The following is a 115,343-nucleotide window of genomic DNA, read 5'->3' on the forward strand; positions in this document are numbered from 1 at the left end:
AGGCATCCCGATAGATTTGGGATGCCTTTCTTTTTAAAAGATAAAAATAATATTATCTTTGCTTCCACTTTTAATCACACAGCAAAATGAAACAATTACTGCGAATATGCTTAACAGGTGCGTTCTTTCTTCTTTTCGAAGGACTCCTTTCCCCTATGTTGGCAGATAATGGGAGATCAGATAAAGAAATATTAGTTTTGAATTCTATCAACTTCAACCTTCCCTGGGCTAAAAACTTCTATTGGTATGTGCACGATGTTCTTCAGGAACAGGGAATAACCGCCAGAGCGGAATCATTGTCTGTTCCAGCCTTGCAGGATACGATGGAGGTAAATGCAGTCATCGAGCATCTGCGTCAGAAATATCCGCTTCCTCCTGCCGCTATTGTGATAATTGGTGATCCGGGCTGGATTGTCTGTCGTCCTTTATTTGATGACCTATGGAAAGATGTTCCAGTGATCATAACGAACTCCCGTGACCGCCTGCCTGCTACCTTGGATATTCTGCTCTCTCATGCCTCGTTGAATGAGACCAACAGCGTCCCCGCCCAAGAGTGGAGAAAAGGCTACAACCTGACTACCCTGAAACAGCATTACTATGTGAAGGAAACCGTTGAACTGATCTATAGCCTGATACCTGATATGGATCGCCTGGCATTTATCTCGGACGATCGCTACATCAGTGAAGAAACCCGCGGAGACGTGAAAGAAGCTGTTGAAAAGCATTTTCCAAACCTGCCTTTAGAATTGCTTTCTACCACTCACTTGTCAACAGAAATGCTTCTGGACACCTTGCGCAGCTATAAAGCAAACACCGGAATTATTTATTATTCCTGGTTTGAGTCGCATAATAAAGAAGATAATAATTATCTTTTTGATCATATTCAGGAGATTATCACCAATTTTACGTCCTCTCCCTTGTTCCTGCTTTCTTCCGAAGACCTGTCCAATAATACTTTTGCAGGAGGCTATTACGTTTCTGCAGAATCATTCGGCGATTCCTTACTTGAAATTATTGACCGTGTGTTGCATGGAGAACAGGCGGAGGACATTCCCGAAAGTATAGGAGGGAAGGCGAGTGCCTACCTCTGTTATCCGGTGCTGGAATCCTACAATATTCCCTATCACCTTTATCCTGAACGAGCTGTTTATGTCAACGAACCTAAAAGTATATTTCATCAATACTGTGTTGAAATCCTTTCCTGTTCCATTTTCCTTCTTATTTTGATAGCAGCGATCGCCTATTATATACGTATTCTTCGCAAGGCATACACTCGTCTGAGTGAGGCAATGGAAAAGGCGGAGCAGGCGAATCAGTTGAAATCCGCCTTTCTGGCTAATATGAGTCATGAAATCCGCACTCCGTTAAATGCGATTGTCGGCTTCTCGAATATGTTGCCGGATATAGAAGATCGTAAGGAGATGCGCGAATATGCAGACATCATCGAAACAAATACCGACTTGCTTCTTCAACTGATCAATGATATTCTGGACATGTCCAAAATCGAAGCCGGCACTTTTGACTTCTGCCCGTCATTGATAGATGTCAACCAGACGATGGAAGAAATCGAACAGAGCATGAGGCTTCGCTTGAAAAAAGAAACTGTTACTCTTACTTTTACCGAACGTCTGCCGGAATGTACCCTTTATACAGATAAGAATCGTTTGATACAACTGATTTCCAATTTTGTCATCAATGCTATTAAATTTACTCAGACAGGTTCTATCAGAATGGGATATCGTCTGAAGGATGCCGATACAATTTGCTTTTATGTCTCGGATACAGGCTGCGGCATGTCAGAAGAGCAATGCAAGCATGTATTCGAAAGGTTTGTGAAATACAATCCTTTTGTTCAAGGAACAGGTTTGGGACTTTCCATTTGTCAGATGATTATCGATCGCTTAGGAGGGACGATTGGAGTTGAATCAGAGGAAAACAAAGGTTCTACTTTCTGGTTTACGCTACCTTATCGGCAAGAATAGGATTGTATCTGTCTTCTTATCCTTTATGATTGTTTGTTTTATGTATTGCAGACTTCCAAGACTTTGGTCAGCTTATTACGATGAGACAATATTCTCACCACAATGAGAAAAAATTCTCAATGCAATGAGAAAAGATTCTCACTGTGATGAGAAAAAGTTCTCACTGTGGTGAGAAATAATTCTCATCATGATGAGAATGGTTGAGAATTTATGATCTGTATCAGCTTGTACTATAGATAAATACAGATTTACTATTTTCTGTTTTATAGCTTTAATTGATAGAGCAAAAAAGAACTTTACCTAAAAAGAAACCGTTTTTCTCTATTTAGTTGAAGGATGGTATAGGTTTAATAGGTACGAATCCAATTTATTGGAAGGAGTCACTTATATTAAGGAAACAGTAAAGGAAGCAGCAATGGCAGATAATCTTTTAAATCGATGCGTAATTGCTTGAGTGCTTGCTGAATACGATAATCTACAGTCTTTGGGGACACTTCCAATGTTTCTGCAATTTCTTTGTAGCTCATATCCCGGAAACGATGCATGACAAATGCTTGCCGGTAACTTTCCGGTAATGCGGCAACCGCCTCTTCAATACGTTTGGTTAGCTCTTTAATTTGATAGAAGTCCATATCCTGTATCATCTCTTGCATTTCTTCATAGAAACGCGTATCAGCACGTTTGATGGCATCAATGTGTGCAAGCTTATTTAAAGCCTTGTGATGTACCATTTTAAAGAGATAAGAACTTAATGATGATTCAATAATTAGGTTTTCCCGGTTTTCCCATATCCATAGAAGGGAGTCTTGCACAATTTCTTCTGCATCGTGAAAGTCAACATATTTATGACCATAGGCACATAGCACTGCATAGTATTGCCTGAATAGCGTTTCAAAGGCTTTTAGGCCTCCACGCTGTATTTCAGATAATTGAGGGTCATTCCTCTTTATGCGTAGTTCCTTCATTTATTAAATTCTAATTTGCTGCAAATATAGCTTTTTTATAATAAAATAAAGATTTTCTGAAAAAAATAAGGTTTTCGTTTAGGAATGTCGTGGTTTGGTCTTGTCATATAATAAAAGGTAGAATAAAGGATGAAAGAATTAGATAATAATAGAATAGAAGAATTGCTTCCTCGTTATTGTGAGGGGAGGTTGAGTGAGGGGGAACGTCTGGAAGTGGAAGCGTGGATGGACGAGTCGGAGGAGAATAAACGAGTTGCTACTCAGACTTTTGCTCTTTATTTGGCTGTGGACACGGTTCAGGTAATGAAGAAAGTTGATACGGAGAAAGCTTTACTGAAAGTAAAGGGAAAAATGTCGGACCGTAAAGTGAGAAGGACAGTGTGGTGGGAGTGGGCACAACGTGCTGCTGCAATTCTGTTTATTCCGCTTCTTACCTTATTAATATGGCAGAACTGGAAAGGGGATGCCGGAGAGGTAGCGGAGATGATGGAAGTTAAGACCAGTCCTGGAATGACAACTTCGTTGACATTACCCGATGGTACAATTGTTTATTTAAATTCGGAATCTTCTTTGTCTTATCCTTCTCGCTTTAATGGTGATTTCCGTAAAGTGAAGTTAAGTGGTGAGGCATACTTTGAAGTGGCCAAAGATCCGGAAAAGAAATTTATCCTTTCTACTACACATCAATCACAGATAGAAGTATTGGGTACATGTTTCAATGTAGAAGCATATGAACAGAATACAGAGGTTATTACAACTTTGATTGAAGGTAAAGTAGATTTTATGTTCGAGAAAGATGCTGTGATGAAACATATCATCTTATCTCCAAGAGAGAAGCTGGTGTATGATTCGGAGACTGATAAAGTCCACCTTTATAAAACTTCGGGAAAATCAGAATTGGCTTGGAAAGATGGAGAAGTTGTTCTTGATAATACACCTTTGGAAGAAGCATTATGGATGCTGGAAAAAAGATATAGCGTGAAATTCGTTATTAAGAACGAAAAACTGAAGAATAGCTCGTTCACGGGAACCTTTACAAATCAACGTTTGGAAAAGATCCTGGAATATTTTAAAGTATCTTCCAAAATACGCTGGAAACATATCAATGATGACAAGGATGGAAGTGACAGAAAAAAAGAGATAATAGAGATTTATTGATTAACCTTTAACAATTTAATAGTATGAAAGCAAAACCCACTTAGAAAAAAGTATGGGAAGATTTTGGCAGATCTTCCCATACTAAAATGAATCAATTGAAAATGCTTGTTGGCAGACAAGCATAGTTAACTCATTTTCAACTTAAATCAATACAAAATTATGCAAAACAATTTTAGCATCCAAGTTTTAAGGGTGGTAAAGTCTTTTTGGCTAACCTCGAAAAAAATCCCACGTACTATGAGACTGGTTATTTTATTCTTATTTTGTTTTGTCGGATTAACTAATGCGACAGATAGCTATGCCCAATCTGCAAAGGTTACGATGAATGTACGTAATCAGACAGTTGAGGATGTATTAAGAGCGATAGAGAAGCAAACAGAATTTAGTTTCTTCTACAACAATGCTCATATAAATTTGAAACGGTTGGTGACAATCTCCGCTAACCGTAATGATATCTTTAAAGTTCTTGACGAAGTATTTAAAAATACGAATGTAGAATATAAGGTAATAGATAAAAAGATCATTCTGTCTACGGAGTTGGCATCCGTCGGACAGGCGCATCAGGAAAAGGTAAAAGTGAGCGGACGAGTTGTGGATGCAGCAGGTGAACCGGTAATCGGTGCCAGTGTGATAGAAAAAGGCTCCGCCAATGGTACGATCACTGATATGGACGGTAATTTTATCCTGAATGTCGGTTCAAAAGAAGCCATTCTTGAAATCTCTTATATTGGTTATCAAGGACAGTCCCTGAAAGTAACTCCGGGAAAGACGCTGTCGGTAGTATTGAAAGAGGACACACAGAGTCTGGACGAAGTGGTAGTAGTTGGTTTTGGTGTACAGAAGAAAGCGAACCTGACCGGCGCGGTATCTCAGGTAAAGATGGATGATGTACTGGGGAGTCGTCCTGTTGTAAATGCCATGAGTGCTTTGCAGGGTACGATGCCGGGACTTCAGATTACTCCTAATAATGATGCTGCCGGTCCGGGACAGAGCAAATCATTCAATATTCGTGGTACGACTTCTATCAATGGCGGTGGTCCGTTGGTGTTGATAGATAATGTTCCGGGGGATATCGATATGTTGAATCCCGAAGATATCGAAAGTGTTTCTGTGTTGAAAGATGCCGCTTCGGCCGCTATCTATGGTGCGCGTGCCGCTTTCGGTGTAATACTTGTGACTACAAAGAAGGCGAAGAAAGGCGACGGGTTTCATGTCAATTATAATAATAATTTTGGTTTCCAGAGTTCTATCAATCGTCCGGAACAGGCTGACGGGCTGGAGTGGATGCAGGCTTACCTGGACGGCGAGTTCAATGCCGGTAAATACTACACCGGGCAAGATATCAAAACCTGGATGAACTACCTGACCGAATATCGTAAGAATCCGGGTAAATTCCAGACTACCGGAGACGGGGTATATGTAGACCCGGAAACAGGATTGAATTATTATCTGAATGAGAAAGACCTGTATGCCAATATGCTTGATGATTACGGTTTTCTGCAAGCGCATAATGTGTCATTGAGTGGTGGTACTGATAAGCTGGCTTATCGTCTCTCCCTTGGTTATAATAGCGAGCAAGGTATTTTGATCACCGATAAAGACCGCTACAAACGTTTGTCGGGTAGTGCCTATATTTCTGCTGAAATCACCTCGTGGCTGACTCAGTCTGTAGATATACGCTATGCTCAGAGTGACAAGAATATGCCCGTGACTTCGGATAAGACCGGATTGTATGATATGCGTTTGCCGGTTGTATATCCCGAAGGCTCCCTGACTTTGCCTGACGGCACCAGCCTGATGACGAATACGCCTTCTAATGTTTTGAGAATGGCAACGGATAACAATACAATCAGAGACAATGCCCGTATCCTGTCAAAAACGGTATTGAAACCATTGAAAGGACTTGAAGTGGCATTCGAATATACATTTGACAAGACATGGAGTAATCAGAATGTGAATAAGGCTTCCATTGATTATACAACGGTTGAGCTGGCAAAAATACAGACTGCCACTACTTCTTCTCTGGAGACGACTCACCAAAGTACTGATTATAATGCCATCAACCTGTATGCTAATTATAGATATTCATGGAATGACACGCATAACTTGTCATTAATGGGCGGCTTCAACCAGGAATCCAGTGACTGGAAGAAACTGTATACTTATTCTTATGATATGATTAACGAGAAGTATCCGTCACATAGTACGGCTACCGGTGAGAATAAGGTTATTACAGATGATCATCGCGTGTATACTGTGCGTGGCGCTTTCTATCGTGTTAATTATGATTATAAAGGCAAATATCTGTTTGAGACCAATGGTCGTTATGACGGCTCGTCTAAATTCCCGAAGAAAAATCGTTTCGGTTTCTTCCCTTCTGTATCTGTGGGTTGGAACATTGCCCGCGAGAACTTTATGAAACCGGTTGCAGGTGACTGGCTAAGCGATCTGAAACTTCGCGGAACCTGGGGACAAATAGGTAATCAGGGCATTGATCCTTATAAATTTGTTCCGACCATGTCGCAAGTGGAAAAGAAGGATGTGGCGTGGCTGGTGAATGGAGCGAAGCCGCTGACTTTGAATGCTCCGGGACTGGTCAGTGATAGTTTTACTTGGGAAACGGTAGAAACATTGGACTTTGGTTTTGATATTACTGCCTTGAACGGACGTCTGCAAAGTACTTTCGACTGGTATCGCCGTGATACGAAAGATATGCTTGCTCCGGGAGCTGAGTTGCCGTCAGTGGTAGGTGCTTCCGCACCTTTGCAGAATACCGCCGACTTGCGTACGAAAGGCTGGGAATTGTCATTGACGTGGAGAGATAGAATCGGTGCATGGGGCTATAATGTAGGCTTCAATCTTTATGACTCTAAAACAGTCGTTACCAAATACCATAATGAATCAAAGATTATCCTGAAAAGTGATGGCACGAATAATTATTATGAAGGATATGAAATCGGTTCTATCTGGGGGTATGTAACGGATGGTTACTATACAGCCGATGACTTTGAAGATACAAATACCTGGAAATTGAAAGAAGGAGTGGTCACAGTGGATGGAGTAAGTCCCCGTCCCGGTGACATCAAATACCAGAATTTGCGTGATGATGCATCGAGTACGAATCGCATTGATACGGGAGACGGAACCTTTGACAATCCGGGAGACCGCAAGATAATCGGTAATAACTCTTTGCGTTTGCAGTATGGTATAAATCTGGGAGTCAATTACAAAGGATTTGATCTGAGTGTTTTGCTGCAAGGAGTAGGTAAACGTGATGTATGGATCAGTGATGCACGCCGCTGGCCGTTTAATTCCGGACAGTTCGGTTCACTCTTTAAAGACCAGCTGGATTATTGGAAACCGGTAGATTCTGCCAATGGCGACTGGACGGCAGCCAATCCGAATGCGGAATACTTCCGTATTTACGGACAAGGAAACAATTCCGGTTATAATACACGTGCGCAAACGAAGTATCTGATGAATGGCTCTTATCTACGTGTCAAGAATGTGACTTTGAGTTATAATTTCCCGAAGAGCTGGTTGGCACCTATTACATTAACGAGTTTGAAAGCGTTCGTAAGTTGTGAGAACCTTCACACATTTACTAAGCTGATGAAGGGTTATGACCCGGAACGCCTGTCATGGGGATATCCTTTCTATCGTACGATTTCTTTTGGTTTTAATGTTACTCTTTAATTTTGAATTGGTTATGAAAAAAATAATATATACTATGCTTGCGGCAGCAGCTATCGGATTTACGTCATGCAACGATAGTTTTATGGAACGCTATCCGGATACTTCGTTGACGGAGCAGACAGTGTTCAGTAATTATAATACTTTCAAGACCTATGCCTGGGGATTGTACGGAGTATTTACAAATACTAATATCCTGCGTATTCCCGGTACAAACGGAGCCTATGCCAGTGCCACATCCTATACAAGCGATATTTATGCAGGTTATCTGATGCGTCGTCAGGGTGACGGTAATCCGTATGCTTTTCAGAATGTATCCAGTTCGTCATCAGGCAATGGATGGGCATTCAGTTTCGTCTATCGGGTCAATGTCATGTTGGCAAATATCGATCACTCAGGGATGACGGATGCGGACAAGGAACATTGGCGTTCGGTAGGATATTTCTTCCGTGCCTATTATTATTCGGAACTGATAGCTCGTTTTGGTGATGTGCCTTGGGTAGATCGTGTACTGGGTGATTCGGATAAGGAAATAGCATATGGTCCCCGTACACCTCGCAAAGAAGTTGCCGATCATGTATTGAACGATTTGATATACGCTGAAGAGCATATAAAAGAAGAAGGTGACGGTGAAAATACGATCAATGTGCACGTTGTCCGTGCTCTTCTTTCCCGTTTCTGCCTTTTTGAAGGTACATGGCGTAAATATCATGCTTTGGGGGACGAAGATAAGTACTTTGATGCCTGTATCACTTATTCCAAAAAGCTGATGGATTCTTATCCCGAACTGAACAGTGACTGGGGAGAGATGCTGACATCTGACCTGAAAGGAATGAAAGGCATCATTCTGTATAAGGAATATGTAGAAAAAGAATTGACTAATTATGTACTGACGCATGTTGAACGGACATCCACCCATAATGTGGAAATGCCGCAACACATCATCGACATGTATCTTTGTAAAGATGGTAAAACGATTCATAACAGCTCGGAATATGAATGGTCGCAGGATGGGGATAATAGTATGAATGCTACCTTCCGCAATCGTGACCTTCGTCTGCTGGAGACTGTAGCTCCCCCTTATAAGGTGATCCCAAGTGCCGATAATACCAGTTGGGAGTATACCTCCGATCCTAAAGACCGTGAGTTTATGGATATCATGGGCATTACCCGTTACACAGGTTTCGGGGGTGGAAATGGGGAAGCCGGTAAACATAAAGTGTTCCCATTGATGAACTGGTCTGCTGCTATATTGAAAGGGATGCCTCACTTCTTCACCAACAATGGCGGACAAGGTTTCCTCGTAGCCCGTAGCGGTAACTATGTGTATAGATACTATAATGTTTGGGATAATTCGAAAGAGAATGAAGGGACCTCGGATGTACCTTTGTTCAAGATTGATGAAGTGATGTTGAATTATGCCGAGGCTAAATTTGAAAAAGGTGGTACAGGTGCCGAAGGCTTCAATCAGACAGTTGCTGATCTTACTATCAATAAGTTACGCGATCGGGTGGGAGTTGCCCATATGAAAGTGGCCGAGATAAATGCCGGATTTGATCCGAAGCGCGACCAGACCGTAGACCCTGTATTGTGGGAGATTCGTCGCGAGCGCATAGTAGAATTGATGGGTGAAGGATTTGGATTCTACGATGTGCGCCGTTGGAAAAAGGCACCTTGGTTTATCAATAAGATACAGTATGGTCAATGGGCTACTAAAGAGCAGATTGGCGACTCCGGACAGTTTGTTGATCTTGAAAAAGGATACGCCGATACGACAGGAAAGAAAGAAGGTTTTATCTATATGTATAATGATCCTTTGGTAGCAGGTAAAGGTTGGTTAGATAAGTATTATCTGTATCAGGTGCCTACTAATGAAATCGCATTAAACCCAGAACTGGCCCCCAATAATCCGGGATGGGAGTAATAATTAACTGAAACACAAATTGAAAGAAGATGTGCAAATAACTGTTTGACACATCTTCTTTTTTTATTAGAGCCAATGCTATCCGTCGGAAACAGTCGGTGAGTCAACCGAATATTTCCGACTTTTCATATATTGGAGGTTATTTAATGTGTATCAGTATAAAAGAACTACATTTTATTTTCAGTAATCGGAAATTTGAAATATATTTAGAGGCTCAAACGCCCAAACACATTTGATGACCCTTAAAAAAATAATGACTATGAACATGCGTCTTCTATTACTTTTATTATTTGGTTCTGTTGTTATGTATACAAGTTGCCAATCTACGTCTGCTCCAATCGATTCATTGGCAGCACGTGTGACGGAGAATACGTCGAAAGATCAAATCCTTTTCCGGTTGGTTACTGATGAAGCCGATCCGGCAAAAGACTACTTTGAGATAGACTCCAAGGATGGCAAAGTACTGATAACCGGAAACTCCGATCTTTCACTGGCTACGGGCTTGAATTGGTACCTGAAATACGTGGCAGGTATTCATCTTTCGTGGAATAATCCCTCGCAGAAATTGCCGGAAGTACTGCCTCTGCCTCAAAAGAAAATCCGACAGGCGACGGCTATGAAGAATCGATATTACCTGAATTACTGTACCTATTCTTACTCCATGGCTTTCTGGGACTGGGAACGCTGGGAGAAAGAGATAGACTGGATGGCGATGCACGGCATCAATATGCCTTTGAGTATAACAGGGATGGAGGTTGTCTGGTATAATCTGCTGAAACGTATCGGATATACGACGGAGGAGATCAATGAGTTTATTTCCGGTCCTGCCTTTATGGCATGGTGGCAGATGAATAATCTGGAAGGATGGGGCGGACCGAATCCCGACAGTTGGTATCGGCATCAAGAAGCACTGCAAAAGAAGATCATTGCCCGAATGAGGGAGCTGGGCATTGAACCGGTATTCCCCGGATATGCAGGAATGGTTCCCCGTAATATCGGAGAGAAATTGGGGTATCAGATTGCCGATCCCGGTAAATGGTGTGGTTTCCCTCGTCCGGCCTTTCTTTCTACGGAAGATGAACATTTCGATTCATTTGCTGCCATGTATTATGAGGAGTTGGAGAAACTTTACGGAAAAGCCAAGTATTATAGTATGGACCCCTTTCATGAAGGAGGAAATACGGAAGGAGTAGACTTGGCAAAGGCGGGAACTTCTATTATGGGTGCTATGAAGAAAGCGAATCCGGAGGCTGTGTGGGTGATGCAGGCATGGCAGGCGAATCCGCGGGAAGCGATGGTCAGTACGCTCGATTCCGGTGATTTGCTGGTACTGGATTTGTATAGTGAAAAACTTCCGCAATGGGGTGATCCGGAGTCGATGTGGTATCGGGAGAAAGGTTTCGGCAAGCATGACTGGCTTTATTGTATGTTGCTTAACTTTGGCGGTAATGTCGGTCTGCACGGGCGGATGGAGCAACTGGTGAATGGATATTATAACGCCTGTGCACATGTCAACGGGAAAAACCTGCGGGGGGTAGGGGCTACTCCGGAAGGAATCGAGAATAATCCGGTGATGTTTGAATTGCTGTATGAACTTCCTTGGCGGGAAGAACGTTTTTCACCGGATGAATGGCTGCAAGCGTATCTGAAAGCGCGGTATGGAAATGATTTGTCACCGGAAGTAGCGGAAGCATGGCGTGCGCTGGAACATACAGTTTACAATGCTCCGAAGAATTATCAGGGGGAAGGGACAGTCGAATCCTTGTTGTGTGCCCGTCCGGGATTTCATCTGGACAGAACATCGACATGGGGATATGCCAAGTTATTCTATTCACCTGATTCAACGGCAAAGGCAGCCCGCTTGTTACTTTCTGTTGCAGATCAGTACAAGGGAAATAATAACTTTGAATATGATTTGGTGGACGTGGTGCGTCAGAGTCTGGCAGATAAGGGGAATGTGCTGCTTGAAGAAATTTCTCAGAGTTATGACCGGAAAGATAGGGATAGCTTCGGGAAGCAGACACAACAGTTTCTGGAGTTAATATTAGCTCAGGACAGTTTGCTATCCACCCGAAAGGAGTTCTCGGTGTCTTCATGGCTGAATGCCGCACGTTCTTTGGGAACCACGGAAGAAGAAAAGAAACTTTACGAATGGAATGCTTCTGCGCTGATCACGGTCTGGGGAGATAGTATAGCTGCCAATCAGGGAGGTCTGCATGATTATTCCCATCGGGAGTGGAGCGGGATTTTGAAAGACTTGTATTATCAACGTTGGAAAACCTTCTTTGAGCAGAAACAACGGGAGTTGGACGGCAAACTTGACCAATCAGCGGAAGAACCGATTAATTTCTATGGTATGGAGAAAGCATGGTCGGAGAAAAACAAAACAGCTGATTCATCGGATCATAAGTCACAAACTGTAATTGAAACGGCAAAATCTGTTTATCGGACAGCGATTGAAGCAAAGTAATTTATCTACCTACACTGCTTCGGCTTTCAGCTAGAGGGCTGACTAAAAAGTCGGTAGTGCCTTAAATGGGAGTGACTAAAAGTCGATAGTATTTTAATTCTCCTCCTTCGGGAAGGAGGAGTGGTCGAAGACCGAGGTGGTAGGATAAATAATGTTCATTCCTATTTGATTGAAAATGAAAGTTTTGTGTGTTCACCTACCACCTCCCCCTACGGGTACTCCTCCTTCCAGAAGGAGGAGAATTAAGGCACTATCGACTTTTAGTCACTCCTGATAGGGAAACTTGGGTTTGTACGAATCATATAAAACGAAAAAAGAATAATCGGAAGTAAACAGGGGAATACCTTTTACTTCCGATTATTCTTTTTATAAATGATAATTGCTTCGGCAAGGCCATGCCGTGCAATCGAACATAGTTATTTCTCCAACAAGTTTTTCAGAAACTCGTCCAGTTCTTTATCCAGTCCTTTCAGCAGTTCGTCATCCACGAGCAACGTATCATCGTCTATCAGCAACAGCTCTGCAACTGTTTCCTTATCTTCATCTACCAGTACGAATGAATAAGGCTTTAATATTGTTACTTTATCGAAGTCGCCTGCATCTTTCATTCTGCAAAGGATACTTTTCAGGTTGGGCTCTACATTTTCCATGAAATCATCTCCATCGTAAGTTGCCCACTCTTCAATCATTACATTAGCCAATTCCTCGTCATCGTCGTTATAAATAGTGAGTTGTCCCGATGTTTGGTCCGGTTGTAAATGAATATCGGTTACGGCTGTCTGGTCGCAGCCACATACATATTTGCCGGCTGCCTTTTGGATAGCCGATTCGATGGTAGACAGAGATTGTTGGCTCAGTTTCATAGGTTCTTCCTTTTTGTTACCTCAAAGGTATAAAAAAAATAATAATCAATGCATGATTTCCTTAAAAATCATCATTAAATCGCTCCATTTGCATTTTTAGCTTGGGCAATTGACTGTTACGTTCCTTTAATTCATTTGCATAAAGGGTTGTAAGATAGTAATTCGGTACATCGTCAATGGTGGCGTACGCCGCATTTTCGGGAATGTTTTTCTTATCTACTTTTTGGGCAAGTTGCTGTGCTTTGACTGCCCATTCTTCTGCTTTTGCCAAGCTGTCCTTCATCTCATAATAAACAGCGATATTGAGGGCAGCTTTCATCTTTTTCTTTTCCTTCTTGGTTCCGTTGTACACTTGTTCCCAAAGTTCGAAAGCTCTGTCCCATGAATTTTCACGGACAAAGATTGCCGCGTCACGCATCTGTACGGAGCCACCGGTGTACAAGTATCGTTTGCCTGTCTTCCAGAAAGGGAGTAGCTGTTTGACAGGGATAGTCCCTGCAAATTCAGAAGCTTCCCGTAGCATCTGTGCATCAGGTATCATGTGTGCAAATGTTTCTGTTACCGATCCTCCGTATTCTTCCCAAAAGATACTGTCGGTGGGGTGTAGCGTAGTCATCGGTTTGCTGCGCGAGGGCAGGTATACCTTCACCGTCGGATAGGCTTTTACATCAACCGTCCCCAGGTAACAATTGAAGTCACGGAGGTAACGAACCGTTTTGGTCGCTTTGAATTGCAGGTTTTCCATGGCGATGATACAGTCCACTCCCAAGTCTGATGTCAGCTGTTGGACTTCCTCCTGACTCAGTGTACTTTCACGAGGAAACTTGTCATTGGCCCGTAAAGCGGAATCACAGATCACCACTACATCGAAATAGTTCTGATGCGCGATTTCTTCCGCCAGCGATTCAGCCGCAATCTTAACGTTACCATTGGCATACGCTGTGGCGTGGCTTATTTCGGGTACGTTTTCTTTCGGCTTTTCGGTCTGTGTGATCAGCTTGTTATCCGGTTCGGTGCTGGTGTTATTCACGATAGCCACTTTACGGAGTTGAGAAGGGAAAGTCATATCTCCGGGCTGCATATAGTCAATAGAAATCTGCTCCAGGCTCTGACAGCTGCCGAGTGCCAACAGTAGCAGAGAAACAAATGCCAGTGAATAGAATTTTGCCATAGTCTTGATATCTTTAGTAGTTTAAGCAAAAGTACTATTTTGGATGAATAAAAGAAAGCCTCAAACAGTTTTTAACCGTTTGAGGCTTTCTTTTAGATTATAATCTTACATCGGACTGCTGTTAAGCATTCTGTCCGTGGCAGTTTTTATATTTCTTACCGCTTCCGCATGGGCAAGGATCATTACGCCCTACCGTCTTTTCCGCACGGATCGGTTCGCGTTTTTGTTGCTCGCGAGTATCCTGACTGGCAGCAGCCTGCTGGTTCGGATCACTGAGGTCTTGTTTCTGTTCGCGATACTTGCTCATATCCTGACGTTGCTCGGGAGCAGCCTGGCGTACTTCTACACGGCGTGGCTGTTGTTCGTCTGCCGGAGCTTCCTGTACAGGGATCTGTCCGCGCATCAGGATGGAGATAGTCTGGTTATTGATCTTGTTCACCATAGCGTCAAACAGTGTTACGGATTCCAGTTTGTAGATCAACAGCGGGTCTTTCTGTTCGTAACTTGCATTCTGTACAGAGTGTTTCAACTCATCCAGTTCACGCAGGTTTTCTTTCCATGCTTCGTCGATAACGTGCAGCAGGATAGACTTTTCGAATGCTTTTACCACCTCTTTTGATTCGGACTCGTAAGCGGCTTTCAGATTACAAGAGATATTGTACATTCGTTTTCCGTCCGTGATAGGAATCAGAATGTTTTCGTACATATGTCCCTGGTTTTCGTATACCTGTTTGATGACCGGATTAGCGATTTGTGCCAGGCGTTCCGTTTTGCGTTTGAAGTTTTCCATGGCAATGTTGAATGTCTTTTCTGCCAACGTATCCTTCTTCTCATTACGGAATTCTTCTTCGGTGAACGGAGTTTCCATAGCCAATGTCTGAAGCAGTTCCATCTGACAGCCTTCGTAGTCATTGTTCTCGATCGCATTCGCGCAACGGTCCCAGATCATATTAACGATATCCATACCGATACGTTCACCCATCAGGGCGTGGCGGCGTTTGGTATAAACAACGGTACGTTGCTTGTTCATCACGTCGTCATATTCCAACAGACGTTTACGGATACCGAAGTTGTTTTCTTCCACCTTCTTCTGTGCACGCTCGATAGAGTTGGAGATCATCTTGTGCTCGATCATTTCGCCTTCCTGGAAACCGAGTTTGTCCATTACACTGGCAATACGGTCGGAAGAGAACAGACGCATCAAGTCATCTTCCAGTGACACGAAGAATACAGAAGAACCCGGGTCACCCTGACGTCCTGCACGACCACGCAACTGGCGGTCTACACGACGGGATTCGTGACGTTCCGTACCGATGATGGCCAAACCGCCTGCGGCTTTTACTTCCGGGCTCAGCTTGATGTCGGTACCACGACCTGCCATGTTGGTAGCGATAGTCACTGCACAGCTGAAACCGGCTTTTGCTACAATCTCAGCTTCTTTCTGGTGTAACTTCGCATTCAGTACGCTGTGTTCGATCTTACGCATGGTAAGCATTTTGCTTAGCATTTCGGAGATTTCTACCGAAGTCGTACCTACCAGTACCGGACGTCCTGCCTGCACTAGTTTTTCGATTTCTTCGATAACGGCTTTATACTTTTCGCGTTTGGTTTTGTAAACGCGGTCGTTCATATCCTTCCTTGCGATCGGGCGGTTAGTCGGGATAACGACTACATCCAATTTGTAGATGTCCCAAAGTTCGCCTGCTTCCGTTTCGGCAGTACCGGTCATACCGGACAGCTTGTGATACATACGGAAGTAGTTCTGCAAAGTGATCGTTGCGAAGGTCTGTGTGGCAGCTTCTACTTTCACACGTTCTTTCGCTTCGATAGCCTGGTGCAATCCGTCAGAGTAGCGGCGACCTTCCATGATACGTCCGGTCTGCTCGTCTACAATCTTCACCTGTCCGTCGATCACAACATATTCGTCATCTTTCTCGAACATGGTGTAAGCCTTCAGCAACTGGTTGATGGTGTGTACGCGTTCCGATTTGATGGCGTAGTTAGTCAGCAGCTCATCTTTCTTTTCCAGCAGTTGTTCGTTGGTTAGGTTTTGATTTTCCAGTTCGGAAAGTTGTGCGGCGATATCCGGCAGCACGAACAATGTCGGGTCTTCGGAGTTACCGGTGATCAGGTCGATACCTTTATCTGTGAGGTCTACGCTGTTCAGTTTTTCTTCGATGACGAAGTACAACGGTTCGGTCACTTCGTGCATACGCTTGTTGTTCTGCTCCATGTAGATTTCTTCGGTCTTCAGCATGCCGGCTTTGATACCCTGTTCACTGAGGAACTTGATCAATGCCTTATTCTTTGGAAGACACTTGTGGCTACGATAAAGAGCAAGGAATCCTTCTTCCACTTCCTTCTTGTCGTTGGAGGCAATCAGTCGTTTGGCTTCGGAGAGGTATTTGGTTGCCAATGCTTTTTGAGCTTCTACCAGACGTTCTACCAGCGGACGGAGTTGTTCGAACAGTTGGTCGTCGCCTTTCGGCACCGGACCGGAAATAATCAGCGGAGTACGGGCGTCGTCAATCAATACCGAGTCAACCTCATCGACGATGGCGTAGTTGTGCTGGCGTTGAACAAGGTCTTTCGGGCTGATAGCCATGTTGTCACGCAGGTAGTCGAAACCGAATTCATTGTTGGTACCGAACGTGATGTCGGCAAGGTATGCCTGACGACGGGCGTCGGAGTTCGGCTGATGGCGGTCGATGCAATCTACGCTCAAACCGTGGAACATATAAAGCGGGCCCATCCATTCGGAGTCACGTTTGGCAAGGTAGTCGTTCACGGTTACTACATGCACACCGTTTCCGGTCAGCGCGTTCAGGAATACCGGAAGGGTAGCAACGAGAGTTTTACCTTCACCGGTTGCCATTTCCGCAATCTTACCTTTATGCAGAACGACACCACCGAACAACTGAACGTCGTAATGAATCATGTTCCATACCGTATCATTGCCACCGGCATTCCAGTGGTTCTGGTAGATGGCCTTGTCGCCTTCAATGCGTACAAAGTCTTTGGTAGCAGCCAGATGGCGGTCGAATTCAGTCGCGGTTACTACGATTTCTTCGTTTTCCGTAAATCGTTTGGCAGTTGCTTTGACGATAGAGAAAGCTACGGGCAATACATCTTCCAGTGCTTTCTCGTATTTTTCGAGAATTTCTTTTTCTATCTTATCTATTTGTGCAAAGACTTCTTCGCGGTCTTCCAGTTCGGTGCTTTCGATGCTCGCTTTGAGTTCTTCCACTTTAGCGCGTTCGTCAGTAGCCGATTCGCGGATGTATTTTTTGAGTTCTTCCGTTTTGGCACGGAGGGCGTCGTTGTCCAGTGCTTCAATCTCCGGGTAGGCAGCTTTGATCTTTTCTACCCAGGGTTTGATTTCTTTCATGTCTCGTGTGGATTTGTTTCCGAAAATCGAGCTTAAAAATTCATTAAATCCCATGTTGTATTATTTAGTTTATTATTATTTCTTGATTGTCTGCACGGCGTTTTTTCACTTTCGGAGAAAGGAAAGTAGCATAAACCTGCTACCAAGCTGTGCAGAGTGATTATAAATCCGCGCAAAGTTACATTAAAATGCTGATTTATTTATGTTTTGCGCATGGTTTTTGTGAGGAATCTTTTACCGAAGATCGGTAATAGGGGCCGAAGAAGAGGCATTGGGAGCCCGTATGCGCATGAAATGAGCCAGTGTAGGCGCAATATGGTCGATTGTTACAGGTGTCTGAATGATGGCCGGTTTCACGGAGTGACCCATGAAGATCAGCGGTGCGGGGATATAGGAATGACGTACCACCTTGTTCTCGTTGCCGTTTTCGCTGACGATAGTCCATCCCGGCAATACGTCGATCACGAGGTCGCCGGAACGCTTGCGGTGATAGCCGTTGCGTATTCTGTATATTTCCGGAGTCCATGAACCCAGGAGAAGCCGGTGGGCGGAATATGCCTCATTTACTCCGCTGAACTGCATCAGGAAGTCGGCAGACTTTTCCTGCACTTCTGTCAGGTTCAGTTGCTTTTGTTCCAGTAGCTTGTGGTTCAGATAGATTTGCTGGTCGTGATAGGCTTCTACATATTTTCCTTCGCCGTAAGTGGCCATCAGAAACATGTTCAGCAAGGCCGTGCAGCGGTTGAGGTGAAACTCTCCGGTCGGTATTTTGTACAGTCCCGAATCCGTCGATTCGCTGTCCGTATATCCGGTGGAAGTGACGAAGATAAGCACGTTCTGCAAGCCTACTTTCTTGTCGAGCAGGTCAAGCAGGTTGGCGATGCTGCGGTCGAGGCGTACATAAGTGTCCTGTATTTCCATGGCACACTCTTGCACGGACTTGTGCGCATAGTTGCCTGCATAATAAGTAAGTGCCAATAAGTCAGTAATGTCATCCATGCCGACCGAACCTTTGCCGATTGCTTCTTCTGCGAGGGCATTTACTTCATCGTTGACGAACGGGCTGGTGATGAAACGGCGGAACTTATTGTTGCGGTCGTCGTCAAATTTATATTTGAACACTACGTCCCGCCAATCTGGCAGGAAAGTGTACATACCACGTGGGAAAACCGGTTCCCATGTGACGCTGGAGATGCGGGAGTCGATGGCCTGACGGTCGTTATATTGGCTTGCCCACCAGGGGAATTCGCCATAATAAGTCGTTCCGCTCCATTTTCCGGTCGTGGGATTGATCCAGAACGCTCCGTTTCCTGCATGTCCGGCAGCGAAAATGGCTGCGTCGCAGAAAGGGGCGATGGCGTATACGATACCTTTGCCTTGTGTCGCTATTTTCAGTTCGTCGGCAATGGTAGAGGTTAATAATTTGGTAGGGGCACAGGTCTGGTCGGTGTAATAACCCATGAAGGCCGCATCGTCCGTACTGTTGACAGGGCGCAGGGTGGCTACATCCATCCATCGGTTGGAAATGATCCCGTTGACGGAAGGCGTCGATCCGCTGTAGATGGCTGCCATGGCAGAGGCACGGTCTACACCGCTGAATGTATATTCTGCATTATGGAATACTCTTCCCTCTTTCCAGAGGCGTTTGAAGCCTCTCTCACCGTAGAGCGACGAAAAAGCTTCCAGATAGTCCGTACGCAACTGGTCAATCGTGAGTCCTACCACAAGTTTAGGGGCAGTAGGCAACGACTGAGCTTGTAGCCCGGTGAAGGTCAGTACGGTAATCAGGGAAGTTAGTAGTCCTTTCATTATTTCTTTTTAGAGGTCAATATCAAATTGCTTGTTGAACGTATCAGCAAACAGAGTGCCAAAGGTACAACAGCTAAGTCAAATCTCTGCGGAATTAGCGGAAAAAGCACCATAAAAAGTGTTAAAACGACCAAATTCAGCGTCAAATACCAGCATTTCTTTCCTTTTCGGACACAATAAATGATGTATGGAAGGAGCAGAAGCTGTCCCGGATGGAATACCAGCAATAAGAAATTGGAACTGACAGCCGGATGTTCGGAGAATAGGGCGAGGAAGGCCAGCACACAGCCCACGATGCCTGCGGCACCGAATAAAATAAGGTCGACACCCCAGAGTCCTCTCCTTTTGCGGATGCTGTAGATAGTAGCAGCAGCGGTAAGTATAAAAAGCAGGAGGGAACATTGGAACGGGGTGGGCATCCAACCGCCTTTTTCTTCCTCGGGAAGGGCGTCTACGATCAGCTCCTTGCCGGATACGAGCGGACGCTGAACCGAATCATGGACGATTTGGGCGCCTGCGAAAGCATCCATCAGGTAAAAGGGGGCAAACATCATTTGGCGTTGCGTAATGGGACGGTCTGCTTCGCTGCCGATGCAGAGGTCGATGCCGAAGCGGGCCCACGGATGGCCTTTGCAGTATTGATGTACGATATCGCGGAAAGATAGCGAACCGTCTTGCGGCTCTGCGGGATATATTACCTTTCCGTCAATGCTTTCCTCTATTTTATCGCGCGGGCGTGTAGCGCAGTTGTCATAAAAGAAATTATACCGGTAAACTCTGTTTTCGGGAAGATAGTTTTCTTGCAGTAGTCGGATGAGTTCCGCTTTTTCTTCTTTGCTCAGGTTGAGTGTCTGTTGCCAGACGCTGCGCCCGTCGAAGGCATATTCCGCCGCGAAATGGGCGTAGTCGGTAGCTCCCAGCTGGTAGTCTGTCTCACCGAGTGAAAAACGGAGGATGAAGTTGGGAGTATTGAAGCTGAATAGTCCATAGTTGAATACGGCATCTATTCCGTTGGCCGGATCTTCGTAGCGGATGGCTGTATGTCCGAACAGGGAGTAGATTTCTTCACCGGGGGCGCAAGTCAGCAGGCTGAGGCGGATGGAGTCGTTGTCAGAAGCTATGGCTTGTCCGTTTGAAAAGATAAGCAGATAAAGAGTCAGTAATGGATATAGAATTGTCCGTTTCATCAGAAATGCCCGTTTATTATTTTGGTGGCGAATATACGAAGAATAGTTGGATTGTAGAAACAGAGGCTCCGTTTTATCAGAACAGAGGCTCTATTTCACCCAATCAGAGGCTTCGTTTCACCTAAACAGAGCCTCTGATTAGGGTAAATAGGGCCTCTAAAAGCGTTCTTTTTTCCTTATAAAATGTGGAACGCTGAGCGGAATACTTTAAGATTCTTGTAACTGATTGATACATAGAGAAATGTCGCGTAAGGAAAAATAACTATGAAACGCAAAGCGGTACCATAATAAGGGATAACTAATAAATTATATATTTAAAAATATATAGTTCGATTTTGGCGTTTGGGACGATATTTGAAATGAAAAAAGAAGATAATTCCTCCTGTATGCTTCAACTTTTCTTTTTTTACTTTACCTTTGCGCCGCTAAAGACGAAAAGTATTGAACTTAATTATCGACATAGGAAATACGACAGCAAAAGTTGCCCTCTTCAATGGAAGTGAGATGGTGGAGGTGTTGACCGAATCCAATCAATCATTGGATAGCTTGGAGGCTCTTTGCTCCAAATACCGGATTGAGCGGGGGATTGTAGCTACTGTCGTCGATTTGAACGAACGGATACTTGCCGAACTGGCTGCTTTGCCGTTCCCTCTGTTATGGCTCAACCATGAGACTCCGTTGCCGGTAGGTAATCTATACGAAACTCCCGAGACATTGGGATACGACCGGATAGCTGCCGTAGTGGGTGCCAACGAGCAGTTTCCTCATAATGACATCTTGGTCATTGATGCGGGCACTTGCATCACTTATGAGTTTATTGACTCGAAAGGACAATATCATGGCGGTAATATTTCTCCCGGCATGCAGATGCGCTATAAAGCGCTTCACCAGTTTACCGGACGCTTGCCGCTGATAGACTCCAACGGGCGCAAACTGCCGATGGGAAGGGATACGGAAACTGCCATCCGTGCAGGGGTGCTGAAAGGAATGGAATATGAAATTTCAGGTTATATTGAGGCTATGAAGCATAAATATCCTGAACTTTTGGTTTTTTTAACGGGCGGAGATGACTTTTCTTTTGATAGCAGCGTAAAAAGTGCCATCTTTGCAGATAGATTTTTAGTGTTGAAAGGATTAAATAGAATTTTAAACTATAATAATGGTAGGATTTAAACACACGATTTGGGCGCTTTTGCTCATGATGGTTACCGGAACGGCAATCGCTCAAAATAATACAAACTCTCCTTACACACGATATGGCTATGGCGACTTGTCCGATCAAAGTTTCGGAAATAGCAAGGCGATGGGTGGAATTGCTTTCGGACTCAGGGATGGAGCACAGATCAATCCAACGAATCCTGCTTCCTATACGGCCATTGATTCGTTGACGTTCCTGTTCGAAGGGGGTGTCAGTTTACAGAATATGAATATTAGTGGTGGTGGCCTGAAGTTGAATGCCAAAAACGCCAGTTTCGATTATCTCGCTATGCAGTTCCGGTTGGCTCCGTGGATGGCGATGAGTGTCGGATTGTTGCCATATTCTAATGTGGGGTATACGGTGTCTGATAGTCAGACGGGGAAAGATGGTTTGGTTACCAGCAGAAGTTTTACCGGAGACGGTGGCTTACATCAAATGTACGTAGGTGCTGGTGTAAAAGTGCTTAAAAATCTCTCTGTCGGTGTGAATGCTTCTTATTTTTGGGGAGACTTAACCCGTGGGAGGGCAGTGTACTATCCGGGAGAATCTTCATCTTATTCTTATCAACGGACAATGGTGGCTTCAATATCGGACTATAAGTTGGATTTTGGTGCACAGTATACACAGACTTTGAACAAAAAGAGTTCTTTGACGGTTGGTGCAGTATATTCTCCTAAACATAAGTTGAATAATGATTATTCATCAACTGTCATAATGGCTGCACAAACTAGCAATCAAGCTTCATATCAGGATAAATTGGACGCCACGTTAGAATTACCCAATACCTTTGGAGTCGGATTTACATATAACTATGACAAGCGTTTGACAGTTGGTGCAGATTATAGCTTACAGCAATGGTCAAAAACTAATTTTGGCGTAGTAACAAGTGACGAGAATGTACGTCAGGACTTTAATGAAACTTTCACCTATTGTGATCGAACAAAAATATCAGTAGGTGCGGAATACATTCCTAATTTGATAGGACGTTCCTATTTCGCCCACATAAAATACCGTTTAGGAGCTTATTATACGACACCGTATTATAAGATTGATGGGAAAAAGGCTTCACGTGAATATGGTGTAACTGCCGGTTTCGGTCTGCCTGTTCCCCGTTCGCGTTCCATACTTAGTATCAGTGGACAGTTTGTCCGCGTAAAAGGACTGGAGACGAACATGGTGAATGAAAATATCTTCCGCGTGAGTATCGGGCTTACGTTCAACGAACGTTGGTTCTTCAAGCGTAGGGTAGAGTAATAAAAGTGAGAGAGAGAGAATAGACGATATTATATAAACAACTAAAATTTAGATACAATGAAAATTAAAACGCTTGTGGCTATGTTGTTCCTTTCGGCTGGAGCAACCACTGTGGTGGCACAGGATGCGTCTAACTGTAACTCAAACAGTAGTATTTCGCATGAGGCTGTGCGTGCAGGAAATTTTAAAGATGCGTATACTCCCTGGAAAGCTGTGTTGGAAAATTGTCCCACACTCCGTTTTTACACTTTTACTGACGGATATAAAATCCTTAAAGGCTTGATGGCTCAGATTAAGGATAAGAATAATCCTGAATATCAGAAGTATTTTGATGAATTGATGAATACGCATGATTTGCGTATGAAATACACAGAAGAATTCCTTGCAAAAGGAACTAAAGTGTCTTCTGCTGACGAAGCGCTGGGTATCAAGGCTGTAGACTATATTGCTTTGGCTCCGAAAGTAGACGCTAACCAAGCCTATCAATGGCTGAGCCAGTCTGTAAATGCAGTGAAAGGCGAATCGGCAGCTGCTACGCTTTTTTATTTCCTTCAGATGTCATTGGATAAACTGAAAGCTGATCCTAATCATAAAGAACAATTTATTCAGGATTATCTGCTTGCTTCAGAATATGCTGACGCTGCTATTGCTGCAGAAACTAATGAAGCAAAAAAGAAAAACTTTATGGGTATCAAAGATAACCTCGTGGCTTTGTTCGTAAACAGTGGTACTGCTGATTGCGAATCTCTGCAAAGTATTTATGGCCCGAAAGTAGAAGCTAACCAGACAGACTTGGCTTATCTGAAAAAAGTAATCGATATCATGAAAATGATGAGATGTACAGAAAGCGAAGCTTATCTGCAAGCATCTTTCTACGCTTATAAGATAGAGCCAACAGCTGAAGCTGCTACAGGATGTGCTTATCAGGCATTCAAGAAAGGTGATATTGACGGTGCTGTGAAGTTCTTTGACGAAGCAATCCAACTGGAAACTGACAACGTGAAGAAAGCAGAAAAGGCATATGCTGCTGCAGCTGTATTGGCTTCTGCTAAGAAATTGTCTCAAGCCAGATCATACTGTCAGAAAGCAATTAGCTTCAACGAGAACTATGGTGCTCCTTATATCCTGATTGCTAACTTGTATGCAATGAGTCCTAACTGGAGTGACGAGTCTGCATTGAATAAGTGTACTTACTTCGCTGTAATTGATAAACTGCAACGTGCAAAAGCTGTTGACCCAAGTGTGGCTGAAGAAGCAAACAAGTTGATTGGTACATATTCCGGTCATACTCCACAGGCTAAAGACCTATTTATGTTAGGTTACAAACAAGGCGACCGTATCACTATCGGTGGCTGGATCGGAGAGACTACAACGATTAGATAAAATTTATGTTGCGAAAACGAAGTAACCGTTTGTTGCATAAAAGCATAAGCATAACAATTGCCTTCGGGGCAATTGTTATGCTTCTTTCATTTTCTTCCTGCGGCGGTAAGAAGAATACGCTGGGCGACGCCATCACAGAACGTGATTCATTACCGGTGATGAATACACTGGGAGTAACTACTCTTATATCCGACTCGGGAGTGACACGTTATCGGGTGAATACAGAAGAATGGACGGTGTACGACCGCAAGAAACCTTCCTATTGGGCATTTGAAAAGGGAGTTTATCTGGAACAATTTGATTCTATCTTTAATATTGAAGCTAGCATCAAGGCAGATACCGCTTATTATTATGATAAGCAGAAACTCTGGAAACTGATAGGGAATGTAGATATACAGAACCGGAAAGGGGAGCGTTTCAATACCGAGTTGCTTTATTGGAACGAAGCAACTCAAAAAGTCTATTCCGACAAGTTTATACGTATCCAGCAGCCGGATCGTGTAATTACCGGACATGGTTTTGACTCCAATCAGCAAATGACCGTTTATGTCATTCAGAATATTGAGGGCATTTTCTATGTTGACGAAAATGGGGGAACTGCTCAACCGGAAGTAAAAGCATTGCCGCCGGATTCGACGAAAAAAGATTCTGTGAAATAAACTATGAATATTTATATCTCTTTACTCATCACTATGGCTTTCTCCGCTTTCTTCTCAGGAATGGAGATCGCGTTTGTCTCAGTAGATAAGTTGCGCTTTGAAATGGAACGTAAGGGAGGAATCACATCCCGTATTCTTTCCATCTTTTTCAAGAACTCGAACGAATTTATCTCTACCATGCTGGTAGGAAACAATATAGCATTGGTTATCTATGGTATATTGATGGCACAGATCATCGGTGATAATCTGTTGGCTGGTTTTATTGATAACCACTTTCTGATGGTGTTGGCGCAGACCGTCATCTCTACTCTGATTATTTTGGTGACTGGAGAGTTTCTTCCTAAAACATTGTTTAAGATCAATCCCAATCTGGTCTTGAATGTTGCCGCTATTCCGCTTTTTATTTGTTATGTCATTTTATATCCTGTCTCGAAGTTATCTTCCGGTTTGTCTTGCCTTTTTCTTCGTATATTCGGTATGAAGGTAAATAAGGATGCTTCGGACAAGGCTTTCGGAAAAGTCGATCTGGACTACTTCGTGCAGAGTAGCATCGATAATGCTGCGAATGAAGAAGAATTGGATACGGAAGTGAAAATCTTTCAAAATGCACTTGATTTCTCAAACATAAAAATACGTGACTGTATCGTTCCGCGTACCGAAGTCGTTGCGGTTGACCTTACTACTTCGCTGGATGAACTCAAGAGTCGTTTTATAGAATCCGGGATCTCGAAGATCATCGTGTATGACGGAAATATCGATAATGTGGTCGGTTTTATCCATTCGTCGGAAATGTTTCGTGATCCGAAAGACTGGCGCGATAACGTGAAAGACGTGCCGATCGTACCCGAAACGATGTCTGCCCACAAACTGATGAAGCTGTTTATGTTGCAAAAGAGGACGATTGCCGTGGTAGTGGATGAGTTTGGAGGTACATCCGGCATTGTGTCGTTGGAAGATTTGGTAGAAGAAATATTTGGTGATATAGAAGATGAACATGACAATACTTCCTATATCTGCAAGAAGATTGACGAAGATGAATATGTTTTGTCGGCTCGTCTGGAGATAGAAAAAGTCAATGAAATGTTCGGACTTGATCTGCCCGAATCGGACGACTATCTGACAGTAGGCGGATTGATACTGAACCAATATCAGAGCTTCCCGAAACTGCACGAATTGGTACGTGTCGGCCGTTATCAGTTTAAAATAATCAAGGTGACAGCGACAAAAATAGAACTTGTACGCTTAAAAGTCATGGAATAATGGCGATAACCGTGAAATTTTTAGCTAATAAATAGAAGCATATTAGCATTTTTTGTATCTTCGTGCGCTAAAATGACAATAGAAAGAAATAATAATAAACATAAATCGTATTAATCAAAATGGCAACATTACAAAACATTAGGTCGAAAGGACCTCTATTGGTGATTGTTATCGGTTTGGCGCTGTTTGCTTTCATCGCGGGTGACGCGTGGAAGGTGATGCAACCGCACCAGGCACATGACGTAGGTGAGGTGAACGGAGATGCTCTTTCCGCTCAAGAGTATCAGAATCTGGTAGAAGAATATACCGAAGTGATAAAACTCTCCCGTGGAGTGACTGCACTGAACGACGAACAGACCAATCAGGTGCGCGACGAAGTATGGCGTTCCTACGTTAATAACAAACTGGTTGAGAAAGAAGCAAAAGCATTGGGACTGACAGTTTCTGCTGCTGAAATTCAGGATATCCTGAAAGCAGGCGTGCATCCGTTGTTGCAACAGACTCCTTTCCGCAACCCGCAGACCGGTGCTTTCGATAAGGATATGCTCAATAAGTTCCTGGTAGATTACGCTAAAATGAACGAATCTCAGATGCCGGCTCAGTATGCAGAACAGTACAACAACATGTACAAATACTGGTCATTCATCCAGAAGACATTGGTGCAGAGCCGCCTGGCAGAAAAATATCAGGCATTGGTAGCAAAAGCGCTTCTCTCTAACCCGGTAGAAGCACAGGACGCTTTCGACGCAAGAGTGAATCAATATGATTTGTTGATGGCTGCCGTTCCTTATTCTTCTATAGTAGATTCTACAATCGTTGTGAAAGAATCGGAACTGAAAGACCTTTATAACAAGAAAAAAGAACAGTTCAAGCAATATCAGGAAAGCCGTGATATCAAGTACATTGATGTTCAGGTGACTGCAAGTGCGGAAGACAGAGCTGCTATCCAGCAGGAAGTAGACGAAGCTACTGCACAGCTGGCTACTACAACAGATGACTATACTTCTTTTATCCGTTCTGTAGGCTCGGAAGCTCCTTATGTAGACTTGTTCTATAATAAAACAGCTTTCCCGTCAGATGTAGTTGCCCGTCTGGACTCTGCATCCGTTGGTTCTGTTTATGGTCCGTACTATAATGGTGCCGACAATACTATCAATTCATTCAAAGTGGTTGCAAAAACAGCTGCTGCCGACTCAATCGAGTTCCGTCAGATTCAGGTGTTTGCAGAAGACGCTTTGAAGACAAAAGCCTTGGCGGACAGTATCTATACTGCTATCAAAGGCGGTGCTAACTTCGCAGATCTGGCTAAGAAATACGGTCAGACGGGTGAGACTAACTGGATGAGCTCTGCACAGTATGAAGGCGCACAGATCGATGGTGACAACCTGAAGTTTATCTCTGCTATCAATAATACAGGCGTGAACGAAGTAGTAAACCTGCCGTTGGGACAAGCTAATGTAATCCTGCAAGTGACTAACAAGAAAGCTGTGAAGGATAAATATAAAGTAGCTGTTGTGAAACGTGAAGTTGAATTCAGCAAAGAAACTTATAACCGTGCTTACAATGATTTCAGCCAGTTCATCGCTGCCAATCCTACTGCTGAAAAGATGATCGCTAACGCTGAAGAAGCCGGATACAAACTGCTTGACAGAAGAGACTTGTATAGCTCAGAACATACTATCGGTGGTGTAAGAGGTACTAAAGAAGCATTGAGATGGGCATTTTCCGCTAAACCGGGTGATGTTTCCGGTTTGTATGAATGTGGCGAAAGCGACCATATGGTTGCAGTAGCTCTGGTTGGTGTTACTCCGGAAGGATATCGTCCGCTGAAAGCTGTACAGGATCAGTTGAGAGCTGAAATCGTTAAAGATAAGAAAGCCGAAAAGATCATGGCTGACATGAAGGCTGCCAATGCAACTTCTCTCGACCAGTACAAGGCTATGTCCGGCGCAGTCAGCGATTCTTTGAAGCTGGTTACATTTGCCGCTCCCGCTTATGTTTCTGCATTGCGCAGCAGCGAACCGTTGGTAGGTGCTTATGCTTCTGTGGCTGAAATGAATAAACTGAGCGCTCCGATCAAAGGTAATGCCGGTGTATTTGTGCTTCAGATGTATGGCAAAGACAAACTGAGCGATACTTTCAACGCTAAAGATGAAGAAGCTACATTGGCTAACATGCACGCACGCTTCGCAAGCCGTCTGATGAACGACCTGTATCTGAAAGGAAAAGTGAAGGATACACGTTACCTGTTCTTCTAAGATTAGTCGTAAAAACGATAACTGCAAAAGGTCGTTCCATGCTTTGGAACGACCTTTTTTGCTAACTTTTACATCCTTGCTATACGGAAATCGACTTTATTTCCTTACATTTGCAAATATAAACCATGAACAGAAAGAATGATGTCTAAATATCCCCTCTTAGGAATGACGCTTATAGAGCTGCAGTCACTGGTGAAACGTCTGGGAATGCCGGGCTTTGCAGCCAAACAGATTGCATCCTGGCTTTATGATAAGAAGGTGACTTCGATTGATGAAATGACTAACTTGTCGTTGAAATACCGGGAGTTACTGAAGCAGAACTATGAGGTAGGAGCTGAAGCTCCGGTGGAGGAAATGCGCTCTGTAGACGGTACGGTGAAATACCTGTACCTTGTGGGCGAGAATCATTTTGTGGAGTCGGTGTATATTCCGGATGATGAACGGGCGACTTTATGCATCTCTTCGCAGGTAGGCTGCAAAATGAACTGCAAGTTCTGTATGACCGGGAAACAAGGCTACTCTGCCAACCTGACCGCCCATCAGATTATCAATCAGATTCACTCCTTGCCGGAACGGGACAAACTGACGAATGTCGTTATGATGGGAATGGGCGAACCGCTCGATAATCTGGAAGAGGTGTTGAAGGCATTGGACATACTGACTGGGTCCTATGGTTATGCATGGAGTCCGAAGCGGATTACCGTTTCAACTGTCGGATTGCGGAAAGGATTGCGGCGCTTTATCGAAGAAAGCGACTGTCACCTTGCCATCAGCCTGCATTCTCCGGTGACCGCCCAGCGTGCGGAACTGATGCCGGCGGAGAAAGCCTTTTCTATCACGGAAATGGTGGAACTGTTAAAAAACTATGATTTTAGCAAACAGCGTCGACTTTCGTTTGAGTATATTGTTTTTAAGGGGCTTAATGATTCGCAAGTTTATGCCAAGGAGTTACTCAAACTGCTTCGCGGACTGGATTGCCGGATTAACCTGATCCGTTTCCATTCTATTCCGGGAGTAGCCCTTGAAGGAGCCGATATGGATACGATGACCCGTTTCCGTGACTATCTGACCACGCACGGGCTTTTCACTACCATTCGTGCTTCGCGGGGAGAGGATATTTTTGCGGCATGCGGTATGCTGTCGACTGCGAAACAGGAGGAAAATAATAAAAGTTAATATAAAAATCGAACATCATGAAAAAGTACTTTTTTTATTTAAGCATGGCTCTGGTAGCCTTCGTAGTTGCTTCTTGTGGATTAAAGGGGAATCATACCTCTAGTGGTCGTCCGTATGAACTGCTGGTTGTAGTAGATGCGGGAGTGTGGGACCGTGCCGCCGGAAGGGCCTTGCATGATGTGCTTGATTCTGACATGCCGGGACTGCCCCAGTCGGAACCTTCTTTCCGGATTATGTATACTTCACCGAAGGACTATGATTCTACGCTGAAGTTGATCCGTAATATTGTGATAGTAGATATAAAAGATATTTATACCAAAGGTACTTTCAAGTATGCGAAAGACGTTTATGCTTCTCCACAGATGATACTGACCATTCAGGCTCCGAACGAAGAAGTGTTTGAGAAGTTTGTGGAAGAAAACAAGCAGACGATTATCGACTTCTTCACTCGCGCTGAAATGAACCGTCAGATTACTTTGCTGGAGGAAAAGCACAACAACTTTATCTCAAATAAGGTAGATAGTCTGTTTGGCTGCGATATCTGGATACCTTCCGAACTGAATAACTCCAAGACAGGAGAGGACTTCTTCTGGGCATCTACCAATACAGGCAGCGCGGATCGCAATTTCGTGATGTATTCTTATCCTTATACTGACAAGGATACATTCACCAAAGAATACTTTGTTCATAAGCGCGATTCCGTGATGAAAGCCAATATCCCCGGATATAAAGAAGGCGTATATATGTCGACAGACTCGTTACTGACCGATGTTCGTCCGATTAACGTGCACAATGACTACACGATGGAAGCTCGTGGATTGTGGCGCATGAAGGGTGACTTCATGGGTGGTCCGTTCGTTTCCCATACTCGTCTGGATCAGAAGAACCAACGTATTATTACAGCAGAAATATTTGTATATTCACCCGATAAAATGAAACGCAATCTGGTTCGCCAGATGGAAGCATCTCTTTATACGCTGAAACTTCCGCAAGAAGGTCAGCAGAGCCAGATTCCACTGGGGGTAACCAAAGAAGCGGAACCAACTAATAAATAAAAACATGGAAGAAAACAAAATAAGAATCGGCATTACCCAAGGAGATATCAACGGGGTAGGTTATGAAGTGATCTTGAAGACATTCTCAGACCCTACCATGCTTGAGCTATGTACTCCGATTATCTACGGTTCACCTAAAGTAGCGGCTTACCATCGTAAAGCACTGGATGTACAGGCTAATTTCAGCATTGTCAACACAGCTTCCGAAGCCGGATACAACCGTCTGAGTGTAGTGAACTGTACGGATGACGAAGTGAAAGTGGAATTCTCCAAACCCGATCCCGAAGCAGGTAAGGCTGCATTGGGTGCTTTAGAACGTGCCATAGAAGAGTATCGTGAGGGGCTGATCGACGTCATTGTGACAGCTCCGATCAACAAACATACCATTCAGTCGGAAGAGTTCTCTTTCCCCGGTCATACGGAGTATATTGAAGAACGTCTGGGCGATGGAAACAAGTCACTGATGATCCTGATGAAAAACGATTTTCGTGTGGCTTTAGTAACGACGCATATTCCGGTAAGGGAGATTGCCACAACGATCACCAAGGAACTGATTCAGGAAAAGCTGATGATTTTCCATCGTTGTCTGAAACAGGATTTCGGTATCGGTGCGCCCCGTATTGCAGTGCTTTCACTGAATCCTCATGCAGGAGACGGCGGACTGCTGGGCATGGAAGAACAGGAAATTATTATCCCTGCCATGAAAGAAATGGAAGAGAAAGGGATCATCTGTTACGGTCCTTATGCTGCGGACGGTTTTATGGGTTCGGGCAATTATACTCACTTTGACGGAATCCTTGCTATGTATCATGATCAGGGACTGGCTCCGTTCAAAGCCCTGGCTATGGAAGACGGTGTGAACTATACCGCCGGACTGCCGGTTGTACGTACCTCTCCGGCCCATGGAACAGCTTATGACATCGCCGGTAAAGGACTGGCCAGCGAAGACTCTTTCCGCCAGGCTATTTATGTAGCGATTGATGTATTCCGCAACCGCCAGCGCGAGAAAGCGGCACGGATAAACCCGTTGCGGAAGCAGTATTACGAGAAACGGGACGATAGTGATAAACTAAAACTGGATACAGTAGACGAAGATTAAGTAATAGGTATTAAGTAATAAGTATTAAGTATTAGCCATGCGGATGGAAGCGAGATGATCATGATGGTAATACTTAATACTTATTACTTAATACTTATTACCTATTACTTAATATTAAGATAGATGACCAAAGCGGAGATACAACAAGTGAAACAGCGTTTCGGTATTATTGGCAATACCGAGGCTTTATCACGTGCCATAGATGTTGCCATTCAGGTAGCGCCTACCGATTTGTCTGTGCTGATTACCGGAGAAAGTGGTGTCGGAAAAGAAAGTTTTCCACAGATCATTCATCAATATAGCCGGAGAAAGCATGGGCAGTATATTGCTGTCAACTGTGGTGCCATACCGGAAGGTACGATCGATTCCGAACTGTTCGGACACGAGAAAGGAGCATTTACCGGTGCTATTGGTGAGCGGAAAGGATATTTTGGAGAAGCTGACGGTGGAACCATCTTCCTTGATGAAGTGGGAGAGTTGCCGTTGCCTACACAGGCGCGTCTGCTCCGTGTACTTGAAAGCGGTGAATTTATCAAGGTAGGTTCATCCAAAGTGCAAAAGACGGATGTACGTATTGTGGCAGCTACCAACGTGAACCTGACACAAGCCATTGCCGAAGGACGCTTCCGGGAAGATTTGTATTATCGGTTGAACACGGTGCCTATTCAGATACCACCTTTGCGTGAGCGCGGAGATGATGTGCTGTTGCTGTTCCGCAAGTTTGCCGCAGACTTTGCCGAAAAGTACCGGATGCCGGCTATCCAGCTGACGGAAGATGCCAAGAAGATATTGCTTGCTTATCCGTGGCCGGGAAACGTCCGGCAGTTGAAGAACATCACAGAGCAGATTTCGATTATAGAAACAAACCGTGAGATAACGGCTGCGATTCTGCAGACCTATCTTCCGGCACAGAATACCCAACGCCTTCCGGCACTGTTCGGCACACGCGAGAGCAAGAGCTTTGAGAGCGAACGCGAAATACTATATTCTGTCTTGTTCGATATGCGCCAGGAAGTGGCGGAACTGAAGAAGATGGTGCACAATATGATGGCCGAACGTGCGGGACAAGTCGGACAGATGGGGCAGGTAGTGGCTACTCCGGTAGTGACAACGACGCACCAACCTTCCGTGCCGGCCATTATCCATGCTGTGCAGCAACCGTCTGTTTGTCCCAAAGAAGACGATGACGATATTCAGGACACGGAAGAGTATGTGGAAGAAACCCTTTCGCTCGATGAAGTGGAAAAAGAAATGATACGTAAAGCGCTTGAGAGGCATCATGGTAAGCGGAAAAGTGCGGCGAAGGATCTGAATATCTCCGAGCGTACCCTTTACAGAAAAATAAAAGAATATGAATTGGATTAAGAAAATAGCACGACCGCTGATATTGGTTGTTTTACCGGCAGTCATCATCGCCTGTAGTGTGTCCTATAAGTTTAATGGCTCCTCTATCAATTACGATAAGGTGAAGACCATTTCGATTGCTGATTTCCCGATTAAGTCGGAGTATGTGTATGCTCCGCTGGCTACCAAGTTCAATGAAGACCTGAAAGATATCTTCATCAGACAGACCCGTCTGCAACTGCTGAAACCGAACCAGAATGCGGATCTGCAGATTGACGGTGAAATTACGGGCTACAACCAGTATAACCAGGCAGTGTCTGCCGATGGTTACTCTTCGGAAACGAAGCTGACCATCACGGTCAATGTACGCTTTGTCAACAACACAAATCACGCCGAAGACTTCGAACAACAATTCTCAGCTTTCCGTACCTATGATTCCAGCCAGCTGCTGACAGCCGTACAGGATGGATTAATAGCGGAAATGAGTAAAGAGATAACCGACCAAATATTTAATGCAACTGTAGCAAACTGGTAATTTAATGACTTCTGTTAACTTGCAACAATGGATTCAGCATCCCGAGACGCTGAATAGGGATACTTTGTACGAACTGCGCAACCAGCTCGCGAGGTATCCGTATTTTCAGTCGCTCCGGTTGTTGTATCTCAAGAACCTGTATATTCTCCACGACATTAATTTCGGTGCGGAACTGCGGAAAGCCGTTCTGTATATCGCCGACCGACGGAAACTGTTTCATCTGATCGAAGGCGAACGCTTCGCTGTCGAATCCCAGAAGAAAGGGCTGCCTCTCTCTGAAGTATTGAAAGATGAGCCTACCGTCGACCGGACACTGGCTCTGATCGATGCTTTCCTTTCGACGGCTCCCGAAGAAGTAACCAGTCAGACAAGCTTTGATTACTCTATGGACTATACGGCATACCTTCTCGAAGAGACACCTGTCGCCGACGAGCCGGCAGAGGCAATGCCCAAGTTGAAAGGACACGAGCTGATTGACAACTTTATTGAAAAAAGCGAGACTGATCCAGTCGTATACCTGAAACCTTTGAAGGAAGAAGAGAAAGCAAAGGCAGCTTCTTCCGCTGAAACAAACGAAACGGGCAGAACAGACGAAACAACTGAAACCAACACCGTAGAAGAGGAAGATGACAGCTGCTTCACAGAAACTTTGGCCAAAATCTACGTAAAACAGCAACGATATTCGAAAGCTCTTGAAATAATTAAAAAATTAAGCTTGAAATATCCAAAAAAAAATGCTTACTTTGCAGACCAAATCAGATTTTTGGAGAAATTGATTATTAACGCTAATTCAAAATAACTAAAAATGTACTTATTATTCATTATCTTAATGGTGATTGCAGCCTTGCTGATGTGCTTCATCGTGCTGATTCAGAATTCAAAAGGAGGCGGACTTGCTTCTGGTTTTTCTTCATCAAACGCTATCATGGGCGTGCGCAAGACTACAGATTTTCTGGAAAAAGCAACTTGGGGTCTGGCTATCTTCATGGTTGTGATGAGCGTTGCTACTGCTTACGTTGTTCCTTCTTCTTCTGCAGCTAAAGATGTATTGTTGGAACAAGCACAGAAAGAACAACAAACCAACCCGTATAATATGCCTACCGGTACTGCTGCTCCTCAGACAGATGCTACTGCTCCTGCAGAGTCTGCACCTGCAACAGAAGCTCCGGCTACTGAAACTCCTGCTCCTGCAGCAGAATAATTCAGTGACAGGATATTCGGTTTAAACTTATTGAGTGAACGGGCTTTTTGACCCGTTCTCTTCATTATAGGCGCGAATTACGCGAATTACAAGAGATTCTAATAGAATTGTGTAATACGTGTGGTTCGCGCCTATCTTTATTATTGGGTTCGGTCTGCTCTTCTTCATACAGGAATATCCGGTTAGATGTCCTTTTTCTTATAAAATGTTCTCCTTTTTTAGTAAAACAAATGATAATTAGTTAACTTTGTTGCCCGTTACGAGATTATTAACTCCTTTTAAATATTACAATGACAGAACAATTGAAACAAAAGCTGAATGACTCCGCAGTGCTGCGTTGGAGTGTTCTAGCATTAGTCGCTTTTACCATGTTGTGCGGCTACTTCCTCACAGACGTTATGTCTCCTCTGAAACCCATGCTTGAAAAAGAACTTCTCTGGGACAGTTTAGATTACGGTTTTTTCACCAGTGCTTATGGCTGGTTTAATGTATTCCTGCTGATGCTCATCTTTGGTGGTATCATTCTGGATAAGATGGGAGTACGCTTCACCGGAATGGGTGCCTGTTTATTGATGGTGTTTGGTTGTGGATTGAAATATTATGCTATTACTACTACTTTCCCGGAAGGTGCGATGCTTTTCGGATTCAAGATGCAAGTCACATTGGCTGCATTGGGTTATGCCATCTTTGGTGTAGGAGTCGAAATTGCGGGTATCACCGTTTCGAAGATTATCGTGAAGTGGTTTAAAGGCAAAGAGATGGCTCTCGCTATGGGACTGGAAATGGCGACCGCGCGTATTGGAACAACTTTGGCCATGGTGCTTACCGTTCCTTTGGCAGACTTCTTCGGGGCTACGGATGAGAGCGGCGTATTCCATACCAATATTCCCGCTCCGATTCTGTTCTGTCTCGTCATGCTGTGCGTAGGTACCATCGCATTTTTCATCTATACTTTCTATGATAAGAAACTGGATGCTTCACTGGATGCGGAAGGACTGGAACCGGAAGAACCTTTCCGCATGAAAGACATTGTCTATATCATTACCAACAAAGGATTCTGGCTGATCGCATTACTGTGCGTATTGTTCTATTCGGCTGTATTCCCCTTCATCAAGTATGCGGCCGATTTGATGGTACAGAAGTACAATGTTGATCCGAAACTTGCGGGAACGATTCCCGGATTGCTGCCGATTGGCGCGATCATCCTGACACCATTGTTCGGTTCATTGTATGACCGTATCGGTAAGGGAGCCACGCTGATGGTGATCGGGTCGGTGATGCTGATTTTTGTACACACGATGTTCGCTCTTCCTATTCTGAATATATGGTGGTTTGCAACGGTGATCATGATTATTCTGGGATTTGCTTTCTCATTGGTTCCTTCGGCAATGTGGCCTTCGGTTCCGAAGATTATTCCGGAGAAACAGTTGGGAACGGCTTATGCGTTGATCTTTTGGGTACAGAACTGGGGATTGATGGGCGTGCCTTTGCTGATCGGATGGGTGTTGAACTCTTATTGCAAAGGTCCGGTTGTGGATGGTGCACAGACTTATGATTATACCCTGCCGATGGCTATTTTTGCTATGTTCGGTGTACTTGCCCTGATTGTTGCCTTGATGCTGAAAGCAGAAAACAAGAAGAAAGGCTACGGACTGGAAGAGGCAAATATTCAGAAATAATCCAGTATATATTCTATCTGAAAAGATATAAAAGAGAAAAGATATGGCTACGAAAGAGAAAATAAACCTCCTGGAGGTGATCCCTTGTCGTAACGAACATATTAAAGCTGAACAGGAAGGGGAGACTATTGTGCTCTCCTTCCCTCGTTTTAAACGTTCGTGGATGAGTCGTTATTTATTGCCGAAAGGAATGTCCAAAGATATTCATGTGCGTCTGGAAGAACACGGTACGGCCGTATGGAACCTGATAGACGGCCAGCGGACGGTTCGTGAGATTATAGAAAAACTCGCAGACCACTTTCAGCATGAAGCAGGCTACGAGTCTCGTGTATCTACTTATCTTTCCCAATTACAGAAAGACGGATTTATTAAATGGATAATTATCCATTAAAAAAGATTGCCCACAGGAGGACAGCACATCCTATCAGTACGCCCATAATGATGAGCGTTCCCCATACGAAATAGCTGTTATCTTTTTCTTTTTTCTTTTCCGAATCCTTGATGATGCGTTCCATCTCTTCCGGAGTCGTATCCGGCAGAAGATAGGGGTCGTTGTTTCTTCTAAGTCGCCCTAACTTGTCATTTCTCCGTTCACGGCGTAAGCGGGAGGCTTCTTTGCCGTCTTTCAGCCGACGTATCATGTCGAGCATATGTCCTTCGCCACCCATCGTTTTGTTTTTTTAGAGGTTTTATTTGCTTTCTTCTCTATCTACTTTCAGTAGTCCACCGGTCACCGGATCAAAGTAAACTTTGATGGTCGAGTTCTTGTTGAATAATACTGGAGCAAGGTATTCTATGATACCGAACTGAGTAACAGGTATTTCTCCTTCATACAATTTCTTTTTGCCGTCCGTCAGCGTCACCATTGCCTGTCCCGGTACGTTATAAGCAATGCCTTCCATCTCTTTCTTCTTTTTCCCGTCCTCTTGCGGAATCTTCACCGTTTTCAGGTCTTTCAGACTGATGTAGAATGGAGTGCCTGCCAAATCGTTGTTGGCAACTATACCCAGCTTCTTTGAAAAGCGGAAAGCTACCTCATTGTCGAATTCCTTATCCGGAGTGAGGCGGACAGTAAATGTCTTTTCTTCTTTATTGCGGACTCCCGAAAACATCTCGGTCATGGCTTCTTCCTGAAGATTCAGGTTGTCGAGCATGATTTTGAGTTGTGCGCCGTCCGAAGGCATATTATCTGCTTGTCCGCGCAATAATGCGTTTTTACTTTCGCGGATATTATAGATTTCCTTTGCTACCAGTTCGGCCATCTTGGCGGTAGAACTTGCCATCAGAATTTCTTCTGTGAGGAAGTCGCGGGGATTGGCTTTTCGTTGGGGAGCAACGGCATTGTTTGCTGCATTCTTTGCATTGTTACTACTGTAGGGGACGTTGATTGATTTGATAAGACCCTCTTCAGTCAGTTCCATAAGAGGAGCTACGGTTTTGTCTTTCAGTTTGACGAAATAAGTAGCTTCGCTGTTTGGTATACCTACAGGTTTCACCTTGACGCTGTTCAATTCCCAGTATTCTTCGGGTTCGGCAGAGACGTTGGTCAGTCTCAGGTAGCGGTCGGCGTATTTGCTGAATTCACCCGGCTTATAGTTGACTTTGTTTGCTTTTATTTCTATTTCTATCTGGGTTTTGGGGAGGGCGTACACTACTCCGTAGTCTTTTCCTCGTGTCACTCCTGTCAGCACTTCGGTCTGCGCATAGGCGGAAGTTGCCATTAGTAGTCCTGTTGCTATGATTAACTTTTTCATATTCGGTTCTTTTTAGCTGATTTTGAAAAACAAAGTTAATGAAGTTATTGAATAAACCGTAAGTTCTTAACTTTTATTCGCTTACAAGTCGCCATGCCGTCGGCAGACAGGTCACGATATCACTTGCGATTAATCCGATCATGCCCTGTTTTTTCTGGGCGATGTCTCCGGCCAATCCGTGAATGTAAGTACCGATCTTTGCGGCATCCTCGGCAGGATAGCCTTGCGCAAGGAGTGCAAGGATTACTCCTGTCAGTACATCTCCGCTGCCTCCTGTTGCCATACCGGGATTACCGGTCTGGTTGAAGTAACATTTGCCTTCGGGGGTAATAATGGCGGAATAAGCTCCCTTCAGAATGATATGTACTTTGGCAGTGTGCGCCAGTTCGCAGGCTTTCATCAGTCGTTCGTATGAGTCCTGACATTTGCCGACCAGACGTTCCAGTTCTTTCGGGTGAGGGGTGAGGATGGAACCTTTCGGCAGATGGGTGAGCGTATGTCGGTGATTGGCCAGAATATTGAGCGCGTCGGCATCCACTACGGTCGGAGTCTGACAATGTTCCAGTTGTTCTATCAGGGCGGCTTCCGTTTCCTCGCTGCGACCGAGTCCCGGACCGATGCCGACAGCTTGATAATCATCCGTATCGGTAGGTACGGCAAAGCATGTTTCGCTGACATCTGTTTCTACTATGGCTTCGGGGGCAGACGTTTGCAGAATATCGTTGTTGCATAACGGCGCGTGTACGGTCAGCAGACCTACTCCCGAGCGCAGGCAGGCACGGGCGGCCAGTACCGATGCACCTGCCATTCCTTTTGAGCCGGCTATCAGCAAGGCATGTCCGAAGTTTCCTTTATGGGCGAATTGCTGGCGTGGTTTGATCAGCGAACGGATTTCTTCGATTTCCAGCATTTCGTAGTTTGTTTCAGTCTCTTCGATTCCTTCTTCGCTCAGCTGGATGTCCAATAATTCCCATTCGCCAACAAATTCTGTATTTTCGGCAAAGAGGAAGGCCAGTTTAGGAAGTTGCAGACTGAAAGTGACGTCCGCACGGATAATATTGCTTTTTACATTGAATGTATTTTCTTCTCCCATCAGTCCGGAAGGGATGTCGATGGAGACTACCATGGCGGGAGAGGCATTGATATATTTCACAACGGCAGCGAATCCTCCGCTCAATGGTTTGTTGAGTCCGGAACCGAATAATCCGTCGATCACGAGATGCTCCGATGTCAGTGTGGGAGGGACGAACTGGGTGCTGATTTCATGGAAAGTTACTTCTTCCATCATCTCTACCAGTTCTTTGTTGGTCTGGCAGTCGGGCGAAAGTTCGCCTTTCGTGTTGAAGAGATATACTTCGATCTTGTATCCTTTTTCCGCCATCATGCGGGCGACGGCGAGGGCGTCTCCGCCATTATTGCCCGGTCCGGCAAAGATGGTGACAGGTGTTTCCGGATTCCATCTGTTGGTGATGGCTTTAGTCAGCGCCTGTGCGGCACGCTCCATTAAATCTATGGATGCAATCGGTTCATGTTCAATGGTATAGGCATCTAACTTCTTAATGCTGCTGCTTGGAAATATTTTCATTGCGATATTCTTTTAGTTTTCGACGCACAAACTTACACAAAAACTCTGAATTAATCCTTTATTCCGGTTGGTTTTCGGCTTTAGATAAAGTGGCAAATTGAAAAATGCAGGGGAAATCAGAAGTTATCTTGGGGTGGCTTTGTCCTGTCTGTCTGTGATTCCTCAGTTGGGGGGCGGATATTTCTCTGCAAAGGTACGGGCATTCTTCAGATAAGATGCGGAGACTTTTCGGCTAAGATGCAGGCATTCTTCTCTTAAAGTGCCTTTTTCTTTAGTTGCTCACGGCCGTGACAAGACCTCGCCACGACCGTGAGCAATGCTAATCACGGTCGTGAACAATGCTTGTCACGGCCGTGGTCAGTTAATGATATCGGTGCTTTGATGTAACTATTCTACTGCTTTCTCCTTAATCTTCCGATACTTTGAGAGATAGTTACGCCTTCTCCGGCCTGCTATAGAACTGCTTCCTTTATGAGTGTCTTCGGCGTTTGGAATAAAGCTGTCAGTAGATATGGTACAATATAAACAGCTAATGCCTTGATTATTTGCTTTTTTCGAAAAAAATGATATCTTTGTAGTGCAGTAATGTGCTTTACGTTATTCTCCTGTGCTCACAATGTTTAGATTATAAATATAAATTGTTTAATCTTCTAAAGTTTGCATGATGGAAAAGAAAAGAATTGGCTCAAATGCCGGGAAAGTATGGCGCATCTTAAATGAAAAGGGCGAACAGTCTATGTTCACCTTGTGCCATGAGTTAGGTTTGACGTTCGAGGATGTAGCGATTGCTATCGGCTGGTTGGCAAGGGAAAACAAAATCCTGCTTAGAAAAAAAGAAGGAATGCTCTATGCCAGTATTGAGAATGTTGAATTTACTTTTGGATAAATGGCGACTGACCCACATTTAAGGGGAATATCCACTTGATTATTTACACTGTTGAAAACATAATAAGGTGGGTAACTGAGACTTCTTGCACGCCATCCTGTATTTTTCTATTCCATAAGAATCTTCTTTTTTGAGGCATTTAATCTACTTTTTAGTACCTTTGCACCCCATAAACTACTAAACACATAATTCATGAGTTCATTGAAAGGGCATCCGAAAGGCCTTTACCTAATTTTCGCAACGAGCACGGCAGAACGTTTCAGTTACTACGGTATGCGTGCCATCTTTATCCTCTTTCTGACGCAGGCATTGCTTTTTGATAAAGAAGCGGCAGCCTCTATCTACGGTAGCTATACCGGACTGGTCTATCTGACTCCGTTGATCGGCGGATACATTGCCGATAAATATTGGGGCATCCGTCGTTCGGTGTTTTGGGGAGCGGTGATGATGGCAGTCGGTCAGTTCCTGATGTTTATGAGTGCCTCTTCACTAAACAATACAAACCTTGCCCACTGGCTGATGTATGGCGGACTCGGATTTATGATTTTAGGTAACGGTTGCTTTAAGCCTACCGTTTCTTCGCTTGTCGGGCAATTATATGAACCGGGGGATAAACGGTTGGATGCTGCATACACCATTTTCTATATGGGTGTTAATGTCGGTTCTTTCGCTGCTCCTTTGATTTGCGGTTTCTTGGGAGACACAGGGAATCCGCAGGACTTTAAATGGGGATTCCTCGCATCTGGAATCATGACGCTGTTCACTGTTGTCCTCTTTGAAACTCAGAAGAATAAATACCTTTTCTCTCCTTCCGGTGAACCGATTGGTATCGTCCCCGACGCCAGACGTGAAAAAAAGGAAGATAAAGCCGAACATATTTCACATCCGAAGATGGACAAACGTACCAAAGTACGTAATATCATCATCATTACTGCCCTTACAGTTGCTTTAATAGCCTTTTTTAGTTATGCCTTTAGCGATGACTGGATTAGTGTGGGCATCTTTACGGCTTGTATTGTCTTTCCAGTGCTCATTCTGCTGGATGGTTCATTGACCAAAGTAGAACGCAGCCGTATTTTCGTAATCTATATCGTAGCTTTCTTCGTCATTTTCTTCTGGGCAGCTTACGAGCAGGCAGGAGCTTCTCTGACATTATTCGCTTCCGAACAGACTGACCGCAGCATTTTCGGTTGGGAGATGCCGGCTTCGTGGTTCCAGTCATTCAATCCGCTTTTCGTGGTGATCCTTGCCTATATTATGCCCGGTATATGGAGCTTTCTGAATAAGCGAAACATGGAACCGGCTTCCCCTACCAAGCAGGCAATCGGTCTGTTGTTGCTTTCTCTTGGTTATCTCTTCATCTGTTTTGGAGTGAAAGATGCTATTCCGGGAGTAAAGGTGAGCATGATCTGGCTGACAGGACTTTACTTTATTCATACAATGGGAGAAATCGCTCTGTCACCTATCGGGCTTTCTATGGTTAATAAGTTGAGTCCGTTACGTTTCGCCTCCTTGATGATGGGGATTTGGTATCTTTCTACTGCCACCGCAAATAAATTTGCAGGTATGCTGAGCGGTCTCTATCCCGAAGACGGAAAAGTGAAATCAATCCTTGGTTATCAGATTGCTACCATGTACGACTTCTTCATGCTGTTCGTCATTATGTCCGGTGTTGCCTCACTGATTCTGTTCCTTCTCTCGAAGAAATTACAGAAGATGATGCACGGGGTAGAATAAAAAATTGTATTTTTGCGACAACTTTTTTAAAATGACCGGTTATGGATACCATACAGATAAAAGACAAGCAATTTACTGTTTCCATTAAGGAACAGGATATTCAAAAAGAAGTGATTCGCGTAGCGAACGAAATCAATCGTGATTTGGCAGGTAAGAATCCGCTCTTCCTCAGTGTGTTGAACGGCTCGTTCATGTTTACCGCCGACTTGCTGAAGCATATCACGATTCCGTGCGAAATTTCATTTGTGAAGTTGGCATCTTATCAGGGGGTGACTTCCACCGGAGTAATTAAAGAAGTGATCGGGCTGAATGAAGACATTGCCGGACGTACGGTAGTGATCGTGGAAGATATTGTAGATACCGGACTGACGATGCAGCGTCTGCTGGATACACTGGGCACACGCAATCCCGAAGCGATTCATATCGCCTCTTTGCTGGTGAAACCGGAAAAGCTGAAGGTCAATCTGAACATAGAATACGTAGCGATGGAAATCCCGAATGATTTTATCGTTGGCTACGGATTGGATTATGATGGTTTCGGACGCAATTATCCCGATATTTATACTGTAGTAGATTAAATTCAAATACAAATTAATTTATAGGTTAAAAAGATGTTGAACATTGTAATTTTCGGTGCTCCGGGTTCAGGAAAAGGAACGCAGAGCGAACGTATTGTAGAAAAGTATGGAATCAACCACATCTCGACAGGAGATGTATTGCGTGCAGAAATCAAGAACGGCACGGAGCTGGGCAAAACTGCTAAAGGTTACATCGACCAGGGTCAGTTGATTCCGGATGAATTGATGATTGATATTCTGGCAAGCGTATTCGATAGCTTCAAAGATAGTAAAGGTGTAATTTTCGACGGTTTCCCAAGAACAATTGCACAGGCTGAAGCATTAAAGAAAATGTTGGCGGAAAGAGGACAGGATGTTTCTGTAATGTTGGATCTCGAAGTTCCGGAAGATGAACTGATGGTGCGTCTGATCAAACGTGGCAAAGACTCCGGTCGTGCTGATGACAACGAAGAAACAATCAAAAAACGTCTGCATGTATATCATTCACAGACATCTCCGCTGATCGACTGGTACAAGAACGAAAAGAAATACCAGCACATCAACGGTCTGGGTACTATGGATGGTATCTTCGCTGATATCTGCGAAGCGGTAGACAAATTATAATAAATAAAAATATGGCTGAATCGAATTTTGTTGATTACGTAAAGATATACTGTCGCTCAGGCAAGGGCGGAAGAGGCTCTACGCACATGAGGCGCGAGAAATATTGTCCTAACGGAGGTCCCGATGGGGGCGATGGTGGAAGAGGAGGCCATATTATCTTGCGCGGTAACCGTAATTACTGGACATTGCTTCACTTGAAGTATGACCGTCACGCGATGGCAGGTCATGGCGAATCGGGCAGCAAGAACCGTAGTTTCGGAAAAGACGGTGCGGATAAAGTGATCGAAGTACCCTGCGGAACGGTAGTGTATAACGCCGAAACCGGAGAATACCTTTGTGATGTGACGGACGACGGACAGGAAGTGATCTTGTTGAAAGGCGGTCGTGGCGGTCAGGGCAACAGTCATTTCAAGACGGCTACCCGTCAGGCTCCGCGCTTTGCGCAGCCGGGAGAACCGATGCAGGAGATGACGGTGATCATGGAGCTGAAACTGTTGGCAGATGTAGGACTGGTAGGTTTCCCGAATGCGGGAAAGTCTACGTTACTTTCTGCTATTTCGGCTGCGAAACCGAAGATTGCCGATTACCCGTTTACGACACTCGAACCGAATTTGGGAATTGTTTCCTATCGCGATGGAAAGTCATTCGTGATGGCGGACATACCGGGCATCATCGAGGGAGCCAGTCAGGGAAAAGGATTGGGACTGCGGTTTCTGCGTCATATCGAGCGTAACTCGTTGCTGTTGTTCATGGTTCCGGCGGATAGCGATGATATCCGCAAGGAGTATGAAGTATTGCTGAATGAGTTGCGTACGTTCAATCCCGAAATGCTGGACAAACAACGTGTGCTGGCTATCACGAAGAGCGATATGCTCGATCAGGAGCTGATGGACGAGATTGAACCGACATTGCCCGAGGGTGTTCCGCATATATTCATTTCTTCTGTTTCCGGTTTGGGAATCTCAGTGTTGAAAGATATTCTGTGGGAGGAACTGAACAAGGAAAGTAATAAGATAGAAGACATTGTTCACCGTCCGAAAGACGTGACCCGTTTGCAGCAGGAACTCAAGGACATGGGCGAGGATGAAGAACTCGACTATGAATATGAGGAAGATGCTGACGATGAAGACGATGATCTCGACTATGAATATGAAGAAGAGGATTGGGAGGAAAAATGATTTCAATCACAAGAGATAAAAGAATGTTGGGGTATGAGTCGTTAAGCTCATACTCCAACATTTCTCATTTTGTAACTACCCGGCAGGGAGGATGCAGCGAGGGAAATTATGCGTCATTCAACTGTACGCCTTACAGTGGCGACGAGGCGGAAAAGGTCCGGCGGAATCAAACGCTTCTGATGGAAGGAATGTCGCAGACACCCGAAGAACTGGTGATTCCTGTGCAGACTCATGAGACGAATTGCCTGCTGATCGGCGATGCTTATTTATCGGCTTCGTCTCAACAACGGCAGGAGATGTTACATGGAGTAGATGCATTGATTACCCGTGAGCCGGGATATTGTCTTTGTATTTCTACTGCGGATTGTGTACCCGTGTTGGTATATGATAAGAAACATGGTGCCATAGCTGCCATTCATGCCGGATGGAGAGGGACGGTAGCGTACATCGTGCGTGATACTTTGTTGAGGATGGAAAAGGAGTTTGGCACAAGTGGAGAAGATGTGGTGGCTTGTATCGGTCCGAGTATCTCATTGGCTTCTTTTGAAGTGGGTGAGGAAGTGTACGAAGCATTTCAGAAGAATGGTTTTGATATGTCTCGTATTTCTATCAGGAAAGAGGAAACCGGAAAACATCATATCGACTTGTGGGAAGCGAACCGGATGCAAATCCTTGCTTTCGGTGTGCCGTCGGGACAGGTGGAGCTTGCCCGGATATGTACGTATATTCATCACGACGAGTTTTTCTCGGCAAGACGTTTGGGCATTAAGTCCGGACGGATTCTGTCGGGGATCATGATTCATAAATAATAGCTTTGAACATAGATTGACATAAATAAGCGCATAGGTTGGAATAGACTTGAACGTAAGTTGATATAAACTTGAATAAAAGTATGTTTGAAATAAAAGTATCTCAGGAAATAAAGAATGCCTGTCCGGTTTTTGCCGGAGTAGCCGTATATGCAGCAGTGAAGAATACTGCTTACTGCGATGGACTTTGGAAAGAAATAAATACTTTCACAGAAGACTTGACTACTACCACCCAAATGGCAGACATTAAGTTGCAACCTGTGATTGCTGCTACCCGTGAGGCTTATAAGCGTTGTGGCAAAGATCCGGGGCGTTACCGTCCGTCGGCAGAAGCGCTGCGCCGTCGCCTGATGCGTGGCATCCCTTTGTATCAGATTGATACTTTGGTAGACCTTATCAATCTGGTTTCTCTCCGTACCGGACATTCTATCGGTGGCTTCGATGCGGATAAGATACAGGGTAACCATCTTGAACTTGGCATTGGCAAAGCGGAAGAACCTTTCGAAGGTATCGGCCGGGGCATTTTGAACATTGAAGGATTGCCAGTATACAGAGATTCTTTTGGAGGAATCGGAACACCGACAAGCGACCACGAACGTACGAAGATGGATATCGGGACTACTCATATTCTTGCGATAGTCAACGGGTATAACGGAAAAGAGGGATTAAAGGAAGCTGCTGAAATGATTCAATCCTTACTGAGGGATTATGCCGGATCGGATGGCGGTGAACTTATCTATTTTGAATAACAAAGAAAGAAATACATGAAGAACATACTTATTTTATTGACAGTCCTGCTTTTACCAACTCTTGCTTATGCGCAAAGTAAATCCTCTTTTTCTTCTATGGAGGTGAATCACGTACGGGTTGCTACTCCCGGACTTTTTGCGAAAAGCAATCATATATATCTGCATTTGGATTCTCTGCAAGAGCATGAATATGCTTTTCCCTTACCGGGAGCCAAAGTTATTTCCGCTTATGGCACTCGCGGAGGACATTCGGGAGCAGATATAAAGACGTGTGCCAAAGATACGATTCGTGCTGCTTTTGATGGAGTCGTGCGTATGTCGAAGCCGTATTATGCTTACGGAAATTTGGTTGTAGTCCGTCACGCGAATGGGCTGGAAACGATTTACAGTCATAACTTTAAGAATTTGGTACAGAGCGGAGATACGGTGAAAGCCGGACAACCTATTGGACTGACCGGACGTACTGGCCGTGCTACTACGGAGCACGTGCATTTTGAAACCCGCATTAACGGTCAGCATTTCAATCCGAATCTTATTTTCAATCTGAAGGAGGGTACATTACGAAAGGAATGTATTAAATGTACGAAGAATGGAAATGGGGTAGTGGTGAAGCCACAGGCGAATAATAATCGCGTGGCACAAAATAAAAAGTGAAAGAACTGAGATGGTCTGAAAAAGACGGAAGGGGGGGACTAAAAAGACAATAGTATCTCCCCTTCCCCTCCCTTCGGGAAGGAGGGGTGGCTGAAAGCCGGGGTGGTAGGTAAAATAGGGTTGTCTATAATTTGCAGTGAATAAGTGGACTGCGTATTCACCTACCACCTCCCCCTGCGGGTACTCCTCCTTCCCGAAGGAGGAGATTTAAGATACTACCGACTTTTTAGTCACTCCCCAGTTATCGGCAGTCAAATGAAAGTGTTTGCTTATTTCATGATATGTTTGCCATAATTCCATCCTTTGAGGTCGTATAGCTCTGCATCCTTACGAATCCTTTCTTTAAAGTCTTCATAATTCCTTTTTTCCTGTGGCGTCCATCCGGCTTCCGCAACGGCGGCAAGACGTGGTAACATCAGGTATTCGAGAACGGAAGGTTCGGTCACCCATTCGGTCCAGAAGTTGGCTTGTACACCTTTATAATAAGGTTGCAAGGCAGCATCCACGTCTTTAAGCGGCTGATAGTTATAAACGGCCTCCACTGTTTCTGTTCCATGCCCCTGCGACATCGGCTCTGTGGTGAGTTTCGACTGTTTTCTGTTGATGTAATAAGGTATTTGCGGGCTCAGTATGGTATTCATTCCTTGCTTGGCAGCCTGTTTTGCGGCGGCATTAGCTCCGATCCATGCCATAATGGTGATGTCATTGCCAAGCATACTGGTATTTCCGTGAAGCACTTCGTTCCAGAATATAAGTTGGCGTTGTTGATCGGCAGGTTTGGTGGCAATGTAATCTTTTAGTTGTTTGTAGAAATAAATCTGCAAGTCTCTGAAGTTGGAAGAACCTATTTCACTCAGCAGCTTCTTGCATTTCTCATTCTGTTGCCATTTCCTTGTGGGGCATTCGTCACCGCCCAAATGAATATAATTGAATGGGAACAATTCGGTGAGTTCATCGATTACATCTTTGGCAAACTGCATCGCTTTCGGGTTGGCTACGTTGATTACATCAGTAGAAATCCCTTGTCGCAGCCATACTTCATGTTTATTCTCTGGGTCGCACGCCAAGAACTCCGGATAAGCTGCAACGGCTGCCTGCGAATGTCCCGGAATGTCTATTTCGGGAATGATTTCTATAAATTTCTTCTTCGCATATGCTACGATTTCTTTGATATCTTTCTGAGTATAAAAGCCGCCATAATGCTCACCGTCAGGTTTTACGTCACCATAAGCAAGCACTTTGCTGTTTCTCCATGCACCTGTCTCCGTTAGTTTGGGGTATTTCTTTATCTCGATTCTCCAGCCTTGATCTTCTGTCAGATGCCAGTGGAAACGATTCATTTTGTAGGTGGCCATCATGTCGATCACTCGTTTTATTTCATCTTTACCGAAGAAATGTCTGCCTTCGTCCAGCATAAAACCTCTCCATTCGAAACGGGGAGCATCTTCAATCTCGACAGATGGGAGACTCCATTGTAAATGGTCGGACGTTGCTACACCTGCCATTACGTTGCGGGGCATCAGTTGCTTTAGCGTTTGTAGCGCATAATAGAAACCTGCGGGACGGGCGGCTTCAATCCGGACTTGTTCTTTCGAGATGTTCAGCTTATAAGCTTCGGCGGGGAGTTGTGGATTCAAATCTAAGATAATCTTTGCTTTAGCTTCTTTTTGAGTAGATGAGACCTTGATGCCGGTTGCTTCCTGAAATTCCTTTTTGAATGATTCAAAGACCATACGGATGCTGTCTCCCTGATAAGGAGCGACTTTGGTTTTCAGTTGACTGCCAAACTCAAGGTGTCCGTCTTTTACGGTAAGGTGAGCCGGTTGTGGGGTGAGAGCGATTTCTTGTGCTGTAAGCATCTCATTGCTACATACTAGCAATAGCAGGGGTAGAAAGTGTTTGATCTTCATGGTAATTGGGGGTATTTAAATAAAAAGTATAACAGCGGACGAAGATAGAAATAATAAATCAGAAAAGTATGTCTTTATGATTATTTTGTTTGCTCTTTTTGATTTGTTTGATCTAGGTTCCTCATAAATTTGCTTAATTTGATAAATTAGTGTTTCTTTGCACCATGATATAAGTCATGATAACTAACCCCCATTATTACAACTTATGAAAAACAACAAGATTTATCTGTTGGGAGCCTGCCTCCTGTGTGCTGTTACTACCTTTGCGCAGAATGTTAGTCTGCAACCCCCTCCTCAACAACTCATTGTTCAAAACAAGACCATCGATCTGCCTGCTGTCTATCAGCTGAATGGCGGGGAAGAAGCCAATCCGCATGCTGTAAAGGTACTGAAAGAACTGCTTTCCGGTAAACAAAGCAGCAAGAAAGGGATGCTTATTTCTATTGGTGAGAAAGGTGACAAGAGTGTGCGTAAATATAGCCGCCAGATTCCTGACCACAAAGAAGGCTATTACCTGTCTGTGAATGAGAAGGAAATCGTATTGGCCGGAAACGACGAACGAGGTACTTATTACGCTCTGCAAACTTTTGCGCAATTGCTGAAAGACGGAAAGCTGCCTGAAGTAGAAATCAAAGATTACCCTTCTGTACGGTATCGTGGAGTGGTAGAAGGATTTTACGGAACTCCCTGGAGCCATCAGGCACGCCTCAGCCAACTGAAGTTTTATGGTAAAAACAAGATGAACACTTATATATACGGTCCGAAAGATGATCCGTATCATAGTGCTCCCAACTGGCGTTTGCCTTATCCCGACAAAGAAGCTGCCCAATTGCAGGAATTGGTGGCGGTAGCCAACGAAAATGAAGTTGACTTTGTATGGGCGATCCATCCGGGACAGGATATCAAATGGAATCAGGAAGACCGTGATCTTCTGCTCGCTAAGTTTGAGAAGATGTATCAGCTCGGTGTCCGTTCGTTTGCCGTATTCTTTGATGATATCTCCGGTGAGGGCACTAATCCGCAGAAACAAGCGGAACTGCTGAACTACATTGATGAGAAATTCGTACAGGTAAAACCGGATATAAACCAACTGGTGATGTGTCCTACAGAATATAATAAAAGCTGGTCGAATCCTAATGGCAATTATCTGACTACGCTGGGCGATAAACTCAATCCTTCCATTCAGATCATGTGGACGGGAGACCGTGTCATTTCCGATATTACCCGTGACGGCATTTCGTGGATTAACGAACGAATCAAGCGTCCGGCTTATATCTGGTGGAACTTCCCGGTGTCCGATTATGTGCGCGATCATCTGCTTCTCGGTCCTGTGTATGGCAACGATACTACGATTGCCAAAGAGATGTCGGGCTTCGTAACCAATCCGATGGAACATGCCGAATCGTCAAAGATAGCGATCTATAGTGTGGCAAGTTATGCGTGGAATCCTGCCAAGTATGATACATGGCAGACGTGGAAGGATGCGATCCGTACCATTCTGCCAAGTGCAGCGGAAGAACTTGAATGCTTTGCAATGCACAATTCCGACTTGGGACCTAACGGACACGGATACCGTCGCGAAGAATCTATGGATATCCAACCGGCTGCCGAACGTTTCCTGAAAGCGTTCAAAGAAGGCAATAATTACGATAAGGCAGATTTCGAAACACTTCAATATACGTTCGAACGTATGAAAGAATCCGCCGATATCCTGTTGATGAATACGGAGAACAAACCGTTGATTGCGGAAATCACTCCTTGGGTGCATCAGTTTAAACTGACGGCTGAAATGGGAGAAGAAGTGCTGAAGATGGTAGAAGGCCGGAATGAATCTTATTTTCTGCGGAAATACAATCATGTGAAGGCTTTGCAGCAACAGATGTTCTATATCGATCAGACGAGTAATCAGAATCCTTATCAACCGGGAGTAAAGACAGCTACGCGAGTGATAAAACCATTAATTGACCAGACTTTTGCCACAGTTGTGAAATTCTTCAATCAAAAGTTTAATGCTCATCTGGATGCCACTACCGATTATATGCCGCATAAGATGATCAGTAATGTGGAGCAGATCAAGAACCTGCCGTTGCAGGTGAAAGCGAATCGTGTACTCATTTCTCCTGCCAATGAAGTCGTGAAATGGGCAGCCGGAAACAGTGTTGAAATAGAACTGGATGCTATCTATCCGGGAGAGAATATTCAGATAAATTTTGGTAAGGATGCTCCTTGCACATGGGGACGCCTTGAAATCTCTACGGACGGCAAGGAATGGAAAACGGTGGATCTGAAGCAGAAAGAAAGCAGATTGTCGGCCGGTTTGCAGAAAGCTCCTGTGAAGTTTGTCCGCTTCACGAATGTGAGTGATGAAGAACAGCAGGTTTATTTGCGCCAGTTTGTTCTGACTATAGAGAAGAAATAAGAATGATTATATAGGCTGACTAAAAAGTCTGAACTACCCACAATTCCCCTCCTTCCCGAAGGAGGAGAGTTGGAAGTTACCACCGACTTTTTAGTCAGCCTTTTTTTGATTTACGATATTCCCGCGGTGACATTCCCATGATCTTGCTGAACAGGCGGGAAAAATAATAAGTATCTTCAATGCCTATTTTATAGCATATCTGATTTATCTTCATATCGGTGGTGTCCAGCAACAGGCAGGCCTGCTGCATCTTTAGCAGATTAAAGTAAGTAAGCGGACTGTGTCCCGTTTGCTTTTTGAACAACATGGAGAAGTGCGACGGAGAATATCCGATTTGCGTCGATATCTCTTCCAGACTCAGATGTTTCTCCATGTTCTCTTTCATGTAGTGGATGGCAACGTTCACTATTCCCTCATCTTTTGCTTCATTGGTACCTGCATTACGATATTGCTGGACATAGCGTAATGTTCCCAGATAAAAGTGAAACATCGAAAACGCATAGCGCAGGTTCTCGTTGCTATAACCATTTTTGAGTGTATTGAATATCTCTTCAAACAGGTTGATCCGCGTACTGATGCGGGAGTGTTGTTCGGGCTGAATATCCATCGGACGGTTGGCGTCTTTGGCATAGAATGGAGCAAGAATACCTTTGAAGTGTATCCAGTAAATAGTCCATGGCGTCGATTTGTTGGAAGCGTATGAATGCGGGACTCCTGCCGGAAGAATAAAATACTGATTGGCGGAGACGGTATATTCCTGGTCTCCGATCCGGTAAGATCCGGCACCATCAATACAATAGATGAAGACATATTGATTGATGGGCTCTTTCCGTTCCCGAAAATGATGCTTGGCTTTGGGATAATATCCGATGTCAGTGATATGCAGCATGGAGGTCAGCGGGTCCTCTTCCATCTTATCAACGATGATGCGGGGCAATACTAAGGCTCTTTCCCCGGTAAATCCATCTTTTAGTTTTACCATAGTACATAATTGGTTATTCTGCGCAAATATATAATAATGTATGCGATCTGTCAAATAATACATTAAAAATAAGATTGTCCATCTTTATAAAATGAAATTCTATTTTTTGTGCTTTGGATACGCTCTATCTTTGCAACATCAATTAATCAATCTTCTAGTGGTATGAAAAGTTATAATAAAAAGTTTGTCTATTCCATTTGTTTGGTTTCTGCGATGGGCGGTCTGCTCTTTGGGTATGACTGGGTGGTAATCGGAGGAGCGAAACCTTTCTATGAACTCTATTTCGGTATTGCCGATTCGCCGATGATGCAGGGACTGGCTATGAGTGTAGCCCTGCTTGGCTGTCTGATCGGTGCTATGGTAGCCGGTATGATGGCTGACCGCTATGGCAGGAAACCTCTCTTGCTGATTTCCGCATTTATCTTTTTATCTTCCGCATACGCTACCGGTGCATTTTCCGTATTCAGCTGGTTTTTGGCAGCACGCTTTTTGGGAGGTATCGGCATCGGTATCGCTTCGGGGCTGTCTCCGATGTACATTGCCGAAGTAGCTCCGACTTCCATCCGGGGGAAACTGGTGTCCCTCAATCAACTGACTATTGTATTAGGAATCCTTGGTGCACAAATAGCCAACTGGCTGATAGCCGAGCCTATACCTGCCGACTTTACGCCTGCCGATATCTGTGCTTCATGGAACGGGCAGATGGGATGGCGCTGGATGTTTTGGGGAGCAGCATTTCCGGCAGCGGTATTCTTGCTGCTAGCCTGTTTTATTCCCGAAAGTCCCCGTTGGCTGGCAATGAAAGGCAAAAGAGAGAAAGCATGGAGTGTGCTCAGCCGGATAGGAGGAAACCGCTATGCGGAGCAGGAACTTCAGATGGTGGAACAAACCTCTGCTTCCAAGTCGGAAGGAGGATTGAAATTATTGTTCAGTCGCCCGTTCCGTAAGGTACTCGTACTGGGTGTTATTGTGGCTGTGTTCCAGCAATGGTGCGGTACGAATGTGATTTTCAATTATGCACAGGAAATATTCCAGTCAGCGGGTTATTCGCTGGGTGATGTACTTTTTAATATTGTGGTGACCGGTGTAGCGAATGTGATTTTTACGTTTGTGGCTATCTATACGGTCGAACGTTTGGGGCGCCGTGCTCTGATGCTTTTGGGGGCTGGAGGACTGGCAGGTATTTATCTGGTTCTCGGTACGTGTTACTTTTTTCAGGTCAGCGGTTTCTTTATGGTAGTGCTGGTAGTGTTGGCGATAGCTTGTTATGCCATGTCTCTGGGACCTATCACGTGGGTACTGCTTGCTGAGATATTCCCCAACCGCGTGCGTGGTGTCGCTATGGCAACTTGTACTTTCGCTTTGTGGGTCGGTAGTTTTACGCTTACCTACACATTCCCGTTGCTGAATACTGCATTGGGCAGTTACGGCACCTTCTGGATTTATTCGGCTATTTGCGTCTTAGGCTTCCTTTTCTTCCTGCGTGCATTGCCTGAGACAAAAGGGAAATCACTGGAGACATTGGAGAAAGATCTGATAAAATAAAAAGATATAATTAATAATATCATGGTAAAAGCATGGAAAGAAAAGGTTGTAATTCCTACTTATGAAGTAGGTAAACCGGAAAAGAATCCTATTTTCCTGGAGAAACGTGTCTACCAGGGCAGTAGTGGAGTGGTTTATCCTTATCCTGTCATCGAATCGATGTCCGATGAAAAAGTAGATAAGGAATACGAAGCTATCTTTATTGAAAACGAATACATCAAGGTGATGATTCTGCCCGAGTTAGGCGGTCGTGTACAAATGGCTTATGACAAGATCAGGGAACGTCATTTTATTTATTACAATCACGTGATTAAACCTGCATTAGTGGGGCTGGCAGGTCCGTGGATTTCGGGAGGTATTGAGTTTAACTGGCCTCAGCATCATCGTCCCAGTACTTATATGCCTGTAGATACGACGATTGAAGAAAATGCTGACGGCAGCGTCACTGTATGGGTGAACGAAATGGAACGGATGTTTCATCAGAAAGGGATGGCAGGCTTCACACTCCGTCCGGGACATGCTTTTCTTGAAATAAAAGGGGTGCTCTACAACCGTACCGAAGTGCCGCAAACCTTCCTGTGGTGGGCGAATCCTGCCGTAGCGGTGAACGACTACTATCAGAGCGTATTTCCGCCCGATATCAATGCGGTGTTCGATCATGGAAAGCGTGCCGTATCCAGCTTCCCTATAGCAACGGGTACTTATTATAAGATGGACTATTCTGCCGGAGTAGACATTTCGAACTATAAGAATATCAAAGTTCCTACTTCGTATATGGCTGTCAACTCCCGCTACAACTTTGAGGGTGGCTACGAAAACGACACTTGTGCAGGTATGCTTCATGTGGCAAATCATCATATTTCTCCGGGCAAAAAGCAATGGACATGGGGAAACGGTGATTTCGGCCGTGCATGGGACCGCAATCTGACTGATGAGGACGGACCTTACATCGAACTGATGGCAGGTGTCTATACCGAGAACCAGCCGGACTTTACATGGCTGCAACCTTACGAAGAAAAGAGCTTCGTACAGTACTTCCTGCCTTACCGTGAACTGGGAGTGGTGAAGAATGCAAGCAAAGATTTGTTGATGAACATAGAACCGGAAGGTGAAAAGGAGGTACGTTTCAAGATATTCGCAACGTCTAAGCAGGTGGTTAATGTAGTGCTGAAAGGTGACGATGGAAAAGTGTATTATAGCAAGCAAGTGACCATTACTCCGGAAGAACTATTGAATGAAACGGTAGACGTAGCAGGGGAGAAGTTGAACAAACTGAATCTTGAAATCACTGCAAACGGCAAGGAACTTCTTTATTGGCATGCCGAACCGGACGAAGTAAAACCGATTCCGGATGCCGCCGAAGCTGCTTTATTGCCGGAAGAAATAAAAACAACCGAGCAACTCTATCTGACAGGCTTACATCTGGAACAATACAGACACGCCACCTATAATCCGGTAGACTATTACGAAGAAGCCTTGCGCCGTGACCCGATCGATGTGCGTAGCAATAATGCACTCGGATTATGGTATATCCGTAAAGGCCGTTTCCGTAAAGCTGAACAATACTTGCTTACGGCAGTGAAGACCTTGCAGAAGCGCAACCCGAATCCGTATGATGGAGAGCCTATCTATAATCTCGGACTTGCCTTGAAATATCAGGGACGCTATAATGAGGCTTACGACCGTTTCTATAAATCATGCTGGAATGCAGCCTGGCAGGATGCCGGTTATTTTGCCTGTGCTCAGATTGCTACGATGCAAGGACGTCTGGAAGACGCTTTGGACGAAGTGGACCGTTCGCTTATCCGCAACTGGCATAATCATAAGGCACGTGCTCTGAAAACGACCATTCTCCGTCAGATGGGGAAAGCGGAAGAAGCCTTGCAAGTGATTGAAGATTCATTGGCTATTGATAAATTCAACTTCGGTTGCCGTTATGAGAAGTACCTGATAACCAATGCTGCCGAAGACCTGCTTACTTTAAAAGCGATGATGCGTGGCGAAGCTCACAACTATGATGAAATCGCACTCGATTATTGTGCTGCCGGTTGCTGGACAGAAGCCGCTTCTTTGTGGAATGTAGCTATCGCTGAAGGCAGTGTAACACCGATGACTTATTATTACTTGGGTTGGTGTCTTGTTCAAGGTAAGTTATCCGGTGCGGAACAGGCATTTGCCGATGCCGCCGCCGCTTGTCCGGACTATTGTTTTCCTAACCGCCTGGAAGCCATCCTTGCTTTGCAATGTGCTATGGAACAAAATCCGAATGATGCGAAAGCACCTTATTATCTGGGTAATTTGTACTACGATAAACGTCAGTACGATTTGGCACTCGAAGCATGGGAAACTTCCGCCGGACTGGACGACAAGTTCCCTACGATATGGCGTAATCTGGCTTTGGCTAACTTTAACAAAAAGGATGAAGAAGCAACGGCCATCGAATATATGGAACGTGCTTTCCAACTCGATACGACCGATGCACGTGTGTTGATGGAATTGGATCAGCTCTATAAACGTGTCCGTCGTCCGCATTCCGAACGTCTGGCGTTCTTGCAGCAATACCCCGAATTGATAGCGCAACGTGACGACCTCGTACTGGAAGAGATCACTTTGCTGAATCAGACAGGCGAGTATGAAAAGGCTAAAACGTTACTTGATGCGCATATCTTCCATCCGTGGGAAGGCGGCGAAGGAAAAGTACCGGGACAATATCAGTTTGCCCGTGTGGAACTGGCGAAGAAAGCACTTGAAGCCGGGAATTACAGTGAAGCTGTCTCGTTGCTGGAAGAGTGTCTTGAATATCCGCATCACTTGGGTGAAGGTAAGTTGCACGGTGCACAGGAAAATGATTTCTATTATTTCATGGGTTGCGCTTATGAAGGTCTGGGGCAGAATGACAAAGCGGTGGAATGCTGGGAACAAGCGATTGTCGGTCCTACCGAACCGGCTGCTGCCATGTACTACAATGATGCAAAACCAGATAAGATTTTCTATCAGGGACTGGCTTTGTTGAAACTGAACCGCATGGATGAGGCTAACGGACGCTTCCATAAACTGACAACTTACGGAGAGAAACATCTTTTTGACAAGGTTAAAATGGATTATTTTGCAGTGTCACTACCCGATTTGTTAATATGGGAAGATGACCTGACCATACGAAACGTCATTCACTGCAAATATATGATGGCATTGGGTTATTGGGGATTGAACGAAAAAGAGAAATCCGTTCGGTTGCTGAGTGAGGTAGAAAGATTGGATATCAATCATCAGGGTATTCAGGCTTTTCGTAGTCTGATTGGTTAGGAAGTATTGGTTCTTGGTTAGGACCGGCGTACTCTTGTTTCAGTCCGGTGCTAACCAAGTACTTCTTCCTGTTTACGGTACAAATTTGATGCAGACAGGCTTGTCCACCTTTATATCTTTACGTATATCCGTCAGTAATCCTGTATCCGTATCCCTTTCATAAACCTGTATCACATTACTATCCCGACAAGCCACCAGCAAATACTTGCCGTTAGGCGTGATAATGAAATTGCGCGGGTGAATGCCTGTCAGTTGATAACCGACTTTCGTCAGCATACCGTTTTCCGGATGGATACTGAAGATCGCCAGTCCGTCAGCCTTTAGCCGGTTACTTGCATACAGGAATTTGCCGTCCGGGCTGATATGAATATCACCACTTCCTTTGGCTCCCACAGTGTCGGCAGCAATAGTCTGAATTTCTTTTAACTCTCCATCGTTATATTCAAACGCAATGACTGTTCCCGATAGTTCATTGATGAGATACGCATAGCTTCCATTCGGTGCAAATGTCAGATGGCGGGGACCCGAACCGGCTTCTACTTTATAAGAGGCGGGACTTCCTTCTTTCAGAAAAACATCTTCATTGTCTGCCTTTGCATTCGGATTAACAATAAATTTGTGTATCTGGTCCGTGCCCAGATCGTCTGCAAATAAGTATTTGCCATCCGGCGTGATGCGGACACAATGCAGATGCGGTTTCTCCTGACGTTCCTTGTCGGCTCCCGAACCTTTGAACTTCACCACCTCAGAAGCGGGGAGAAGTGAACCGTCCTTATCGATCGGGAAGACAGAAATGCTTCCTCCACTGTAATTGGCAGTAACCACATTACTTCCGTTGGTAATGATGTAGCAAGGATCTTCGCCTCCGGTTTTCTGCGTATTCAGCAGTCGGAAAGTTCCTTCCTCCTTATTGAAAGCAAACGCGTTGGCAGCAGCTTGTTCGTTGCTGAATTCGCTGACTGCATAGATGAATTTGCCGTCGGCAGAAGGTACGAGATAAGATGGGTTTTCCACTTCCGCTTCACTGAGTGCGGTTGCGGTTCCGTTTTCTTCATTGAATCGGAAACTATAGAGACCTTTACTGTCTCCCGAAGTGTAAGTACCGACAATCATTGTCAGTTCCTGTTCTGCTTCATGGGAGCCTTCGGTCCGGGAAGCCTTTTTTGATATACAACTAGATGTGAACATACCGATAATACAGATGGTTGCAAAAGTTTTTAGCATATATAGGTTCTTTTTGTTAGATAGCAACTTCCTTAGTCTATACTAATGTCTTGTATAATAGATGATTGCAGTTTCCTTGTCGTTCCCTTACGAGGACACGATGGTTTCCCGGCGAGGAAACGGTCGTTTCTCTACGGGGATACTTGCGTTTCTCTACGAGGAAACTGTCGTTTCTTTACTTGAAACGGAAATCTCCCTTACCTGTCCCAGTTATACTCTACTATATAACTGTCGAAATACTCACTTTGAATGACTCCCAGTTCTTTGGCGGTGTTTATAACCCATTGCTGCTCGGCGGGAGTGAGCGCCAGTTTGCCACTGCGTTTCAAGTAGTAGTTTTTACGTCCCAGATATCCGATCATCCGGTAGCGGAACGTGTTTGCCACGCGCACTGTGAGTGCATTTATTGTGCACATGAATCCTTTGGCGTAGCGCACCTTTTCGTTCGAACAGAAATAGTCACATTTTTCTTTTATGCCCTTTATATGGTTTGGATTCATAATTGGCAGAAAAACTTTGTTTGCAGGGGCGTGTTTTAAAGCTATCTGTCGCAGGCAAGTCGAGGCTTGCGGGCAATTTTCGGCAGCGCACATTCCGAATGTGAAAGGTACTTGAGAATAATCAAATGGTTCTTCCATTGCTTTTTGGGGTTGATAGTATTTATTATATTCCACAAATGTACGGATAATGTTGGTAAGTTGGAAATAACCGGGCCTACAAATGTTGTATGTCTAGGAACCAAGTCTGCCTCCGCTCATGATATATCTCTGTATACCGGATAGCATATCATCGGCTAATATTTGCAAATATATGATGGTTAGTAACAAAAGAATATGTATCTTTGTGCCAAAGAAAACAGGATTATTGAAAGGATATGATGTATTATTTATCCCTTATTTGTTTCTCAAATATAAAATAACGATTGTTCTCTTTTGATTTTCAGACCGTTACAAAGTCATGGGGTTGACTGGATTTGACAGCGGGCAGAAATGGTAGGTAAGCATGCAGTGGGTCGGTAATTTCCACTTAAATCTCAGTTATCAAAACTTTATCTGGCGAAACTAATTACGCTCTTGCTGCTTAATCGAATCACAGTAGATTAGCTTAATCCAGGCACTAGGTGCCAGGACGAGACATCACTCGGAAGCTGTTGCTCCGAAGCATTCCGGTTCAGTGGTGCAGTAACATCGGGGATAGTCAGAAGCGGCCTCGCGTTTTTGATGAAACTTTAGAGGATAAGGCAGGAATTGATGGCTTTGGTTCTGCTCCTGCACGAAAATTTAGGCAAAGATAAGCATGTAGAAAGCTTATGATTTCCTCGTTTGGACGAGGGTTCGATTCCCTCCAGCTCCACTTTGAAGCAAATGAAAGCTCTGATTATCAGAGCTTTTTCTTTTTACTGGTTTTCTCTCTTATTCCCCTTTTATTGTTGATTCGTTATTTTTCCTCTTTTTAGATACAAAGTCAATTTCTTATACATACTTTTATTCTCTTCTCTTTTGGTATGACGATATCGCTATTTGGTATTGTCAATATTTATGTGTTTTTGTTTTATATACGGAATAATTATAAATATATGCAAACAAGTATTAATAATATATCTTTATTATGTTCTAATCTTTGAGAATGTCTACTTTTATACTTGTAATCGATAATAATCTTAGCGGATATGGAAAATAATGTTAACCAAATTGAGCTGAAGTTTCAGCGTTTTTTTATTTCTAATTTCCCGAAAGTAAAGAATTATGCCCAGCTGTTGCTTAAGTCGGAAGTTGATGCTGAAGATGTTGCTCAAGATATTTTCTGTAAGCTTTGGTTACAACCGGAAATATGGCTTGACAATGAAAATGAATTAGATAACTACCTCTTTATAATGACCAGAAACATTATTCTGAATATCTTCAAGCATCAGCAAATCGAACGGGAATATCAGGAAGGATACCTTGAGAAAACAGTGCTTCATGAATTGATAGAAGGGGAGGATGCCCTTAATAATATATATTATGAAGAAATGTTGCTGGTTGTTCGCCTGACTTTGGAAAAAATGCCTGAACGGCGAAGGTTAATATTCGAACTGAGTCGTTTTAAGGGATTAAGTTATAAAGAAATCGCAGAAAAGCTTAATGTTTCCATCCGTACGGTAGAGCATCAGGTGTATTTAGCACTGATAGAACTAAAAAAAGTGCTTCTATTTTTATTTTTTCTATTTTCCTTTAAGTAGTGTTTTTCTTTTAGTTGTATTTAGTGTATAAAGGAAGAAATTAATGATGAAAAACTATATTCAACAGATCATAGAGTTATTCGGGCATAATGAGTATTCATTGGCCACGCGTAGAAAAGTGCAGCGATGGTTGGCTGACGACAATCATGCGGAAGAAAAAAAAGAAGCACTTCACACGTTGTGGCAACAAGCGGGAGAACAGAAAGTACCTCGCGGAATGCAACAGTCCATATTACGGATGCAACAAAATCTGGGAATGCAGTCTGTCGGTTCCGGTAAAAAGTATCAGTTACTTATATGGAGAGCAGCAGCTATTTTCCTGTTGGCAGTATCATCTGTTTCTATCTATCTTATGTTGGAGAAAGACAAACCGCAAAAAGACTTGGTAGAATGTTTCATACCAACGGCGGAAATACGAGAACTTACATTGCCCGATGGTACCCGGGTGATGCTAAATTCGAGAAGCACCTTACTGTACCCGGAGCAGTTTGCCGGTAAGACCAGAAGCGTATATTTGATTGGCGAAGCAAATTTTCAGGTAAAGCCGGATGAAAAACATCCTTTTATAGTGAAAGCCAATGATTTTCAAATAACAGCTTTAGGTACAGAGTTTAACGTGAATGCCTATCCGGAGAACAATGAACTGATTGCAACTCTGCTGGAAGGTAGTGTGAAGGTAGAATTTAATAATCTGATATCTAATGTAATACTTAAACCCAATGAGCAGATAACGTATAATAAACAGACCCGGAAACGTAGCCTCCAATCGCCTCGGATAGAGGATGTGACTGCCTGGCAGCGTGGAGAACTGGTTTTCAGTGATATGCATCTCGATGAGATTTTCACGAGTCTCGAACGCAAATTTCCCTATACCTTTGTTTATAGCCTTCACAGCCTGAACAATAAATCGTATAGTTTCCGTTTCCAACAGCAAGCCACTTTGGAAGAGGTGATGAAGATAATAACGCAGGTAGCAGGGGATGTGAAATATATAATTAAGGGGAATAAATGCTATATAACTGATAAAATATAGAAAAAACGATTGTTGAACCTTTTTTAACTTAATGTACTATGCAAAAAAGTATCCGGAAGAAATGGCCGTTTCTCCCGGATGTGAAATCATTGTCCTTCTAATATTAGCGTATCTCGACGCTATTTCAATTGATCATAGAATAATAACCAATTAACTAATACTAAAAAGATGCTACAAATTTACGAAAAAAGAGCAGATAATGTTGTTCAAAAGCGAGTCTTTCTCATTTTTTTAGGTCTATTATTGATGCAGACCCTTGCTTTTGCTCAAAGTGATAGTAAAATTACTATCCAGCAGAAAGATATCACTGTAGTAGATGCATTGAAAACTGTGGAAAGACAGTCGAAGATGTCTATAAATTATAGTGATTCCGAATTGAAAGGAAAGAAAATAGCCGATCTTAACTTGGAAGACGTATCGGTGGCTACTGCACTCGACGCAATCTTGAAAGGAACAGGTTTCTCTTATCAGATTCAAGGTAATTATATTATAGTTACAGAGAAGAAACCGGCAGCTACGCAATCTGTCAAAGATATCAAAGGGAAAGTAACCGATGAGAATGGTGAACCCCTGATCGGAGTAAATATCTCTGTGGACGGCAGTTCTACAGGGACGATTACGGACTTTGATGGAAACTTTTCGATTAAAAGTCCCGGTAATGCCCGTTTGAAAATATCTTATATAGGATATGCAACTCAACTGATTGCTGTTTCCAATAAGGACTTTTACCCGATTACAATGAAACAAGATACGGAAGTGCTGGACGAAGTGGTCGTGACGGCATTGGGTATCAAGCGGGCAGAAAAGGCGCTGTCTTACAATGTGCAGCAGATAAAAAGCGAGGATATAACCGGCATTAAAGACGCCAACTTCATCAATTCACTGAATGGTAAGATAGCCGGTGTAAGTATCAACAAGAGTGGTAGTGGTGTCGGTGGTGCGACGCGTGTCGTTATGCGTGGCGCTAAATCTATCGAAGGCGACAACAATGCACTGTACGTAGTAGACGGTATCCCTTTGTTTAATACTAATATGGGAAACACAGATAGTGGTATCATGGGTGAAGGCAAAGCCGGAACGGAAGGTATTGCTGATTTCAATCCGGAAGATATCGAGAGCATCTCTATCCTGAGCGGACCCTCGGCGGCTGCTTTGTATGGTAGTAGTGCGGCAAATGGTGTCGTCCTGATTACTACGAAGAAAGGGCAGGAAGGTAAATTACAGATATCATTTTCTTCTTCATCCGAATTCAGCAAAGCGTATATGATGCCCGAATTCCAGAACACGTATGGAAATAAAGAAGGTATGTTCGAAAGCTGGGGTGACAAGCTGGCCCGTCCGAATTCGTATGATCCTAAGAGTGATTTCTTCAACACCGGAACCAACTTTATCAACTCGTTGACCTTGTCTACCGGTACAAAGCAGAATCAAACTTTTGCTTCGGTTTCATCCACCAATTCAAAAGGTATTGTTCCCAACAATTCTTATGACCGTCTGAACTTCACCATTCGCAATACAGCCACTTTTCTGGATGATAAATTGCAGTTGGATTTAGGCGCGTCCTATGTGAAACAGGAAGATAAAAACATGGTATCGCAGGGACAATACTGGAATCCGGTGATTTCTGCCTACCTTTTCCCCCGTGGAGAAGACTTCGAAGATATCAAGACTTTCGAGCGTTATGATCAGAGCCGCAATATTCCGATACAGTATTGGCCGATTGCCGATGCAACCTACGGTTCGCAGAATCCCTACTGGACTGCTTACCGCAACATCGCAACGAACGAGAAGAGCCGTTATATGTTTAATGTCGGTCTGAGCTATAAGATCACCGACTGGATGAATCTTGCCGGACGTTATCGTATGGACGATACTCATGTTCAGTTTGAACGTAAGGTTTATGCTACTTCCGATCAGAAATTTGCCGAAGGAAAGAAAGGTCTGTATGATTACAGCAATTACAAAGACCGTCAGGAGTATGCCGACTTTATGTTGAACATCAACAAGCAGTTCAACGATTTTAATATTTCTGCCAACTTGGGTTATAGCTACTCTAACTACTGGTCGCTGGCAAGAGGCTACAAAGGAACCTTGCTCGGAGTGACAAACCTGTTTGCCGCCAGCAACATCGACCCTTCCAACGGTCGTATCTCGGAAGACGGAGGTGACAGCCGCGTACGTAACCACGCTATCTTTGCCAACGTCGAACTGGGTTGGAGAAGTATGCTTTATCTTACGTTGACAGGTCGTAATGACTGGAACTCCCGGTTGGTAAACACCAGCGAAGAATCCTTCTTCTATCCCTCGGTAGGTTTGTCCGGCATTATCTCTGAAATGGTGAAACTGCCTGAGTTCATTTCCTATTTAAAGGTACGCGGATCATATACGGAAGTCGGTTCTCCGGTATCCCAGTCGGGACTTACTCCGGGAACTGTGACCACTCCGATTGTCGGTGGTGCACTGGCTCCCACAGGTATCTATCCTTTTACTGACTTCAAGGCAGAACGTACCCGTTCTTATGAATTGGGATTGAGTGTACGTTTATGGAATAAGCTGAGTGCCGAAGTTACTTACTATAAATCGAATACATACAATCAGACCTTTATTGGCGATTTGCCGGAATTTTCGGGTTACAAACAAATCTATTTGCAGGCTGGTAATGTACAAAATCACGGTTGGGAAGCATCGTTGGGATACAGAGACAGCTTCGGGGACTTTAGCTTCTCCTCCAATCTGACTTTCTCGCGCAATGTCAACGAAATCAAAGAAATGGTGGAAAACTATCGTACCGACATGAGTCCCGAGCCTATCAACGTGCCGGAAGTAAGGAAAGACAATGGACGCGTTATATTAAAAGTCGGTGGCAGCATCAACGATATATATGCCAATACTTTCCTGAAGAAAGACAGTCAGGGGTATGTTGAAATCAAGCAAGACGGTTCGTACGGACTCGAACAAGGTGAACCCGTTTTCTTGGGCAAGACGTCACCGGACTTTAACCTGGGATGGAGCAACTCGCTGTCATACAAAGGATTCGGACTCAGCTTCCTGATTAACGGACGTTTTGGTGGTGTGGTAACTTCCTCTACCCAAGCTATTCTCGATCGCTTCGGAGTATCCAAAGCATCTGCCGAAGCACGCGATGCAGGCGGTGTCTTACTGCCCGGACAAGGGAGAGTGGATGCACAGTCGTATTATCAGCTGATAGGTACGGGCGACTATACCACTTCCGGATATTATGTATATAGTGCAACCAATATCCGTCTGCAAGAACTGACTTTGAGTTACAGGTTCCCCGACCTTTGGTTTAAGAATGTACTGAAAGATGTTACTTTGTCATTCATTGCCAATAACCCCTGGATGCTCTATAGCAAAGCTCCGCACGATCCGGAACTGACTCCGTCCGTAGGAACTTACGGTCAAGGTAATGACTATTTTATGCAGCCGAGTGTGAGAAGTTTCGGTTTCGGTATTAAATTTAAATTATAACTGACCCATGAAAAAGATAAATCAATATAAACTATTAGCAGGAATTTGCGCTTTGTCGCTCTTTACTGCTTGTGACTTCGAAGAGTTAAACACCAATCCGTTCGAGATGACCGACGAAATGGGCATAAGAGATGGTGTTGCTGTCGGAGGTGCTGTAACAGCGATGCAAAGAGCTGTAGTCACCGTAGGAACTCAGGCTGACGATACGGATGCCATCAACCAGTATCAGGTTGCATATAATCTGTCAGCCGATTCGTGGAGCGGATTTTTCGGACAGAACAATAACTGGTATAGCGGCAGTAATAATACTACCTATTACTTGCAGGACAATTGGGTGGCGGCTACTTATACCAATTCATATACGACACTGCTGTCTTCCTGGAAAAAGATAAAACAAGAATCCGAAAAGACCGAAACACCGGAAATCTTTGCTTTAGCTCAGATTCTAAAGATATCTGCATGGCATAAAACGCTTGAGTCTTTCGGTCCCATTCCTTACACCCATGCAGGAGAACCTGCACTGGTGATACCTTTCGACAGCGAGCAAGTTGCATTCAATGCTATGTTTGCCGATCTGACGGCCGCTATCGACATTTTGACTGTGAGGGCGGAACAAGGGGCAACCATTGTTGCCGATTATGATGCCGTATATGCCGGTGATACGAGAAAATGGGTGAAATACGCCAATTCACTGATGTTGCGTCTGGCAATGCGTATCAGTTATGCGGACGAAACGACAGCACAGAAATATGCCCGCCAGGCTTTGAATCATACATTTGGAGTGATGACTTCGAAATCAGACGAAGCCCAGATGAGTACCGGAGCCGGAATGGTCTTTCGTAACAACATCGAGTGGCTGGCCAATCAGTATAATGAGTGTCGCATGGGCTCTTCCATGTTTTCTTATTTGTTGGGTTATCAGGACCCGCGTCTGAGTGCTTATTTTGAAGCTTCTCCCAGTGCGTATGCGGTAGCGGCTTTTGACGGGAAAAACTATCAGGCGGTGCCTCCCGGCAATGCCAATCAGCAAAATACGATTTATACCGATTTCTCCAAGCCCAATATTACCTCGAACACTCCGACTTACTGGATGCGTGCTTCCGAAGTTTATTTCCTGAGAGCTGAGGCTGCGTTGAGATGGGGAAGCGAATTTGGTGATGCGGAAGCACTGTACGAACAAGGAGTTGCCACGTCCTTTGATGAAAATGGTATCAGTTCGTCTGTAGACGACTATCTGGCTTCCGGATTGACTCCGATTGCCCATAATATGAGAGCCTCCTATTACAGTTACAATGCTGCGGCTCCTACTACTGCGACACCTGCCTTCAGCGGTGGAACGGAAGAGAAACTGGAGAAGATCATGATTCAGAAGTGGATTGCATTGTATCCGAACGGTCACGAAGCATGGACTGAGTGGAGAAGAACCGGTTATCCGAAACTGAATCAGGTGCAGACCAACCGCGGACAGGGCGTTACTCGTGAAGGTGGTATTCGTCGTATGGTGTATCCTGTAAGTTTCTATCAGTCGGCAGAGGATAGAGCTAATTATGAAGAAGCATTGAAGCTCTTGGGCGGTCTTGATAAAGACAAAGCAACTACTCAGTTGTGGTGGGATTGTAAAAATAAAATCTATTAAACTATGATTCATATGAAAATGTTAAGACGATTATTATATATACTTCCTGTTATAGGGATAATGATTGCGTCGTGTGTCGATATAGAGAGCAAGGACTTTGAACATATCGGCGGTTACAACACGATGGACAATGAAGAAAGTGCACAGTATTATGCCGATCTTCGTGCATGGAAGGCAACCAGTAAGGATTACGGACGTCCCATTTTCTTCGGATGGTTCAGCAACTGGTCTCCCGAGGGACCTATTCGTAAAGGATATCTGGCTTCTTTGCCAGACAGCATCGACATGGTATCGATGTGGAGTGGTCCATTCGGCTTGAATGAAGCGAAACTGGCTGATAAGGAGATTTTCCAAAAGAAGAAAGGCGGTAAGATCACGGTTTGTTACATTCTGCATAATATTGGAACTGGTATTACGCCTGCTTCCGTTTCAGAAAAAGTACAGGCGGAAAACCCGAATGCTTCCAGTGAGGAAATCACGGAACTGGTCAATAAGGCAACAGAAGCTTATTGGGGATTTACCAGTGGGGAGAAAGGTGCTGAAGACCATATCGCAGCCATTCAACGCTATGCCAAAGCATTGGTAGACACGATTGTTGCGACTGATTATGATGGTCTGGACATTGACTGGGAACCCGATAATGGTGGTGACGGCGGAAGATACGTAGGCAGTCTGAAAGACCGCAGGGGTGGTCCGCGTGGTGAGTTTCTGCATTATCTGGTAGAAGAGATAGGAAAATACTTTGGTCCGATGGCAACCGAGCGTCCGAATGGTAAGTATTACTATTTTATGATTGACGGTGAAATATGGAACTCTAACAAAGAATCTGCTCCTTATTTTGACTATTTCATCACTCAGGCGTATGGCGACTCCAATCTCGACCGAAGAGTGAGTACCTTGCAAAGCTGGTGTGGAGAGTATTATGACTATCGTAAGCACATCTTTACAGAGAACTTTGAGTCATCCTGGACTACCGGTGGTGTACTTTTGACTCAGGCTGCTTATAACCATGTCAATGGTCCGAAAGGTGGCGTCGGTGCTTTCCGACTTGATAATGACTATGATAATGCCCGTGATTACAATTTTGTGCGTCATGCTATACAGATCAATCTGCAGGCTTATCAGGAATATATGGACAATCAATCTAATGAAAATACAGAACAGCAATGAAACGTATCAAAATCTTATATGCAGGTGCACTAGTTGCATTGTCTTTCTCTAGTGTGGGTTGCAACGACAGCGAAAGCGATCTGTTGGAACCGAAACTTTACTTTGAAAGTAATGTGATAAGAGTGGAAGTTGAAGCGGATACCTACGAGTGCGAATTGGTGTCGCGATTGTCAACTATGGTAAAGAGTAATGTAAATGTGAACTATCAGGTAGGAGGGCAGGACCTTGTGGATGACTACAATCATAAACACGGGACGACCGGACAGCTTCTGGCGACTGATAACTATGAAATGACAGGAACTTCTTCGACCATTAAAGCAGGCGAACTGTATGCTGATCCCTGCGGATTGTCGGTAAAGAACATTACCAAGGGGGAAGACGGGGTAACGTATATTCTGCCCGTAATAGTGAACAGTACGGACATTGAAAAGATAAGCAGTTCGAGCGTTACTTATATTGTAGTAAGGAAACCAATTATTATTGATAAAGTATACCGTATTAATCCGGGCTGGCTTGATGTACGTCTGCCGACTGCTTATAAAACAATGGGTTCTGTCACCTACGAAGCATTGGTTTATGCCGAACGTTGGAAGAATCTGGGCACCATTATGGGCAATGAAGGTACTTTGATTATGCGTACCGGTGACTTGAATCATCCTGATAACGAGCTTCAAATGGCCGGAAGTGTTGCACTTCAGATGCCCGATGTATCCATATTCCTGTTGAATCAGTGGTATCATGTAGCGTTCACTTACGATGCTTCTGCGGGAATGGCTACTCTCTATCTCAATGGAGAGAAAATAGCAGAAAAGACGGTAGGCTCACTGACATTCGACTTGAACGAACGTTTCTGTATCGGTTATGCTTATGACTATGACAGATACCGTAAATGGAACGGATTTATGAGTGAAGTCCGTTTATGGTCGGTAGCCCGTACTGCGAATCAGATTCGTGAAAATATGATGTTTGTCGATTCTGGTTCAGATGGTCTGGTCGGTTACTGGAAGCTGAATGGAGAAGACATCGAACAACGGGACGGAGTGTGGTATGTACTCGATCAGTCGCCGAATCATAATGACGCAACTTCCAATAATGGTTTGCGTGGTGAAACCGGTGGTAGTCAGTCTTTTGTAGAGCCGACAGTAGTAGATATGAGGGTTCGGCTTGAATAAATATAGGTTTGTTTTCTAGGTAGATTAAATAGCGGGGGCTGAATTCTCAATGCAGAATTCAGCCCCTATTTTTTATTTATATGAAATCCTGATTATTTCTTTTATGTTTCTGTGAATTACTCGGTAATATTTTTGTTATATTCTACTTCCGTTTATCTTAATGTCGGTATTGGGAAATAAAGTTTTGATACGTTGCATCTCTTCTTTAGTAATTCTGCCGGATAACTTCAACCTTTCGATTTTTACTTTTGACAGTTCGTCCGGTATATCAATTTCATTAATAAAGGTAAGCTCCAACTGTTTTATTTCTTCAAGTTTCAGCAGGACGGAAGGGAACTCTTTCACTCTAAGGTTGATACCCCTGCCTTTGGCATCGGCTTTCAATCTGTTTATGAGTCCGGTGTTGTCTGTGTTTTTCTTTTTGACCATCCAGCCAATTTGTGGTCTCAGTGCAAAATTCTCATTGTTTTGTTTGAGTCCGATGAAACCGGACCACAACTCCAGTGGTGTTTCAATTACGGTGTCATTGTAAGCTTCAATATACTTTAAATCAACTTTTACTATTTCGCTCGGAAGCTTTTTACGACCCACAATCTGTTTTAGATTATTTCTTTTCCCCTCATTGTCGTAAGGAAAGAATTTAATGATCCATCCATCAAAAGTCTCGGGAGCTCCGCATGACTTTGGCGAATGACATTTAAACATATTGCGCCAAAACTCTTGGTTTATTGTTCCTTTTGATGCCTTCACAAACTCCTCCAAAAGAGGTTCAAGTTGTGAAATCCACCATTCGAGTTTATATTCTTTTAGTCCTCTGGCTTTATTTAAAACTTTTTCCCAGTCTTGTGGTGTCCCTTCAAGCGTGATTTCCGGAATACCGCAAACAATCATTATGGTGATAAACTCGAAGTATGATTTCACCGTTTCCATTATTGTTATTTCAGAAACAGTCTTTTCCAAAGAGGTCGTTGTAGAGAAATTACAAGTGAGTGTTTCAACCAAATTGCCTCCTACCTCTTTTCTTATCTGTTCCGTAAACTGCGGGAAAATTTCTTCCCATAAAAGACTCGGGTCTTTCAGTTTCTTATTGGATTGTACAATTAAAGATTCCTTTCCGGAGAAATTTACAAAATATTTTCTCAAAGACTCATGGTTGGCATTCACATGTTGGGCAAAACCTTGATTAATCAGTAGCCAAATCATATCCGGAGATAAAACGAACGGCCTATGATCTGCATAAGCCTGATACATACCGCAGAAAAAAGAATTATACCCAAAGTATAATAAACTGTCAGGAGATTCACTCTTGGCTATTACATTAAATGGAGGTTTCCAGATGTCTTTTTCTGTAATTCGAATGGTTGATTCATTGTCAGATAGCATCAGATATCTGTAGATTTCATCAGGGGAAGCCACGGGATATAATTTTTCGGGCTTGGAGAGTTGTTCAACTTCAAAAGTAATTCCATTTTGAGCAACTATGGAAGTGCTGCATAGAATGAATAAATAGAATAGTAGTTTTTTCATAATACTAAATTTACTTTATGGTTTGTATTTCAAATATTTTCCTGTTGATAGATTATAGATAACAATATACAAATATAGTATTATTAGAAATGGAATCGCTATGATATCGAATCTTTTTTATGTCCTGTGCTTCTAAAAAAATAGGCGCGTATTATTTTAGAGGCTGTTTATTCGGAAAATTATCGTAATTCTGGAAGTCTTTTATAACCTCTTTATTTATAAGAGGTTTAAGAGAAAGGTTAAAATAGAGGTAACGAATTGGCAACCGTATTTATTTCTGCGCTTTGCTGTGAGTTGCTGTCAATGTCACTCGTCTTGATGCAAAAGTAACAATAAAAATCGAAAACATATCAAAATGTCCCATGATTTTTTATCATAGGACGTTTCTTATCTTCGATGAATATATCCGGTTTAGTCGTTACCTATATTTCAGTTAATTCCGGCTATGATTGCCTGAATTTGTATTTCAACCCATACTCTTCCAACTTGCTGTACAGCGTTGTACGTCCTATCCCGAGCAGTTCGGCGGCAACCTTGCGGTTCCCGTTCGCCTGCTTCAACGCACGTAGGATACGCTCCTTGTCTTCCGCGTCGTTACGCAGGGCGAAGCTGACGGGTGAAGTCGGTTTCGTCACGGCAAGCTCCAGATGTTCTTTCGTGACAAGTCCGGTCTGCGCCTGTAACACCGCACCCATGATTTTCTGTCGAAGCTCACGGACATTGCCCGGCCAAACATGGGTCAGCAATGTTTTACGGGCTTCTCCGTTAAAACCGATAACATCGCATTCCAGTTCTTTGTTCGCTGCCTCACGGAAGAACTCAGCCAAAGGCATGATGTCCTCCTGACAGTCACGCAAAGGCGGAACTACTATCTCGAAATCGTGCAGCCTATACAGCAAGTCCTGCCGAAAACGTTTTTCAATGACCGCCTGTTCCAATTCCTCATTGGTGGCGGCGATGATGCGGACGTTGAAACTCCTATCCGTCTTATCACCTATCGGTCGGTATCTCCGTTCCTGTATGGCACGCAGCAGCATCTGTTGGGTTTCCAATGCGAGGTTTCCTACTTCGTCCAAGAACAGCGTGCCACCCTCTGCCTCATGGAAATATCCTTTCTTGGTGCTGTCCGCACCCGTAAACGCGCCTTTGACGTGTCCGAAGAATGCCGAGGGCGCAAGTTCTTTGGTGAGTGAACCGCAGTCCACAGCAACAAACGGTTTTCCTGCCCGTTTGCTCTTTTCGTGCAGGTGGTGGGCGATATGTTCCTTGCCCGTACCGTTCTCACCGAATATAAGAACACTCATATCGGTAGGAGCAACCAGCCTTATCCGTTTCATAATGTCTTGAAATGCCGAACCGTCACGGGAGAACACGGGCATACGGCTTCTCCCGGTGTTACGTTCTTTCAGGATGGTGCGGAGCAGCGGCACGAGTTTGTCCTCCACAAGCCGTTTGGGTATATAGTCCAGCGAGCCGAGTTTCATGCTTTCCACTGCCGTATGCACTTCAGCGTAATCGGTCATGATGATAAACGGCTGCATCATGCCTTCTTTGCGCATCCACCGCAAGAGGTCGATGCCGTCACCATCGGGCAGACGCAGGTCGGATACCACTATGTCCTCGTCCGTGGCTTGCTGCAACAGTTTCCTTGCCATTGAGAGGCGGTAGGCCTGCACGGTACGGAATCCTTCCCGTGCCAGCAGGTTGCAGACAAACTGGCAATAGACGATATTGTCCTCCACCACTGTGATTTTTGTCTTATCCATTGTATTTTCTCCTTTCCTCTTTTGCCAGCCGTATGATTTCCGAACCTTTATCCAATACGGCGGTCACGGCTTTGCCTATCGCTTTGTCATCTGGAGAGCCACTTCCATGAAGCAGGTTATAAAGCTCTTTTAATGGCTGGTCGGCTCTGAGTATCTGCCATGAACTTCGCAGGTGGTGTGACAAGGTGTCCAGTTCTTGCATGTCTTTTCGCTGTTCCGCGTTCCTGACAGCCTGCATTTCCTTTTCTGTTTCCGCTATCAGTTTTTCCAGCATGACGGATTCATTGCCGTAGGACAGCAAAGTGGAAAAGTCCGGTTTTTCATTTTGGTTGCCTTTTATGGCGCATTTGTCTGAAATCTCCATCAGTTCCGATATGGAAAACGGCTTGAACAGGCAACCGGCGAATCCACGTTCCATAAGCTCCTCCTTGTCGCAACTGCCCGAAGCGGTTGTTATTACTACCGGGATTGTCTTTGAGTTGCCCACGTTGGACGAGCGCAACAGTTCCAGCAACTCAAAGCCGTTTATATCCGGCATATTCAAATCCGTCAAAAGTAAACTATATTCCTTTTTCCGTATCAGTTCTATCAGCTCCGCCACATCAATGCAGGTATCACAATGTATTTCCTCGTGGGCATACATTTCTTTTAGCATAAGGAGCAATACCTCGTCATTGTCGATAGCGATAACATCATGGTATCTCTCATTGTTGCGGATATAATTCCTGACTGTCTGTTGTGGCTGTTGTTCTTGGGTAACCAGTGCAGGTATTTCCACCGTAAAACGGCTGCCTCTATCTTTCTCACTTTCCAATCTGATTGTTCCGCCGAGCATTGCCACGGTACGCTGCACGATGGACAAACCCAATCCGAAGCCGTCTTTCGCAGCGGCATTTGAAAGGCGTTCAAACGCATCAAACACCCGTCGTTGTTCCTCTTCGGTCATGCCTGTCCCTGTATCTTCGACAAATAATTTCAATATACCGTTATCATAATCCGTTGTCAGGGATACGCCACCGCTCTCGGTAAATTTGATGGCATTTGACAGAAGATTATTCCCGATTTGCAAAATGCGTTCCTTATCGGTCAGGACAACGGCATCCGTGCAGTCTGTAACGGTAAGGGACAATCCCTTGTTCATGGCAATAGGCACAAACTCTGTTTCAAGAATGTGCGTGATTGATGAAATCCTGCATGGGGAAAGGCTGGGCTGTTCCTTGCCGTTATCCAGACGGAAGAAATCCAGCAGCGTGTTGAGCATCCCACGCATACGGTCGGAGGATTGCCGGATATTGTCCACGTACAAGGTGGTTTTGTCCGCGCTGCAAGTTTTCTGCATCAGTGCCGCATAGCCCGTTATTGCTGTCAGCGGTGTGCGCAGTTCATGGGTAATGGTATGCACAGCTTTCTTGCGAGAGGCAATCAGTGTCTCGTTTTGCTCCACAGACTGTTTCAGTTGCCCGATTAGGTCTGTCGTTTCTTTTTTATACCGTTTGATACGGTTGGCATTACGATGTATGATAATATACGAAATAATCAGTAGCAAAAGAACGAACCCTGTCAAGCCCCCTATCTGTATAAAGGATTGCTCACGCATGGCGGTTATCTCGGCTTCCCGCATTTGCAAGTCGGCTTGTATTTTACTTTCTATTTGGCGAATTAAGCCTTGCAACTGCCGGTTAAGTTCTGCGTTCCGTGTTGCAAGGCTATCAGCGTATTCCAGCAAACGGCGGCTTTGCGATTGTTGTTCGGCAATCATGTTACGATTGAGCGAACGGAGCATCGTGGTAATCACGGAAGGTTTGGCTTTCTCTTTCTTCCCTAAAATGCCCAAGAGCCCTTTTCGCTTCGGTTTCTTGGGCTGTTCCTGTACGCTTTTCTGTACGATTACAGGTACTTGACGGGCTATCTTCTCATTGAGAGCTTGTTGCTCATCAAGTACCTGTACAATCAAGCGTATTTGCCGTTCCTTATCTTCAAGAAGATGGCGTACACTGTCAATGCGTTCTGTATGATAAATTCCTTTGAAGTGGCACAGCTTACCGTCCATTGCCATTCGTTGGTTATGGTAATGCTCCAGTTCTTCTTCATTCCACTCCAATATAGTTTCACCCAATAGAAAAAACTCTATCAGTAGTATATGGATGTCACTTATCTCCTTTCGTAATTCTTCATTTTTTCGACTATTAGACTCCCACGTTTTTATTTCTTGCCATTCTTTATACCAAGTATTGGCTATACCATATATAAACAATACTATCAGCAAATAACCAAAAGCAATAATATTATGTATAGATTTCACATCTTGAACTATAATAGCATTTTTATTGTGAGATCTGATAAATCATTTTATTTTTTTTTACTCAATTTATTACACGATAAATTTTGCTAACAATCACCCAGTTGTCAATACTTTTCACCAGTGTAAACATATCAATGTATTCCTGAGTGCCGAATTGGGATTGGATCTTAACTATTGCGACACTTTGATCTATATTGCAATCTAACAATCTATAGTTTGCTGTTGATGCACCGCTTTTATCTACTATGTCATATAAGACTTTGACCGGAACAGTTTTTATTTGCCCGTTTTCAGACCAAGACATCGTTGCTTTGTCTGTAAAAGCTTTTGCCGTGATTTTACTGTTACCTTTTCTTCCACCTTCAACATAATATTCAATGGCTTTAATTATTCCTGCCATTTCTGGATTTGACTGACAATTCGAAATACACTGTTTTTGTATTTTACAAGGCTCTTTCACATTTTGAGCTGACACTAAATTGGTCATAAATAGCATTGCTATACAACAAGTCATTAGCGATATTGAAAATGTCTTCATTGTTCTTTTTATTTTTAATCATGTATAAAATGAGTACGCAATCTTTCCTCATATACAGGTTTATCTATGCCATGTTGCTTTGCCGTTTCCATGCTTTTTAATAACCATGCCATATTCTCTCCGAGAGAGCGCATGGTCTGTAATCCCTCTTTATCCTTGCGGACATCTTCAGTAGTAAAACCGTGTACAGAGTTCCAGTATTGCGATGACACAACAGGCATATTAGATATGGTGAAATATTGGTTTAGTTGCTCAAATGTAGCTGAAGCTCCTCCACGACGACAAGAAACCACAGAAGCTCCGAGTTTTCCAGCCATATCTCCTTCTTTACAGAAGAACAGCCGCTGACAGAATGAGGTAATCTGTCCGGTAGGCTGGCTGTAATATACCGGAGAGCCAAGTATGATAGCGTCAAATTCGGCAAGTCTGTCTTGTATCTTCCTCACAGCATCGTCACGGAAGCAATGTCCTGTTTCAAAACATTTCATGCAAGCGATACATCCGGCAATCGGCTTGTTCCCAAGATACAACATTTCTGTTTCAATATTATATTTACGCAGAGTCTGTGCAACTTCATTCAATGCTGTAAATGTGCAGCCATCTTTATGAGGGCTGCCATTTATCAATAATACTTTCATAGCTTCAGATATTTTTGCCTAATGAATATGCTTTATCTAATGAAGGGTGTCCGGCAATATCACCAATCAGCATAACACCTCCGGCATATACTTCTCCCAAATTTTCCCAACCAAGATGATGAAGCAGTGCATGATAGTAATGCTCTACTGGTTCAAAGTTATCAGGAGTGTCGCCTTCTGCTGCCATAAGCAATACACAATGTCGTTTTGGGGTATGATAGTCAGGGTCTTTTTCAGTAACGGCAAACAAGCGGTCGATAGCGGCTTTAAGTTGTGCCGTAATGCTCCAATAATACATCGGTGAAGCCAACACCAATACATCCGCCGTTTCATAATACGGATATATCTTTGCCATATCATCCTTCTGCACGCAAGGACTTTTCGAATCGCCTCCCCCACCTAAACACCCTAGACAGGGATGAATGTCCATCCGCTGCAAATTAAAAACTTCCACTGTATGTCCGGCTTCTTCCGCACCTTGCTTGAAAGCTTCCACCAGTCCTGCCGTATTCCCTTTCATACGTGGACTTCCGTTTAATATGACAATTTTCTTGCTCATTGTTCCTATTTCTTTTGTATCGTATTTGAATTTTGATTATAAGCTTTGGCTACACACTTCCATTCACCACCGATTTTCAGCAGAAGCAGATAGTCTGTAAAATCAATACGATTTCCCCAACCCTCTTCAAGAACACGAACAACCGCCAGTGTTTCTTCCACTGCCACCACATCAATACGCGCCTTAAATGCTTCACCGCCACTGATAGTGTCTACATTATGGTAGAACTGTTCAATGGAACCATGTTCCAGCTCTCCATCAAGAAAACCGAATAGAACAGCGTCATCGGTAAATAACTCGCGTGCATACTTGCTATCGCCTTCTGCCACACTCTTTACAAACTTCATAGCAGCTTCTTGTACTGCCTCATATTCTTTAATAGAATCTCTCATAATGTTTTTATTGTTTTTATTAATCGTTTGCAAAGTTACGGTGTAACGCCTATATACACAAGTACCGAAAAATTATTCATATACCGAAAAATTATTCGGTATCCTCTAAATTAGATAATTATACTTACCTTTGCAAAGTATTAAAGGAATTACAATATGTACGAAAGAAAAATACCTGTTGATTTAAGTTGTCCGTTACGTCTTACAATGAGTTTGATTGATTCCAAATGGAAGTCTTGTATTTTGGACGAATTGCGCAATACACCCATGCGACCGAGTGAACTTCACAAAGCTTTGCCCGAAGCCACACCACGAGTTCTTGATATACAACTAAAAGAATTAGTTGATGATGGTTTGGTACTGAAAACCATTTACCCAGAGCTTCCACCCCGTTCAGAATACTCTATTACAGACTTAGGACGCTCGCTATTACCAATACTTGATGCCATGATTACGTGGGGAGAAATGAATCATGAAGTTTTTGAGAAAAAATATAATGCAAATTATTGATTTATAATTTCATACTTCTCTTTTGCTTATTTTTCTTCTTTCTACGAAGTATCTCTGCCAATTCCTGATTGGCTTCCGCATCAGCAGCGTTGTAAGATGAGCCACCGCCGTTCAGCAATCCCAACGAATCGTTGAACAACTCACTTTGTACTGTGCCGGGTGGTGTGCTTGGTGTAGCCGATTCATGTGCTTTGGTTGCCATTCTCATACGTTCCTCATGCCTGTTGCGCTGCAAAGCTGCGCCAATTTTGGAATAACTGAAACTCCTGTCCACTTTGGATCCGTTGAAATGATAGCCGTTCAGGGTGAATACAACGCCTTGTATCTCGTTTGTATGCCCTCTGTGACTGAAATATACATCCACGCCCTGCCGTTTCAGATTGGCAACAAGCACATTCCAGTTTCCACACCTGCCGACTTCTGCTTTGAGGATGTCGTAAAGTTCGTACTTTGTCTTGTCCGGCTCTTTCAGGCGGTTACGCTTGACATTGTCCTTTCCGTTTGCCATATACAAACCGTATTTCTGCGTAAGTTCCTTGCAGACACGGGTACTGCGCAAACGCTCGTGCCTGTCCGAAATTGTGTTGCCGTTGTTGTCTATGCGATTGAAAGCTATATGCACGTGCGGATGTTCTTTGTCGAAGTGCCGAGCGATGAAGAATTGGGTGTCACGGATGCCCATCCGCTCTATGTATTCAAGCGCAATGCTTGCCATTACGCGATTCGTCAAGCGTGGCTCATCCTCTTTTGAAAAACTCAATGCGATGTGTCCGACAGGCTTCGATACCTTGTTGTTCATTTGCGACTGTGTATTGAAACTCATGGCGATAGTATCTTTATTTTCCATGAACAAGCCTTCGAATGCAACAACTTTGGCATTCTTTTCTTTGTCAAGAATGTAATTCACAACACCTTTAAAGTCGCTGCCCTTTACAATTTTCGCCATCATATCTCTATCTTGGTCAAGAGTTCGTGAATCCTTGCCACTGCCACCTTGCAGTCCCACCTTTCATCATGAAAGCCTCCGGCGTTCGCCTTGTGCGCAAGCTGGTTGAGATTGTTCGCCATGCCGCAGAGTTGGCGGATGTATCCGGCGTGTTCCTCAGACAATCGTTCTTGCACATGACCGTTCCGGTAACATTCCCTCATGTACTCGCTCGGCGATACGCCCGCCTCATGCGCCCGTGTCAGCAAGCGGAAGTAGTCGGCTGCCACCATCTTCACGCTGATGCGATAGCTCAGCTTTTCAGTCGCCCCTTTCTTCGGGCGACCGCCCTTGTTACGTTCCTTGTGTTCCTTATTCTGTTCCATATTTCATTTATTCTATCACGTTACTGATTTTACTGTATAGACCAACGGGATGCCACCTCCTTCAACATGGATGGTGGGTAGCAAGCGGTTTCGGTACACCCGAAACACAAACTTGCTACCTCCCAATCCTTGAAGAATGAGTTTCGGGCAGCTCCCGTTTTTGCTGTTTGGAATGTCATAGTCCCAATCCTTTCTTCTTCTGTTTTACGATAGTTCTTGGTGGTGGACTAACGGCTAATTCCTGCCGTTTGCCGCACAGGTAATCGTTCAGGTCTTTATGTCCTTTGTAGTTGTCGGAGAAGTCGCGGATGCGTCCGGCAAACTCCCTCTCCAGTTCCCAATACGCCTTTCTTCCCGCCTCGTCATTATCAAGCAGGCAATGGATGCGCCCGTACCCGTGCAGCACATCTACGGCTTTGGAAACATTGGAGACGGAATTGAGGATGACATAATCCTGCCTGTCAAGGTTGGGCATGGCCGGACAGTTCTTCATCCGCAACGTGAGGAAGGAAAGATAGTCCGTCATGCCCTCGAACACGAGGCATTTCTCTCTCAGCTCTCCCTGTTGCCGGATATGGCTGATGTCCTTCGGTGCGATACAGCCTTTGAAGAAACGGTTACGAACCTCATATCCTCCAGCCACGTTCGGGAACCCGATGGCGAAATAGGGCTTGCCGTTATGGATGAAGTGCAGTTCCCTACATTCCGGTTTTGCCAAAGCTATGTTTATACCCCGTTCCTGTAAGTAGCGGAGCAGTGCCGGATGGGTGAGTTCTCCCACTTCCAGATGTTGGAAACTCGGCTCTGATGCCTGCTGGTGAAAAGAGAAAGACACGGGACGGATGTGTGGAGCCTGTTCCGCTATCCTGTTAAGCAGGTACGGTACATGGTCGGATGCGTATAGTTCCTGCGCCAGTGCAATGATGTTGCCGCCCCTACCCAGCCCGTAATCGAACCACAGGTTACGGTCGGTATTCACCTTGAACGAGGCTTCCGTTTCCTGCCGGAACGGGGATTTGTACCACAGGCTGTTTCCCTGTTGCTTTACGGGCGTGTAGCCCAGACTTTGCAGATAGTCTGCGATTCTGATTTGTTTCGCTTCTTGTGTAGTCATAATCTTACAATAGATTTAGTGATGAATGTAAAAACGATGATCTGATGAATCCGTACATCATTTTATAGAATGACAGCATAATACATATTCATCATCCTTTCATCAAAGTACTCGCCAAAAGAGAAATTCATCATTGATAGTGACGGGCATGGTGTGTCAGTCCCATTTCTCCTTTTCATCATCGGAATACTTTTGATGAATATCTGATGAGAATATAAACCTGTATGTTTCAGTATGGTTATATGCTTGTTCATCATTTCATCAAAATAATCAGAGAGTTGTCAGATATTCTTTTGTCACGGTATAGAATCTTCCGGTTTTCCGTATGGGCGAATAGTGACATTCACGGGTACAGTCCACTTGGTAGGTGGTGTAGGTAAGCGTATTGGATGCAGGAGTGAGTTTCCAACATTCCTGTATCACTTTCCGGACTTGGTGTTTTTCCACCTTTACCTGTGAGTGTACCAGTAAAAGAAGAACATCGTTATAGCAGAATGAGAACGTGTCCGTGCCTGTACCGTCCATGATGTCGAGTATAAGCTCGCACATCTCGATTTCCAGACGGTTGCGGTTGCTGCGGATAATCTTCCGCAAGGCTTCGGTATGCAGCAATGACGGAGCAAACCACATCCGGCTTTCTTTTTTCGTTGCCATCATCCTGTGCTGCAAATGATACAGGAAAGCCGGGATTTCCGCTTTCAGTTTTTGCAGGAAATTGGTATCGTCAGATTGCAGGTGGTTTATCTTTCGCACCCAATAACGTGTCTCGCCAGCGTCAATGATGACAGGCAGATACTCGTTGTTGGAACACAGCACGAACTTGGCGAAGAAGGCTATCTCGTCACGGTCTTTGCCCTTTGCTTCGACCTTGTAGGAGAGTGTGGTGCTGAGGTTCTTCAACCGTTCGCTGTCTTCCCTTCGGTTGAGCAGCACCTCGTCCACCACAATGAGCAGTTTGCCCGTCCAGTCGGAATTGAACTGGTTGCGGAAATCCTCGTTGGTGTTGAACGTGACATTGTTCTGAAACACGGCTTTCAGGAAGTTCAGAAACGTACTTTTACCTGTATTGCGCTCTTCCGACACCAACAACAGGATAGGCAGTTTCTGTACAGGTTGCAGGTAGAGCAGTTGCAGGTAATCCATGCCCAACTCGTATTGTTCACCGAAGATGTGGCGCACCAATGACTGGATACAGGGAAACCCGCCTTGTTGCGGGCGGTGCTCTATAGGCTCGTATAGGTTCAGGAACTTGTCCACCACGGGACGGTAGCCCACATGGTCGGGGACGGTGCAAAAGCCGTCATACTTTGGCACAGTGGCGAGATAGTCCTTGCCGTAGTCCTGCCGTAGCGTCTCGTTGTTCCACACGATGCGTTTCTTCACATAGCCTCCGTTCAAACGGGGCTGGTTCACTAACTTATAGAGGGTCGTACCCACACGGATAAACTCCTCCTTTTCTGTATTTTTCTTGTCCATAGGCACATATTGCTTTATGATTGTCGAATGTTTGTCTGGCGCAAAATTCGGCAATACAAACAAGACGGATTGACAACTCACACGTGACTCACGTAAGATTTTCTTGGATTTGGCTTAAAAGCATACGACAAAAGCCCGAAAAAGGTGCTTCTTCGGACTTTTGTTGGTAATACGTATTGCTGGTAAAACGGCAATACGTCTGTTCAACTGACCACAAATACGTTTTATCAGCAGTACGTTTTATTGATAATGCGTTTTATCGGCAATAGATTGACATATAACGATTTGTCGGTTTCACTATTTCATGTCGCCATATCATTGGGCTTTATGCTTGATAATTAGACATATTCATATTGTGAATACCCGGCGAAAAGAAGAACATTGTTTTCTCTTTTCGCAAGTACAGCCTTTCAAATATGGCATTGCGCACCTGCTCCGCACCGAAGCTGTTGATGCGGAAAGCAAGCGCGACTACCATCGGAAAACTGAACACATCGGCATAATACCCGTTCTCCAGCCGGACATATCTCTGTACTTCGTATTCTTTCAATACGCCACTTTTATACACGGCACAGATAGCTGCACGAAGTGTCGGGACAATTATCCCGAACAGTTCCACAAGTTCCGGTTCACTCATCCATATATCAGTGACATTTTCCGGCACAATGATGTTGCCGGATTCGTTCATGGTTATGATGTTTCTTTCCATACTCATGACATCGTTATCCCGTTAAACGTCTTGCTCAATTTATCACCGAACATCGTCAGGTCATTGTCGAGTTTCTGCGTGGTTATCTTTGCGTAGATTTGGGTTGTGACGATATTCGTATGTCCCAATACACGGCTTACGCTCTCGATGGGCATGCCCTTGCTCAAAGCTAATGTTGCGAAGCCATGACGACTGCAATGAAATGAAATTGACTTGGTTATACCACATTCCTTTATCATCCGTTTCAGAGGTTTACAGATAGACCAGTAGTTCAAGCCGGGGAATATGCGGTTGTCTTTCTGTATCGGTCGGTAGCGTTCGATTATCTGCAAGGGTATATCCAGCAGCTTCACTTGGAAGGGGACTTTGGTCTTGTGGCGTTTGGACAATATCCACTTCTCGCCGTTCACCTCCACGATGTTGTCATTCGTCAGTTCCTGAATGTCCACGAACGACAAGGCGGTGAAACTGGCAAAGACAAAGATGTCACGGATGTATGCGAGCTTGCTATCCTCGAACTCATGTGTCATGACCGCTTTCAGTTCATCTTCCGTCAGATATTCCCGCTCCTTCACATTGGGGCTGATGTGGAACTGTGCGAAAGGGTTGCGTGGTATCAGTCCGTTGAAGTGCGCACGCATCACCACGCCTTTCAGCCACATACATTTCTCCCATATCGTCCCGTTATGCAGTCCGGCTTCCGTTGAGAGGTATGCGGCGAACTCCTTGATGAAATCGGGAGTAAGTTCCGGCATAGCCATGTCCGTACGCTTGTAGAACGACTTGATGAACGCCGCAACGTAGTTTCTTGCCACCACACGGGAACGATAGGTCGCCATTGTACGGTCTTTTCCCACACGTTTCCTGAACACCTCGTTCTCACGGTCAAAAGCTTTGAGCAAGGTCTCGTACTCGCTGCCGATTCCCTGAAAGGCGTTGCGCACCATTTCAGCCGTGACGAATGCCTCACGGTCGGATATGCGCTGGTAATGCTTGATGATTTGCGCCTTGATGTTGTCAAGGGCAAGGTTGATGTCCCGCGCCTCGTGGCTCTTGCCTTTTGCCTTGTTCCCTTTCACGTCCCAAAGCGTTTTCGGAATGCTCTGCTTGCAACTGAACTGCGCCACAGTCCCGTTGATTGTAACCCGTCCCATGATGGGGACAATACCGTTTTTCTCCTTGCTGCCGTTCACGTAGAACAGCACCTTGAATGTGCTTCTTGCCATACTCGTTTTTTGTTTGCAAAGTTATTACTCAACGAGTTAGACCTTGATATGCCAACCTGTGCCACAAACTGCCAGATACAACACGGTATGTTAAAAATCACCATCCGGCGGGTAACGATTTGGAGACCGTTCTGCTTCATAAATCCGCTTTCCTTTGCGTTACCCCGATTTTTCGCTTGTCCTCATTTGGCTCCGCAAACGCCTTATTGACAGGCGTTACGAAGACATTTATCCCTTTTTATTCGTCTTTTCCAGAGATTTATAGTAAGTTTGCTATGGAATTTAAATCAAGTGTTTCAGCGTAAGATAATACATATCGATATGGACGCTTTCTACGCCTCTGTAGAACAGCGTGATCATCCGGAACTTCGTGGCAAACCCTTGGCGGTGGGACATGCCGAGGAGCGGGGAGTTGTGGCAGCAGCCAGTTATGAAGCCCGTCGTTACGGGGTCCGTTCCGCCATGTCTTCTCAGAAGGCGAAACGTTTATGTCCCCAGCTTATTTTTGTATCCGGAAGAATGGATGTTTATAAGTCCGTCTCCCGTCAGATACACGAAATCTTTCATGAGTATACCGATATAATCGAACCTCTGTCTTTGGATGAGGCCTTTTTGGATGTTACGGAGAATAAGAAAGGAATCTCTCTGGCAGTTGATATTGCAAAGGAGATAAAACTTCGTATCCGGGAACAGTTGAACCTGGTTGCATCTGCCGGAGTCTCCTATAATAAATTTCTTGCAAAGATTGCATCGGACTATCGGAAACCGGATGGACTGTGTACCATACATCCTGACCAGGCGCTGGACTTCATAGCCGGACTTCCGATCGAGTCTTTTTGGGGAGTAGGACCTGTGACAGCAAAGAAGATGCATTTGCTTGGTATTCACAATGGTCTTCAATTACGTAAATGCTCGCTCGAAATGCTGACGGCCCACTTTGGAAAGGTGGGGGCGCTCTATTATGAATGTTCGCGGGGGATTGACGAGCGTCCGGTTGAGGCAGTTCGTATTCGGAAGTCTATCGGTTGTGAACGAACGCTGGAAAGAGATATATCGGTTCATTCTTCCGTTATCATCGAATTGTATCATGTAGCGGTAGAATTAATAGAACGTCTTCAACGTAAAGAGTTTAAAGGAAATACATTAACTCTGAAGATTAAGTTTCATGATTTTAGTCAGATTACCCGAAGTATTACGCAGTCGCAGGAGTTGTACACATTAGACCGCATCCTTCCACTCGCTAAAGAGTTATTGAAAAGTGTGGAGTACGAACAGCATCCTATCCGCTTGATCGGGCTTTCTGTTTCCAATCCGAAAGAGGAGGCGGATGAACAACATGGAGTTTGGGAGCAGCTCAGTTTTGAGTTTAGCGATTGGGAATAAAGTTCAGGTTTTACCATCGGTGGAAATTTAATAGAAGCTCAAATGAAGTTTCTGTTTATAATCAACAGGATGTTTTTCAAACGGAGCGTCTGTTTACTCTGAATGAAGGCTCTGTTTGCCCTAAATAGAAGGTCTGTTTGCTTTGAACAGAGCGTCTGTTTCACGAGAGGGCTGAGAGCTTCTGGATGTACTTTTTTTGAAGTCTGTACTTTTTTGTCATGAGGTTCGTATGATTTGCTCACCTTACTTTTTGAGAGATGCGTTATCTTTGCCATACTTAAACGAACAAAATACCATGAATCGAATGAAGCATTTAATTTGTGTTTTTCTGTTAGCTACCTTTGGAAGTTTCTCTTTCAAAGCCAATGCCTATACAGAACGCGATATGCTGCAAAAAGCGGCAGATGAAACTACGTTGAAAAATGTGCTGGTAATGAAACAGGCATGGGTACCTTATCCGGCCTATACTGATCGTGCTGCTTGGGACTCATTGATGGGGCCCAACAAGCAGCGTCTTATCGCGGCAGGCGAGAAGCTCCTCGATTACAAATGGCAACTGATCCCTGCTACCGCCTATCTTGAATATGAGCGGACCGGTAATCGTAAAATCATGGAAGTTCCCTATGACGCCAATCGTCAGGCATTGAATACGCTGATGTTGGCAGAACTGGCGGAAGGCAAAGGACGCTTCATCGATCAGCTGCTCAACGGAGCTTATATGAGTTGCGAAATGAATTCATGGGTACTGTCTGCTCACCTGCCCCGGCAAAGCAGCAAACGTTCTCTTCCTGATTTCCGCGAACAGATCATTGATCTTGGTTCCGGCGGATATGGTGCATTGATGGCTTGGGTGCACTATTTCTTCCGTAAGCCTTTCGACAAAATCAATCCGGTGGTTTCTCTGCAAATGCGCAAAGCTATTAAGGAACGTATCCTTGACCCTTATATGAACGATGACGATATGTGGTGGATGGCGTTCAACTGGCAGCCGGGCGAGATTATCAATAACTGGAATCCTTGGTGCAACTCCAATACTTTGCAGTGTTTCCTTTTGATGGAGAACAATAAAGACCGTTTGGCAAAAGCTGTATACCGTTCGATGAAATCGGTAGATAAGTTTATCAACTTTGTGAAGTCTGACGGTGCTTGCGAAGAAGGAACTTCTTATTGGGGACACGCGGCAGGTAAGCTTTATGATTATTTGCAAATACTTTCCGATGGTACGGGTGGCAGAATATCCCTGTTGAATGAACCGATGATCCGGCGTATGGGAGAGTATATGTCCCGTTCTTATGTCGGTAATGGTTGGGTGGTGAACTTTGCCGATGCTTCCGCGCAAGGTGGTGGCGATCCTCTGCTGATCTATCGTTTTGGTAAAGCGGTAAACAGCAATGAAATGATGCATTTTGCCGCTTATCTGCTGAATGGTAGAAAACCGTATGCGACCATGGGAAACGATGCATTCCGCTCGCTCCAGTCTCTGCTTTGCTGCAATGATCTTGCCAAAGAGACTCCAAAGCATGATATGCCGGACGTGACTTGGTATCCCGAGACGGAGTTCTGTTACATGAAGAATAAGAATGGAATGTTCGTGGCTGCCAAAGGCGGATTCAACAACGAAAGTCATAATCATAATGATGTGGGAACGTTTTCCTTATATGTGAATACAATTCCCGTAATCCTTGATGCAGGAGTAGGTACATATACCAAGCAGACATTCGGTAAAGACCGTTACACCATCTGGACAATGCAGAGTAATTATCATAATCTGCCGATGATTAATGGTATACCGCAGAAATACGGACAGGAATACAAAGCGACAAATACCATTTGCAATGAAAAGAAACGCATGTTCTCTACTGATATTGCTGCCGCCTATCCGTCGGAAGCAAAAGTGAAAAGCTGGATTCGGTCGTATACACTGGATGACCGGAAACTGACGATTACCGACAGCTACACGCTGGATGAGGCCGTAGCTCCCAATCAGGTGAATTTCATGACTTGGGGCAATGTCACTTTCCCGTCCTTGGGCAAAATTCAGATTGAAGTAAAGGGGCAGAAAGTGGAACTGGACTATCCGACTCAGTTCAAAGCCGAACTGGAAACAATCCAATTGGACGATCCGCGCCTCTCTAATGTATGGGGTAAGGAGATTTATCGCATCACACTAAAAACAAACGAAAAGAAAGAAACTGGAAATTATAAGTTTGTTATTCAACAAATTAAATAGGATTCAGCAAGCAGAGTGAAAATAAGAAATAACGTATAAACAATAAAATCGCAGTAAGATGAAAAAAGTATTATTAGTTAGTCTTTTGGCTATCGCAGGAGTAAGCGTCAGTGCGCAGAATCTGATCAAAAATGAAAAGTTTGCTACGGAAGTAACGAACAAGGTAACCAATCCTAACAAGGCTACGGCCGGTGAGTGGTTCATTATGAATAATGAGGCGGACGGAGTGACAACAATCGCTTGGGAGCAGACCGGAGATGCCAAGTATCCGAACGCGATGAAAATAGATAATTCGGGTGCTGAGAAGAATACATCCTGGTATAAAGCGTTTCTTGGTCAACGTATTACAGATGGCTTGGAGAAAGGTATCTACGTGCTGACTTTCTATGCAAAAACAAAGGAGGCAGGAACTCCGGTCAGCGTATATATCAAGCAGACGAATGAAGAAAAAAATGATAACGGCAAGCTTAACACTACTTTCTTTATGCGCAGGGATTACGATGCTGACGCCCAGCCTAACGCTTCTGGTGCACAGTACAACTTCAAGATTAAAGATGCCGACAAATGGACGAAGGTCGTTGTTTACTATGATATGGGACAGGTAGTGAATGCTATCAGCAGTAAGAAGTCAAATCCTGATATGGAAGTGTCCGATACAGATGATGACGCTGCTATCCTGAAAGACTGTTACGTGGCTATCCTTGGACAGAATAAGGGTGGTGTAGTAGAAATCAGTGATGTGACTTTGAAGAAGAAATAAAAAGAAAGAGCGGAGAACCAGTGTGGTTGCTCCGCTCTTTTCATGATATATATTAGTGTGTTTAATTACATGGCTGGCTGCTTCGTCAGCAGTTTTTGAAGTTTACCATTCAAGGTTTGGCACATAGCACCGTTTCCCATTGCTTGATAACGTTTGATACGGTACTGTAACATCATGATTTTTTCATTTGCATTCTTTTTCATAATTTGTTTCCTCTTTTTTTGCCCTCCACGTTTTGAAGAGCGGTTTTACATCTTGTTTTCTTTATTAACACTGCAAAGATACAAAATGTTTTTGAATTATATGCTGTAAAACATAAAAATCTTCTTTTTCTTATGAAATTTCTTTTTATAAGAGGTTCGAACACGGAGATGTTACAAACCTGTTACAATTTTCCCGTCCTCTTTCTCCGATGACAATATTATTCTTATCTGTCACATTTTTATATACTTATCTAGGCATTCAGAAAATATTCTTGTATTTTTGTGAATCAGCAATCTTATTATCTAAAAATAAACCAAACACTTTTATGAAGACATTCATTCATCTTTTATCCGTTCTTATCCTGTCTGTTGTGCTATTTGCCTGCAACAACGCTCATTTTCTGAAAGAAGAGAATTATCGGAATCAAGTGACCGAAGACTTTGAACAGAAAAAACAAGCACTTCCTCATGGAGACCTGTTTACTGTTTTTTCGAATCCTGACTTGTCTGTATATGAGCAGGAAGCCCTGATGTTTCTCTATGCTTACATGCCGATAGGGGATGTGACGGATTATTCGGGAGATTATTATTTGGAGAATGTTCGCTTGTCCGGGCAGACGCGTATCGAGATGCCTTGGGGGGATCAGATTCCGGATGAATTGTTCCGGCATTTTGTGTTGCCTATCCGGGTGAATAATGAGAATCTGGATGACTCGCGTCGGGTGTTTTATGGAGAATTAAAGGATAGGGTGAAGCATCTGTCCATGAAAGATGCTATTCTGGAAGTAAATCATTGGTGTCATGAAAAGGTGGTCTATCGTCCGAGTGATGCACGTACCAGTTCGCCGTTGGCATCGGTGAAGACAGCCTATGGACGTTGCGGAGAAGAATCCACATTTACTGTGGCTGCGTTGCGTTCGGTGGGGATTCCGGCAAGGCAGGTATATACTCCCCGTTGGGCGCATACGGATGATAATCATGCCTGGGTAGAAGCGTGGGCGGATGGCCAGTGGTATTTCTTCGGAGCTTGCGAGCCGGAACCGGTTTTGAATCTCGGATGGTTTAATGCTCCTGCCAGTCGCGGGATGCTGATGCATACAAAGGTGTTCGGTCGCTATACCGGTCCGGAAGAGATTATGCTTGAAACGCCGAATTACACGGAGATCAATGTGATAGACAATTATGCGCCTACTGCCAAAGCTACAGTGACGGTGACGGATACGGAAGGACATCCGGTATCAGGTGCAAAAGTGGAATTTAAGATATACAATTATGCTGAGTTCTATACGGTAGCCACGAAATATACCGATGCCGAAGGTAAAGCCTTCCTCACTGCCGGCAAGGGAGATATGTTGGTATGGGCATCCAGGGATGGAAAATTTGGATATGCTAAACTGTCATTTGGAAAAGAAGATGCTTTGAAGTTATCTTTAGATAAGAAAGAAGGTGAAAGCTATACACTTCCGATGGATATTGTTCCTCCGGTAGAAGGGGCTAACCTTCCCGAAGTAACTCCTGAACAACGGGCGGAAAATGACCACCGGATGGCACAGGAAGATTCGATCCGCAATGCATATGTGGCAACGATGATGACAGATGAACAGGCAAAAGAATGGGTGAACGGACTGTACGGAAATATATTGCAACCTGAAACTATGAAAGATAAGTTGGCAGCTTTTCTGGTTGCTTCGCGCGGAAACCATCAGACATTGAAGGATTTTCTTTCAGCTATCAGAAAGGAGAAAAAACATATTTCATGGGAGGAAATGCGGGGTATGTGGTTATTAGAGAATATCTCGGCAAAAGATCTTCGTGACGTGACGCTCGATGTACTGAACGATCATCTGAAAAACACATCGGATGGAGAAAAAAAGGACGCTGATCTGGTGAAAAGGGCGTTGCTCAATCCTCGCATAGCGAATGAGATGTTGACTCCTTATAAAAAGGTACTTTATGATGCAATTTCTGAAGCAGTCTTGAAATCGGCACCTGTTGATGCTGCTCATGATGCCAAAGCATTAATAGAATGGTGCAGAAAAGAGATCAAGATCGATAACGAACTGAATTCTCAGCAGATTCCTGTTTCTCCGATGGGAGTATGGAAGTCGCGTGTAGCTGATGAGAAGTCCCGTGATATCTTCTTTGTAGCAGCTGCCCGGAGCATAGGGATACCAGCCTGGATTGATGAAGTGACCGGGAAGGTTCAGTATGCAAGTGATGGACTTTCTCCGCAGGATGTCAATTTTGAGACTTCGCAGTCCACGCAACCTCGTACCGGCATGTTGAAAGCCAGCTATACTCCGATACGTTCTTTATCCGATCCTAAATACTATTCTCATTTCACTATCTCCAAGTTTAAGAACGGCACGTTCCAACTGCTCAATTATGACGAAGGCGATGTAGATATGGGTGGTGGTGCTACGTGGTCGAATCTCCTGAAAAACGGAGTAAAGCTGGACGAAGGTTATTATATGATGGTGACCGGAACCCGCCTGGCTAGTGGTGCGGTACTTTCTAATACCACATTCTTCACTATCGAACCGGATAAGACGACTACTGTTGACCTTGTGATGCGTGAAAGTAAAGATCAGGTACAAGTGATCGGTAATTTCAATTCCGAAGCTACCTATCGTCCGGTAGGAGGTACTGACCTGCAAAGTATCCTGCAAACCTGCGGACGAGGCTATTTTGTGGTTGCTGTTCTCGGAGTGGGGCAGGAGCCTACCAATCATGCTTTAAGAGATATTGCGGCTTTGCGCAGCGAGTTTGAACAGTGGGGACGTAAAATGGTCTTTCTTTTCCCTTCGGAAGAGCAATATAAAAAGTTCAACACCCATGAATTTAAAGATCTTCCCTCTACCATTGTTTATGGCATTGATGTGGATAACAGCATTCAAAAACAGATTGTTGATGCGATGAAGTTGAATCAATCAACCCTGCCTGTCTTTATCATTGCCGATACCTTCAATCGTGTGGTCTTTGTTTCTCAAGGATATACGATCGGTCTGGGAGAGCAATTGATGAAAGTAGTACATGGATTATAAAGAGGAGCCAGAGTGCAATAATCGTTAATTCTTACCATTAATACATTGTTATTGGAAAAGAATGATTACGTTTGCAGCAAATTATGGCAAAGTACATTTTTTGCATATTAGCATGCGCATTTCTGGCTTTGGGATTTACTCATATTTCCAATAAAGAATTGCAGGGATTTCAGAAAGAAACTGAGGTCCCGGCAATTGATATGCAATACAATGCGGGAGCAAATTGCAGTGTCTCTTCTGCCGGTTTCGATAAATCATGTAAAGATACTCATTCATTGCTGACTGACGGAACTTACGGCAGTAAGGTCAGTGACTGCATTTTTGATAACCTCTCTTTTCCGAGAAGCATTGTTCCTTTCAAAAATCTGAGATTTAATACAAATACTGCAATAATACAGATATTGAGCTCACTGAATACGTTGCTTCCGGAGGAACGTCTGAGCCATACCTGCTTTGATGTCAATTACACTAAATATTCGTGTAAATACTACGTCTATACATTAGCCCATATTCTTATTTAGGCTGCATTATTTTCCATTGGCAGGGTGAGGTATGTCTTTTCTCTCTGCCCCTCCTTTTATTTATTGTTCCTATAAACGTGTGATATATTTCCCGGATACCCAATCAAGTATCGGGATCAGGATATTGTGTTTTCGTTGTGAAACGGGAGTTACGTCGTATAGAAGCAAAGATGTATACCGAAGTGATTCAGGCAAATAACATCTGCCGATTGTTTCTATATGGGTGATGAGGAGTGCCCAATGGGATTTAACTTTCATGTGTGTCTAAAATTTAATAATGATTTACCATTGGGCGCCTCTTCTTTTTTTTGAATATTATATTATAAAACCTATATTTTTTATTGCTATGATTGATTTATTAATATCTACTTTCGCTATGATGGGGCTCACCTTTCTCATCGGTTTTTTTGTTGCGGCAGTCATCAAACTGATTGCTTATGCGGCAGATTCTTTTGATTTTTATAGTTCTCACCGTCTGGAGCTGCTGCGGTTACATCGCTGGCGACAACACCGGCAGAAAGTAGAAAGGCTTGTCAGACAGATGCCTCTTCCGGACGAAGGAACTTTAGGAGATTATCGCGAAGATTTCAGCCGTGGAATCAACCGGAATGTTTCCGGCTATTCCGGTTATTATCATGGAGTAAGTCCGGGTGCGTCGGAAGAGAACCTGATGGATTATTATTATCCGCGGGATACACGTGAGTTCTTTCTCAAAGAAGAAGAACTGGCGCATGTCAACAAGAAAAATACAAAGAAATCTACTACCAACAAACAATAAAATGACGTTTATTTATGGAAAATATTGATTTTGCCACCCTCTTTCAGGGTATCGGCACAATGATGGAAAGCGGCTGGTTACTGGCTTCTGCCAGAGTCTTTCTGGTACTTCTCGGTTTGTTACTTATCTATCTGGGTTGGAAGGGAGTGCTCGAACCTATGGTTATGATTCCGATGGGACTGGGCATGGTAGCCATCAACTGCGGAACATTGATGATGCCGGACGGTACGTTGGGCAACCTCTTCCTCGATCCGATGCTTTCGGATACGGATGACCTGATGAATACGATGCAGATCGACTTTCTGCAACCTGTCTATACGCTGACTTTCAGTAACGGGCTTATAGCCTGCTTTGTCTTTATGGGCATCGGGACTTTGCTGGATGTGGGCTTTCTGCTCCAGAAACCGTTTGCGAGTATATTCCTTGCTTTATGTGCCGAACTCGGTACGTTCCTTACCGTGCCCATCGCTTCCGCACTCGGACTGACTTTAAAGGAAAGCGCATCTGTTGCTATGGTAGGTGGTGCGGACGGTCCGATGGTGCTCTTTACTTCACTGGCTTTGGCAAAACATTTGTTTGTTCCTATCACGGTAGTCGCTTACCTGTATTTGGGACTGACGTACGGAGGGTATCCATATCTGGTCAAGCTATTAGTGCCCAAACGTTTCCGTGCCATTAAGATGGTGACTAAGAAGGCGCCGAAGAATTACGATGCCAAAGTGAAACTGGCTTTCTCTGCTGTTCTCTGCGCAGTACTTTGTTTCTTGTTTCCGGTTGCCTCTCCATTGTTCTTCTCCCTGTTCCTGGGTGTTGCTGTTCGTGAATCCGGTATGAAGCATATTTATGATTTTGTCAGTGGTCCGTTGCTCTATGGCTCGACCTTTATGTTGGGAGTGTTGCTGGGCGTACTTTGCGATGCACATCTGTTGCTCGATCCGAAGATTCTGAAATTGCTGGTATTAGGTATCGTCGCACTTTTACTTTCCGGTATCGGAGGGATTATCGGAGGATACATCATGTACATTGTCAAACGGGGAAATTACAATCCGGTGATCGGTATCGCAGCCGTTAGTTGCGTACCTACCACCGCAAAGGTTGCCCAAAAGATAGTAAGCAAAGACAATCCCGATTCATTCGTATTGGGAGATGCCTTGGGAGCCAATATCTCAGGAGTAATCACCTCGGCTATTATTACCGGTATTTATATTACGATTATCCCTTATTTATAAACAGGTATGCTATTGCAGGACTATAAATCGCTGTTTATCGCAGTTTTCAGCTTTTTATAGCCTGAATGGTATTTATCACTCTTTGGGCGGTGGTTACATTTCGTTCGTATTCGTCGATATGTACAGTGCCGCCCATCGATACTGATTCATTTTTATACTTCATATCGCTCTTGATGCTTTCCCGTGCGGAGAAATGAAACTCCTGTATTCCGGTTTCCGAAGCAATGCGGGCGATATTCTTTTCGTTCACGCCACATCCGGCAAGCAGGATAATTCTTCCGGAAGCCTGTATCTGCAATGTTTTTAGCAGGGGGATTCCTAGTTCGGCGGTAGCTTGCTGACCGGAAGTAAGGATACGGTTACATCCTAATCCGATAATCTGCTCCAAAGCCTTTTCAGGATCATGGCATACATCAAAGGCACGGTGAAAAGTCACTGATAACCCTTGTGAGGCTTTCATTAACTCTTGCATTACAGGAAGGTCGATTTCCCCGTTTGCCGTCAGACAACCGAATACCACTCCGTCAGCTCCCAACTGCCGTGCCATTTCTATATCTTTCAGCATCGTTCTCACTTCGATGGGAGAATAAAGAAAATCCCCACCCCGCGGGCGGATAATGACATGCAGACGAGTCGTTGTCAGCATGTCGCGTGCTGTCGATATCTCTCCGTAAGAAGGAGTTGTCCCGCCTTCCGGAATACCTGCACATAACTCTACCCGGTCGGCTCCGCCTGCCTGTGCTGCCAGACAGCTTTCTACGGAATTGGCACAGACTTCAAACTGGTACTTTTTCATAAGCTGATGCTTTTAGACTGCATGCTGCTACGTAATGCTGCAAACATGAGAAGTGAATGATGATAAATTGAAAAAGGGCGAATTGCTTCGCCCTTGTATTGAATCTTCTTTTGAATATTTACTTATTTAGCGAAGCTAACCGCACGTGTTTCACGGATAACGGTAATCTTCACCTGTCCCGGATAAGTCATCTCGTCCTGAATCTTCTTGGCGATTTCACCGGACAAGCTTTCTGTCTGCTTGTCATCGATCTTATCCGCACCTACAATCACGCGGAGTTCGCGTCCTGCCTGAATAGCGTATGTCTTGGTCACACCCGGATAAGCCATAGCCAATTGTTCAAGATCGTTCAGACGTTTGATGTAAGCCTCTACGATTTCACGGCGTGCGCCCGGACGTGCACCGGAGATAGCATCACAAACCTGTACGATAGGAGCCAGCAGACTGGTCATTTCCGTTTCGTCGTGGTGAGCACCGATAGCGTTGCAGATATCCGGTTTTTCTTTGTATTTCTCGGCAAGTTTCATACCCAGCAATGCGTGCGGCAATTCCGGTTCTTCATCGGGCACTTTACCGATATCATGCAGCAAACCTGCACGTTTTGCCTTCTTAGGGTTTAAGCCCAGTTCCGATGCCATCACAGCACAGAGATTGGCTGTTTCGCGGGCGTGCTGCAACAAGTTCTGACCATAAGAAGAGCGATATTTCATCTTACCGATGATACGGATCAGTTCCGGATGCAGACCGTGGATACCAAGGTCGATTGTTGTCCGTTTACCGGTTTCGATAATTTCTTCCTCTACCTGTTTGCGTACTTTGGACACCACTTCCTCAATACGTGCCGGATGGATACGTCCGTCTGTTACCAGTTGGTGAAGAGCCAGACGGGCAATTTCACGGCGAACCGGGTCAAAAGCGGAAAGAACGATTGCTTCCGGAGTGTCGTCTACAACGATTTCAACGCCGGTAGCGGCTTCCAGTGCACGGATATTGCGTCCTTCACGTCCGATGATACGTCCTTTGATTTCATCCGATTCGATATGGAATACCGTTACGGAGTTTTCGATGGCAGTTTCGGTAGCTACCCGTTGGATAGACTGGATAACGATTCGTTTGGCTTCCTTGCTGGCAGTCAGTTTCGCATCATCCATGATGTCATTGATGAATGACTGTGCCTGCGTTTTAGCTTCTTCCTTCAGTGATTCGACCAGACGTTCTTTTGCTTCGTCGGCAGACAGACCGGAGATTGCTTCCAGTTTTTCTATTTCCTGATGTTGCAGTTTGTCCAGTTCTTCCTTCTTTTTGTCAACGATAACAAGTTGCGCCTCCAGGTTTTCCTTTACAGCTTCGGCTTCCAGTTTTTTGCGTTGGATTTCTTCCTGACGCTGGCTGAGCACCATTTCACGTTGTTTCAGTTTATTTTCCGCCTGCTGAATCTTTTGATTACGCAGTGCCACTTCCTTCTCCAAATCAGCTTTCTTGTTCAGGAATTTTTCCTTTACTTCCAGCAATTTGTTTTTCTTAATTACTTCAGCTTCTGTCTCCGCATCTTTCAGGACACTGTCGTACTTGGACTTCAATACGTACCGGAACAGTACGTATGAAAGGATCCCTCCTACGACGAAGCAAGCAATTGCTGTTGCTATTATTGCTATCATTCTTACATTAATTTAGTTATATAAATAAAAACGCACCGCCAAATATCAGAGCATACATTTGCTCGGATATTGTGCAGTGCGTGGTGTTTTCTTTATCAGTGAATGGCTCGGTGGCATTATTCTTTCTTAAAATAATCTTCCAGCAATTCCGTTAGTTCTTTTACCTTTTCCGTATACGGAGTGGTATCGTTACGTTGCATTAATTGCAGTTTCTCCAACGAGAACTGATAGGCTACCATGGCAATAATCTTTTCCGGTTCAAGGTTTTTATAGTATTCCCGGTACGCATTAAGCCTGATGTTTACCTGCTTGGCTGCTTCCCGTACCATTTCTTCTTCCTCTCGGTTAATGGTTAACGGGTAGTTTGAGTCTGCTATTTGCAGGTTTATCTTTATCTTATCGTTCATACATCTTTCTTCTTTACTCGTTCAATAAAGCGATGCATTTATCGACTTCACGCACTAATTTTGACAATCGCAGCTTCGTCTCTTTTACGTCGCTGCCGTTAAGGCTGATTGCCGTAGCTGTTTTTAGGTTTGTATAGTTGACTTCCAATTCATCATACTGAGCTTGCACCTTCTCGTTCTTCAACTTTTCGTTTTCAAGAAGTTTTCTCAACCCGGCATTTTCACGCTTTAATTCATCGTGCAAATACATTAAATGCCGTAGCTGCGTTTCAAAGGTACTCAATAACTTTTTTTCTTCTTCTGTCATCACTACACCAAAATTGTACACAAAAATACGATTAACTCTGATATTACAAAAACTTTTCGGGAGAAAATGTGCTTTTTAGCCTTAAAATAGCGGAATACGTGGGCAAAGGGGATGAATTATGGAAGAGTATGCGTATAAATCTTTTCTTTATGAACAGCTTGTCGGAGGTGAAAAATGCAAAAATGCAGAAAATGCACTCCACAATTTTTCCACACACAGGCGCGCGTATATAATATAGTTTACGCGTATTTAGTTATGTTCGTGTGTGTATGTGTATGCGCGTGCGCTCACGTGTGTGCGTGTGTTAGGGAGGCCCCCGAAAAAGTGCATTTTTGCATCGGTTAATAACATAGCGCTTTAGGGAGGCTAAAGCTTAGCTTTACGACTCCTAAAGCTAAGCTTTAGCTCACACAAAGCGCCGCTTTGTATTTTCAGCCGGATTGTTTCATTAATCGCATGACTTCATATTCTCTTTTTTTCGGCAGATTCTAGCCGGTAAATCTCTCCATCCGGGCCGGAGGTGCTTTCTAAATAAACTCTTCTTTTTAGTGGTTTTGATCATTTGATTCGTTCATAAAATAGTGTAATTTCTATTATTGTTGAGTTCCCTGTCGATGGATAATCGAGAGATGAAATGAATCATTCTGTTGAAGGATTATATCCTTTTTTAATGAAAAAAGGGGCATTTTTGCGTCATAATGAACAAATTTTGTCCTTTATTGATTTGTCGTTTTCCTTCTTTGCTGAGATTTTCCAGTAAGTTTGCGTACCGAACTAACGGACTCAAATTATAAACATAAACATTTGTATCAGCTAACCATGAAAAAGTATTATTTACTATCTCTGATTTCCGCTTCTTTGATTGGAGCAACTTGTATTCAATGTACTTCTCCCAAACAAAAGAGTGGAGAGAATACTCTTCCGCAAAAGAGTGAACTGTTTGTATCATTGCCGGACTATTGTCCGACACCGGATGGCATGGCCATTGCTCCCAATGGAGATTTGATTCTGGCATGTCCCAATTTTGCAGATATCACACAGCCTGCTTGCCTGATGCGTATTACTAAGGATGGAGCCGTTTCAAAATGGCTGGATGTGCCTGTATTGGAAGAAACCGGATGGGCTTCTCCGATGGGACTTGCCTTCAATGAAGAGGGCGACCTGTTCATTAGTGATAATCAGGGCTGGAGCGGTGCAGAGAAAGCAAAGAACAAAGGACGTGTACTTCGTCTGAAGTTTGAAAATGACCAGTTGAAGGAAACTATTACGGTAGCATCCGGCATGGAGCATCCCAATGGTATCCGTATCCGTAACGGAAAATTATATGTGACTCAAAGCTCTTTGTCACAGATCAAAGACCCTTCCGGTCTGCTTGTCAGCGGTGTATATTGCTTTGATATGAACGACCGTGACATCGCAGTAACCAATACTTCGGCAGATCAGAACCTGTTGACTACGGTAATCACCAAGAACCCCGAAGTGCAATACGGACTGGATGGAATCGTGTTTAACGAAGCGGGCGACCTTTTTGTAGGTAACTTCGGTGATGGCGCAATCCATCGTATCAAGATGGATGCGGAAGGAAAAGTTGTCAGCAACGATGTCTGGGCACAGGATACGACTCAGCTTCGTACCACAGACGGTATGTGCATCGATGATAAAGGCAATATCTGGGTAGCAGATTTCTCTGCAAATGCCGTTGCCCGTGTAGATAAGGACGGAAAGATTCAGCGTATCGCTCAAAGCCCCGATTGCGACGGAAGCGATGGCGGACTGGACCAACCGGGCGAACCTATCGTATGGAACGGTCAGGTGATTGTATCCTGTTTCGACCTGGTGACCGGACCGGACAAGGTAAATACCAAGCATGACAAGCCTTTCACACTGGCTAAACTATCATTGGAAGAGAAAAAATAGGATTTAGGCACGGATTACGCGGATGACACGGATTTAATAAAACTGTGTAATCTTTAACCGTGAAATCCGTGTAATCCGTGCCTAAAAAAATATTATTAACCCAAGAACACATTATCTATATCTATAATATGAAATACTATCTATCGACCTTTGCCGGCTCCGCCATCTGTGGTGGTTTCGCTTTCGGCATCTGGCCGGAACTCTGGAAGACTTACGGTCTGATGGGCGGCTGGCTGGCGGCAACGCTGATTATCGGCATCATGTGGTATATGAATCATTATAACGGAGCGATTTTGAATCCTCCGGGAAAAATATGGCTCGATCAGGGCTGGTGTATCGGTTCTGCCGGTATAGCCTGGGGAATCGTCCGCTTTCAGGGAGACATTACCAATTTCTTTTATGCAGTGCCTACACTGGTCTGTTGTCTGATAGGCGGTGCACTGGCGGGAATTGTAGTTTGGAAAATCCGTTCGTGCGACTGTGCCCGAAAGATAAAATAAGGAGGAGAACACAATGAGCGAATGGTTACAAACCTATAATGAGATGTTCGGTATGTATCATGCCGGAATCATTACCACTATTTTCGGAGCTTTTGCCGTGACATTTACCGTATTGATGAGCTGGCCCAAGCTGGTGAAGGACTTCGGTCCGATAGGCGGATTCATGGCAGCCGCCCTTATCATCGGAACGTTCTGGCTGGTCAATCATAAACTGCCCGGATTCGGCTTCTCTACCGGATTGCTGAACGATGCCGACGGCTTGCCGATGCAGTTCAGCCTGATCCATCAGGGGAATCGCGGCAGTGCCCCCTGGGTAGACATGGGATGGGCGATTGCGATGGGATTCATCTTTGCAGACGTGCTCTGCGCACCGAAAGGCACACGCGGCGGATTGCTGAAAGAAGCGTTTCCCCGTTGGGTAGTTATTATACTGGGCGGCATCGTCGGAGGAATCTTCGTCGGCCTTACCGGATACACGAATGCGGCACTCTAATTCAATTAACTGAAAAGGAAAATATAAAATGTATATATTAGCACATGACTTGGGTACCAGTGGGAACAAAGCCACTTTGTTCGATGAATCGGGGCTGTTGATAGCTTCGCGTACCGCTGCTTATCCTACCGACTATGCTTCCGGCAACCGGGCGGAACAGAATCCGCACCATTGGTGGAAAGCCATCGTTGACACAACACAGGCACTTCTCGAACTGGTATCACCCAATGATATTGCCGGAGTAGCTCTTAGCGGACAAATGATGGGATGTCTTTGCGTAGATAAAGACGGTAATCCGCTTCGTCCGCACATGCTCTATTGCGACCAGCGTTCGCAGGAAGAAGAAGCAAAGTTGACCGAAAAGATAGACCCGCTCCATTTCTATGAAATCACGGGACATCGGATCAGCGCCTCTTACTCTGTGGAGAAACTGATGTGGGTAAAGAAGCACGAACCGGAAATCTTTGCGCAGACTGCCAAAATGCTGAATGCGAAAGATTACATCAACTACCGTTTGTGCGGTACTATCGCCACAGACCCTTCGGATGCATCGGGAACCAATGCCTACGATTTGAACCGCTGGCAATGGAGTGAAGAGATCATAGAAGCTGCAGAGCTCGATCTTTCTTTATTCCCCGAAGTCCGTTCGTCGATTGACGTGATCGGAGAAATCACCAACGAAGCTGCCCGTGAGACAGGACTGCTTGCCGGAACACCCGTCATCTGTGGCGGCGGCGATGGTAGCTGTGCCGGAGTAGGTGTCGGCTGTGTGGCTCCGGGCACTGCGTACAATTATCTGGGCTCTTCTTCCTGGGTAGCACTGACGGTCGAAAAGCCGGTTGTAGACGAACAACGCCGTACCATGAACTGGGCGCATGTAGTGCCCGGTATGCTGCACCCGTCGGGAACGATGCAGGCGGCAGGATCATCCTACAACTGGATGATCAACCAACTTTGCCAGAATGAACAGGCACTGGCAGCTCAATCGGGACGCAGCGTGTTCGAACTGATCGACGAGCAGATCATTGCTTCTCCGATAGGTGCGAACAAACTCCTGTTCCTTCCCTATATGCTAGGTGAACGTACTCCCCGTTGGAACGTTGATGCCAAAGGGGCTTTCATCGGTCTGACGCTGGGACACAAGCATGGTGATATGTTGCGTGCCGTGATGGAAGGAATAACCTTGAATCTCGGATTTATCATCAATATATTCCGCAAGCATGTTCCTATCGACCGCATGACGGTGATCGGTGGCTGTGCCCAGAATCCTGTCTGGCGTCAGATGATGGCGGACATCTATCAGGCGGAGATCCGTGTGCCTAACTATCTCGAAGAGGCAACTTCGATGGGAGCGGCCATCCTTGCGGGTATCGGTGCGGGTGTTTTTCCTGATTTCTCTGTAATCGACCGTTTTGTCCGTATCGAGCAGACGGTGCAGCCTATTCCCGAAAATGTGAAGAAGTACGAAGCGTGGATGCCTGTTTTCGATCAGGCTTATCACGCCTTGTGTGAGATGTACACAGAGATAGCAAAAACTGAACTATAACCTATAAAAATGAATAAGAATACGATGAAATCTGTAATTGTGCCGGCTCCCGGCAAAATAGAAATACGAGAGGTCGAAACTCCTGTCATCAATGCTTATCAGGCGTTGGTGAAAACAGAAATGGTGGCACTGTGCAATGCGACCGACAGCAAGCTGATTGCGGGACATTTTCCCGGAGTAGATACTTATCCTCTGGCTCTGGGACACGAGAATGCAGGAATTGTAGTGGCTGTAGGCGAGAAGGTGCGCAACTTTAAAGTAGGCGACCGTGCTATCGGCGGTCTGATCTCCGACTTTGGCGCGCAGGGTATTAACAGCGGCTGGGGCGGTTTCAGCGAATATGTAGTGGTGAACGATTTCGAGGTACTGAAAGAAGAAGGACTGGCTACCCCCGAACAGGGATGCTGGGACAGCTTTGAAATTCAGAACTCGGTTCCTGCTCATGTGCAGCCGGAAGAAGCGGTGATCTCCTGCACTTGGCGTGAAGTGCTGGGCGCTTTCAAGGATTTCAACCTGACTCCGGGAAAGAAAGTGATAGTGGTAGGCTCCGGTCCTGTAGGACTGAGCTTCGTCAAGTTGGGCAAGCTGTTCGGCTTGGGTCAGATTGACATCGTCGATATGCTTCCCGCCAAACTGGAAGTAGCCCGCCGGATGGGAGCGGACAACGGATATACGCCTGCCGAAATCAGCACGCCGGAGTTTATAGCCTCCGCCAATCGTTCTTACGATGCCGTGATTGATGCCGTGGGACTCGATGTAGTAGTCAATTCCGTATTGCCGTTGGTAAAAATGGGCGGTGATGTCTGTGTATATGGTGTCATGACGAAGAATCCGACATTCGATTTGTCGAAGGCGCCTTACAACTTCGACCTGCATATGCACCAGTGGCCTACCCGTTCGGAAGAGAAAGCGGCTATGACCACGCTGGCGCAATGGATTGAAGAAGGCAGACTTTCCGCTTCCGACTTCATCACACACCGTTTCAAAATCGAAGAAATAGAAGAAGCCTTCGCTGCCGTGAAACGGGGTGAAGTCTTGAAATGTGTATTGACTTTTTAAGAACTAACAATAAACTAACATATTAAACGACTCAAAACAATGGAAAAGAAAAATATAAACGAAGTGATTGCGAATTTATCAGTAGAACAACTGGCAGGAATGATTGACCATACCTTTCTGAAACCTTTCGGAACAGCGGAGAATATCGAAAAACTCTGTGCGGAAGCCCGTCAGTATAAGTTTGCGATGGTAGCCATCAACCCTGCGGAAGTGGAAACCTGTGTCAAACTGTTGGAAGGTTCGGGTGTACGTGTAGGAGCGGCCATCGGTTTCCCTCTGGGACAGAATACCGTAGAGTGCAAGGCATTCGAAACCCGCGATGCCATTGCCAAGGGAGCTACCGAAATTGATACGGTCATCAATGTCCGTGCTTTGCAGAAGGGACAGACAGACATTGTAAAGAAAGAAATCGAAGATATGGTTTCTATCTGCAAACCTGCCGGCGTGATCTGTAAAGTGATTCTTGAAACCTGCTACCTGACTGACGAAGAGAAAGAAACCGTATGCCGCATTGCAAAGGAAGCGGGTGTGGACTTCGTAAAAACTTCTACCGGATTCGGTACGGCAGGCGCCAACGTGCATGATGTTGAATTGATGCGTCGTGTGGTAGGTCCGGTGATCGGCGTGAAAGCCGCAGGTGGTATCCGCGACCTCGATACGGCACTGGCATTGATTCAGGTGGGTGCTACCCGCATCGGTACTTCAAGCGGTATTCAGATTGTAGAAGCTTACAAAGAGTTGAAGAAAGGTCTGTAATATCCGGTTCGGAAAGGTAAATTTAAGGTAAACAGGAATTTGAAATGATAAGATCGAAATTAATAAAATGGTTGAAGTGGGGGCTGGCATGTTGCATGCTCGTCCCATTCCTCGCCTGGCAGGCGAAGGACACTTCTTTCCAGCCAACCGACACAAAAGGTTTTATCGCTGAAATGCAGAAGCAGTTTGCGGAGGTTCAGACGATAAAGAAGAAAGAGAATCACAGGGAAGAGCTGGAACGTAAAGTAAGAGATACACACCGGATGTTGATGCATGATTATCCGGTTTATTATGACTGGTGGCTACAGGATGGAAATGATGCGAAAGACATAAAGGACGGGAAAGATGTAAACTGGTTCAGAGGTTCTTTCAGCCAGCAGCTTTCCCTTCGTATGCAGAAACTGAATATTACTACTGCTGTCAATGATACTCCGGAAAGTATCGAAGCGGCTTTCCAGTCTTATCTGAAAGCGTGCGAGAGAAGACGTGCCGAACGTCTGGAAACTTTCACAGCCAATCAGCCGGAGATTGTTTTTACGAAGTTCAGAACGTTGCGTCCTTCTTTCTTTGCTTATACCGAAGGCGTTTCCGATGCCCGTGCCGAGTGCAACTACTTTGCAGGCGGTTCGCTGTCGAAGATTAAGATGAACGGTATCTGGGCGGAGGAAGAAACATTGCTGACGGACGAAGACGGTGTATATCGTGACCCTAATCTTCATTTTGACGGTCAGCACCTGCTCTTCTCCTGGAAGAAGTCTGCAAAAGACGATGACTTCCATTTGTATGAGATGGATTTAAAGACACGTGAAGTCAAGCAACGGACTTTCGGAAAAGGACACGCCGATATTGAAGGTATCTACCTGCCGGATGAGAATATACTTTTCAACTCTACCCGTAGCGGAAGTGCGGTGGATTGCTGGTTTACCGAAGTCAGCAATATGTACCTCTGCGACCGTGAAGGACGTTATATGCGTCAGGTAGGTTTCGACCAGGTGCATACTACTACGCCGACTTTGCTTGACGATGGTCGGGTAGTTTACACTCGTTGGGACTATAATGACCGTGGTCAAGTATGGGCGCAACCCCTGTTCCAGATGAATCCTGACGGAACGGGACAGGCCGAATATTACGGAATGAACAGCTGGTTCCCGACAACGGTAGCGCATACCCGTCAGATTCCCGGTACACGTAAAGTGATGACTGTCTTCATGGGACATCATAATCCCCAGCACGGTAAATTGGGTATTATTGATCCCGAAGCCGGAAGAGATGAGAATGAAGGTGTTATGTTTGTTGCTCCGGTGCGCAAGCCCGAGGCAGAGCGTATAGATAGCTACGGACAGTTTACCGACCAGTTCCAGCATCCTTTCCCGCTGAACGAGACGGAGTTTCTGATTTCCTATACTCCGCTGGGATACCACATCGGACATCCGATGGAGTTCGGCATTTACTGGATGAATGCAAACGGAGAACGCGAATTACTGGTTGCCGATTCGAAGATATCCTGCAATCAGCCCATCTTGCTTGCTCCCCGTAAACGTCCGTTCCATCGTTCGTCTTCTGTAGACTATACGAAGAATGAAGGAGTATATTATATGCAGAATATCTATGAAGGGAACGGCTTGAAAGGAGTAGCTCCCGGAACGATCAAACAGCTTCGTATCGTAGAAATTCAATTCCGTGCAGCCGGTGTAGGCGAAGTGAATGGTAATGATGAGGGAGGTGGCGCATTGGCAAGTTCTCCGGTAGGAGTCGGCAATGCCGCTTGGGACGTGAAGAGAGTGATCGGAGTGACGGATGTATATCCCGACGGTTCCGCTTTCTTTAAAGTACCTGCCCGCAGGCCGCTTTACTTCCAGGCATTGGACGATAAGGGAAGAGTAGTGCAGACGATGCGCAGTTGGTCTACTTTGCAGCCGAACGAAGTTCAGAGTTGTGTAGGATGCCATGAACATAAGAATACGGTTCCGGTGGCAGGTCATCGGGTATCTATGGCAATGGACAAAGGAATCAAGGCATTGGCTCCGGAAGATGAAATGGGAGAACGTAACTTCAGCTATCTGAAAGAGATTCAGCCTATCTGGGACCGAAATTGTATCTCTTGTCATGACGGAGTGAAACATCCGATGAGCCTGAAAGGAGAACTGAAGGTAGTGGACAAACAGAGTAAAAGAAAATATACGGACTCATATCTCAGTCTGACGCATGCCCGTCCGGATGGTCCCGACAGAGCATGGAGAGGCGATGCCCATCACCCGGAAGTAAACTGGATCAGCGCTTTGTCCCAACCTACTTTGTTGCCTCCTTATTTTGCTGGGTCCAACAAGAGTAATCTGATCAAGCGTCTGGAAGAGGGTCATGGAGGTACGAAGCTGACACCGCAGGAGATACGTAAAGTTTCTCTCTGGATCGACTTGCTTGTTCCTCAGATCGGTGACTACCGGGAAGCGAACAACTGGTCGGATCATGACCGGGAGTTTTACGACCGCTACGATAAGAAGCGGAAACAAGCCCGCATGGAGGAACAGGAGAATATTCGCCAGTACATTCAATCTCTTCAAACTAAACAACAGAAATAATGAAAAAGATATTGATACCTGTTAGTATCGTAGCTATACTTCTTTGCGCTAGTTGGAAAGAAGATGCAAAGACGGTTTCGCCGGATCGTTTGTTTCTGGCGGACAGTGGAAAGTCCTTGTTTGTAACGAACAGGGCAGGCAATGAATTAATCAAAATGTCGTCCGACGGACAGAAAGCGGAACAGAAAGTGACCCTTTCTTCGCCCGTCAACGCCATGACACAAGACCCGTCCGGCAACCTTTGGGTGGTATGCGACGGAAACACCGGCATGATGTACGAACTGGATGGAAAGAAACTTTCGGTGCAGTCAAAAACAAAGAGCGGTGCTACGCCTTCGGATATCTTGTACAGTCCGGTGTCCAAATCACTTTGGGTGACACAACGCTTCAACAACGAGTTGTGGGAAATTGATCCGGCAACCCGTAAGGTAAAGACAAAGATTGCGATCGGTCGTGAACCGGTGGCTATGGCTCCGTTTGCAGGAGACTCTTGCCTGCTGATAGCCAATAATCTGCCGGAAATGCCTTCTACGGCTTATCCTATTGCAGTACAGCTCGATATCGTAGATGTTCCTTCAAAGAAGGTGACAGGACGCATCATGTTGCCGAATGGCGCTACCGATGCGAAGTCTGTAGCGGTAGATAAAAATCAGACGTATGCGTATGTCACTCACTTGATTGCCCGTTATCAGTTGCCTACCAATCAGCTGGACCGTGGATGGATGGCTACGAACACGCTGTCCATCATCGACCTGAAGGCGAGGAAACTGCTGACTTCCGTATTGTTGGATACTCCTCAGAAGGGAGCCGCCAATCCGTGGTCGGTGATTGTCACTCCGGATGATAAACAGATTATCGTAGCTGCTGCCGGAAGTCAGGAGCTGGTTCGTATTGACCGCATTGCTTTGCACGAACGTCTGGCGAAGGCAAAGCAGGGAGAGATGGTGACGCCTTCCGTGAAGTCATGGAATAATATTCCGAATGATGCGGGATTCTTATATGGTATCCGCGACTTTATCCCGACACAGGGGAAAGGCCCCCGTTCGGTGGTTGCTACCGGAGATAAGATTTACACTGCCAACTATTATACTTCGGAATTGGTGTCTATGGATTTGAACGGCAAGAATCTGAAGAAGCAGGTTTTGGGTGCTCCGCTGGCTTTCACGAAAGTCGGAAAGGGTGATATGTATTTCCATGATGCAACAATTTGTTTCCAGAACTGGCAGAGCTGTGCTACCTGTCATCCGAATGACGCCCGCATGGACGGACTTAACTGGGATTTGCTGAATGACGGTATGGGAAATCCGAAGAATACCAAGACACTCTTGCTTTCGCATCAGACTCCGCCCTGTATGGCGACCGGTATCCGTAAGAATGCCGAAGTAGCGGTACGTTCGGGTGTGAAGTATATTCTGTTTATGGAAGGTGAAGACGAAATATACGAATCCATCGACGAATATCTGAAATCCCTGAAACCGTTGCCAAGCCCATACCTTGTGAACGGTAAACTTTCCGGTAAGGCAAAGAAGGGAAAGAAGATTTTTGAAGAAAACTGTGCGAGCTGCCATTCCGGAGAGTACTATACAGATCAGAAACAGTATAAGGTAGACTGGACAACGGGTCCGGACAAGGGACTGTCTATGGATGTTCCGGCACTGAATGAATGCTGGCGTACAGCTCCCTATCTTTATGACGGGCGCAGCTATTCAATGAAGGATATGCTGAAAGTTCACGGACCTCATAAGCCTGTCACTGAGAAGGAATTGGAAGAACTGGAAGAGTATGTGTTGTCTCTTTAGTGGGAAGTTTTAGGCACGGATTACACGGATTTCACGGATTTCACGGATGAAGAGCGTAGTTTATAATTAGGTTTAATAAATAAAAACCGTGTAATCCGTGTAATCCGTGCCTAAAGAAACCTATTTATCAAATTATTTTATAGTTATTGTTTATGATAAGAATATATATTATTGCGGTCTTGTCTCTTTTGTTTTCTGCCTCTTCTCTGTTTGCACAGACCAAGACGTTTGCCGGAGCCGATTATTCGCAGGGAATCGTATTTGTGATGGAAAACAACCAAATGGTGTGGAAGCACAAAGCGCCCGATTCTAATGATTTGTGGATATTGCCTAACGGCAATATCCTCTTCACCACCGGACACGGAGTGCTCGAAATGACCCGTCAGAACGATACCATTTTCCATTATGAATCAAAAAGTCCGGTCTTTGCCTGCCAACGTCTGAAGAATGGTAATACTTTCGTTGGCGAATGTGTTACCGGACGGATGCTGGAGATATCTCCCAAAGGGAAGATTGTGAAGGAAACCTGCATTCTGCCGAAAGGTGTGAAGGATGGCGGATTCGCATTCATGCGTAATGCACGGCGGCTGGATAACGGTCATTTCCTCGTAGCTCATTATGGAGACCAGTGTGTGAAGGAGTATGATGCAAACGGCAAGGTGGTGTGGAAGCTGGATGTTCCCGGCGGTCCTCATTCGCTGACTCGTCTGCCTAACGGACATACGCTGATAGCTGTTGCCGATAAAGATCAGAACCCCAGATTGATAGAAGTGACTCCGGAAGGAAAAACGATCTGGGAAATATCGAATGCGGATATTCCCGGAAAGCCTTTGAAGTTTCTCGGAGGTTTTCAGTACTTCTCCGACGGACGTTTCCTGATTACGAACTGGACGGGACACGTGAACCCGAAAGAGAAAGTACATCTGCTGTTGGTAGACCGCCAGAAGAATGTGCTCTACTCTCTGGAGAATACTCCGGAACTACAGACGATGTCTTCCGTATATAGTACAGACAAGCCGGCGGGAGTAGCTTCGTATCATTAATTGATGTCTGTGGCATAAAAAATCATTGAAGTTTGCAATATGAAATATTATCGGATAAAATGTGAAATCTATAAAGCGGAAGGAAAGAGCTGGGAACGAATGGCGGAAGAATTACTTCTGTCAGCCGTTCGCGGGGGAGGAAAGGAACATGGGGGAAAAGTGGTCCGTCTTGTATTCTTTACATTCTGTGAGGATAATCGGGAATATCAACTCCAACGGTCTTTTCTGGAACAATGGGTGGACGATCATTTCGTTTCTCCCCGTCCGGTCCTTTCGCTCGTAGCCCAAAAGCCTTTGGTGGGAGAACTGGTCATGGAAGTCCATTCGTTGCCGGCAACTGCCGGTGAGGAAGTGACGGTAGAAGAACAGATGACTTCTTCCGTCCGCTACCTTCGGGTTACCTCCGGTCATTATCGGGAAATAATAGCGGGAGGACTCTATGCCGACGATTTGACTCTTCCTGTCCGTGAACAGTCGGAGCAGGTGTTCGGGAAAGCGGAAGAAATTCTGAAAGCGGAGCAGATGAGCTTCGGTGATATTGTCCGCCAGTGGAATTATCTGGAACGTATCACGGATATTGTGCACGGCAATCAGTGTTATCAGGATTTTAATGATATACGTTCGCAGTTTTATGCTTCTTCGGAATGGGCTTCCGGATATCCGGCGGCCACAGGAATCGGGACACAACATGGTGGAATACTGGTAGATTTCAATGCCGTCAAAGGAGGAATAGAGATTATCCCGTTGGATAATGACTGGCAGAGAGCTGCCCATGTCTATTCGGATGAAGTCCTGATCAGCCACCGGACGGATGCGGAGAAGGGAACTCCCAAGTTTGAAAGGGGCAAATCGTTGTCCGATCATCAACGGGAGATGATTTATATATCCGGCACAGCCGCCATTCGTGGTGAAGAAAGTATAGTGACGGGCGACGTGCTTGTGCAGACGGAAATCACGCTGGAGAACATCCAGCATCTGATTGGTCTGGAAGAAGGGAGAGAGAAACTTCCGGAACATTCCGGCAAGCTGGAACTTCTCCGTGTGTATCTGAAGCATGAGGAGGATGCAAAGATTGTAAAAGAAGATATGGACAAACTTTGTCCCGACGTTCCTATTGTCTATCTTTATGCCGATGTATGTAGGGAAGAACTGCTTGTAGAAATAGAAGGTATTGCTTATTTGTAAAAACAGAAAACTGATGAAACTGATTCGATTGATCGCTTCTCCGATGTTGATGTACGTATTAGCGGGAGTTTATGCGCTGGTACTGGCAATCGCCACTTTTGTGGAAAATTCGTCCGGTCCGGCCCTTGCGCGCGAATACTTTTATTATGCTCCGTGGTTTATTTTGTTGCAACTCTTGCAGGCTGTCAATCTGTTGGCCATGTTTCTTCAGGGAGGTTATTTCAAAAGAATTAGTAAAGGAAGTCTGCTCTTTCATGGGGCTTTGGTTTTTATTTGGTTGGGGGCGGCTGTTACTCACTATGCAGGAGTAACAGGAATCATGCACATCCGTGAGGGGGAAACGGTGGACCGCATGATGCGCGATGAAGGGGCAGGGATGGGAAATGCCTCCCTGCCTTTTTCTATCACCCTCGACGATTTCCGGTTAAAGCGTTATCCGGGGTCGCACAGTCCGATGTCTTACGAAAGCGATCTGGTGATAAAGAAGGAGAATGAAGCTCCTTTGCAGGCTACGGTTCGGATGAATAAGGTGATTGAAGTGGATGGTTATCGTTTGTTTCAGTCTTCGTTCGATCCGGATGAGCAGGGAACGGTGTTGTCCGTAAGTTATGACCGTCCCGGTATGCAGATTACCTATATCGGCTATTTCCTGCTGTTTGCCGGCTTTGTGCTGACTCTGTTCAGTAAGAAGTCCCGTTTCGGGCGTTTGCGCAGGGAACTGGGGGAGATGAAAAAGAATGCTCCTTTCTGTCTGCTTCTCTTTTTAGGTTTATCCGGTGCGCTGGGCACACAGGCGTCATATGCACAGGAAGCGCTTTCTTCTTCGCAGCTACCTTGCATTCCTGCCCCGCATGCCCGGAAATTCGGCAGTCTGGTACTGCTCAATCCTAATGGTCGCCTTGAACCTGTCAACAGTTACACTTCCGCCATTCTACGCAAACTTTACGGAGCGGACAAGCTGAACAGCATCAATTCAGACCAGTTCTTTCTGAATCTTCTCGCTTTTCCGGATGAGTGGGGTGGCTATCCTTTTATCAAGGTCGATAATAAAGAAATTCTTCAACGGTTCGGAAGAGACGGCAAATACATCGCATGGCAGGATGTCTTTGATGCCGACGGCAACTATGTGCTGACCGATGAAGTGAATGCCATCTATGCAAAATCCGCTTCAGAACGGAAACGAATGGATTCGGATTTGTTAAAACTGGATGAATCGGTGAATATTGTCTATCGTATTATGCAGTATCAACTTCTGCCCCTCTTCCCGGACGAAAACGACGTTCAGGGAAAATGGTACTCGGCAGGTGACGAACAAACCGTCTTTCATGATAAGGATTCCCTGTTTGTTTCTAAAATCATGGATTGGTATATCTACGAATTGGGCAATGGGGCCCGCACTAATAACTGGAAAGAAGCGGACAAGATTGTCGATATGATGCATATCTTCCAGCAGGCAAAAAGTAAAACTCCCGCTATTGATAATCAGAGAGTAAAAGCGGAACTTCTCTATAATCAGTTAAACCTGTTCTTCTGGTGTCGTCTGGCTTACCTGATTTTGGGCGGAATCTTACTTTTCATTGCCTGCGGAGAGATTATCGCGGATTTCAAATGGGGGAGCAGACTGAGCAGCATACTGATTGTTCTTCTGATCGCTGCTTTCCTTGCACACACGACCGGTGTCTTACTGCGCTGGTATATCTCCGAACGTGCACCGTGGGCGAATGCTTACGAATCAATGATCTGCACTTCCTGGCTGCTCGTTGGCGGCGGACTCTTGTTTGCCCGCCGGTTCCGTATTCTCCCTGCGCTTGCCGGACTGTTAGGCGGAATCATGCTTTTCGTGGCAGGACTGAACCATCTGAATCCGGAAATAACTCCTTTGGTTCCGGTGCTTCAGTCGTATTGGCTGATGTCTCATGTCGCCATTATCATGATCGGCTATGTATTCTTCGCACTTTGTGCGCTGACGGGACTGTTTAATCTTATCTTGATGAATCTGCTTTCTGCCACCAATCGGGTGAAACTTCTTTTCCGTATCCGTGAGTTTACCTTACTGAATGAAATGGCAATGATTCTCGGCTTATTCTTTATGACGGCAGGAACCTTCCTCGGTGCTATCTGGGCAAATGTCTCATGGGGCAGATACTGGGGATGGGACCCGAAAGAAACATGGGCGTTAATCTCTATTGTTGTCTATGCGCTGGTACTTCATATCCGTTTTATCCCGTTGTTGAAAGGTAAAACAACCTGGTGTTTCAACTTGCTGTCCGTAGTCTCCATTCTCTCCATTATCATGACTTGGTTTGGAGTAAACTACTACCTGAGCGGCTTGCACTCTTATGGAAAGACCGAAGGGGGAGATTTACTGTTATGGATATGGGGAGCGGGTTTGTGCGTTGTGCTTGTTTTGGCTCTCTTTGCACGCAGGCGTTTGAAAAAGTATTCATGATTCGGTAAATAATAGAATTAGCCGCTTGTGACATTTTTGTCTTTATTCTAAGTATTATACGGGGATAAACAAAAATGTCACAGCGTTTGTAATCAGTGGTTTACCCCTGAAAATGACTTGTTTTTAAAATAAGTTTGCAAAAAACTATAGGATGTTTTTGTCTTTTCCGGATCAAAACTGCATTTTTCTTTCATTTATTTGTGTTTCAGTATTTTAATCATTCTGGCTTCGCGATTCCTGCTGTTTTCTATTTCCGCATATTGTTCCAGTTCTTTCGTCGTTATGCCCCGTCCCGTGTTTAATCCCATCTTTTTATATACCTGTCTGAGCATACTTTTCGCTTCCTGCACGGATATTTCAGCACCCACAGGAAAAGCACGTTGGATATATGTCCGCATTTGCCCGGATTTCTTAATCGTATGCTCGCTACTCACATTTAGTGCTGTCCGCAATTTATTCTCATTATAATCGGCTTCCCTTACAAATTCCGCTCCGAAGCGGCAGAAACAGTCGTATATATACCTGTCGGCGGTAGAAGTAATCAGATTCATCAACATACGTTGATACCTTTTCTGTATTTTCTTGTCGGTAGTTCTGCTCATTTTTTCCATCTCTTCCAGTTTCCGGACGATCAGTTCTGCCCGTTTCTTCTTTGCCAGACGATGCTGGATAGCCATGCGTTCATTATCCGAAACTGGCATCAGGCGTTCTTCGTGCGAGAAGACAAAATATCCGGTCTGCTCGTAAGCAAGGTGCAGCAGATCGGCGGAGGTATACAAGCGTTTCACTTGTTCCTTTTCATAGAAGTTGGCTATCAGAAACGAATCCGGCTTTCCGTTTTCGTCCAGATAAGGGAGGTAAGAGTTTTCTCCGATGGCTTCCTGTAGTAAGGTGCGTTCGCCTATGTTGGTAGTTCGTGCCAGTTGCGACTTCCAGCTGTTGAAAATGGTGGAAGCTCCCTGAATCCAGTGATTGATTTCAGAAGAAGACATACATTCCAGTTCCGGTCGGATAGAAGCGATGTGCGTCACACTGTTGACTCCGCCCCGAAAACGTCCGATAATCTGGATTGCCTCGGTGGCAGGGTCAATAACGGATTGCGCGGCACCATACAAGTCACTGACGAAAATCACATGAGGCGGATTTTTGCAGAGTATGTCTACCGCCGAGTAGAAGCGGGAGGTGAAGAAATTGTAGCGTTCCAGTTCGGTGATCATCATTGACTTTTTGCGGCGGTTTCCTTTCCAGAGCTTGTATTGTCCGTCTTCGCTACAGAATGTGCAGGCATTGCTTAGTTCGGGTATCAACCGGTAAAAGCTGTCTATCGAATCTATACTGTTGCAGAAAATACAGACAGTTCCTCTCTTGGCTTCAATCACTTCCTGCAGGGTTTCCAGTACATTGTTGGTAGTAATCAGTTTCAGTTTCTGCCGATAGACATAATCCGGCTGAATCAATACCCGCATGAAACCGTCAAAACGACTGTCCTTTTCGGGTACGATAGGCGTAGCGGAAATCAGTGCCTTGTTCTGGAAACGAAAGAAATCATTCATCGGTTCGCGGATAGAGTCACGGTAGTGCACGTCCTGTACCAGCTTCTCGCATTCATCAAATAAGATGAAGCATTCCGTATACATATCTATATCCACCGTTTGCATGGCTTCCTTTATCTTGTTGAAGCCTTCGGGCGTAGTCAGTAGTTTGTAATCCTTCTCCCGGTTTGTCTCCAGAAAATCGGCGATCTGCCGGATGCTTACACCTTTATAGACAGCAAGTGCATTCTTATGTACCTTTGCTTTCGACTCGATGACGGGTACATTCGGTTCGATGATAATGGATTTGCGTGGTGCTGTGAGTTCACAGTGCGTGGCACCCAGTCCCGGCAGCAGTTTGTTGATGATGCAATTGGTAGGAATAAAATCTTTTCCTGCACGTTTTAGCGCATCCGCAAAGTATTCTCCTTTCCGGATGGAGTAAATTCGATCGTATTCCATGCAATTAATATTTCCGTTTATTGTGTTTCTTTGGATTGTACTTCTCAAATCCGGCAGCTGAAATACGTTTTTTTAGATTCTTGTCCGCTTTAAAAACTACGTTTTTCACTTGGATGGATTCTGCCCTGTGGTTTTCGTCAGGCTCTTTGTCTTCACAGAAATTTCCGTTTAGAGAGAAACTGCCGAAGTCGTCCAGATTGAGTATGTTTCCGTCTTTCAGTACGGCTTCCATTCCTTCCAGTACTATGCTGAGGCTTTTGTATGCTTCTCCTTTGGATAGGTTGTATTTGGTTGCCAGATATTCTACGAATGCTTTGGTGTCCAGTGTATCCCATGATAGCAGTTGTACCCGGACATTTGTCTCCTTATCTCCTGTGAATGTATCCGCGAAGCGGGTTGTTTTGTAAAGTATGCTCATAATAACTCCTTTTTTGAATAGCCATTGATTATATGCAGTTGAATAACTTCGGTGCTAGACAAGTGTAACTGAAATATTGCACAAGTGTAACTGGATAGTTGCTCAAATGTAACAGATTAATTCATACAGATGAAGTTGCTAAAAGATAAGGGATTATTTTTAGTTTGTGTGGGAAAAACAATTAACTCTTCCTTATGAATTGGTAAAAACATCTTGTCGGTTAAGACGATGCAAAGGTAAGAATAAGTACTGGACTAACAAGAGAATTAGCGAGGAAGAACGTAAAAAGTTTGGTCGTGGAGATGGAGAGGTGATCAATGCGGATGATCCGAGGAATAGAGATTTGATAAGGAGAATGATTAGCGAGTAATTTATAGAAATAATTATTACGGATTAGTGGTGTTATGTTGTTGTTATTTGTATCTTTGCCAAATATTTAGAAAGAACAAGGGAAATGTTCTTTATTTGAAAGATTAAACAGGCAAATGTTTATCACGTTTTACATAAAGGATTCATAGGTGGGATATGGATTGGTAAAATGAATGCACAAACGAAATAAGCTAGCTAAATATTAACAAGTAATGAAAAAGATTTTATTTTTAATGACGGCTGTTTTAGTGATTGCCGGATGTAGTAAGAGTGAAGATGGGAAACTAACTCTGAGTACTAATCAAGTGTCTTTGTATTCGGGCGACACAAAACAAGTAACGGTAAACGACAATGCTACTTGGAGTTCAAAGAGTGAATTTGTAGCTGAAGTAAGTGAGGATGGAATAATCAAAGGAAATCATGTTGGAAAAACAATTATCACTGCAACTTCAGATAATGGAGAGGCGCTGTGTGAAGTTGTGGTAAATGCTAAATATAGCACTT

General features: G+C 44.6%; 91 protein-coding genes and 1 other RNA gene (1 of these 92 only partly in view). 59 read left to right on the forward strand and 33 right to left on the reverse strand.

Annotated features, from left to right (window positions below):
- Positions 1-86: 86 nt before the first annotated feature.
- Positions 87-1,982: a sensor histidine kinase gene (locus ACHLI0_RS20090; protein ID WP_490749912.1), complete on the forward strand. Its 1,896-nt coding sequence runs from the start codon at positions 87-89 to the stop codon at positions 1,980-1,982.
- Between the two features lie 389 nt (positions 1,983-2,371).
- Here ACHLI0_RS20090 and ACHLI0_RS20095 read toward each other — a convergent pair whose 3' ends face one another.
- The gene (locus ACHLI0_RS20095; protein WP_490749913.1) at positions 2,372-2,947 is read right to left on the reverse strand and encodes an RNA polymerase sigma-70 factor; all 576 of its coding nucleotides are present in this window, start codon (positions 2,945-2,947) and stop codon (positions 2,372-2,374) included.
- A 129-nt stretch (positions 2,948-3,076) separates the two neighbouring features.
- On the opposite strand from ACHLI0_RS20095, the gene ACHLI0_RS20100 reads away from it, so the two are divergent.
- From ACHLI0_RS20100 to ACHLI0_RS20115, 4 genes are all read left to right on the forward strand, one after another.
- Positions 3,077-4,105 (forward strand): FecR domain-containing protein, encoded by a 1,029-nt coding sequence (locus tag ACHLI0_RS20100; protein ID WP_490749914.1) that lies wholly within the window; start codon positions 3,077-3,079, stop codon positions 4,103-4,105.
- Between the two features lie 237 nt (positions 4,106-4,342).
- Positions 4,343-7,801, forward strand: a complete 3,459-nt coding sequence (locus ACHLI0_RS20105; protein WP_490749915.1) for a TonB-dependent receptor — start codon at positions 4,343-4,345, stop codon at positions 7,799-7,801.
- Between the two features lie 13 nt (positions 7,802-7,814).
- Entirely contained in the window at positions 7,815-9,722 is a 1,908-nt protein-coding gene (locus ACHLI0_RS20110) for a RagB/SusD family nutrient uptake outer membrane protein (protein WP_490749916.1), read from the forward strand.
- 259 nt (positions 9,723-9,981) lie between these two features.
- On the forward strand, positions 9,982-12,192 hold the full coding sequence (locus tag ACHLI0_RS20115; protein WP_490749917.1) for an alpha-N-acetylglucosaminidase: 2,211 nt from the start codon (positions 9,982-9,984) through the stop codon (positions 12,190-12,192).
- 416 nt (positions 12,193-12,608) lie between these two features.
- On the opposite strand, the gene ACHLI0_RS20120 is transcribed toward ACHLI0_RS20115, so the two are convergent.
- The 5 genes from ACHLI0_RS20120 to lnb all read right to left on the reverse strand — a co-directional run bounded on the left by ACHLI0_RS20120 (position 12,609) and on the right by lnb (position 20,610).
- Positions 12,609-13,055: a hypothetical protein gene (locus ACHLI0_RS20120; RefSeq protein WP_008760031.1), complete on the reverse strand. Its 447-nt coding sequence runs from the start codon at positions 13,053-13,055 to the stop codon at positions 12,609-12,611.
- 61 nt (positions 13,056-13,116) lie between these two features.
- Positions 13,117-14,226, reverse strand: coding sequence for a DUF6340 family protein (locus ACHLI0_RS20125; RefSeq protein ID WP_195365143.1), 1,110 nt, complete (start codon positions 14,224-14,226; stop codon positions 13,117-13,119).
- 121 nt (positions 14,227-14,347) lie between these two features.
- The gene (secA, locus tag ACHLI0_RS20130; protein WP_119188046.1) at positions 14,348-17,668 is read right to left on the reverse strand and encodes a preprotein translocase subunit SecA; all 3,321 of its coding nucleotides are present in this window, start codon (positions 17,666-17,668) and stop codon (positions 14,348-14,350) included.
- Positions 17,669-17,848: 180 nt separating this feature from the next.
- Positions 17,849-19,423, reverse strand: coding sequence for an alkaline phosphatase family protein (locus tag ACHLI0_RS20135; protein ID WP_008764529.1), 1,575 nt, complete (start codon positions 19,421-19,423; stop codon positions 17,849-17,851).
- Entirely contained in the window at positions 19,423-20,610 is a 1,188-nt protein-coding gene (lnb, locus tag ACHLI0_RS20140) for a lipoprotein N-acyltransferase Lnb (RefSeq protein ID WP_490749918.1), read from the reverse strand. Before lnb ends, ACHLI0_RS20135 begins: the two co-directional genes overlap by 1 nt.
- On the opposite strand from lnb, the gene ACHLI0_RS20145 reads away from it, so the two are divergent.
- The 16 genes from ACHLI0_RS20145 (at position 20,586) to ACHLI0_RS20220 (ending at position 37,102) form a co-directional block, all read left to right on the forward strand.
- Complete coding sequence (locus ACHLI0_RS20145) at positions 20,586-20,735, forward strand: hypothetical protein (RefSeq protein ID WP_250698939.1); 150 nt, start codon at positions 20,586-20,588, stop codon at positions 20,733-20,735. The genes lnb and ACHLI0_RS20145 overlap by 25 nt on opposite strands.
- Before the next feature lie 316 nt (positions 20,736-21,051).
- A complete protein-coding gene (locus tag ACHLI0_RS20150; protein WP_008760036.1) occupies positions 21,052-21,783 on the forward strand; it encodes a type III pantothenate kinase in 732 nt (243 codons plus the stop codon).
- The gene (gene bamG / locus ACHLI0_RS20155) at positions 21,770-23,062 is read left to right on the forward strand and encodes a BamG family beta-barrel-assembly machinery protein (protein ID WP_225637444.1); all 1,293 of its coding nucleotides are present in this window, start codon (positions 21,770-21,772) and stop codon (positions 23,060-23,062) included. Before ACHLI0_RS20150 ends, bamG begins: the two co-directional genes overlap by 14 nt.
- A gap of 57 nt (positions 23,063-23,119) precedes the next feature.
- A complete protein-coding gene (locus ACHLI0_RS20160; RefSeq protein ID WP_008760038.1) occupies positions 23,120-24,445 on the forward strand; it encodes a hypothetical protein in 1,326 nt (441 codons plus the stop codon).
- 5 nt (positions 24,446-24,450) lie between these two features.
- Positions 24,451-25,104 carry an LPS export ABC transporter periplasmic protein LptC gene (gene lptC / locus ACHLI0_RS20165; RefSeq protein WP_008764532.1) on the forward strand — a complete coding sequence of 218 codons (654 nt, stop codon included), beginning with the start codon at positions 24,451-24,453 and terminating at the stop codon, positions 25,102-25,104.
- A gap of 3 nt (positions 25,105-25,107) precedes the next feature.
- Positions 25,108-26,364: a hemolysin family protein gene (locus ACHLI0_RS20170; RefSeq protein WP_008760040.1), complete on the forward strand. Its 1,257-nt coding sequence runs from the start codon at positions 25,108-25,110 to the stop codon at positions 26,362-26,364.
- Between the two features lie 119 nt (positions 26,365-26,483).
- Positions 26,484-28,622, forward strand: coding sequence for a peptidylprolyl isomerase (locus ACHLI0_RS20175; RefSeq protein WP_008764533.1), 2,139 nt, complete (start codon positions 26,484-26,486; stop codon positions 28,620-28,622).
- Positions 28,623-28,763: 141 nt separating this feature from the next.
- Positions 28,764-29,798 (forward strand): dual-specificity RNA methyltransferase RlmN, encoded by a 1,035-nt coding sequence (gene rlmN / locus ACHLI0_RS20180; protein ID WP_490750175.1) that lies wholly within the window; start codon positions 28,764-28,766, stop codon positions 29,796-29,798.
- Positions 29,799-29,815: 17 nt separating this feature from the next.
- Positions 29,816-30,853: a DUF4837 family protein gene (locus tag ACHLI0_RS20185; protein WP_074856424.1), complete on the forward strand. Its 1,038-nt coding sequence runs from the start codon at positions 29,816-29,818 to the stop codon at positions 30,851-30,853.
- 4 nt (positions 30,854-30,857) lie between these two features.
- Positions 30,858-31,952: a 4-hydroxythreonine-4-phosphate dehydrogenase PdxA gene (gene pdxA, locus ACHLI0_RS20190; protein ID WP_151209607.1), complete on the forward strand. Its 1,095-nt coding sequence runs from the start codon at positions 30,858-30,860 to the stop codon at positions 31,950-31,952.
- A gap of 123 nt (positions 31,953-32,075) precedes the next feature.
- Positions 32,076-33,317, forward strand: coding sequence for a sigma-54 interaction domain-containing protein (locus ACHLI0_RS20195; RefSeq protein WP_008760045.1), 1,242 nt, complete (start codon positions 32,076-32,078; stop codon positions 33,315-33,317).
- On the forward strand, positions 33,304-33,831 hold the full coding sequence (gene lptE, locus ACHLI0_RS20200) for an LPS assembly lipoprotein LptE (RefSeq protein ID WP_008760046.1): 528 nt from the start codon (positions 33,304-33,306) through the stop codon (positions 33,829-33,831). Before ACHLI0_RS20195 ends, lptE begins: the two co-directional genes overlap by 14 nt.
- A 4-nt stretch (positions 33,832-33,835) precedes the next feature.
- Positions 33,836-34,630, forward strand: coding sequence for a DUF8458 domain-containing protein (locus ACHLI0_RS20205; RefSeq protein ID WP_119188051.1), 795 nt, complete (start codon positions 33,836-33,838; stop codon positions 34,628-34,630).
- A 6-nt stretch (positions 34,631-34,636) separates the two neighbouring features.
- Positions 34,637-35,032 carry a preprotein translocase subunit SecG gene (secG, locus tag ACHLI0_RS20210; RefSeq protein ID WP_008760047.1) on the forward strand — a complete coding sequence of 132 codons (396 nt, stop codon included), beginning with the start codon at positions 34,637-34,639 and terminating at the stop codon, positions 35,030-35,032.
- A 290-nt stretch (positions 35,033-35,322) separates the two neighbouring features.
- Positions 35,323-36,711, forward strand: a complete 1,389-nt coding sequence (locus ACHLI0_RS20215) for an MFS transporter (RefSeq protein ID WP_055216973.1) — start codon at positions 35,323-35,325, stop codon at positions 36,709-36,711.
- 43 nt (positions 36,712-36,754) lie between these two features.
- Positions 36,755-37,102, forward strand: coding sequence for a PqqD family protein (locus ACHLI0_RS20220; RefSeq protein WP_055216975.1), 348 nt, complete (start codon positions 36,755-36,757; stop codon positions 37,100-37,102).
- Here ACHLI0_RS20220 and ACHLI0_RS20225 read toward each other — a convergent pair.
- From ACHLI0_RS20225 to ACHLI0_RS20235, 3 genes are all read right to left on the reverse strand, one after another.
- A complete protein-coding gene (locus ACHLI0_RS20225; RefSeq protein WP_011109229.1) occupies positions 37,092-37,379 on the reverse strand; it encodes a basic helix-loop-helix domain-containing protein in 288 nt (95 codons plus the stop codon). The genes ACHLI0_RS20220 and ACHLI0_RS20225 overlap by 11 nt on opposite strands.
- 21 nt (positions 37,380-37,400) lie before the next feature.
- Positions 37,401-38,465, reverse strand: coding sequence for a DUF4831 family protein (locus ACHLI0_RS20230; RefSeq protein WP_490749919.1), 1,065 nt, complete (start codon positions 38,463-38,465; stop codon positions 37,401-37,403).
- 73 nt (positions 38,466-38,538) lie between these two features.
- Complete coding sequence (locus tag ACHLI0_RS20235) at positions 38,539-40,050, reverse strand: NAD(P)H-hydrate dehydratase (protein WP_490749920.1); 1,512 nt, start codon at positions 40,048-40,050, stop codon at positions 38,539-38,541.
- 661 nt (positions 40,051-40,711) lie between these two features.
- Between ACHLI0_RS20235 and ACHLI0_RS20240 the strand changes: the two genes are divergently transcribed.
- The 8 genes from ACHLI0_RS20240 to ACHLI0_RS20275 all read left to right on the forward strand — a co-directional run bounded on the left by ACHLI0_RS20240 (position 40,712) and on the right by ACHLI0_RS20275 (position 47,244).
- Positions 40,712-40,936 carry a winged helix-turn-helix domain-containing protein gene (locus tag ACHLI0_RS20240; RefSeq protein ID WP_008760053.1) on the forward strand — a complete coding sequence of 75 codons (225 nt, stop codon included), beginning with the start codon at positions 40,712-40,714 and terminating at the stop codon, positions 40,934-40,936.
- 192 nt (positions 40,937-41,128) lie between these two features.
- Complete coding sequence (locus ACHLI0_RS20245) at positions 41,129-42,673, forward strand: peptide MFS transporter (RefSeq protein WP_490749921.1); 1,545 nt, start codon at positions 41,129-41,131, stop codon at positions 42,671-42,673.
- 41 nt (positions 42,674-42,714) lie between these two features.
- Complete coding sequence (gene hpt, locus ACHLI0_RS20250) at positions 42,715-43,251, forward strand: hypoxanthine phosphoribosyltransferase (protein ID WP_008760055.1); 537 nt, start codon at positions 42,715-42,717, stop codon at positions 43,249-43,251.
- Between the two features lie 33 nt (positions 43,252-43,284).
- Entirely contained in the window at positions 43,285-43,854 is a 570-nt protein-coding gene (locus tag ACHLI0_RS20255; protein WP_008760056.1) for an adenylate kinase, read from the forward strand.
- 11 nt (positions 43,855-43,865) lie between these two features.
- Positions 43,866-45,032 (forward strand): GTPase ObgE, encoded by a 1,167-nt coding sequence (gene obgE / locus ACHLI0_RS20260; protein WP_011109231.1) that lies wholly within the window; start codon positions 43,866-43,868, stop codon positions 45,030-45,032.
- Positions 45,029-45,841, forward strand: a complete 813-nt coding sequence (gene pgeF / locus ACHLI0_RS20265) for a peptidoglycan editing factor PgeF (RefSeq protein ID WP_490749922.1) — start codon at positions 45,029-45,031, stop codon at positions 45,839-45,841. The genes obgE and pgeF overlap by 4 nt, the downstream gene beginning before the upstream one ends.
- A gap of 83 nt (positions 45,842-45,924) precedes the next feature.
- Positions 45,925-46,590, forward strand: coding sequence for a B3/B4 domain-containing protein (locus tag ACHLI0_RS20270; RefSeq protein ID WP_490749923.1), 666 nt, complete (start codon positions 45,925-45,927; stop codon positions 46,588-46,590).
- A 15-nt stretch (positions 46,591-46,605) separates the two neighbouring features.
- The gene (locus ACHLI0_RS20275) at positions 46,606-47,244 is read left to right on the forward strand and encodes a M23 family metallopeptidase (protein ID WP_008760060.1); all 639 of its coding nucleotides are present in this window, start codon (positions 46,606-46,608) and stop codon (positions 47,242-47,244) included.
- A gap of 269 nt (positions 47,245-47,513) precedes the next feature.
- Here ACHLI0_RS20275 and ACHLI0_RS20280 read toward each other — a convergent pair whose 3' ends face one another.
- Positions 47,514-49,154, reverse strand: a complete 1,641-nt coding sequence (locus tag ACHLI0_RS20280) for a beta-N-acetylhexosaminidase (RefSeq protein ID WP_490749924.1) — start codon at positions 49,152-49,154, stop codon at positions 47,514-47,516.
- Between the two features lie 205 nt (positions 49,155-49,359).
- Between ACHLI0_RS20280 and ACHLI0_RS20285 the strand changes: the two genes are divergently transcribed.
- Positions 49,360-51,573 carry a beta-N-acetylglucosaminidase gene (locus ACHLI0_RS20285; RefSeq protein WP_490749925.1) on the forward strand — a complete coding sequence of 738 codons (2,214 nt, stop codon included), beginning with the start codon at positions 49,360-49,362 and terminating at the stop codon, positions 51,571-51,573.
- A 94-nt stretch (positions 51,574-51,667) separates the two neighbouring features.
- Here the strand turns inward: ACHLI0_RS20285 and ACHLI0_RS20290 are convergent, their stop codons facing one another.
- Positions 51,668-52,555 (reverse strand): AraC family transcriptional regulator, encoded by an 888-nt coding sequence (locus ACHLI0_RS20290; RefSeq protein WP_217719791.1) that lies wholly within the window; start codon positions 52,553-52,555, stop codon positions 51,668-51,670.
- A 162-nt stretch (positions 52,556-52,717) separates the two neighbouring features.
- On the opposite strand from ACHLI0_RS20290, the gene ACHLI0_RS20295 reads away from it, so the two are divergent.
- Both ACHLI0_RS20295 and ACHLI0_RS20300 read left to right on the forward strand, forming a co-directional pair.
- Positions 52,718-54,100 carry a sugar porter family MFS transporter gene (locus ACHLI0_RS20295; RefSeq protein ID WP_490749926.1) on the forward strand — a complete coding sequence of 461 codons (1,383 nt, stop codon included), beginning with the start codon at positions 52,718-52,720 and terminating at the stop codon, positions 54,098-54,100.
- A 21-nt stretch (positions 54,101-54,121) separates the two neighbouring features.
- The gene (locus tag ACHLI0_RS20300) at positions 54,122-57,403 is read left to right on the forward strand and encodes a DUF5107 domain-containing protein (RefSeq protein WP_490749927.1); all 3,282 of its coding nucleotides are present in this window, start codon (positions 54,122-54,124) and stop codon (positions 57,401-57,403) included.
- A gap of 72 nt (positions 57,404-57,475) precedes the next feature.
- Here the strand turns inward: ACHLI0_RS20300 and ACHLI0_RS20305 are convergent, their stop codons facing one another.
- Both ACHLI0_RS20305 and ACHLI0_RS20310 read right to left on the reverse strand, forming a co-directional pair.
- Positions 57,476-58,627 carry a lactonase family protein gene (locus ACHLI0_RS20305; RefSeq protein ID WP_490749928.1) on the reverse strand — a complete coding sequence of 384 codons (1,152 nt, stop codon included), beginning with the start codon at positions 58,625-58,627 and terminating at the stop codon, positions 57,476-57,478.
- Between the two features lie 197 nt (positions 58,628-58,824).
- Positions 58,825-59,265, reverse strand: a complete 441-nt coding sequence (locus tag ACHLI0_RS20310) for a DUF6078 family protein (protein ID WP_234138367.1) — start codon at positions 59,263-59,265, stop codon at positions 58,825-58,827.
- A gap of 321 nt (positions 59,266-59,586) precedes the next feature.
- Here ACHLI0_RS20310 and ssrA point away from each other — a divergent pair.
- From ssrA to ACHLI0_RS20345, 7 genes are all read left to right on the forward strand, one after another.
- Positions 59,587-59,983: a transfer-messenger RNA gene (gene ssrA, locus ACHLI0_RS20315) on the forward strand.
- A gap of 313 nt (positions 59,984-60,296) precedes the next feature.
- The gene (locus ACHLI0_RS20320; protein ID WP_008760068.1) at positions 60,297-60,848 is read left to right on the forward strand and encodes an RNA polymerase sigma-70 factor; all 552 of its coding nucleotides are present in this window, start codon (positions 60,297-60,299) and stop codon (positions 60,846-60,848) included.
- A gap of 46 nt (positions 60,849-60,894) precedes the next feature.
- Positions 60,895-61,881: a FecR family protein gene (locus ACHLI0_RS20325; RefSeq protein WP_032813904.1), complete on the forward strand. Its 987-nt coding sequence runs from the start codon at positions 60,895-60,897 to the stop codon at positions 61,879-61,881.
- Positions 61,882-62,049: 168 nt separating this feature from the next.
- On the forward strand, positions 62,050-65,370 hold the full coding sequence (locus ACHLI0_RS20330) for a TonB-dependent receptor (protein ID WP_195381199.1): 3,321 nt from the start codon (positions 62,050-62,052) through the stop codon (positions 65,368-65,370).
- A gap of 7 nt (positions 65,371-65,377) precedes the next feature.
- The gene (locus tag ACHLI0_RS20335) at positions 65,378-67,006 is read left to right on the forward strand and encodes a SusD/RagB family nutrient-binding outer membrane lipoprotein (protein ID WP_414202747.1); all 1,629 of its coding nucleotides are present in this window, start codon (positions 65,378-65,380) and stop codon (positions 67,004-67,006) included.
- 12 nt (positions 67,007-67,018) lie between these two features.
- Positions 67,019-68,176: a glycoside hydrolase family 18 gene (locus ACHLI0_RS20340; RefSeq protein ID WP_414202748.1), complete on the forward strand. Its 1,158-nt coding sequence runs from the start codon at positions 67,019-67,021 to the stop codon at positions 68,174-68,176.
- On the forward strand, positions 68,173-69,348 hold the full coding sequence (locus ACHLI0_RS20345) for a DUF1735 and LamG domain-containing protein (RefSeq protein WP_054959470.1): 1,176 nt from the start codon (positions 68,173-68,175) through the stop codon (positions 69,346-69,348). Before ACHLI0_RS20340 ends, ACHLI0_RS20345 begins: the two co-directional genes overlap by 4 nt.
- A gap of 135 nt (positions 69,349-69,483) precedes the next feature.
- On the opposite strand, the gene ACHLI0_RS20350 is transcribed toward ACHLI0_RS20345, so the two are convergent.
- From ACHLI0_RS20350 to ACHLI0_RS20380, 7 genes are all read right to left on the reverse strand, one after another.
- A complete protein-coding gene (locus ACHLI0_RS20350) occupies positions 69,484-70,875 on the reverse strand; it encodes a DUF4419 domain-containing protein (protein ID WP_259012660.1) in 1,392 nt (463 codons plus the stop codon).
- Between the two features lie 443 nt (positions 70,876-71,318).
- On the reverse strand, positions 71,319-72,641 hold the full coding sequence (locus ACHLI0_RS20355) for a sigma-54-dependent transcriptional regulator (RefSeq protein ID WP_490748384.1): 1,323 nt from the start codon (positions 72,639-72,641) through the stop codon (positions 71,319-71,321).
- Positions 72,634-74,943 (reverse strand): hybrid sensor histidine kinase/response regulator, encoded by a 2,310-nt coding sequence (locus ACHLI0_RS20360; protein ID WP_490748383.1) that lies wholly within the window; start codon positions 74,941-74,943, stop codon positions 72,634-72,636. Before ACHLI0_RS20360 ends, ACHLI0_RS20355 begins: the two co-directional genes overlap by 8 nt.
- A 61-nt stretch (positions 74,944-75,004) precedes the next feature.
- The gene (locus tag ACHLI0_RS20365; RefSeq protein WP_281862582.1) at positions 75,005-75,481 is read right to left on the reverse strand and encodes a nuclear transport factor 2 family protein; all 477 of its coding nucleotides are present in this window, start codon (positions 75,479-75,481) and stop codon (positions 75,005-75,007) included.
- A 14-nt stretch (positions 75,482-75,495) separates the two neighbouring features.
- Entirely contained in the window at positions 75,496-76,119 is a 624-nt protein-coding gene (locus ACHLI0_RS20370; protein WP_281862581.1) for a flavodoxin family protein, read from the reverse strand.
- 4 nt (positions 76,120-76,123) lie between these two features.
- Positions 76,124-76,678 carry a flavodoxin family protein gene (locus tag ACHLI0_RS20375; protein WP_490748382.1) on the reverse strand — a complete coding sequence of 185 codons (555 nt, stop codon included), beginning with the start codon at positions 76,676-76,678 and terminating at the stop codon, positions 76,124-76,126.
- Positions 76,679-76,683: 5 nt separating this feature from the next.
- Positions 76,684-77,070 (reverse strand): nuclear transport factor 2 family protein, encoded by a 387-nt coding sequence (locus ACHLI0_RS20380; protein ID WP_490748381.1) that lies wholly within the window; start codon positions 77,068-77,070, stop codon positions 76,684-76,686.
- A gap of 156 nt (positions 77,071-77,226) precedes the next feature.
- On the opposite strand from ACHLI0_RS20380, the gene ACHLI0_RS20385 reads away from it, so the two are divergent.
- Complete coding sequence (locus ACHLI0_RS20385; protein WP_281862578.1) at positions 77,227-77,580, forward strand: winged helix-turn-helix transcriptional regulator; 354 nt, start codon at positions 77,227-77,229, stop codon at positions 77,578-77,580.
- 1 nt (position 77,581) lies between these two features.
- Here the strand turns inward: ACHLI0_RS20385 and ACHLI0_RS20390 are convergent, their stop codons facing one another.
- The 6 genes from ACHLI0_RS20390 to ACHLI0_RS20415 form a co-directional block, all read right to left on the reverse strand.
- Positions 77,582-78,529, reverse strand: a complete 948-nt coding sequence (locus ACHLI0_RS20390; RefSeq protein WP_490748380.1) for a relaxase/mobilization nuclease domain-containing protein — start codon at positions 78,527-78,529, stop codon at positions 77,582-77,584.
- Positions 78,526-78,891, reverse strand: coding sequence for a MobC family plasmid mobilization relaxosome protein (locus tag ACHLI0_RS20395; protein WP_490748379.1), 366 nt, complete (start codon positions 78,889-78,891; stop codon positions 78,526-78,528). Before ACHLI0_RS20395 ends, ACHLI0_RS20390 begins: the two co-directional genes overlap by 4 nt.
- A 175-nt stretch (positions 78,892-79,066) precedes the next feature.
- On the reverse strand, positions 79,067-80,005 hold the full coding sequence (locus ACHLI0_RS20400; protein ID WP_490748378.1) for a toprim domain-containing protein: 939 nt from the start codon (positions 80,003-80,005) through the stop codon (positions 79,067-79,069).
- Positions 80,006-80,275: 270 nt separating this feature from the next.
- Entirely contained in the window at positions 80,276-81,481 is a 1,206-nt protein-coding gene (locus tag ACHLI0_RS20405; protein ID WP_490748377.1) for a primase-helicase family protein, read from the reverse strand.
- 325 nt (positions 81,482-81,806) lie between these two features.
- Positions 81,807-82,196 carry a virulence RhuM family protein gene (locus ACHLI0_RS20410; protein ID WP_278451388.1) on the reverse strand — a complete coding sequence of 130 codons (390 nt, stop codon included), beginning with the start codon at positions 82,194-82,196 and terminating at the stop codon, positions 81,807-81,809.
- Positions 82,193-83,416 (reverse strand): site-specific integrase, encoded by a 1,224-nt coding sequence (locus ACHLI0_RS20415; protein WP_490748376.1) that lies wholly within the window; start codon positions 83,414-83,416, stop codon positions 82,193-82,195. Before ACHLI0_RS20415 ends, ACHLI0_RS20410 begins: the two co-directional genes overlap by 4 nt.
- 291 nt (positions 83,417-83,707) lie before the next feature.
- On the opposite strand from ACHLI0_RS20415, the gene dinB reads away from it, so the two are divergent.
- From dinB to ACHLI0_RS20430, 3 genes are all read left to right on the forward strand, one after another.
- Positions 83,708-84,799: a DNA polymerase IV gene (gene dinB / locus ACHLI0_RS20420; protein ID WP_008760075.1), complete on the forward strand. Its 1,092-nt coding sequence runs from the start codon at positions 83,708-83,710 to the stop codon at positions 84,797-84,799.
- 295 nt (positions 84,800-85,094) lie between these two features.
- Positions 85,095-87,029 (forward strand): heparinase II/III domain-containing protein, encoded by a 1,935-nt coding sequence (locus tag ACHLI0_RS20425; RefSeq protein WP_414202749.1) that lies wholly within the window; start codon positions 85,095-85,097, stop codon positions 87,027-87,029.
- Positions 87,030-87,087: 58 nt separating this feature from the next.
- Positions 87,088-87,789, forward strand: a complete 702-nt coding sequence (locus ACHLI0_RS20430; RefSeq protein WP_490749929.1) for a BT4411 family hyaluronic acid-binding protein — start codon at positions 87,088-87,090, stop codon at positions 87,787-87,789.
- Between the two features lie 65 nt (positions 87,790-87,854).
- On the opposite strand, the gene ACHLI0_RS20435 is transcribed toward ACHLI0_RS20430, so the two are convergent.
- Positions 87,855-87,992 carry a hypothetical protein gene (locus ACHLI0_RS20435; protein WP_008764567.1) on the reverse strand — a complete coding sequence of 46 codons (138 nt, stop codon included), beginning with the start codon at positions 87,990-87,992 and terminating at the stop codon, positions 87,855-87,857.
- 326 nt (positions 87,993-88,318) lie between these two features.
- On the opposite strand from ACHLI0_RS20435, the gene ACHLI0_RS20440 reads away from it, so the two are divergent.
- From ACHLI0_RS20440 to ACHLI0_RS20455, 4 genes are all read left to right on the forward strand, one after another.
- Positions 88,319-91,036: a transglutaminase domain-containing protein gene (locus tag ACHLI0_RS20440; protein ID WP_490749930.1), complete on the forward strand. Its 2,718-nt coding sequence runs from the start codon at positions 88,319-88,321 to the stop codon at positions 91,034-91,036.
- Between the two features lie 83 nt (positions 91,037-91,119).
- Positions 91,120-91,557, forward strand: a complete 438-nt coding sequence (locus ACHLI0_RS20445) for a DUF8440 family protein (RefSeq protein ID WP_011109252.1) — start codon at positions 91,120-91,122, stop codon at positions 91,555-91,557.
- A gap of 346 nt (positions 91,558-91,903) precedes the next feature.
- Positions 91,904-92,335 (forward strand): hypothetical protein, encoded by a 432-nt coding sequence (locus tag ACHLI0_RS20450; RefSeq protein ID WP_032813900.1) that lies wholly within the window; start codon positions 91,904-91,906, stop codon positions 92,333-92,335.
- Positions 92,336-92,349: 14 nt separating this feature from the next.
- Complete coding sequence (locus ACHLI0_RS20455) at positions 92,350-93,564, forward strand: sodium ion-translocating decarboxylase subunit beta (RefSeq protein ID WP_008760081.1); 1,215 nt, start codon at positions 92,350-92,352, stop codon at positions 93,562-93,564.
- A 46-nt stretch (positions 93,565-93,610) separates the two neighbouring features.
- Here the strand turns inward: ACHLI0_RS20455 and ACHLI0_RS20460 are convergent, their stop codons facing one another.
- The 4 genes from ACHLI0_RS20460 to ACHLI0_RS20475 form a co-directional block, all read right to left on the reverse strand.
- Positions 93,611-94,360: a copper homeostasis protein CutC gene (locus ACHLI0_RS20460; RefSeq protein ID WP_211478632.1), complete on the reverse strand. Its 750-nt coding sequence runs from the start codon at positions 94,358-94,360 to the stop codon at positions 93,611-93,613.
- A gap of 122 nt (positions 94,361-94,482) precedes the next feature.
- Positions 94,483-96,018: a ribonuclease Y gene (rny, locus tag ACHLI0_RS20465; RefSeq protein ID WP_008760083.1), complete on the reverse strand. Its 1,536-nt coding sequence runs from the start codon at positions 96,016-96,018 to the stop codon at positions 94,483-94,485.
- A gap of 116 nt (positions 96,019-96,134) precedes the next feature.
- On the reverse strand, positions 96,135-96,425 hold the full coding sequence (locus tag ACHLI0_RS20470) for a cell division protein ZapA (protein ID WP_008760084.1): 291 nt from the start codon (positions 96,423-96,425) through the stop codon (positions 96,135-96,137).
- A 13-nt stretch (positions 96,426-96,438) separates the two neighbouring features.
- Entirely contained in the window at positions 96,439-96,732 is a 294-nt protein-coding gene (locus ACHLI0_RS20475; protein ID WP_011109256.1) for a coiled-coil domain-containing protein, read from the reverse strand.
- 819 nt (positions 96,733-97,551) lie between these two features.
- Here ACHLI0_RS20475 and ACHLI0_RS20480 point away from each other — a divergent pair.
- The 11 genes from ACHLI0_RS20480 to ACHLI0_RS20530 all read left to right on the forward strand — a co-directional run bounded on the left by ACHLI0_RS20480 (position 97,552) and on the right by ACHLI0_RS20530 (position 112,058).
- On the forward strand, positions 97,552-98,649 hold the full coding sequence (locus tag ACHLI0_RS20480; protein ID WP_055300129.1) for an SMP-30/gluconolactonase/LRE family protein: 1,098 nt from the start codon (positions 97,552-97,554) through the stop codon (positions 98,647-98,649).
- Positions 98,650-98,777: 128 nt separating this feature from the next.
- The gene (locus tag ACHLI0_RS20485) at positions 98,778-99,149 is read left to right on the forward strand and encodes a Lin0368 family putative glycerol transporter subunit (protein WP_008760087.1); all 372 of its coding nucleotides are present in this window, start codon (positions 98,778-98,780) and stop codon (positions 99,147-99,149) included.
- Between the two features lie 13 nt (positions 99,150-99,162).
- Entirely contained in the window at positions 99,163-99,642 is a 480-nt protein-coding gene (locus tag ACHLI0_RS20490) for a Lin0368 family putative glycerol transporter subunit (protein ID WP_008760088.1), read from the forward strand.
- A gap of 28 nt (positions 99,643-99,670) precedes the next feature.
- A complete protein-coding gene (gene xylB, locus ACHLI0_RS20495) occupies positions 99,671-101,188 on the forward strand; it encodes a xylulokinase (RefSeq protein ID WP_490749931.1) in 1,518 nt (505 codons plus the stop codon).
- Positions 101,189-101,212: 24 nt separating this feature from the next.
- A complete protein-coding gene (locus ACHLI0_RS20500; protein WP_016268302.1) occupies positions 101,213-102,247 on the forward strand; it encodes a zinc-dependent alcohol dehydrogenase in 1,035 nt (344 codons plus the stop codon).
- Between the two features lie 39 nt (positions 102,248-102,286).
- On the forward strand, positions 102,287-103,003 hold the full coding sequence (gene deoC, locus ACHLI0_RS20505; RefSeq protein WP_008760091.1) for a deoxyribose-phosphate aldolase: 717 nt from the start codon (positions 102,287-102,289) through the stop codon (positions 103,001-103,003).
- Positions 103,004-103,047: 44 nt separating this feature from the next.
- Entirely contained in the window at positions 103,048-105,582 is a 2,535-nt protein-coding gene (locus ACHLI0_RS20510; protein WP_490749932.1) for an HzsA-related protein, read from the forward strand.
- The gene (locus ACHLI0_RS20515; protein WP_119200145.1) at positions 105,582-107,381 is read left to right on the forward strand and encodes a c-type cytochrome; all 1,800 of its coding nucleotides are present in this window, start codon (positions 105,582-105,584) and stop codon (positions 107,379-107,381) included. Before ACHLI0_RS20510 ends, ACHLI0_RS20515 begins: the two co-directional genes overlap by 1 nt.
- Before the next feature lie 152 nt (positions 107,382-107,533).
- Entirely contained in the window at positions 107,534-108,424 is an 891-nt protein-coding gene (locus ACHLI0_RS20520) for an aryl-sulfate sulfotransferase (protein ID WP_221647177.1), read from the forward strand.
- Positions 108,425-108,463: 39 nt separating this feature from the next.
- Positions 108,464-109,609, forward strand: coding sequence for a chorismate transformation FkbO/Hyg5 family protein (locus ACHLI0_RS20525; RefSeq protein ID WP_490749933.1), 1,146 nt, complete (start codon positions 108,464-108,466; stop codon positions 109,607-109,609).
- Between the two features lie 13 nt (positions 109,610-109,622).
- Positions 109,623-112,058, forward strand: a complete 2,436-nt coding sequence (locus ACHLI0_RS20530; RefSeq protein WP_490749934.1) for a cytochrome c biogenesis protein — start codon at positions 109,623-109,625, stop codon at positions 112,056-112,058.
- Positions 112,059-112,252: 194 nt separating this feature from the next.
- Here the strand turns inward: ACHLI0_RS20530 and ACHLI0_RS20535 are convergent, their stop codons facing one another.
- Both ACHLI0_RS20535 and ACHLI0_RS20540 read right to left on the reverse strand, forming a co-directional pair.
- Positions 112,253-114,052 carry a hypothetical protein gene (locus ACHLI0_RS20535; RefSeq protein WP_490749935.1) on the reverse strand — a complete coding sequence of 600 codons (1,800 nt, stop codon included), beginning with the start codon at positions 114,050-114,052 and terminating at the stop codon, positions 112,253-112,255.
- A gap of 4 nt (positions 114,053-114,056) precedes the next feature.
- Positions 114,057-114,470 (reverse strand): HU family DNA-binding protein, encoded by a 414-nt coding sequence (locus tag ACHLI0_RS20540; RefSeq protein ID WP_008760098.1) that lies wholly within the window; start codon positions 114,468-114,470, stop codon positions 114,057-114,059.
- 581 nt (positions 114,471-115,051) lie between these two features.
- Here ACHLI0_RS20540 and ACHLI0_RS20545 point away from each other — a divergent pair.
- A protein-coding gene (locus ACHLI0_RS20545; RefSeq protein WP_178068265.1) for an Ig-like domain-containing protein crosses the window boundary here: on the forward strand, positions 115,052-115,343 show its 5' end (the start). 413 nt of this gene lie beyond the right edge of the window; 292 of the gene's 705 nt are visible here — the first part of the coding sequence; the start codon lies at positions 115,052-115,054; its stop codon lies beyond the right edge, outside the window.

The sequence above is a fragment of the Bacteroides sp. RCH18 genome (assembly GCF_058231005.1).

Bases quoted from the DNA above. Each gene is read 5' to 3' on its own strand.
- ACHLI0_RS20090 (WP_490749912.1), top strand. From the start codon at position 87: ATGAAACAATTACTGCGAATATGCTTAACAGGTGCGTTCTTTCTTCTT.
- ACHLI0_RS20095 (WP_490749913.1), bottom strand. From the start codon at position 2,947: ATGAAGGAACTACGCATAAAGAGGAATGACCCTCAATTATCTGAAATA.
- ACHLI0_RS20100 (WP_490749914.1), top strand. From the start codon at position 3,077: ATGAAAGAATTAGATAATAATAGAATAGAAGAATTGCTTCCTCGTTAT.
- ACHLI0_RS20105 (WP_490749915.1), top strand. From the start codon at position 4,343: ATGAGACTGGTTATTTTATTCTTATTTTGTTTTGTCGGATTAACTAAT.
- ACHLI0_RS20110 (WP_490749916.1), top strand. From the start codon at position 7,815: ATGAAAAAAATAATATATACTATGCTTGCGGCAGCAGCTATCGGATTT.
- ACHLI0_RS20115 (WP_490749917.1), top strand. From the start codon at position 9,982: ATGAACATGCGTCTTCTATTACTTTTATTATTTGGTTCTGTTGTTATG.
- ACHLI0_RS20120 (WP_008760031.1), bottom strand. From the start codon at position 13,055: ATGAAACTGAGCCAACAATCTCTGTCTACCATCGAATCGGCTATCCAA.
- ACHLI0_RS20125 (WP_195365143.1), bottom strand. From the start codon at position 14,226: ATGGCAAAATTCTATTCACTGGCATTTGTTTCTCTGCTACTGTTGGCA.
- secA (WP_119188046.1), bottom strand. From the start codon at position 17,668: ATGGGATTTAATGAATTTTTAAGCTCGATTTTCGGAAACAAATCCACA.
- ACHLI0_RS20135 (WP_008764529.1), bottom strand. From the start codon at position 19,423: ATGAAAGGACTACTAACTTCCCTGATTACCGTACTGACCTTCACCGGG.
- ACHLI0_RS20145 (WP_250698939.1), top strand. From the start codon at position 20,586: ATGGATATAGAATTGTCCGTTTCATCAGAAATGCCCGTTTATTATTTT.
- lnb (WP_490749918.1), bottom strand. From the start codon at position 20,610: ATGAAACGGACAATTCTATATCCATTACTGACTCTTTATCTGCTTATC.
- bamG (WP_225637444.1), top strand. From the start codon at position 21,770: ATGGTAGGATTTAAACACACGATTTGGGCGCTTTTGCTCATGATGGTT.
- ACHLI0_RS20160 (WP_008760038.1), top strand. From the start codon at position 23,120: ATGAAAATTAAAACGCTTGTGGCTATGTTGTTCCTTTCGGCTGGAGCA.
- lptC (WP_008764532.1), top strand. From the start codon at position 24,451: ATGTTGCGAAAACGAAGTAACCGTTTGTTGCATAAAAGCATAAGCATA.
- ACHLI0_RS20170 (WP_008760040.1), top strand. From the start codon at position 25,108: ATGAATATTTATATCTCTTTACTCATCACTATGGCTTTCTCCGCTTTC.
- ACHLI0_RS20175 (WP_008764533.1), top strand. From the start codon at position 26,484: ATGGCAACATTACAAAACATTAGGTCGAAAGGACCTCTATTGGTGATT.
- rlmN (WP_490750175.1), top strand. From the start codon at position 28,764: ATGTCTAAATATCCCCTCTTAGGAATGACGCTTATAGAGCTGCAGTCA.
- ACHLI0_RS20185 (WP_074856424.1), top strand. From the start codon at position 29,816: ATGAAAAAGTACTTTTTTTATTTAAGCATGGCTCTGGTAGCCTTCGTA.
- pdxA (WP_151209607.1), top strand. From the start codon at position 30,858: ATGGAAGAAAACAAAATAAGAATCGGCATTACCCAAGGAGATATCAAC.
- ACHLI0_RS20195 (WP_008760045.1), top strand. From the start codon at position 32,076: ATGACCAAAGCGGAGATACAACAAGTGAAACAGCGTTTCGGTATTATT.
- lptE (WP_008760046.1), top strand. From the start codon at position 33,304: ATGAATTGGATTAAGAAAATAGCACGACCGCTGATATTGGTTGTTTTA.
- ACHLI0_RS20205 (WP_119188051.1), top strand. From the start codon at position 33,836: ATGACTTCTGTTAACTTGCAACAATGGATTCAGCATCCCGAGACGCTG.
- secG (WP_008760047.1), top strand. From the start codon at position 34,637: ATGTACTTATTATTCATTATCTTAATGGTGATTGCAGCCTTGCTGATG.
- ACHLI0_RS20215 (WP_055216973.1), top strand. From the start codon at position 35,323: ATGACAGAACAATTGAAACAAAAGCTGAATGACTCCGCAGTGCTGCGT.
- ACHLI0_RS20220 (WP_055216975.1), top strand. From the start codon at position 36,755: ATGGCTACGAAAGAGAAAATAAACCTCCTGGAGGTGATCCCTTGTCGT.
- ACHLI0_RS20225 (WP_011109229.1), bottom strand. From the start codon at position 37,379: ATGGGTGGCGAAGGACATATGCTCGACATGATACGTCGGCTGAAAGAC.
- ACHLI0_RS20230 (WP_490749919.1), bottom strand. From the start codon at position 38,465: ATGAAAAAGTTAATCATAGCAACAGGACTACTAATGGCAACTTCCGCC.
- ACHLI0_RS20235 (WP_490749920.1), bottom strand. From the start codon at position 40,050: ATGAAAATATTTCCAAGCAGCAGCATTAAGAAGTTAGATGCCTATACC.
- ACHLI0_RS20240 (WP_008760053.1), top strand. From the start codon at position 40,712: ATGATGGAAAAGAAAAGAATTGGCTCAAATGCCGGGAAAGTATGGCGC.
- ACHLI0_RS20245 (WP_490749921.1), top strand. From the start codon at position 41,129: ATGAGTTCATTGAAAGGGCATCCGAAAGGCCTTTACCTAATTTTCGCA.
- hpt (WP_008760055.1), top strand. From the start codon at position 42,715: ATGGATACCATACAGATAAAAGACAAGCAATTTACTGTTTCCATTAAG.
- ACHLI0_RS20255 (WP_008760056.1), top strand. From the start codon at position 43,285: ATGTTGAACATTGTAATTTTCGGTGCTCCGGGTTCAGGAAAAGGAACG.
- obgE (WP_011109231.1), top strand. From the start codon at position 43,866: ATGGCTGAATCGAATTTTGTTGATTACGTAAAGATATACTGTCGCTCA.
- pgeF (WP_490749922.1), top strand. From the start codon at position 45,029: ATGATTTCAATCACAAGAGATAAAAGAATGTTGGGGTATGAGTCGTTA.
- ACHLI0_RS20270 (WP_490749923.1), top strand. From the start codon at position 45,925: ATGTTTGAAATAAAAGTATCTCAGGAAATAAAGAATGCCTGTCCGGTT.
- ACHLI0_RS20275 (WP_008760060.1), top strand. From the start codon at position 46,606: ATGAAGAACATACTTATTTTATTGACAGTCCTGCTTTTACCAACTCTT.
- ACHLI0_RS20280 (WP_490749924.1), bottom strand. From the start codon at position 49,154: ATGAAGATCAAACACTTTCTACCCCTGCTATTGCTAGTATGTAGCAAT.
- ACHLI0_RS20285 (WP_490749925.1), top strand. From the start codon at position 49,360: ATGAAAAACAACAAGATTTATCTGTTGGGAGCCTGCCTCCTGTGTGCT.
- ACHLI0_RS20290 (WP_217719791.1), bottom strand. From the start codon at position 52,555: ATGGTAAAACTAAAAGATGGATTTACCGGGGAAAGAGCCTTAGTATTG.
- ACHLI0_RS20295 (WP_490749926.1), top strand. From the start codon at position 52,718: ATGAAAAGTTATAATAAAAAGTTTGTCTATTCCATTTGTTTGGTTTCT.
- ACHLI0_RS20300 (WP_490749927.1), top strand. From the start codon at position 54,122: ATGGTAAAAGCATGGAAAGAAAAGGTTGTAATTCCTACTTATGAAGTA.
- ACHLI0_RS20305 (WP_490749928.1), bottom strand. From the start codon at position 58,627: ATGCTAAAAACTTTTGCAACCATCTGTATTATCGGTATGTTCACATCT.
- ACHLI0_RS20310 (WP_234138367.1), bottom strand. From the start codon at position 59,265: ATGGAAGAACCATTTGATTATTCTCAAGTACCTTTCACATTCGGAATG.
- ACHLI0_RS20320 (WP_008760068.1), top strand. From the start codon at position 60,297: ATGGAAAATAATGTTAACCAAATTGAGCTGAAGTTTCAGCGTTTTTTT.
- ACHLI0_RS20325 (WP_032813904.1), top strand. From the start codon at position 60,895: ATGAAAAACTATATTCAACAGATCATAGAGTTATTCGGGCATAATGAG.
- ACHLI0_RS20330 (WP_195381199.1), top strand. From the start codon at position 62,050: ATGCTACAAATTTACGAAAAAAGAGCAGATAATGTTGTTCAAAAGCGA.
- ACHLI0_RS20335 (WP_414202747.1), top strand. From the start codon at position 65,378: ATGAAAAAGATAAATCAATATAAACTATTAGCAGGAATTTGCGCTTTG.
- ACHLI0_RS20340 (WP_414202748.1), top strand. From the start codon at position 67,019: ATGAAAATGTTAAGACGATTATTATATATACTTCCTGTTATAGGGATA.
- ACHLI0_RS20345 (WP_054959470.1), top strand. From the start codon at position 68,173: ATGAAACGTATCAAAATCTTATATGCAGGTGCACTAGTTGCATTGTCT.
- ACHLI0_RS20350 (WP_259012660.1), bottom strand. From the start codon at position 70,875: ATGAAAAAACTACTATTCTATTTATTCATTCTATGCAGCACTTCCATA.
- ACHLI0_RS20355 (WP_490748384.1), bottom strand. From the start codon at position 72,641: ATGGATAAGACAAAAATCACAGTGGTGGAGGACAATATCGTCTATTGC.
- ACHLI0_RS20365 (WP_281862582.1), bottom strand. From the start codon at position 75,481: ATGAAGACATTTTCAATATCGCTAATGACTTGTTGTATAGCAATGCTA.
- ACHLI0_RS20370 (WP_281862581.1), bottom strand. From the start codon at position 76,119: ATGAAAGTATTATTGATAAATGGCAGCCCTCATAAAGATGGCTGCACA.
- ACHLI0_RS20375 (WP_490748382.1), bottom strand. From the start codon at position 76,678: ATGAGCAAGAAAATTGTCATATTAAACGGAAGTCCACGTATGAAAGGG.
- ACHLI0_RS20380 (WP_490748381.1), bottom strand. From the start codon at position 77,070: ATGAGAGATTCTATTAAAGAATATGAGGCAGTACAAGAAGCTGCTATG.
- ACHLI0_RS20385 (WP_281862578.1), top strand. From the start codon at position 77,227: ATGTACGAAAGAAAAATACCTGTTGATTTAAGTTGTCCGTTACGTCTT.
- ACHLI0_RS20390 (WP_490748380.1), bottom strand. From the start codon at position 78,529: ATGATGGCGAAAATTGTAAAGGGCAGCGACTTTAAAGGTGTTGTGAAT.
- ACHLI0_RS20395 (WP_490748379.1), bottom strand. From the start codon at position 78,891: ATGGAACAGAATAAGGAACACAAGGAACGTAACAAGGGCGGTCGCCCG.
- ACHLI0_RS20400 (WP_490748378.1), bottom strand. From the start codon at position 80,005: ATGACTACACAAGAAGCGAAACAAATCAGAATCGCAGACTATCTGCAA.
- ACHLI0_RS20405 (WP_490748377.1), bottom strand. From the start codon at position 81,481: ATGGACAAGAAAAATACAGAAAAGGAGGAGTTTATCCGTGTGGGTACG.
- ACHLI0_RS20410 (WP_278451388.1), bottom strand. From the start codon at position 82,196: ATGAGTATGGAAAGAAACATCATAACCATGAACGAATCCGGCAACATC.
- ACHLI0_RS20415 (WP_490748376.1), bottom strand. From the start codon at position 83,416: ATGGCAAGAAGCACATTCAAGGTGCTGTTCTACGTGAACGGCAGCAAG.
- ACHLI0_RS20425 (WP_414202749.1), top strand. From the start codon at position 85,095: ATGAATCGAATGAAGCATTTAATTTGTGTTTTTCTGTTAGCTACCTTT.
- ACHLI0_RS20430 (WP_490749929.1), top strand. From the start codon at position 87,088: ATGAAAAAAGTATTATTAGTTAGTCTTTTGGCTATCGCAGGAGTAAGC.
- ACHLI0_RS20435 (WP_008764567.1), bottom strand. From the start codon at position 87,992: ATGAAAAAGAATGCAAATGAAAAAATCATGATGTTACAGTACCGTATC.
- ACHLI0_RS20440 (WP_490749930.1), top strand. From the start codon at position 88,319: ATGAAGACATTCATTCATCTTTTATCCGTTCTTATCCTGTCTGTTGTG.
- ACHLI0_RS20445 (WP_011109252.1), top strand. From the start codon at position 91,120: ATGGCAAAGTACATTTTTTGCATATTAGCATGCGCATTTCTGGCTTTG.
- ACHLI0_RS20450 (WP_032813900.1), top strand. From the start codon at position 91,904: ATGATTGATTTATTAATATCTACTTTCGCTATGATGGGGCTCACCTTT.
- ACHLI0_RS20455 (WP_008760081.1), top strand. From the start codon at position 92,350: ATGGAAAATATTGATTTTGCCACCCTCTTTCAGGGTATCGGCACAATG.
- ACHLI0_RS20460 (WP_211478632.1), bottom strand. From the start codon at position 94,360: ATGAAAAAGTACCAGTTTGAAGTCTGTGCCAATTCCGTAGAAAGCTGT.
- rny (WP_008760083.1), bottom strand. From the start codon at position 96,018: ATGATAGCAATAATAGCAACAGCAATTGCTTGCTTCGTCGTAGGAGGG.
- ACHLI0_RS20470 (WP_008760084.1), bottom strand. From the start codon at position 96,425: ATGAACGATAAGATAAAGATAAACCTGCAAATAGCAGACTCAAACTAC.
- ACHLI0_RS20475 (WP_011109256.1), bottom strand. From the start codon at position 96,732: ATGACAGAAGAAGAAAAAAAGTTATTGAGTACCTTTGAAACGCAGCTA.
- ACHLI0_RS20480 (WP_055300129.1), top strand. From the start codon at position 97,552: ATGAAAAAGTATTATTTACTATCTCTGATTTCCGCTTCTTTGATTGGA.
- ACHLI0_RS20485 (WP_008760087.1), top strand. From the start codon at position 98,778: ATGAAATACTATCTATCGACCTTTGCCGGCTCCGCCATCTGTGGTGGT.
- ACHLI0_RS20490 (WP_008760088.1), top strand. From the start codon at position 99,163: ATGAGCGAATGGTTACAAACCTATAATGAGATGTTCGGTATGTATCAT.
- xylB (WP_490749931.1), top strand. From the start codon at position 99,671: ATGTATATATTAGCACATGACTTGGGTACCAGTGGGAACAAAGCCACT.
- ACHLI0_RS20500 (WP_016268302.1), top strand. From the start codon at position 101,213: ATGAAATCTGTAATTGTGCCGGCTCCCGGCAAAATAGAAATACGAGAG.
- deoC (WP_008760091.1), top strand. From the start codon at position 102,287: ATGGAAAAGAAAAATATAAACGAAGTGATTGCGAATTTATCAGTAGAA.
- ACHLI0_RS20510 (WP_490749932.1), top strand. From the start codon at position 103,048: ATGATAAGATCGAAATTAATAAAATGGTTGAAGTGGGGGCTGGCATGT.
- ACHLI0_RS20515 (WP_119200145.1), top strand. From the start codon at position 105,582: ATGAAAAAGATATTGATACCTGTTAGTATCGTAGCTATACTTCTTTGC.
- ACHLI0_RS20520 (WP_221647177.1), top strand. From the start codon at position 107,534: ATGATAAGAATATATATTATTGCGGTCTTGTCTCTTTTGTTTTCTGCC.
- ACHLI0_RS20525 (WP_490749933.1), top strand. From the start codon at position 108,464: ATGAAATATTATCGGATAAAATGTGAAATCTATAAAGCGGAAGGAAAG.
- ACHLI0_RS20530 (WP_490749934.1), top strand. From the start codon at position 109,623: ATGAAACTGATTCGATTGATCGCTTCTCCGATGTTGATGTACGTATTA.
- ACHLI0_RS20535 (WP_490749935.1), bottom strand. From the start codon at position 114,052: ATGGAATACGATCGAATTTACTCCATCCGGAAAGGAGAATACTTTGCG.
- ACHLI0_RS20540 (WP_008760098.1), bottom strand. From the start codon at position 114,470: ATGAGCATACTTTACAAAACAACCCGCTTCGCGGATACATTCACAGGA.